Source organism: Pseudomonas juntendi (genome assembly GCF_021560075.1).
GTDB lineage: Bacteria > Pseudomonadota > Gammaproteobacteria > Pseudomonadales > Pseudomonadaceae > Aquipseudomonas > Aquipseudomonas juntendi.
Map to the genome: position 1 here is coordinate 5,455,210 of NZ_CP091088.1, position 106,095 is coordinate 5,561,304.

Genomic DNA, 106,095 nt, shown 5'->3' on the forward strand with positions numbered 1-106,095 from the left:
TACCTACACCTACCTCATGAACGGCCAGGCTCCGAACGGCAACTGGACGGGTATCTTCAAGCCCGGCGAGAAGATCCGCCTGCGCTTTATCAACGGCTCGGCCATGACCTATTTCGATGTCCGCATTCCTGGGCTCAAGATGACGGTTGTGGCTGCTGACGGCCAGTACGTCAAACCCGTATCGGTCGATGAGTTCCGGATTGCCGTTGCCGAAACCTACGATGTCATCGTCGAACCTGAAAACGAGCAGGCCTATACGATCTTCGCGCAATCCATGGACCGTACCGGGTACTCCCGAGGCACCCTGGCGGTTCGTGAAGGCTTGCAAGCGCCCGTACCGGAGGTAGATCCGCGCCCGATCATCGCCATGAGCGATATGGGCATGGACCACGGCAGCATGGGCGGAATGGATCACGGCAGCATGGCTGGCATGGACCAAGGCAACATGGCCGGCATGGACCACAGCAAGATGGCTGGGATGGACCATGGCAGCATGGCCGGCATGGACCACAGCAAGATGGCTGGAATGGACCATAGCAACATGGCCGGCATGGATCACAGCACGATGGCTGGGATGAGTCATGAGGGCATGGCCGGCATGAGCGGTGCAATGCAGAGCCATCCGGCTTCCGAGACCAACAACCCGTTGGTCGATATGCAGACCATGTCGCCGACCCCGAAACTGAACGATCCGGGAATTGGCCTGCGCAACAACGGGCGCCGAGTGCTGACCTACGCCGATTTGCGGAGCACCTTCATCGATCCCGATGGTCGAGAGCCTGGACGCACAATCGAACTGCACCTTACCGGCCACATGGAGAAGTTCGCGTGGTCGTTCGACGGTATCAAATTCTCCGACGCTGAACCGCTGCGGTTGAAATATGGCGAGCGTCTTCGCATCACCTTGGTCAACGACACCATGATGACTCACCCCATCCATCTCCACGGTATGTGGAGTGATCTGGAGGACGAGAACGGCAACTTCATGGTTCGCAAGCACACCATCGACATGCCACCTGGCTCAAAACGAAGCTATCGCGTCACCGCAGATGCCTTGGGACGTTGGGCCTATCACTGTCACCTACTGTTCCACATGGAAATGGGCATGTTCCGAGAAGTCCGTGTGGACGAATGAACTGGAGATTTGAGATGAGCAAACCAATGAAACGAAGCGCCTTTTTCCTCTCCGCTGCGGTGGTCGGCATGTTGGCTGTTTATGCCCCGTCGTCGTGGTCTAGCGACAACCATGATCAGCATTCCCAGAAATCCACCGAGGCCGGTAAAGCCAAAGGCTCGCAGGACAAGCAGGGCCAGGGGATGAACCATGAAGGCATGGACCATGGGTCCATGGAAGGTATGGACCACGACAAAATGATGGAATCGCATGGCAGCGACAAAGCTAAGGCAGGGAAAGATGGTCAATAGCCTTGGGCGGCCTTCGCTGCTGGCCCTGACTGTTTCAATCGGCATGCTGGGCGTAACGCCCAGCTTCGCCGCTGAAGAAATGGATCACTCGGGCATGGATCATTCGAAAATGGGGCACGGTTCCATGCAAATGGAAGCTGCTCCGTCCGAATCGATGCCGGCGATGGATCACAGCAAGATGGGGATGAGCAAACAGCAGAAACAGCCTGCCCCTGTTGATCACAGCCAGATGGGGCATGCTCAAAGCCAGAGCAAATCCAGCCCGGTGGACCATAGCAAGATGGACCACAGCAAAATGGGCCATGGAAACATGAAGGGCATGGATCACGGTTCAATGAAGGGCATGGACCATTCCCAGATGAATCATGGTTCAGCGACTTCTCCGACCACAACGAGCCGCACGCCGATTCCAGTGCTCACTGATGCCGACCGCGAGGCAGCCTTTCCGCCTTTGGGTGGCCACCAGGTGCACGACAGCGGAATCAACAGCTTCTTTCTGTTGGACCAGCTCGAATACCAGGACGCCGATGAGGGCAGCACCCTGGCTTGGGATGCATCTGGCTGGGTAGGTAGCGACATCAATCGACTCTGGGTTCGGTCGGAAGGCGAGCGCACCAACGGGGTAACCGAAGATGCTGAGCTGCAACTGCTATACGGGCGCTCGGTCAGTCCTTGGTGGGACGTGGTCGCCGGGGTCCGTCAGGATTTCAAACCGGAATCACCGCAGACCTGGGCAGCCTTTGGTATTCAGGGCATGGCCTTGTATGACTTCGAGGCCGAAGCTACGGCGTTCATCGGCGAAAACGGCCAGACTGCTGCGCGTCTTGAAGGCGAATACGACATCCTGCTGACCAATCGCTTGATTTTGCAGCCCACGGCTGAGGCGAACTTCTATGGCAAGAACGATCCTGAGCGCGGTGTTGGATCGGGTCTGGCCAATACCGAAGTCGGGCTGCGTCTACGGTATGAAATCGTCCGCCAGTTTGCCCCGTACATAGGCGTTACCTGGAGCCGCTCCTACGGCAACACCGCTGACTTCATCCGAGACGAGGGTGGAGATGTTGATGAGGCACGCTTCGTTGCCGGTATCAGGATGTGGTTCTGAGAATTCCAACATGAAAAGAACAATTACAACGCTGCTTGTGGCCGGTGCTGTCGGAAGTGCTGCGGTATTGGGCACCGCGTATTTCGGTTTGGTGAATGTCGGCGCCGATGATCCTCACTTCCCGGCTGTCCATTCGTTTCTCGCCATGGCTCGCGACCGGTCGATTGAGGTTCGAGCGCGAGACATTGAAGTGCCTGACCTGAAGAACGCTGCGTTGATCAAGGCAGGCGCAGGCAACTACAACGCCATGTGCATTGGGTGCCACCTCGCCCCTGGCGTTGGGAAGACAGAACTTAGCCAAGCGCTATACCCGTCGCCACCTGACCTCACCAAGGTGGGTGTCGGAGGCGATCCGGCTGCCGCATTCTGGACGATCAAGCACGGTATCAAAGCCACCGGCATGCCCGCTTGGGGCAAGAGCATGGGTGATGAGTACATCTGGGGAATCGTCGCGTTCCTGGATCAACTTCCCCAAATGAATCCCGAGCAGTACATGGCTTTGGTGGCCACGAGCGGTGGCCACCAGCACGGCGGCGGTGAAAGCGATATGCATAACCATGAGGGCCAGCACGGCGGGAGCGGTCATGCCGAGCATGGCGATCACGACGAAGCGGCAGACGACGATCATGCCCAGGCAGCTCACGACCATGGAGCTGCACCCGCAGGCGCCGCCCAAGCCGCAGATCATCACGGCGACCACAATGCGGCCGAAGCCCATTCGGACGCCCACCCGAAACCGTCGACAAAGACGCATGTTCACAAAGACGGTAAGGAGCACACTCATGCCAACTAACCGGATACTCGTTCGTCTAGCCGCTATCGCTGGGCTGCTGGTCACCTCGGCGACCTACGCTGCCGAGCCTTTGTCCATCGACGTTCACCGAGACGCGAACTGCGGTTGCTGCAAGAAATGGATCACGTACCTGGAAGCCAATGGTTTCAAAGTGACCGACCATGTTGAGACGGACATGAGGGCAGTGAAACAGAAGCTGGGCGTAGCGCCACGGTTAGCGTCCTGCCACACAGCCGTGATTGACGGAAAGTTTGTTGAAGGTCACGTGCCAGCTGAGCAGATTCGAGAACTCAAGGAGCGGAACGATCTGGAAGGGATCGCCGTGCCAGGAATGCCAGCTGGATCCCCAGGCATGGAGGTTGATGGCGTAAGCCATGCTTACCAAGTCATTGGGTTAACCAAAAGCGGCGAGGACCTAGTAGTCGCCAGCTATCCAGCCAAATAACGCACCGACCACAAGGACGGCAGTAGGCTGACTGCCGTCCCATATTTCCCCGCTCGAAAGCGTCATCAGCTCAACACGACGGCACAGAGGGCCTGCAAAGCGTACCTAATCAGATTCACGGCGCTCGCGGACTGGCTTGAGTACGATATCGCCGTTGATAAGCTCGATGGAGAGCCTGTCGCCCGTCGTGATCCCTAGCTCGCGCAGAATGTCGTCGGGTAATTCCACAATCACATCGCCGGAGCCGTCGCCGGGATCAAGGCACTTAACCGTGGTGCGCGCTGATTCAGTCATTGGTCTCTCCTGCCTGAGCTACCAATCCTCATCGTACTCCACCAGTCATGAAAGCCGGTAACCAGGCGATCGCCGGAATTGACGCTTCAACCCGGCTTTTTATCAGTGTAACTCCTGCCCGCTTGATCAGTGCTCAGTTCTGGCCCCGGCAACCGATACCAGCGGTCCGGTACTCAAGGATTTTCAGGTCTCCATTGGAATCCTCGTAGTTCATCTGTGCTGGCATCACGTCACAGCTCGCCTTGGTCGATGTCATGCTGATTACCCTCGCCACGTCGAGCCGCATCCCGTAGCGATAATGGATCACCTCCGGTGGCTTCTTATCATTGGCGGCTGCATAAGCTCGCATAGCTTGCTCATTGGCCTGAATCATCTTCCCGTATAGACGGTCGGATCCTCCTTCGGCGATCGCGGCTGAGGAGGCCACAATGGCCAGGATGGCGGTGATGTTTCTAACGACTTTCATTTCAATCACTCCAAGAGACATGATTGAAGCTTAAGACTCTGCAGCTGTCATACACGTGAGCCGTGGATTACATCTGAGTAAGCTCGAGGAGAGCGAGATGCTGCATTGCAAGATGGTTTTTCACTAGGGTTGTCCAGCCTAGACTGCGAGCCGGCGGCGACTGAAAGCAGGGGAAAGCGGTATTGTTACTTAGTTTTTTAGCAAAACGTGGACCCGAAAAAACCAGCGCCGACGCCTCTGTTACCTTGTTATTTTCGCAAATTTCCGTCGACAGATTCGTCTCAGGTCAGCAAAAGGCAGTGGGTTTTGTTACTAGCTTATTTAGGAAACAACACTTGGGCTTCCAGTCCGACGAATCGCTTGCCTCTTATGTGCAACGAGCAACGAGCTCGGAGACCATTGGGCGCCGCTGTCTGATGGGGCCGAGCTGGAGGTCAGGCCTTCATCAGTCTACCTAGAGGCACGCCGCGTGGAGAGAGCTCACTCTGCGTCAGGAAAGGTCACGCCAGATCACGGCGGTTAATCAAATTTGATTGACATGCCTGTCATCTGTCCATATATTTCCCCTCAACGCATGAGGGGCTACTCTCGTGCCTACCTTCCGAGACCCGCCTAGCGAAAGCAGCGGGTTTTCGTGTTGTGCGCCAGGCATGGCGCGTTGCGCGTAAGCGCAACCTGCTTGGCTGTGGTGGCCAAGCGGGTGACTTGGAGGTGAAAGTCCTCTACACACCCGGCAAGGGGAAGTGTTAGCCGGAGGCAAGGGTGTCGCGGGCGACTGCGAATCTGAAGGAAGCCCGAGGCAAAATGCTGGCCTGACGAACAGGAAGCGGATCAGGCGGCACAGCGGGGTTAGGCGGCAACAATCGCCAAAGCCCAATACTTGCACGGAACGCTGTGACGTAAATCCGACAGGCATAAGCAGGAAGGTCACGCGAATTACCCTGGGAGATCTGTACGTTTGCCATTGTGCTACCGCGCGTCGAAAGGCGACGGGATGAGCGTGCAGAAGTCAGCCGAAGCCGTAGTAAGTGGCGGATAACCGCGCCACCAAGGGCCGAACAGGTTATGCCGCTAGTAGGCGTCACTGTCTCGTTGGTAGCCGTAATGCAGAAATTTCCCACAGCGGAAACTGTCATCCCGAATCCCGGCCAGAAGCCGAGGGTGATGCCTGACAGTGCAAAGGTGCCGGCGGCGTCAGCGACGTGGACGAACGCGGAGCCGGACACGCTGATGGAGCGGGTGCTTGCACCGGCCAACCTCAGACGTGCGTATCAACGCGTGGTCAGCAACAAGGGAGCGCCGGGTGCCGATGGCATGACGGTCGCTGACTTGGCGGGCTACATGAAACAGTATTGGCCAACCCTCAAGGCCAGGCTACTGGCCGGTGAATACCATCCACAAGCAGTGCGAGCGGTTGAAATTCCCAAGCCGCAGGGCGGCACACGGCAACTGGGAATCCCCAGCGTCGTGGATCGCTTGATCCAGCAAGCCTTGCAGCAACAGCTCACGCTCATCTTCGACCCACTGTTCTCGGACTACAGTTATGGCTTCCGTCCGGGCAGAAGCACACATCAAGCTGTCGAGATGGCCCGTGCCCATGTGGCATCGGGACATCGGTGGTGCGTGGAAATCGATCTGGAAAAGTTCTTCGATCGAGTCAACCACGACATCCTCATGGCCTGTATCGAGTGCCGGGTCAAAGATAAGTGCGTACTTAGGCTTATCCGTCGCTACCTTGAAGCGGGAGTCATGTCAGGTGGTGTCGTTAGCCCACGGCAGGAAGGGACGCCGCAAGGCGGCCCGCTCTCGCCGCTGCTGTCGAATATCCTGCTCGATGAATTTGACCGCGAACTGGAGCGGCGGGGCCATCGCTTCGTGCGCTATGCCGATGACGCGAACATTTATGTGCGCAGTCCTCGGGCTGGCGAGCGAGTACTGGTCAGTGTCGAGCGCTTCCTGAACCAACGTTTGAAACTGACGGTGAATCAGAAGAAGAGTCGAGTCGCGAGAGCCTGGAAGTGTGACTACTTGGGCTATGGGATGAGCTGGCATCAGCAGCCAAGGCTGCGGGTGGCAACGATGAGCCTGGGTCGCCTGCGCGACCGGCTCGCAGAGCTGCTACGCGGTGCACGGGGTCGCAAGATGGCAAATACCATCGAGCGGATAAACCCTGTATTACGAGGCTGGGCGGGTTACTTCAAGCTCAGCCAGAGCAAACGGCCACTTGAGGAACTGGATGGCTGGCTCAGGCACAAACTCCGCTGTGCCATCTGGCGCCAATGGAAGCAGCCCTCTACGAGGGTGCGCAACCTGATGCGCCTGGGTCTAAGTGAAGAGCGTGCCTGCAAATCAGCCTCTAATGGTCGAGGCCCATGGTGGAACTCGGGAGCATCTCATATGAATCAGGCGCTGCCGAAGAAGCTATGGGATCGACTCGGACTGGTCTCGATACTGGATACGATCAACCGGCTTAGCCGCATAGCCTGAACCGCCGTGTACGGAACCGTACGCACGGTGGTGTGAGAGGACGGCGGGTGTGAACCCGCCTCCTACTCGATTTATATGAAATAGATGCACTTACCTTTCAAAATTGTAAGTTTCTCGTCATGCCGGTGATGCCTCTGCGTTGCTAAAGTTACGCCCGAGATGATTTGAATTTGAGAGGTTCCTATGAAAAAGCTAATTGTTGCTGCTGCACTTGTTATGTTCTCGATGGCTTCGCAGGCTTATACTTACTCTGAAAGCAAGCAGCTGCAATACATCAAGGAGCATCAGACTGCTGTAGCGAACTATGCCGAGAGAAATGGCAAACCGATGCCGGAGATCCAGGACTACAATTACGGCATGAAGATCGATGTTGCGAAATTCGTGCGTCAGTCCCAAGACCCGCGTACCTGCCAAGTTTACCCGCGATTGATGACCTTCGAGGACTCTCAGGGTACGCTTAAGACGGTTCGCTACTCCATGTACTCGCAATGCATCAACAACAAGTAGTAATTGCTGTGAGTAGAATACTTAGAGAATTCATAAATGCCAGGCAGTGCCTGGCATTTTTTATTGAGCTCGATGAACGTCATTTAGGCTAGATGCCTTAATGACTGCCCCTGGGTTAGCTGTGAAATAAATCTCAACTACACAACAGTAATGTCTTTCAACTGCATAGAGCAGTTTATAGTCTTGCCCCCCAGAAGGGACGAGTTATGAAAAGTTCGCTTGAACGCCCAGATGACCAAGCAGAGCATGAAGGGCTGAGCCATGAGCACGACGGCATCTTTGGCATGAACACCGAGCTGGTTTTCGCGCTGATCTGTGGTGCCCTGCTCGGAGCCGGAGCGCTCGCAGGAAAACTAGGGCTGATCGACTGGCTGCCGCTGGTTCTGTACCTGTCTCGGCGTTGCTCCTGTCCGGTCGGATCAATGAGGTTGGCCGAAGGATCACCAGGGCGCCGCCGCGAGCGTTGATACTGCCAATCATCGGCGTCGACATCATCTATGCCGGGGTGTTGATGCAGAGGCCTCAGAACCAGCGAGATGTCGTTCAGGCCTGGTTGAATGTGCTCAATCGGCCCCTCTGATCTACCCTGGTCGCCGCTCGAATTCCTCGGAGTTCTACAGCAGCGGGAAGTCCGAAAACATCCAGTACCCAGCAAAGTGGCCTCGTGACAGCTCATTCTACCTGTCCCGGCGCTTACTCGACAGCAATGCTGAGCTGCCTGCCAACCTGGGCTGTGTCGAGATCACCGAAGCGAACGCCAGTCAGCTGTTGCTGTGCCGTTGGAAAGACGCCAAGCAAGGTACCGAAGGTCTGGTCGGAGACAGTAATGCGGAAACGCCTCGTACAAACGAAGGTAAAATTCCAGACACAAAAAAAACCAGGTTTTACCCTGGCTTTTTTGTCGATTGCTTTCGTCATTTAAAGTCCTATTTAACCGCCGTTTAGTTATCGGCTTGTTCCTTACCATCCTTGCTTTCTTTCTTTTTCTCTTGAGCGACTTGTTGTTTGTTCTGGTCCGAAGAATCGTCGCTCCATAAGCGAGCCTGTTCATTTCGGAAGTTTTCCTGGAACTGTTTCGCTCGCTCGTAACCACCTTCAGCGTAAGCGGTACCCACGAGACCAAGCAGCAGGCTGCCAATAGCGATAGATTTGACAAATTTCATTGTGTGCCTCGGTTCTTACTAGGCCTGCCTGACTGACGGCCTTTGTTGGTTTGTAGTTTAGGAACGCGAAGCTAACGACAAGGTGAGTCAATAATTACAATTCCGTAATTTGGGCGGCTGGCGGGATGCGCCAAATCTGCAAATCTGGAAGGATCATGTCTACCTCGCTTGTGCCGAGGGTGACTTCAAACTGCTTCTTAAATTACATATTTGACATCTAACAAAATAAATCAGTGCGGCGTTACCGGCCGCCCTAGGAGATAGCCATGAATGACATAGAGTCTTGGGCTGTTGCCATCGGTGACTTCCGTCGAAGCACTGAAAAACTCACAGTTCAGCTCGATGAGCTGGCCTCCCAGACCAGGGCCTGCAACGCCGTTCTGGAAAAGTCGAACGAGCTGGTGGAGGAGGTTGACCTTGTCAGTCGGCAGATTCAGGAGGAGGTACGAAAGGCTGAGAAAGCCTGGTCCAATGCCGAAGAGGTCGCCATACGCGCTGCGGCAGAGGCATATTCCGCTGCCGCTCGTGGAGTCGAGACCGCCATCCAACCGCTGATTTCGGAGCTCACTGCCGCGACAAAATCAGCGAATGCCTCGATCCTGGAGCTAAAGCAAGCACCGGTGCTGGCCAAGCGCTATGTCATGGTGGTGGCGACAGCATTCTTTATCCTGGCACTGCTCTGTGTGTACTCGACCATGCAATTCATTGAGGCCGCCGGCAGTGTGAGCGCCCAGGAAAAAGTGAATGCCCAATACTTCTCCCACCTGTGGAGAAACGCCAACCCAGAAGAGCAAAAGATCATAAAGTCGGTAATTCTGCGGTCACCTATGGACCCTGTGGTGCTTAGGCACTGAGGCATTGCATAGACAAAAGGCCCGTCGATTGACGGGCCTTTTCAAGTGGGCGCGCTTCAAGCAGCGGTCTTTGCCGGCTGCTTTAGCTGGGCTTCGGGAAAGTGAAGGTGGAACCAGGTGAAATTTTCCTCGGTCACTTCCACGCTCGCCGAGCCTTGATGCAGGCTCATGATCGACTGCACGATGGCAAGGCCAAGACCGGTCCCCCCTTCGCTTCGTGCTCGGCTCTTATCTACGCGGTAGAACCGTTCAAACAAATGCGCATGGTGTTCCTTGGCGATCCCGCGGCCCGGGTTGCCGACGCTCAAGGTCGTGCCGCTACCACCGCGTTGCACTTTCACGTAGACCGTGCGACCGCGAGGGCAGTAGCGAATCGCATTTGACACCAGATTCGAGACGGCTCGTTGAATCATCAGGCGGTTACCGCGCACCACGTCATCACTGCCAGAGATCTGCAGCTGGATCTCGCCATCCTCTGCCGAAATGCTGAAGAGATCACACACCCGCTGAACTTCATCGACCAGGGACACAGGTTCGAACTCCACCATGGATGCTGGATGACTGACCTGAGCGAGGAACAGCATGTCGGAAACCATGCGGCTCATGCGGTCCAGCTCTTCTGTGCACGACTCCAGCACTTCCCTGTACTCGGGAAGCGATCGCTCTCTGGTCAGTGCAACTTGGGCTTTACCCATCAGGTTGGATAGCGGCGCTCGCAGTTCGTGAGCAAGATCGTCAGAAAACTGCGAGAGCTGCTGAACCCCGTCATCCAGGCGAGCCAGCATGATGTTGATACCGTCGGCGAGCTCTTTGAGTTCTGCTGGCATTCCATTAGTCGGCAGACGATGGTCGAGGCTCTCGGTGGAGATCTTCGAGGCGACTTTCAGGAACTTGGTCAGAGGCAGCAGACCTCTGCGTACGGTCCACCAGCCGATTGCGAGGATCAGCGCGATGATGAGCGGGGAAATCATCAGGGCCCAGGTGAGCAATGCATCAAGCAGCGCTTCATTGGACGACTGGTCCATAGTCATGTACACGCTGACTTCGGTTCCGTCGCCCAAATTCATGGTGCGAGAAGCTGTCAGCAAGGGGCGGTCCTGGGTGTCGCGCCACTCATGTTCCTTCGGCTGTGCGGATGGTTGAAACTTGTGCACCTCCACGTTGACCTGCTTCGAGCCTATCGAGAGCAGGGGCATCTCACTCTGCGCCGACTCAAAAATGCTGACGTACAGGTTGTTGTGGCCCATCACCAGATCCACAAGCTGATGTGCGTCAGCGTTGACTCCTGAGATGTCGGAAATCATGGACAGGTTGTGAGCCATGCCTGCCATCTTCACTTCCAGGTCACTGCGGGCATTTCGCTCCAGCGCCTGGCCCACCATCAGATACCCGAAAGTGGCGAATAGAAGCAGCAACGCTGCGCTCATCAACCCCACTTTTAATCCCAGCTTTGCAGCCAGGCTGAATGGCCTCATGCGCGTTCCTCAAAAACGTACCCTACGCCACGAAGCGTGTGAATGAGCTTGGTTTCAAACGGGTCATCGATCTTCGAGCGAAGGCGCCGGATAGCGACATCGATGACGTTGGTATCGCAGTCAAAATTCATGTCCCAGACCAACGAAATGATCTGGGAACGAGTCAACGCTTCGCCCGTCCTGCTCATAAGCAGGTGCAGGAGCGAAAATTCCTTGGTGGTAAGGTCGATGCGTGTGCCAGCGCGGAAAACCCGATGGCGCACTGAGTCGAGTTCCAAGTCGGCAATTTTCAGCGAACTCTTCTCGACTAATTCATCACCACGCCGCTGCAGCGAACGGATTCGAGCGAGCAGCTCCGGGAATTCGAAGGGTTTGACAAGGTAATCGTCGGCTCCGCCATCCAAGCCTTTGAGCTTGTCGTTGATGCGACCACGAGCGGTCAGCATGATGATGCGGACCCGGCTGGTTTTCCTGATGGTTTCCAAAAGGTCCCAACCGTCGATGCCAGGAAGGTTTACGTCCAGCAGAACCAACGAATAGACGTTAGTATTGAACAAGTGCAGGGCGTCAACACCATTGTGCACGATATCTACGACATACCCGCTTTCGGATAGGCCCTGCTGAAGATATTCGGCAGTTTTAATTTCGTCTTCCACAACTAGAACGCGCATAACTTATCTCAAGGTGTGAGGAAGGAATTGGCCTAATCCGCCAAGACTGTGGTTGCAGGCAGTTTGAAGGTTCGGCTGAGTGCATGACATCTGGTAGTCGCTACCTCTGTCCATACGCCGGGGTCACCTGAGGACGCTTGAATCTTAACGCGAAGACGCTGGCCGCGGCGAAATCCTACAAATTTGTAATGTAGCCGCAAGATTGCTGACAGTCATGACGGCTTTCCCTACTGAGCTTAGCGGATTCTGTGGCTTGCAGCGGTTATCAGTCCTCAGGACTGACAGGAGGATTCGGCCGAGAGGGGTGGCGTTTCTGCCAAGCTGCTCAGCATTTATGGCGTTCAATCCTACAAGCTCAAGCTCCGAGTGGTAGCAAGCCACCGATCGTTCGCCCCTTTGATAACGGGCTTAAACCGGCCAGCATGCATGGCTTTTCATCTTAATTGGGCAAGAATAATTACTTTACAATCTATTACATGTCCAAATTGTAATTTCACAATCATCTTGTCGTTAGCCGCTTTTGCTAGTTTAAGAACAGCACACAGGCAGCGCTGCTTTGGGCCAGTCTCATCTGAAGCAGCATGGCGGGAGTAACGATACCCTGCTCACGCCAATGCATTCACCTTGGAACCATACGCTCCTTTGGTAAGGTGAATTTTAGCGCCCCGCCATGGGCGCTTTTTTATTAATGGACTTCTCATGAAAACAACTATATCGGCTATTGCCGCGTTCATGCTTTTCTCTGCACTGTCGACAAATGCCCAAAGTAGCGTTCAGATCAACGACGGTCTTGAGCAGTCTGCCAGGAAGGCTACAGAACGCTATGCACAGAGCGTGAAGAAACCCATGCCCGAGCTTGAAGATTACGCATACGGTATGGATTTGGACGTTGGCAAGTTGGTGTACGTCTCGCCTAGCGTGCGGTACTGCGGGAATGTGAGAAGCATGATGACTTACGAGGATTCCAAGGGCGAACTGCACATGGTTCGCTACCTCGTGAAAGGTGAGTGCATCAACAGCCGGTAAGCGGTGACCGAGTGCTTTCCTCTACACCCGACTCAAAGCAACTCGATGCCCAATCGCCTTAGAAGTAGGGCAAATCCTCCGAAGCTCGCCATGGTGATGAGGATGCTGGAGATAAGTGTTGGCCAGAATCCCAACTTGGGCAGCAGTGCCGGAAACGCGATAAACATCGGCAGCGTTGGAATCACATACCAGAACGTGTACCAGGCATGATTGGAAATCTTCTCCATGCTCTGGTTCTCCAAGTAGAGCCAGATGAGCGTCAAGACGGTGACCAATGGCAGGGCGGCAACCAAGCCGCCCAGCTTGTCACTGCGCTTTGCCAGCTCAGACACGATAATCACTATCGCGGCAGTGACCAGGTACTTCGTAATGATCCAAGCCATCGCTGAACCTACTTGAGCTAGTGGAGTGGATCTCCTGGGATCATTCGCCAGGCACTCACGACGTGCTTCTGCTGTCGCCTATCCATCCTTACCTTTCCTCGACAACACCCCCCCGACGTTGGCGGCGGTGTGTTGATCAGGTGTCTACCGGCCGATCAATGCGACGGCGACGGAACGTTCTCGTGGAAAGCTGCGCGCTCGATCTGAATGGTGCAGTGATGGATTTCGAACGCGTCGCTGACTGCATCCACGACGGCCGCTAGCACAGCATCTCCATCTGCTGCGTCTCGGACGACCACGTGCGACGTCATCACGTTGCTTCCGCTGCTGACGGCCCAAACGTGCAAGTCATGGACATCCGTGACGCCGTCGACCTTGAGGATCGTGGCCTCGATTGCCGCCACGTTGAGCCCCCGGGGTACACCTTCCATAAGAATCCCCAGGCTCTCTCGAAGCAATTGCCAAGTCCGCGGCAATACCCAAAGGCCGATCGCTACGGCGACAACCGTGTCGACCCAGGTCCAGCCGGTAAAGCGGATAATGAGGGCTGCGATGATCACGCCCAACGATCCGAGCATGTCGCTCCAGACTTCGAGGTAGGCGCCTTTGACGTTGAGGCTCTCGTTGCTGGCAGATGCCAGCAGTCGCATTGAAATCAGGTTGATGATCAGGCCGACAATTGCGATCCACATCATCGCCCCGGTGGCGATCTCCGCCGGCATGAAGAAGCGCTGGTAGGCCTCGTACAAGATGTACATCGCCACCAGGAAGAGCAGCACGGCGTTGAACGTGGAGGCTAGGATCTCCAACCGCGCATAGCCAAAGGTTCTTTTCTGATCCGCCGGCCGCTTTGCGATCTGAAGCGCAATCAACGAAATTGCCAAAGCGGCGGTGTCGGTGAACATGTGAGACGCATCCGACAGCAACGCCAGGCTGCCGGTAATCCATGCGCCGATCACTTCAGCGATCATGAAGCTACCGGTCAGGACCAATGCCATGACTAGTTTCTTCTGATGCCCCTCACGAAGCGCGGCACTGCCATGATCATGATTCGATCCCACGTATTTCTCCTTGCACAGGGTAGTGGTCGCGTTGGATTTCCAGTGTGGCCATGCGCTAATGGGTGGCTTGGCCGCACTGGCTGCAGAATTTTGCTCCTGCTGTCAGGGATGAGCCGCAGGCCGTGCAACCACTCGATAGTGGTGTTCCGCAGTTTAGACAAAAGCGTGCGGACGGGGCGTTTGCGGTCCGGCAGTGCCTGCAAGTCTGCAGATCTTTGATTGGGGCTTGAGCTATTACGCGACCATCCTCAATCACCCGGTCATTACTGTCGCAGGATTGCTGCTGCTCGAAGCGACCATGCCGGTCATGTCGATCACTCCCGTGCCCACTACCGTGATGCTTGCCACCGCCGTGGTTGCCACGGCCGTGGTGGCCGCCCAATAAATTTTTGAGAAAACTCATGGTATTCGTCCCTCATCGATAGGTGACATCAGCACGAGCAAAAGGTGAAAGAAGTGTTCTGCTCGTTAGAATGACTTTTAAGTTAAAGTAAAAGTTCAAAATTAGCGTACGACAAAACGAAGCTGGTTTGTTTATGAAATTTAATTTAATTCGCCAGATGGCATTGACTACTCAAAGAGTCGGACCTGTCCGATTTTTTATCATAGCCTGAGCATTTACAATCGAAAAAGTCATTATCGCGATTCTGTCAGCATTGTAATCGCGAAGTCATCATGACGTTATCGTGTGGCGGAAATAATGCGCCTAGCGAGAGCTAATTTCTCATTTAATCCTATGCCTCACACATCCTAAGCGTCCTCAGGCTAAGGGGATCAAGGTCTCTGGCGCTCTGTACGGCCTGATTCGCTCAGTGTCTGTCGATGGCTTGCCGTTTAGCTCCCGACTATTCATAACCAGCGCCATGGATGAGCAGCTCCCTAGAGTTTGATAATGACACCTTCTAAATCCATTGTTCACATCCTGTTAAGTAAATGGATCCATGCTATTCGCAAAGTTAGACAGGAAGGCATCAGCACCAATTTACTCATCGCGCTAGTAACTTTTTGGTTGTTGTTGTTCGCGAACGCTGAGCTTTGGCGTGTGCTCTGGCGCCTGGCATTCAACACTGATGAAGTTAACTGGTTGCTCGCCGCCAGCCTGCCAGTCGTAGTGTTCGTTTGGGTGTTCACCGTACTTAGCTTGCTGTCATGGTCAAGACTCGCAAAACCTCTGCTGTGCCTGGTGCTGATCAGCGCGTCGTTCGCCAGCTACTTCATGAGTGCTTACGGCATCGTCATTGATTACACGATGTTCACCAACGTCGTGGAGACCGACGTCGGTGAGGTGTCCGAGCTACTGAACTGGAAACTTGGCCTCTGGGTGGCAATGGTAGGGGTATTGCCCGTCTACCTGATCTGTCTGGTGCCCCTGCGACGCAAGCCCTGGACCAAAGCGTTGGGTAGCAGACTCATCGTCCTGTCGCTCGCACTGGTAACCCTTGCTGGTATCGTGCTGAGCCAGTACCAGTCTTATGCCTCCCTCCTACGCAACAATCGGGAGATCCGGCTCATTCTGGTTCCCACCAATTTGTTTGCTGCCGGTCATGGTTACCTGAAACGCAAGCTGGCCACACCGAAAGCGCTGACCTCCATTGGTACCGACGCCGTGGTGACCAGGCAGGGAGCGGCTCGCAAACCCAAGCTGCTGGTACTGGCAGTGGGGGAAACCGCACGTTCCGCCAACTTCTCCCTTAATGGCTACTCCCGCGATACGAATCCAGAGCTGGAAAAGCGCAATGTCATCAGCTTCTCGAATGTGAGCTCGTGCGGCACTGCCACTGCGGTTTCCCTGCCATGCATGTTCTTGGACGTCGGGAGGGATGAGTACAAGGACGGCTTGGCCAAGAGCCGAGAAGGGCTGCTCGATGTGCTTCAGCGGGCAGGCATCAGTGTCATGTGGACTGATAACAATTCGGGCTGCAAAGGGGTCTGTGATCGGGTGCCAAACCACAAGGCTACCCAACACGCAGATGCTCAACTGTGTACCAGCGACGAGTGCAAGGACGGGGTGCTGCTTTCGGAGATGGAGGACTTCATCAAGCGTCAGGAAGGCGATGCAGTCCTGGTGCTCCACTACAAAGGTAGTCACGGCCCGGCCTACTACAAGCGCTACCCCCCGCAGTTCAAGAAATTCGGGCCGGTCTGCGAGACCAATGAGCTCGACAAATGTAAGCAGCAGGAGGTGATCAATGCCTACGACAATTCGATCCTCTACACCGACTACGTGACGGCCGGGCTGATCGACATCCTGGCTGCGAATACCAAATTCGACACTGCGCTCATGTACGTCTCAGATCACGGAGAGTCACTGGGAGAGGGTGGTCTTTACCTGCATGGGCTGCCCTATGCGATGGCCCCAGATGAGCAAACCAAGGTGCCATTGGTGCTCTGGATGTCTGATTCTCTCGCGAAAAGCGAACGCCTCAATGTGGGCTGCTTGAAAGCACAGACGAGCTCGCCACTGAGCCACGACAACCTGTTCCACACCGTACTCGGGATGATGAGCGTCCAGACATCCTCGTATAGCTCAGCTCTGGATTTTACGGCCCCTTGCAAGACTTTGACCGGAAGCACCTACTCAGGCCTCTAATACGGACTGAACGCGTGAGGTCGACAGCGCTTCCACATCGAGCTGCTTTGACAGCAGCCAGAAGCTCGACTAACTACATAGCAGTACTCAACAACCCAAGCGGAAAAGGAAATTTGCATGAGCATCAAGCCAGGCCCTAAACGCACCAACGAAGATGGCACTCCGGACAAGAGGCAGCGGGTCACGCCTGAGAAGCAGAAGGATCACCCAGACCTGAAACCCCACAAGCATAAAAAGGGGGAGTAGGGCAGAAAAGCAGCTCTTCGGAGCTGCTTTTTTATCTGCATACCGATAACCCATCCGCGTAAACGATCAACCACAATCAATCTGCTGGTCAATGTTGATGACCGCGTTCTTCAACCATAACGTTGTGAGTAACAACTAATTGGAAATGCCATGTCGGATAAGCACAGCGGCGATCTCAGCCGGGATGCCGAAGATCTCTACGAGGCACTTGCCCAGCTGGTGCGCATTTACCAATTCAGGGATCGCGACCGCATTTGCTGCTACGACGTATCGGTCACTCAGTGCCACGCGGTTGAAGCTTTGGTGAAGCTGGGACCACTGCGTCTCCAGGTCCTGGCCGAGCAGATGTTCCTGGACAAGAGCACAGCCAGTCGTGTCGTCGATACCCTGGAGCGAAAGGGGTATGTCACCCGAGTAGAGGATCCAGAAGATCGTCGGGCGGTCCAGGTGCAAGCCACCGAAGCCGGCGGCGAGCTGTACGAGCGGATTCGTGCCAGCCTGATCGCCGAAGAGAAGGCAATGATCAGCTGTCTGCCGCCAGAAGTACGTCAAGGGGCCCTGACGCTGCTACGCCAATTGACTCGTGCTGCCAAACTACGTTGTGGCTTGGCCACCGAATGCTGCCCAGCCCAGCCGCAAAAAAAGTGAAACCTCTTTAACAAAGTTGTTCCATTTCACCAAAGGAAGCCGGATGCACATTCGCCTCGCTGAAACCGGTGATGTTCAGGCCATTGCCGAGATCTACAACCAGGGGATCGAAGACCGCAGCTCTACGTTCGAGACCCAGCCGCGTACTGAAACTGATATACAGCCGTGGGTTGCCGATATGTCACGCTATCCGGTGCTGGTCGTCGAGCTCGACGGGGCGGTAGTGGCGTGGGCAAACCTGAGCAGTTACCGCGCGCGTTCCTGCTACGCCGGCATCGCCGACTTCTCAATCTATCTTCATCGTGACGTCCGCAGACGTGGTATCGGCAAGCTGCTGCTCAAGGCATTGCTCAGCGAGGCAGAGGCACGTGGTTTCTGGAAGGTCCTTTCCCGCATTTTCACCTTCAACGAGGCGAGCCTCGCGCTCTGCCAGTCCTGCGGCTTCAGGACGATTGGCGTCTATGAGAAGCACGCTTGCCTTGAAGGCCGCTGGCTGGATTGCGCGATCGTTGAACGGGTGTTTCCGTCGAACCAACCCGTTCTAGATGACGGAGCAGTTGAGGCATGAGATAGCCCGCGTCAGTCCCTACCCCCCTGAGGGTTGCCGAGGCGAAGTTCCTTTGCTTGGGCAGCCCGACGAAGTACAGGCCGGGCACCTGATCTGCCACGCCGTCTTGCTGCAGGACACGACCTTGCCGGTCGGCGACTGGAAGCTGTGCCAGAAACGCCAGGTTCGGCCGGAAACCGGTGGCGAAGATCAGCGCATCGGTCTGATGGGTGGTTCCATCCGGCCAGACGACGCCGTCAGGCACCACCTGCTGGAACATCGCTTTGCGCTGGAGCCGCCCGGTATCCAAGGCCTTCCGGTACTTGCCGGTATCCAGCACAGGCGTGCTCTGGTCACTCAACCAGCGCGTGTGCTCCAACCGGGTGAATTTCAACCAAGTGTGAAAATCGAGTCCCAGAATCCGCTGAGGGAAGAAGCGGATCTTCTCGCGGGTAGCCAGCACTACCTGTGCAACGCCTGCAAGTTCATAGGCAATCTGAACAGCGGAGTTAGCTGCCCCCACAACGACAACACGCTGGCCGTCAAAGGCCTCAGGTGTTCGATAAGCCGAGCTATGCAGACAGTATCCTGAAAAGTTCTCCAGCCCAGGAATGTCAGGCATGAAAGGACGGCTGAAGCCCCCTGATGCCACTACCACAGCACGCGCAGTTAAAGTCGCTCCGTTGGCGGTGCGAATCTCAAATGCCTTGTCCTTAAGTACGACCGCCACCACACGGGTACCGCCCTGAAAAGGCAGCTGAAACTCGGCGGCGTATTTCTCCAGGTACTGCACCACTTCGTCTCGCAGCGGGTAGCCCTTGGGATTGCCAGGAAACGCCCGCCCCGGCAGCGCGGAGTACTCCGCTGGTGAAAACAACTGCAGGCTTTCGTAGTAGTTACGCCAATTCCCGCCTGGGGATGTCTGCTCATCCAGGATGAGGTAATCCAAGCCGTGCTGCTGTAAATGCCAGCCAGTCGCCAAACCTGCTTGCCCACCACCGATGACGACCACATCCAGAACGCGATTCGAATCATTCATATGTGCGCACTCATACATATATAAGAGCAAAAAAAGCCCGTGCTACGGACAGCAGATCGAAACCAGACCTTTGGTTCGCTGGAGCAGGCCTTCCAGTCGCTCGACGATCGCCCCACCATTCACTTCATAGAACACCTGCCGACCCACCTTGGTGGCCTTCACGATCTTGGCTTCATGCAATACCTGCAGGTGCCTGGAGATCACCGAGCGCTCCTGTGGCAGCTCTTTGGCGATTTCGCCGACATCCGCCCGGCCGAGCAAAAGTACGCGCTTGAAAACCGCGACTCTGGAAGGCTCGCAAAGCGCTTTGAAGAAGGTCTCGTCTAGCGACTCGATGGCGGCTTCGATGGCTTGAGCACGGAGATTTTGGTTGGTCGTCATGCAGCCAATATATGTGCATGAACGCGCACATGTAAAGCCACCCATCATCGAGGGGTTGCGATACATTCGAAAAAGCGTATATTCGAAAAACCATATACACTCAGGGTACCAAGTGATGACTGGCAAGACCCGCGTTCTGTTTGTTTGCACCGCAAACGCCGCTCGCTCCCAGCTCGCCGAAGCTTTGCTCCGGCATACAGACCCTGTTCACTTCGAAGCTTTCAGCGCCGGGACCCAGCCTGGCGAGGTCGACCCGCGTACCTATGCCGCCCTTGAGCACCTCGCTATCGATACCAGCGCTTTGCGCAGCAAGTCCATCGACGAGTTCGCAGGGGAACGGTTCGACTACGTGATTACTCTGTGCGACAAGGCAGCCCACGAGTGCCTTACGTTGCCTGCCTTCGGCGAGGCTCTGGCGTGGAACTTCGAAGACCCTGTGACCAGTGACAAACACGATGCTTTCCGACACGCGCTTCACGAGATCCATGAACGCATCAAGATGTTCGTCCTTGTGAAAACCAAACACTGAGTAACCCCATGACTGACTCGCTGACCCCCACCAAAGTCTTCAAATGCCTCGCCGACGAAAACCGCATTCGGATGATGCTGCTGATCGCTCGCGAGGAAGAACTCTGCGTCTGTGAACTGACCTGCGCGCTGCAAGAAAGCCAGCCCAAGGTTTCCCGCCACCTGGCGCAGCTGCGTACGTGTGACCTGCTGGAAGACCGCCGTCAGGGCCAGTGGGTTTATTACCGGCTGCATCCAGAGCTGCCCGCCTGGGTACGTGAGGTCCTGGCGACGACGCTGGAGGCCAACCACGAGTGGCTGAGTACTAGCACCAAAAGACTGGACACCATGGGTGACCGCCCACAACGCGTCGCCTCCTGCTGCTGATCATTGCCGAGAAAAACCGATGAAAGTTCTGTTCCTCTGCACCGCCAATAGCTGCCGCAGCATCCTCTCCGAGGCTGTTTTCAATCATCTGGCACCGGCCGGCATGAAGGCCTACAGCGCCGGCAGCCAGCCAAAGGGCGAGGTGCATCCGCTTTCCATCACCGCGCTGCAGCGTGCCGGTATCTCCACCGAGGGCCTCAGCAGCAAGTCCAGCGACGCGCATGCCGAGCTGGCACCAGACTTTGTCATCACCGTCTGCGACAAGGCCGCTGGCGAAGCCTGCCCCGTGTTCTTCGGACCAGCTGTGAAAGCCCACTGGGGGCTTTCTGACCCTTCGGACCTGCAGGGCAACACCGCCGAATTGGACGCAGCGTTCGACGTCACGCTTGAGCAGATCAAACGACGCCTCAAGGCATTCCTCGCGCTGCCTTTCGAAAAACTGGATGCCGCCCAACTCAAGGTTGAGCTGGCCCGCATCGGAACGCTCTGACGTTTAGGGAGATCCACCATGAGCAAAAGCCGACTTTCATTCCTCGACCGCTACCTGACGGTCTGGATCTTTCTGGCCATGGGCCTGGGCATTGGTCTGGGCAGTCTGTTCCAGGGTTTTCCAGAGTGGCTGAACAGCCTGTCGGTAGGCTCGACAAACATCCCCATCGCCATTGGCCTCATCGTCATGATGTACCCACCTCTGGCGAAGGTGAAATACGAGGAGTTGCCGCAGGTCTTCAAGGACAAACGCATCCTCACGTTGTCCCTGATCCAGAACTGGGTGATCGGCCCGGTCCTGATGTTCGGGCTGGCCGTTGTCTTCCTTTCCGACAAGCCTGAGTACATGACCGGCCTGATCCTCATCGGATTGGCGCGCTGCATTGCCATGGTCCTGGTGTGGAACCAGATCGCCGGTGGCAACAACCAGTACGTGGCGGGCCTGGTCGCCTTCAACAGCATTTTCCAGATCCTGTTCTTCAGCGTGTACGCCTGGATCTTCCTGGGCTTGCTGCCGCCACTGTTTGGCCTTGAGGGTAGCGTCATCGAGACCAGCTTCCTCGAAATCGCCCAATCGGTACTGATCTATCTGGGCATCCCGTTCCTGGCCGGTTTCCTGACCCGCAAAATTCTGATCAGCAGCAAGGGCGAGACCTGGTACCAGGAGTGCTTCATCCCGAAGATCAGTCCACTGACGCTCGTGGCGTTGCTGCTGACCATCGTCGCCATGTTCAGCCTGAAAGGCGACATGGTGCTGCAACTGCCGCTGGATGTGCTGCGCATCGCTATCCCGCTGACCATCTACTTCGTGGTGATGTTTTTCATCAGCTTCTGGATGGGCAAGCTGCTGGAAGCTGACTACCCGCGCACCACTGCACTGGCATTCACCGCAGCAAGCAACAATTTCGAACTGGCCATTGCCGTGGCCATCGCCACCTTCGGTCTTGCCTCGCCGGTCGCGTTTGCCACCGTCATCGGGCCATTGGTGGAAGTGCCGGTACTGATCTCACTGGTGGGCGTGGCCTTGTGGCTCAAGCGCCGCTGGTTCGATCAGCCATCTGGCGCCTTGTCTCAGGAGTAAATCATGACCGAACACCACATCCCCAATATCAACAACGATCTGGTCGACCTGCCGACAGAAGACAAACTGGCAGTCGAGCAAAAGTCCACCCACAAGCCTCGCATTCTGCTGCTGTACGGATCGACCCGCGAACGCTCGTTCAGCCGCCTGCTGACGGAAGAAGCCGCACGGCTGCTGGAGCACTTCGGTGCCGAGACGCGGATCTTCAACCCGACCGGGCTGCCACTGGCGGATGACGTGCCCGATGACCACCCCATGGTCAAGGAGCTGCGCGATCTGGTGCTGTGGTCCGAAGGCATGGTCTGGTGCTCGCCGGAACGCCACGGTGCAATGACCGGCGTGTTCAAGTCGCAGATCGACTGGATTCCACTGAGCATGGGCGCAGTGCGCCCCACTCAAGGCAAAACCCTCGCGGTGATGCAGGTCTGCGGCGGCTCGCAGTCGTTCAACGTGGTCAACCAGCTGCGCGTCCTCGGCCGCTGGATGCGCATGTTCACTATCCCTAACCAGTCGTCCGTGCCGAAGGCCTATCTGGAATTCGACGAGGCGGGCCGCATGAAGCCCTCTTCGTACTACGACCGTGTCCTCGACGTGATGGAGGAACTGGTGAAGTTCACCCTGCTGCTTCGTGATCGTTCCGACTACCTGGTCGATCGCTACTCCGAACGTAAAGAGTCGGCTGAAGACCTATCCAAGCGTGTCAATCAACGATCCATTTGAGGCTTTGTGAGCATGCAATTGCACCCGTATTCCGTGCTGGCTAATTCTGAACTGGTCGGCCAGCTGATCTTCACTCCGTGCCCAGGTACCAAAGAGACATCGGTATCTCAGGCGTTGGAAACGCTGCGCGAAGCCGGCGCGAGCGCGCTGGTAACTCTGATGCCGAGTGAAGAACTGCTGCAGAACGAAATCGATCTGCTTCCCGTGGAGTGTCAACTGCTGGGCCTCGAATGGTTCCACCTGCCGGTCGAGGACGACGAAGCACCCGGTGAGCCGTTTGCTGCCGCCTGGGACACTCACCGGGAACGCCTGAAAGAGCTGGTGATGACCGGTAAGACGATCGCCATTCACTGCAAGGGAGGCTCTGGACGCACCGGCCTGTTTGCGGCCCGTCTGATGATCGAGTGCGGCATTCCTGTGCAAGAAGCTGTTGCCCAGGTCCAGGCCCTGCGCCCGCGTGCGATCCAGAACCCTGCGCACGTTGGATACATCAACCAGTTCAGCGACACCCTCTAACCTTTCGCTAATCGCGATTCGAGAACAAGAACATGGCTATCAAAGTAGGCATCAATGGGTTTGGCCGTATTGGTCGCTTGGCGCTTCGCGCGTCCTGGGACTGGCCGGAATTCGAGTTCCTGCAGATCAATGACCCTGCCGGCGACGCAGCGACCCACGCCCACCTGATCAACTTCGATTCGGTGCACGGGCGCTGGCATCGTGAGGCGAGTGCTGAAGGCGACTCGGTGATGATCGAGGGCAAGCGCATCAAGGTCACCGCGAACAAGACGATTGCCGACACCGACTGGTCGGGCTGCGATCTGGTTATCGAGGCCAGCGGCAAGATGAAGTCGGTGGCCGTGCTTCAGGCCTATCTGGATCAAGGCGTCAAACGCGTGGTGGTCTGCGCTCCGGTGAAGGAAAAGGGTGCACTGAACGTGGTGATGGGCGTCAACCAGCACCTGTTCGACCCGGCGCAGCACCGTATCGTGACCGCCGCCTCCTGCACCACCAACTGCCTGGCACCGGTGGTCAAGGTGATTCACGAGAACCTGGGCATTCGTCACGGTTCGATCACCACCATCCACGACCTCACCAACACCCAGAGCATCCTCGATACGCCGCACAAGGACCTGCGCCGCGCCCGTGCCTCGGGCATGAGCCTGATCCCGACCACCACGGGTTCGGCTACTGCGATCGCTGAGATCTTCCCCGAGCTACGCGGCAAGCTGAATGGTCACGCCGTGCGTGTACCGCTGGCCAACGCCTCGCTGACCGACTGTGTGTTTGAAGTCGAGCGCGAGACGACAGCTGAGGAGGTTAACGCGCTGCTGAAGGCGGCGGCCGATGGACCACTGAAAGACATCCTTGGCTACGAAGAGCGCCCCCTGGTGTCTATCGACTACCGCACTGATCCACGCTCCTCGATCATCGACGCGCTGTCGACCTTGGTGGTCAATGGTACACAGGTGAAGATATATGCCTGGTACGACAACGAGTGGGGCTATGCCAACCGTGCGGCAGAACTGGCACGACTGGTCGGCGCGGCGGAGTAAACGGCGATCATGAAGGCGTTGTCAGCCCTATCTGGGGAAGTGCGTCAGTACCTGCTGATTACCGGCAACTACTGGGCCTTCACCCTCACCGACGGTGCATTGCGCATGTTGGTGGTACTGCACTTCCATTCGTTGGGCTACACGCCGCTGCAGATCGCCGCGCTGTTCCTGTTCTACGAAGTGTTTGGCGTCATCACCAACCTAGTGGGCGGCTACCTCGGCGCCCGCCTGGGGCTCAACCGCACCATGAACATCGGCCTGGGCATGCAGGTGCTGGCCTTGCTGATGCTCACGGTTCCGGCAGCCTGGCTGACAGTGCCGTGGGTGATGGCCGCCCAGGCGCTGTCCGGCATCGCCAAGGACCTGAACAAGATGAGCGCCAAGAGCTCCATCAAGCTTCTGGTACCGGATAGCCAGCAAGGCACTCTCTACAAATGGGTGGCCATCCTCACGGGCTCGAAGAACGCGCTCAAAGGCGTGGGCTTTTTCCTCGGCGGAGCATTGCTCGCGTTGCTTGGCTTCACGCTGGCGGTGCTGGTTATGGCAGCAGTACTGGCCCTGATCTGGATCGGCAGTCTAGTGCTGCTGAACAGGGACTTGGGCAAAGCCAAGGCCAAGCCGAAGTTCCGCGACATGCTGTCCAAGAGCCGGGCCATCAACATCCTTTCGGCTGCACGACTGTTTCTCTTCGGTGCCAGGGACGTCTGGTTCGTCGTGGCGCTGCCGGTGTACTTGAGCACCGCGTTTGGCTGGGACTTTTGGCTGGTCGGTGGCTTCTTGGCCGCGTGGATCATTGGCTATGGCATCGTCCAGTCGTTTGCTCCTCACATCACCGGCAAGAAGCGCGGTCATGTACCCGACGGTCGAGCGGCCTTTATCTGGGCGATCGCCCTGGCTGGATTGCCCGCGCTCATTGGTCTGGGCCTATCGGCAGGCTGGTCGGCCCAGGTAGTGCTGCTCGGCGGGCTGATGCTGTTCGGTGTGCTGTTCGCGGTGAACTCATCGCTGCACAGCTACCTGATCGTCAGCTATGCCAAGCAAGACGGCGTTTCCCTGGACGTAGGTTTCTACTACATGTCCAACGCATTGGGCCGGCTGATCGGCACGTTGCTTTCAGGTTGGGTGTTCCAAGCCTCTGGCCTGGAGGCATGCTTGTGGATTTCCAGCACGTTCGTATTCGCTGCTGCACTCATCTCGATAGCACTGCCAAAGCAAAGCAATACGACCAGTACCTTGGCCTGAGGTCGCTCACTACAGCCAGCAGACAGGGGAGTCCTGGCCACAGCGCCGGCTTAGGCGCTGGAGCCAGGAGGTCCATCGACGATGCGATAAAGTCCAGAACTTCCCGGCACGTGCGTGGCAAGCAACCGCCAATAAACGCTCGCCACGCCAACCCCTACCTTTCCAAGCGTACCCGCAACCGTCTGGCACGCTCTTGGAAAGCGGTATCACCACCTTCCAAGATCTCACACACTGCTGTCCGGACTTCACAGTTCTCAAGGCCGCCCGAAACATACGTGATAGGCGGTAAGCCGCCTGGAGTATTGGGCCCCGAGGATGCCACGATGATCTGATCAGCATCAGTGTTGATCACTAGGTTGGCATTGTGCGTCACCATGATCACCTGACGTTTCGCTTTTGCCGCGATAAATAGGTCGACCAGCTCATCGAAGACCGATTTGGGATCGAGGTTCTCCTCCGGCTGGTCAATGATCAGGGGGCGATCATCCGCATCATCGAGCGCGAGATAGAGCAGTAGCAGTACGATCCCGCGCGTGCCAGGTGAAAGCTTTCTAATATCGATACCGTCGTACAGGATCTCGTAACTGACAGTCATGTGGTCGGTGCTATAGAGCCAGGTAGCGAACTGCTTGGACCAAGCGCGGAACTCCGCCTGCTGGGCTTGTGCAACCGGAGCATGATCAATGAAGTGCTTGCGATATTTGTCCATGAAGGCTGCCATCGCCGCTTGGATGTCCTGAGCCGAACCAGTCTCCCAAGCTGCTTTGAGATCCTTCGTAGCCGCGGTGATCAGCGACCCGCGCCCGTTGAACGGTCCTGCCTTGCGCCGATCAAGCAGCTTCTCTTCACCAATTTCACCCCAAGCGGCGACGTCGGCAGTCCGTCGAACCAAGATGCCTAGTTTTTTCAAGGTCCCTGAGGATTCGCCAAGACGAGCCATTAAAGGTGCATAGAGATCGGCCAAGGCATCTTGCTCATTGATGATCGCCTCAAACACCCGGCCGTACGTCTCACTGCGTTCAGCCTGCAGTGCTTTGCGGCGGGCTTCCGCCCCTTGAGCATCTGTGAGCTTGGTTTCGAGAGCCTTGAGCGTCGCGTTTTCCTGAGTAATACGGTCGGTCAACGCCTTGAATTGCTCTTGAATAAGCTTATCTGCGCTGAACAACGCTTCAAGGCGGGTCATTTCAGCAGCGATAGGCGCCAGAGGAAGCGTTGCAAGATCCACAGTGTCGGCAATCAACGGGACCAGAGGGTCACCGGGTACCGGTGGTACTCCACGTAGCTTGATGATCTCCTGATCAGACCACTGAATGTATCCGGCAAGACTCTTGTCGACATCCCCCTTGTAGACCAGAAGAAACTGTTCCCATTGCTCCTGTCCTAAACCACTATTGGCATGTCTGGCTTGAACCTGCCGGAGCATTTCGGGCGCTCCAGTGGCCCGCATACTCTTGACCTCGTCTTGCAGGGCCACGAAGGTCCGCCGCTGACTGCTGTAGGCCTGAATCCGACTGCGCATCTTCTCTGCGGCCGCGCTAAGCTGCGCATGCCGTGTCGCATGAGCCTCTGTGCCCTGAACGACGAGCTTTGCCAAGTCGACAGAATATCCAGCGATCTGCTGTTTTTTCTGCGCAACCTGGAAGCCTAGCGAGGCAACCGAGCTCTCTTTCTCAAACTCAGTGGCGATTCGCTCCGAGATGTCATCTATCGCGGCAGCCTCTCGATCCCTCGACTGCTGGAAACGGCTTGTCAGCTGTTCTCGCAGCTGTTCAAAGTCAATCGCCCCGTCTCGACTGTCGGGGCTATGGGAGTCAAAAATTACCCGCTGGATCTCATCAACGAGGCCGTCTGACATGCCCTTCGCGGAGCACAACTCCTCGACGAACTGCTGCGAGAGGTAACGAGCTCGCGGGAAGGCCATATGCCCGTTGGCATCTCTTCCATCTAAAGCGCGCTCAACCGACGCGCCACCTCCCCAGGTCAGGGTCGTAGAAGCGTTGCCGATCAACCTACGAGCACGGGCCAGAAATGACGCACTACTATTTTCGTCCGCGTCCCAGCTCTCTTGGGTGATCGCATCGCAGCCCGCAGCGATAATGTCCGCCAGCGCCGTTTTTCCCGAACCTCTCGCCCCAATGATGGCAACAAGGCCTGGATTGAGCGGTATATCTGGAGTCGCCGCCCAGTCCGCGCGGTTTATCCTCACGTGAGAAATGACCTGGGACGGCAGCGCCGATCGAGGCGGCAACTCGCCTACATAGGCTCGTCCCTCTGGATCGATGCATGCTTGGCGAAGAGAATCAAAATCCAGCGCACCTTTGATCCAAGAAAACCGGTTATCCACCGGCTGACCAATTGATTTCTGGTCATGTGAATCACTGCCATGAAGGCATGGCTTGCAGCCACCATAACGAAGGCGCAGGTCCTCAGCCGTCATGGCAGGTCGCTGGCCGAGCCAGAATTCACGCTGGGCCGGATGGCTGGAAAAGATGATGTGAGCAAACTTCTCGATTTCTTGCCGCAGGGTCGCATCGGCCGCCTGTCTAACCCCGGACGTACCGTCACTCGCGTTACCCGCGACAGCGACCAACGTATTTTTTTTGGCCCAGTCGCTTTCCCCAAGCACCTTTCGTAGCTGGTCAAAATTGACCTTGAACTGCGTCGCCCCATGCCGCAACGCCGCGAGCTCATCCACAATCAAGGGATCTGCACACTTACCGAGCTTGATCAGCTCTTCTCGCGTGCAATCGAAGCGGTCACCGAAGGCATGGAACTGGAGCCGCTTGAGGATGCGCTTGATCTCATCTATGTGATCGGGATCTTCAGGACTGACGAGAAGGTGAAGGTTCACATAACCCGTTTTGGCGAACACATCCAGACGAAGCTCGATGTTGGGGAAGATGAGCTGAACCCCCGGCAAACGGCCGGCTTCTTTGTGCTTGAGAATTTGCTCGTAGGTGTCCGTGACATAGTAGTCAGTCACAGCGATCGCTTCGACTGCAGGCTGTAGCCCTTCAAGGGAGCTGAGGTAGGCCTCCCACGGATCGTTTGAGCCAAACCGGTTATTAAGAACCGTACCAGGAGCGTGGATATGCGGCTCCCACCGATGCCATTCAGATCCCCTGCTAATCATCTGAAGCCCCCATTGCCGTAGTCTCCATACCTGGACCGCGAAGGTTTTATCGGAGCTTAAACGAGAGCGATGGGTGTTTCCTATGGCTATTTGATGGCGCTGCGCCATGTCCTTCCCACGTGGTGCTCGAGCTGGTCGCTTTCCAGATGAGACGGACTAGTGAGCAAATGATCGGGAGCTTATGCTTTGAACAACGGTTCGCGGAATGTGAATAGCGCCTGGCATATCAGACCCATGCGCCATGGTCCGGAGCGGCATCGACGACAAAGGAGGCGGTTTTTAGTGGCGATCTCAAGTGAGCTCACTCATGATCAACAGGCAGTAGCCCTAAAAACCGCGCTGCGGGTGCTCGAGGAGTGGAATGCCACTCATGATCAGGTGTGCAGCATCCTCCGCATCTCGCCGTCTTCGCGAAAGCGTATCGCCCACCACCCTGACGCCGTGCTGCGCCTCGACACTGACCAATTGCAGCGTGTCAGCTTGGTGCTGAACATCCACGCCGCCTTACGAAATACCTTTGACAACCAAGCGAACGTGAAGGGTTTTCCTTCCATGAAGAACGACAATGCCTTCTTCCAAGGTCGTTCCCCCTTAGAGGTGATGTCAAAAGGAAGCCTCATCACACTGTACGAAACCTACAAGCGGCTCGATCACCTCCAGTGGAGTGGCTAATACCCAGCGCACGCTTTCGCGGGTAGCAGACCGCAGATCCATCGAAGGGGATGCTGAGGTCCCATTGAGGTGATCCCAAGTCACCGCGGAAGTCACTGATGTACTATCTCCCATCTACTTTTCTCAAGAGAGTGTTGCTTGCTACCAAAAAATGCACCGGTCACAGAGCCATTCGATGAGGAATACTTTGCGTCGACCATCTTAAGAAACAATGAACTCTGCGGGATAGTCGAAAACGAGTCCCGGTATCTTGAGATCACCGAGTTCGAGTTGAATGTATTGAAGTTAGGAGACACTAGGGCATTTCGCGGAATCTTTGGCCCTGATGCCTTGAGCAGGCATACTCTCTATCCGATAGCTATATTGTTCGATAGGGTCCGATACCGATCCGCGTCTGTACTGCCCAGGGGACCATTTAGGGTATGCGCTCAATGTGTCATTGAAGATGTGCAGCGCCTAGGTACCGCCTATATACACCGCACCCATGTAACTCCAGGACCGCTGGGCGTTGAAGTATGCCATCGACACGCATCGCCCTTGCTGGAGAACTGCCCTACCTGCAAAGTAACATTGCAGCGGCACAAGATTACGAAGCTAAGTTCATGCCTAACCCATGAGCGCTATGGCAAGGCGCATGCGGTGCAAAGCTCATCCGAACATAATTATTCTAAATTCGTTTATGACGTACTGAATTTACCATCCCCCGAAGAGTTTCGAGTTTTTTCCATCCCCGCCATAAATCGTTCTCTGGAGGTTCACGGTTATGAAACTCCATCAATTAGTAGCTATTTCCAGTTTTGTATAAATGAAGACCCTACCACGGCGATTGATGAACGGATTTACTTGCAAGCTGAAGCCGCCATAAAAAGTTCGCCTCGTAGGGGAGCCCGCAGAATTCGGAAAAAATCGTACGCTAACAGTTCAAGCGTCCCGGCCACGCCTGACTGTAGCTTGTTGACTGGTCAATCTGTCTCGCGGGTAAAGCGATAGAACAAGTTCGGCTCGCTGACCACGTACAAATACCCTTCATCGTCGATGGTTACGCCTTCGGCTTGGGGTATACCTTTCAGCAAACCAGCAAACCCCCTCGCCAAGGAGCGGAAACTCACCACCTTGCCCTCGTCGGTCATTTCAATCAGCAGTTTCGACTCGTCGCTGAGCAGGATCAGATGGCCGCTCTGTTGATCGAATACAACCGAAGACAAGTCAGTGGCAAACACCTTGTCTTTTACTAGGTTGGACATGTCGCGGACGTGCAGGGAAACGCCTCCTTCCAGGCTGGCACGAAGGCCGCTCACTTCCAGTAATTGCCGGGGGTCACGCTCCTTGGTCACAAACAAACGATCACCTTTTAGGTCGTAGGCGAGCCCTTCAAGGCCTTTGTTGTCCTCCTTGCCAAGCGCCAAGGTTAGCGCTGAATACTGGTCTAGGCTCAATGGTCGATCAGGAGAAAGCTTACCGTATTCGTCGATGGGGATATCCACGATAACCAGGCTCTGCCGCCGCTCTTCGGCAATGACCAGTTGACCGTTGCCGGCATAGGACACCGCTTCCACGTCGTGGAAGCCATCCAGGCTGTAACGTCGCTCCACGTCACCGTCACGACTGAGGGCCAGCAGCTCGTTCGGGCCATTGGTAACCGCCCACAGCAGATTTAGGTCAGGATCGAAGGTCAGGCCCGAAAGGTTGTTGTCCACACCGGGAACCGCCTTAGCATCCAGCTCAACCCGATAGCCAGGCAGCCACACAGAGCGCTCCTGCCAATCGTCTGTGTGCCAGTGGGTCTTGATCCAAAAGTACAGACGATCATCAAGGTGATGAGTACGTACTTGGAATACGGTGAGCAACACAAGGCATACAAGCGCCCACATCCAAACACTTACTTTCCGTGTTCGGCCCAGCCAGTTTTTAGCCATCAAATACATTAGAAGCCTCGTTAAATCAGACTGACGCCACGAGCCGTGATGGTTTCAACCCGACTCGGCGCGGCTGGCACAGGTGATACACAACGGCGTGGCCGGATCGAACTCCAGACGGCCCGAGGCGATCAACTCGCCGCATTGGTTACACCAGCCATAGTCGCCCTCGTGCCAGCGCTTGAGGGCCAGTTGGAGACGGACACGTTCATGCCGTGCACGACTGCGGATCGCATCGTTCATCGCTTGTTGCTGGAGTGCGTCCATTCTCGATAGACGCCCCACCTTGCTTTGATCCAGCTCTACCGATTGCGAGCGAGACTCAGCGTCTCCCAGCAATCGATCCAGCTCGGCAGCCCGCTGTTCCAGTAGGGTCTTGAAATGGGCAAGATCGAGGGCGTCGTCCAGGCTCATTAGCGCAGCAGTAACAGCGGACTGGTGGTGGTACGGAGCATGCTGGTAGTGGTGCTGCCGACCAGGAACTGCCGGATACGTGAGTGTCCATAAGCCCCCATCACTAGCAGATCGATGCCATGCTCTTTCTGATAGGCGTGCAGGGTACGTTCTATTTCACCGCTCCGAGTCTCAGCGCGAACGGTAAATCCGGCGTTGATCAGCACTTTCTGCGCCCAGTCCAGCTGCGCGGACGCTTCGTCGTTCACGGGCCCAACCATGACCAGATGGATCGGCAGCCCCTTCAGCAGCGGGCTGGCTGCCAGCATCTCCACACCCTTGCGGGTTGTAGCGCCGCCATCGAATGCCAGCATCGCGCTCTTGGGCTTTTGGAAGTTGGCCGGGGTGACCAGGATTGGCCGGTGCATGATACGAATAACGCTTTCCAGCTGGCTTCCGACATGCTGACTCAGACCGCCACTAGACTCGCCCTGGCGACCGATAACCAGCAAGCGCGTTTCACTTTGCAGCTCTTGCAAGCTCTCCAGTAAATCGCCATGTCGCTGCTTGGACTCCGGTGCGCGCACACCATCATTCACGGCCCGTTCTTTCGCGGCTGCAAGCATGATTCGCCCTTGTTCAAGGGCCAACTTGCCGCGCTGTTCATCCAGGGAAGCAAGCTCATCAAGCAGGTGCTCGCGGCTGCCAAGGCCAATGTTGCCACTCAAATCTGCTGCAACCGGATACTGGCGCTGATCCAGCACATGCAGGAAGGTCAGCGGCGCTTCCAGGCTCAGACTGGCCCAGGCCGCGTAGTCGCAAACAGCTGGAGCCGAGGTGGAACCGTCGATACAGGCAATTACGTGGGTCATTGTTGTTCTCCTTCTCAGTGGCCCATGAGTTGATCAATGGCGTCAGGTTTATCGTGAACACCAAAGCGATCCACGATAGTGGCGCTGGCCTCGTTTAAGCCCAGCACTTCGACTTCAGTACCTTCACGGCGGAACTTAATGACTACCTTGTCCAGGGCTGCAACAGCGGTGATATCCCAGAAGTGTGCACGATTCAGGTCGATGGTTACCTTGTTCAGGGCTTCCTTGAAGTCGAAGGCTGCGACGAACTTGTCAGCCGAGCTGAAGAACACCTGACCGGTGACGTTATAGCTACGATGCTCGCCGGCTTCGTCCAGCGAAGAACTGATCGCCATGTAATGGCCAACCTTGTTGGCGAAGAACATCGCAGCCAGTAGCACGCCGGCTAACACGCCGAAGGCCAGGTTGTGGGTGGCCACCACGACCACCACGGTGACGACCATGACAATGTTGGTCGACAACGGATGCTTCTTCAGGTTGCGCAGCGAATCCCAACTGAAGGTGCCGATGGACACCATGATCATCACTGCCACCAGCGCAGCCATTGGGATCTGCTTCAGCCAGTCGCCGAGGAAAACCACCATCAGCAGCAGAAATACGCCTGCGGCAAGAGACGACAGGCGAGAACGACCGCCGGATTTCACGTTAATGATCGACTGACCAATCATCGCGCAGCCAGCCATACCGCCGATCAGACCCGAAGCAATGTTGGCCACGCCCTGGCCCTTGCACTCGCGGTTCTTGTCACTCGGGGTGTCGGTCAGGTCGTCGACAATGGTCGCGGTCATCATCGACTCCAACAGACCGACCACAGCCAGTGCTGCCGAATAAGGAAAGATGATGGCCAGCGTCTCGAATGTCAGCGGCACATCAGGCCAGAGGAAGATCGGTAGCGTATCCGGCAGTTCACCCATATCACCGACCGTGCGGATATCCAGACCAACCGACATGGCGACGGCGGTCAGCACGATGATGCACACCAGCGGCGATGGGATGAGCTTGCCGATCTTGGGGACATAGGGGAACAGATAGATGATGCCGAGGCCTGCGGCTGTCATGGCGTAGACGTGCCAGGTGACATTAGTCAGCTCGGGCAGCTGAGCCATGAAAATCAGGATCGCCAGTGCATTGACAAAACCGGTCACCACCGAGCGCGAGACGAAGCGCATCAGCGATCCGAGCTTCAGGAAGCCAGCAGCAATTTGTAGCACGCCACATAGCAGCGTGGCGGCCAGCAGATATTCAAGACCATGGTTCTTGACCAGAGTCACCATCAGCAGTGCCATGGCACCCGTTGCGGCCGAAATCATGCCTGGGCGGCCACCGACAAAGGCGATCACCACAGCGATACAGAAAGAGGCGTAAAGGCCGACCTTAGGGTCAACGCCAGCAATGATCGAGAAGGCGATGGCTTCAGGGATTAGGGCCAGTGCGACCACAAGACCGGCGAGGATGTCGCCACGGATGTTGGATAACCAGGTTTGTTTTAACGAGTGGAGCATCAGAATTCCCAAGGCAATGGATCGCGCAGCACAGCATGGCGCAGGCCAAGTGCAGCTGGTCGGGCTCTGTTGCAAAGATTGGCGGCAGTCAGAGGTAGGCTGTCGCTCTGCGCCGATCAGGCGGCTGCTGCGAAATGGTGGTTGAGCATGCCCATGGCCTCCGTCAGCGCCGAGGGCCCAATGCCAAAAGCTCTCTCCACAAGGCGCACCTCGCCCCTGATGCCGGGCTGCAGGCACCAGGGGCGAGCCTGTCCTTTGCGCAGGGCTCGCATGACTTCGAATCCCTTGATCGTGGCATAGGCCGTGGGGATCGATTTGAAACCGCGCACCGGCTTGATCAGTATCTTGAGCTTTCCGTGATCGGCCTCGATCACGTTATTGAGATACTTCACCTGCCGGTGGGCCGTCTCCCGGTCCAGCTTTCCTTCGCGCTTCAATTCGGTGATCGCTGCACCATAGCTCGGCGCTTTGTCGGTATTGAGCGTGGCAGGCTTTTCCCAGTGCTTCAGGCCTCGCAGGGCCTTGCCCAGGAACCGCTTCGCTGCCTTGGCGCTGCGGGTCGGCGACAGGTAGAAATCGATCGTGTCGCCCCGCTTGTCGACGGCCCGGTACAGATACGCCCAGCGGCCATTGACCTTCACGTAGGTTTCATCCATGTGCCACGGGCAAAGATCGGAAGGGTTACGCCAGTACCAGCGCAGCCGTTTTTCCATTTCAGGCGCATAACGCTGAACCCAGCGGTAAATCGTGGAGTGATCGACATTCACTCCGCGTTCAGCCAGCATCTCCTGCAGCTCACGGTAACTGATGCCGTATTTGCAGTACCAGCGTACGGCCCACAGAATGATGTCACGCTGAAAATGCCGGCCTTTGAATGGGTTCATGTGCAGCTCCATCAGCAAAAGGGGATGATAAGTTTATCACCACCGACTATTTGCAACAGTGCCGTTTACTCATATATACTTTAGATTGATTTAAAACTTCATTTTTAATTTAAAAGGATCTAGGTGAAGATCCTTTTTGATAATCTCATGACCAAAATCCCTTAACGTGAGTTTTCGTTCCACTGAGCGTCAGACCCCGAAAACGATTTAGGAGACACCGATGAACATCAACGATGCCCTCACCTCCATCCTGGCCTCAAAAAAATACCGCGCCCTTTGCCCGGATACCGTGCGGCGCATCCTGACTGAGGAATGGGGGCGGCATAAATCCCCCAAACAGACCGTAGAGGCTGCACGCACCCGGCTGCATGGAATTTGCGGGGCATATGTCACCCCGGAATCGCTCAAGGCTGCTGCCGCCGCGCTTTCTGCGGGCGATGTAAAAAAGGCATTGTCGCTGCATGCCTCCACCAAGGAGCGACTGGCCGAGCTGGATACCCTGTACGATTTTATCTTTTCAGCCGAAACTCCCCGCCGCGTGCTGGATATCGCCTGCGGTCTTAACCCCTTGGCGCTATACGAGCGCGGCATTGCATCCGTGTGGGGCTGTGATATCCACCAGGGATTGGGGGATGTCATCACCCCCTTTGCTAGGGAAAAAGATTGGGATTTTACCTTTGCCCTGCAGGATGTGCTGTGTGCGCCGCCCGCCGAAGCCGGCGACCTGGCGCTGATTTTTAAGCTTTTGCCCCTGCTGGAGCGGGAGCAGGCCGGTTCTGCCATGGCACTTTTACAATCCCTCAATACCCCGCGCATGGCTGTCAGCTTTCCCACGCGTAGTTTAGGCGGGCGTGGAAAAGGCATGGAGGCGAACTACGCCGCATGGTTCGAGGGCGGCTTGCCCGCCGAGTTTGAGATTGAGGATAAAAAGACCATCAGAACAGAACTTATATACTTGATAAAAAAGAATGGATAAGCCAATCAGAAGGCAAATCATCTAAAAAAGAGGAACGAAAAATATTTTTCGTTCCTCTTTTGTTCTATCGAACAAGCACACTACGACTGCTGTTTTTGAAGCAGCCTTTTATAGCTCAGCTCGATGCCCAACGCCCCCAGCGGCGCTGTAAGTATAATGGCAAGAACCGCCACCGCAAGTATGGTTTCCCCACTGCCAAGCCCCATCGCCAGCGGAATAGCGCCGATTGCAGCCTGCACCGTTGCCTTGGGCAGATAGGCAATCATGCAGAACAGGCGCTCCTTCCGGGATAGGTCTGTACCCAGCGTACTCATCCACACGCCCAGCATGCGAAACAGCAGCGCAGCTGTGATCAGCAGCATGCCGCTTAGCCCGGCGGAGAAAAGGTAACGGATGTTGACCGTTGCACCCACCAGCACAAACAGCCAGATTTCTGCCGCCACCCAAAGCTTTGAAAATTTGCCGGATATACGCTTTGCAACCGGGGCGTTGGTTTTTAAAAGGGTGACGCCCATCCCCATCACCGCCAGCAATCCGGAAAATAGCGCCCTTTCGCCCAGGGTTTTCTCCAACGCAACCAGCGCAAAGGATGCGCCCAGCAGCAGGAGCACCTTGATCGTATCACGCATATGTACCCGCTTAAAAAGGGCTGCCGGCCGGCAAGGTGCTGTGCACGGATCTGCCCTGGCAGGGCATCAACGAAGACCAGAACCTGGGCATCGCCATCACCCGCCGTGCGCTGGAAGCCCCGCTGCGCGCCATCGTGGCCAACGCCGGTGAAGAACCGAGCGTGATCGTGGCCAACGTCAAGGCCGGCGAAGGCAGCTACGGCTACAACGCCGCCACCGGCGAGTTCGGCGACATGATCGCCATGGGCATCCTGGACCCGACCAAGGTGACCCGCTCGGCCCTGCAGCACGCCGCTTCCGTCGCCGGCCTTGCGATCACGACCGAAGTGGTCGTGGCCGAAGTGCCGAAGAAGGAAGAGCCGGCCATGCCGGGTGCTGGCGGTATGGGCGGCATGGGCGGCATGGATTTCTGATCCGGTTGGCCCGGTCGTCAGGGAACCGGACCGCGCCAGCGCGGTCCGATCCCGGCAACGACCCGACATCAAGGCCCCAAGGACGGGGCCGGAGCCCGGCAGCGATGCCGGGCTTTTTGTTGTGCCCGCGCCGCGGCAATGTCTGACGCGAAGATCAGAACGCACCGATACGAACGTGCGAACACAGGCGCAACACTGAGCAGCCGTCCCCGCACCGGAGCGCTGCGTGCCGCGCCTCGCCACATCCCGGCGGCAAGCCGCGGGATGCGCGCCACTGCCGTCCGCCCACACCGGTTCGCGGTACGCGCGCCACGCGCCCGAGCGCACGCTGCTGTACGCGTTGGTAGAGGCGCACTACCCGGACTTCATTGCACGGATCGAAGCGGAGGGCCGCTCGCTGCCCGGGTATGTCCGCGAGGCGTTCGATGCCTACCTGCGTTGCGGCGTGCTCGAGCACGGCTTCCTGCGGGTGGTGTGCGAGCACTGCCGTGCAGAGAGGCTGGTGGCCTTCTCCTGCAAGAAGCGCGGGTTCTGCCCGAGTTGCGGCGCGCGACGCATGGCCGAGAGTGCGCGGCACCTGGTCGAGGAGGTGTTCGGCCCGCGGCCTGTGCGGCAATGGGTGCTGAGCTTTCCGTACCCCTTGCGTTTCCTGTTCGCCAGCAAGCCAGAAGCCATTGGCCCGGTGCTGGGCATCGTGCAGCGCGTGATCGCCGGCTGGTTGGCCGATCAAGCCGGCATCGACCGCGCCAGCGCCCAGTGCGGCGCGGTGACGCTGATCCAGCGTTTCGGCAGCGCGCTGAACCTGAACATCCACTTCCACATGCTGTGGCTCGACGGCGTGTACGTGGAAGCCACCGAGCTGCCGCGGCGCGAACTGCGCCTGCACCGCGCCCGTGCGCCCACCACCGCGCAGTTGACCCAGCTGGCAGCTACCATCGCGCACCGGGTGTGTCGGCACCTGACGCGCAAAGGCTGGCTCGAAGGGGAGGGCGAATCGGCCTTCCTGGCAGACAGCGCTGCAGGCGACGACAGCATGGATGGGCTGCGGATGAGTTCGATCACCTACCGCATCGCCACCGGCCGCGACGCTGGCTGCAAGGTCGTCACGCTGCAAACGCTGCCCGGTGACGCCGGTTCGCTGGAGGGCGAAGCCGGCAAGGTCGGCGGCTTCTCACTGCATGCCGGCGTGGCGGCCGAAGCACACGAAAGCCACAAGCTGGAAAAGCTGTGCCGCTACATCACGCGCCCGGCGATCAGCGAGAAGCGGCTGTCGATAGCGCTCCAGGGCAGGGTGCGTTACCAGCTCAAGACCCCGTGGCGCAATGGCACCACGCATGTGGAATGGGATCCGGTGGATTTCATCGCCAAGCTGGCGGCGCTGGTCCCGCCACCTCGCGCGCATCTCACCCGCTTCCACGGCGTATTCGCCCCGAATGCAAACCTGCGTGCGCAGCTGACGCCCTCGGGGCGCGGCAAGCGGCCTGCGGGCGATGCGGCGCCAGTGGACGTCAGCGCCCACGACGCGCCGCGCAGCCCCGAGGAGAAGCGCCGTGCGATGAGCTGGGCGCAACGGCTCAAGCGGGTCTTTTCCATCGACGTCACCGCCTGCGTCCACTGCGGTGGCACCGTGCGGATCGTCGCCAGCATCGAGGAACCCACCGCCATCCGCGCCATCCTCGCCCACTTCGAGAAGCACGGCGCGCGGGAAGAAGCGCACTACAGGCCCGCAGCGCGCGCGCCGCCAGTGCAAGCCGCGTGACGATCTGCCGGCTGCACAGCCGACGGCGAAACCGGAATCCGAGCCGATGCGGCCACGATCCGCAGGGCGGCGCTCGGCCCGCTGTCGGGAATCAGCGAAGCATGGCTGCTGACAACGCCGCTGCGTGGCCCCGCGATGCCGAAATCCCACTCACAGACGTCCGATCCGTGCCCAAAACGGGGCTTGCGCGACCGCCGCCTACCCAGCAGACTGCCCGAAAAGGGCGTTTGAACTTCCTATACGCAAGGAACGTCTCGCCTGCCAAATCGGGCCATGTGACGGCTGACCGCTTGGCGAGCGGATGCCGTTCCGGTAGCACCGCCAAGAGCGGTTCGGTCCATGTGCGACGGGAATGGCAGTCGGGTGGTTGGGGCGTGCCCGCGACGAACGCCACGTCCAACCTGCCGGCGCGAAGCTGCACCACCGCTTCACGGGCCGGGCCTTCGGCGATCTCGACTTCAACATCGGGGTAATCCTTGCGGTATTGGCCGATCAGCTTTGCGAGGAAGCTATGCGGAATCAGGGCATGGATACCGATACGAAGCCGGCCGCTTTCTCCGGCTGCCGCCATGCCGGCGGTTTTCACCGCATGGTCGAGTTGGTCAATACCTACGGCTATCCGCTCGACGAAATGGCGTCCGGCCTCGGTCAGCCGAACGCCGCGCGCATGACGCTCGAACAAGAGGATGCCGAGGTCTTCTTCCAGTGCCTTCACGCGGGCGCTGACGCTGGACTGTGCAACGCCGAGCGCGTTGGCGGCGTGACGGAAGTTGAGATATTCGGCGACAGCGAGAGTGTGAACTAAGGTCATCATTGGCACTCGCCCCGAAAGGAGATGATTGCTCAACAGATTTAATCCGTCATTTCTCCTAAGTCTACGCATGCCAAATCGCCATGACTAAATCACAATGAAGTTGCGAATGGTCTGCGTAGTATTGGCAGACATATTAAATAGAGGATCGCGCCGACAATCCAAACCCAACCGTTCCATGCCCCGGCGGTGGCAGAATAGAGTGCTGTGAAGCCAAGCGGTCCTGCGATAGAGCTTAGATTGGTGAGGCTCGTTAGCGTTCCTTGCAAAGCCCCTTGCTTGTTACTGCTGACATTGTTTGAGAGCATTGCCTGCAAGGCCGGCATGCCAACACCCCCGGCGGCAAGCAGCAACAGAATCGGGAACACCATCCATCCCTGCGTGGCAAAAGCCAGAAGAACGAAGCCAGTCGCATCCGCAGCCATGCCAAACAGCAGCGTGCGCCGCTCTCCAAGCCGGCTTGAAAGCGGGCCGGTAACAAACGCTTGGAAGATCGCATGTGTTGCCCCAAACGCCGCGAGCGACAAACCAACGGTCGCGGTGTTCCACTGAAAACGGTCCTCGCCATATATGACCCATAGGGCTGCAGGCACTTGGCCGATCAGTTGAATAATGAAGAAAACTGCGAAAAGCGCACCTAGCCCGCGCAATGCATCATCCAGCCGTAACAGAACGAATGGTTTGATGCGAACCGGCTTTCCGGTCCCGCCATGGCTGTGATGAGTCTCCTTGAGGAAAATGCAGGCAAGCAGGAACGCGAACCCGTTGAGAAGGGCGGCGGCGATAAACGGGGCATGAGCAGAGATACCACCGAGCATGCCACCAAGTGCTGGCCCGGCAATCATGCCCGCCCCATAACAGGCCCCCATGTAGCCGAACCAGCGTGCGCGAGAACCTTCCCCCGTCGAATCGGCAATGGTTGAGGCTGCTACAGCTCCGGTTGCGCCCGTGACGCCGGACACGAGTCGGCCGATATAGAGCACCCATAAGACCGGCGCTGATGCCATAATCGTGTAATCGACTGCGGCTCCTGCAAGAGAAGCCAGAAGTACCGGACGCCGACCGTAAGAATCCGAAAGCTGTCCAAGCATGGGCGCGAAGACGACCTGCATCAATGCATAGAGCGACAGCAAGGCACCATAGTGTCCAGCGACCTGCTCTGCTGGCACAAGCTCACGCAGAAGCGTCGGAAGGACGGGCATGATGAGGCCGAGACCCATGGCGTCAAGACCCACGATCAGCAGGGCAATGATGGCAGAGCTGCGCACCTGAAACTCCAGCGCCGCTCAATGGAGCGACTTTATCAACGATAAGGAGATGGACATATAACTTATCGGTGATAAATTGTCAAGCACTGGCGAAGGAACGTGAATGACCAAACTGGACAAGGGCACCGTGATCGCGGCGGCGCTAGAGCTGTTGAACGAGGTTGGCATGGACAGCCTGACGACGCGGAAGCTCGCTGAACGCCTCAAGGTTCAGCAGCCTGCGCTTTACTGGCATTTCCAGAACAAGCGAGCGCTGCTTGATGCGCTCGCCGAGGCGATGCTGGCGGAACGCCATACCCGCTCGCTACCCGAAGAGAATGAGGACTGGCGGGTGTTCCTGAAAGAGAATGCCCTGAGCTTCAGAACGGCGTTGCTCTCTTATCGGGACGGCGCGCGTATCCATGCCGGCACTCGACCGACAGAACCGAATTTTGGCACCGCCGAGACGCAAATACGCTTTCTCTGCGCGGAGGGCTTTTGTCCGAAGCGCGCCGTTTGGGCGCTCCGGGCGGTCAGTCACTATGTGGTCGGTTCCGTTCTCGAGCAGCAGGCATCTGATGCCGATGAGAGAGTTCCGGACAGGCCAGATGTGTCCGAGCAAGCACCGTCGTCCTTCCTGCACGATCTGTTTCACGAGTTGGAAACAGACGGCATGGATGCTGCGTTCAACTTCGGACTCGACAGCCTCATCGCTGGTTTCGAGCGGCTGCGTTCATCTACAACAGATTAGAGGCTTATGCCCCTTTGCCGCCCCAACTGCCACGACACCGATCCGCTTTGCACGATGCCCATGACCTCACGGCCGAGCTGGCGGTCGATGACCGGCCGCCACGGGACAAGGGAAATGAGCGGTATCTTGCCAGACAGGATACCGCCATTCACGAGGTTTCGAAGATTATTGCGCCGCATCGGAGCGGGCTTGCTTCCAGTCGTCGGCTAGACGACTGGCGACTTCTCGGTGGCAGCATCACGGGATCGAAGGAGCGCCAGCCCCAACGACACCAGCACTGCCATTGCCGTGGCGTAACAAATCACGGGCCACGCTGTATCGCCGTTTAACAGCGTCACCGCCAATGTCCCGACGATACTGACTATCAGGCTTTGGATGCAGAAGTAGAACGCAACCGCTGATCCAGCGATGTCGTCGAACTGCGCAAGTGCGCCGTTGGCGGTAACGGACACCGTGAAGACAATGCCGACCGCGACAACCCACATCGGCAGGATGAAGCTGAAAAATGACGGCGATCCGAAAAGTTGGCCGATCCCCAACAGGATCGCGCCGGAAACGAGCAACGCCATCCCGCGCGCTACGCATCCCGCGATACCCCATTTGGCAACGAAGGACTTTGCGAAGCGGGTTGTCGTGACCATGACCAGCGCGACAGTCGCGAAGGCCAAGCTAAATCCGATCTCGGAATAGCCGGCTTGGCCTATGAGAACACGGGGGGCTGTCGAGAAGAAAACGAAGAATGTGCCCATGCCGGCACTAAATCCGACCGTGTAAACCCAAAAGGCCGGACTCGCGAAGATCGGCAAAACAGATCGTTGCGTTCTGGCCTGATCCAACGGTCGGGTTTCATGCCACCTGAAACTGGCGTTTAAGAGTGCGAGCGAAGCCAGTGCAGCCAGTGTGATGAAGATCGCCTGCCATCCCCAAAACTCGCCGATCAGCGCACCGGCTATAGGGCCGAGCGCAGGCACGAACGCCAGCATCGAACTGAAAAGGCCGTAGATGACGGCACCTTCGGGACGATTGGCATATACGTCGCGCACGGTCGCGAAGGTGGCCACCAGCATGGCCGATGCTCCAACAGCCTGAACCAGACGAAACGCAACAAAGGCTAATGCAGTTGAAGAACAAGCCGCTCCCAGAGACGCAGCAACGAAAGCCGTTGCGCCTACAAGCAGGATCGGCCGTCGCCCGACGCGATCGGAGAGTGGCCCAAAGATCACTTGGCCCACACCGAGCATCACCATGTAGAGGCTCAACGTGAGTTGGATTATGGATGGAGTCGTGTTCAGGACGCCCGGCATCGCCGGAACGACTGGAAGATAAATATCCATCGCCAGCGAGGCGAGGATGTCGAAGGGAGCCATAAGCAGCAAGGCTGCCGGCAGCGTATAGGCCCACGCGGGGCGTGTGGTGGTCATGACGAATCAACCGCTCGATTAAGGATACCGGGCAGCGTCTGCTCGTCAGCAATCAGATGGGATTGGTCTTACAGAGCGCCGCAACAACAATTCTGATGTTGCGGCTTACTTGTCTGCTGACTTGGAATTTCCCATGCTGATGGCTCCACGATTACGAAATTGAATAGCAGCTCTTATCGAATTAGTTGTTGCGTTGCAATGCGGTATCGTTGGCTCCTATAGCCCCAACCCCCGCTGCCGCCCTAACTGCCACGACACCGAACCGCCCTGCATGATACCCGCGACCTCGCGGCCGAGCTGGCGGTCGATGATCGGCCGCCACGGGACAAGGGTGAACTCGTGGCTCTTTTCCACGATGGCGAACTTGCCGCTCGTTAGCTGGACAGTCCCGGTGAACTTGCCGCTGACACTCTCACCATCCTTGGCGGCGCGGAACGGCAGCGCCTTGCCCTCGGCCATCTCCGCACCGGCGCGCGCAACTTCCCGCTCGCGCAGGGTGGCGAGAAGATTGCGCCGGTAGAAGATTCGGCCGTCCCTGTTGCGCGTGGCATCGCGCTGTTCGATATGATGCTCGCGGCGCTGGTCCATGGCTTCGCGGACCTGTTGCCCGAAGCCGGTCGGCGCAAGGTCGGCCGTTTCGCCATGGACCAATCGCCGGTCCATCCCCGGATCGAGGATGAGCCGGTCGGCAGCGACCCCGCTCCGTCGCAAGGCGGAAACCCGCGCCTCGAAGAACCGCACAATCTCGTCGAGCGCGTCTTCGGGTCGAAGGTGACCGGTGCGGGTGGCGATGCCATCCCGCTGCGCTGAGTGCATAACCACCAGCCTGCAGTCCGCCTCAGCAATATCGGGATAGAGCGCAGGGTCAGGAAATCCTTGGATATCGTTCAGGTAGCCCACGCCGCGCTTGAGCGCATAGCGCTGGGTTTCCGGTTGGAAGCTGTCGATTGAAACACGGTGCATCTGATCGGACAGGGCGTCTAAGAGCGGCGCAATACGTCTGATCTCATCGGCCGGCGATACAGGCCTCGCGTCCGGATGGCTGGCGGCCGGTCCGACATCCACGACGTCTGATCCGACTCGCAGCATTTCGATCGCCGCGGTGACAGCGCCGGCGGGGTCTAGCCGCCGGCTCTCATCGAAGAAGGAGTCCTCGGTGAGATTCAGAATGCCGAACACCGTCACCATGGCGTCGGCCTCCGCAGCGACTTCCACGATGGGGATCGGGCGAGCAAAAAGGCAGCAATTATGAGCCCCATACCTACAAAGCCCCACGCATCAAGCTTTTGCCCATGAAGCAACCAGGCAATGGCTGTAATTATGACGACGCCGAGTCCCGACCAGACTGCATAAGCAACACCGACAGGGATGGATTTCAGAACCAGAGAAAGAAAATAAAATGCGATGCCATAACCGATTATGACAACGGCGGAAGGGGCAAGCTTAGTAAAGCCCTCGCTAGATTTTAATGCGGATGTTGCGATTACTTCGCCAACTATTGCGATAACAAGAAAAAGCCAGCCTTTCATGATATATCTCCCAATTTGTGTAGGGCTTATTATGCACGCTTAAAAATAATAAAAGCAGACTTGACCTGATAGTTTGGCTGTGAGCAATTATGTGCTTAGTGCATCTAACGCCGCCATAAGTTGCGGCTTTGGAGTTGATTGTTTTGTGGTAGCGTAGCGTTAAACCACAAAACAAGCGACGGAAAAGCCGTCAACTTGATGGCCTTGTTAGCCTTATCAGCGCGACTGTGATGTATAAACGTCAAAAATTGAATGACCAATTTTAACAATCGCATCATTTCGCTCTGCCATTGAAGCCTGTGTTTGAGCTAGATAGATGCTCACAATAATTGGGGCTTGATGCTCACTCCACACAACTGCTGTAATACTCCGAGCACCAAATCCGCCAGCACCTGAGCGATCCGCAATGTTCCATCCCGCCGGCAATACTGAACGTAGTAAATTACCAGTGACTTGATTGTTCACCATCCAAGACTCTAATTTTTTCTGGTTCATTTCAGATAGCGCGGAACCAAATAAAAATTTATTCAAAGTACTGGCTATTGCCTTAGGAGTTGTCGTATCCCTCAAATCACCGAGCTTACCTTCATTTAAATCAGGCTCAATACGGTCTAGACGAGTCTCTTTGTCCCCAATTTGTCTTAAAAAATCAGTAACGCCTTTGGGGCCACCTACAGCACTTAGGATGATATTTGCCGCAGTATTATCACTTGTAGTCATAGTTGCGAAGCACGCATCATCGAGTGTGATTGCCTGCCCTACTTGCTTTTCTATTACAGGGGAATAGGTCACAAGATCTGCTTTCTTAATCTCGACTGTACTATTGGGATTAACTTTTCCTTGCTCAGCATCATATAGTAATTTAGCGCAAGCTATTGTTTTAAAAGTACTTGTTAACGGGAAGCGCTGATTGCCATTGTAATCCCAATATTCTCCATTTTGAGTATCAAGAACGGAAACACCTATACGAGCAGAAAGAGAAACTTCAATTGCCTTAACGTCTTGTTCAACTTGCTGAAACTTTGAACTACTTGCAAAAACCACGGATGGTATTAAAAGCGAAAATGCCAATAAAAACTTCATGTAAGTAACCCCATAATTTTGATTGTCACACATTTTATATAAAAGCATGAGGCTCCATAATATGGCTAACGCCTGAGTTAAGCCGGAGCGCTTTGCGGCCGCGGCGTTGTGACAATTTACAGAACAACTCCGCGGCCGCGAAGCGATCTCGGCTTGAATGCTGTAATGGACTCTCCCCGCGCCACCGTTCTATACCGAGAACGGTGGTGACTGAAATTGGGAGTGTCGTGATGAAGCGCATCGCAGTTGATCTGGCCAAGTCCGTTTACCAAGTTGCCGAGAGTGTCCGCTCCGGCCAGGTGATGCAGCGCAAGCGGCTGAACCGAGAGGCGTTCCGGCGATATATACAGGAGCAGGCCGAGCCGGTCGAGTGGGTGATGGAGGCCTGTGGTACAGCGCATTACTGGGGGCGGTTGGCGCAATCGCTCGGTCATCAGGTGAAGCTGCTGCACCCGCGCTACGTGCGGCCCTATCGCCGTCGTAACAAAACCGACCGTAATGACTGCGATGCCATGCTCGAAGCGGCGCGCTGCACCGACATTCATCCCGTGCCGGTGAAGAGCCACGATCAACAACAGCTCCAGCAATTGCACGGGCTACGTGAAACCTGGAAGAAGAGCCGTACCCAGCGCATCAACCTGCTGCGCGGCATGCTGCGTGAAGCGGGTATCGAAGCCCCAACGTCGACCGCAGCCTTCATCCGAGCTGCCAGTGAACTTGTAGACCAACCTGAACTCGCTTCCTTGAGCCGCCTGCTGCATATCGTCCTGGCCGAGATCAACTTGTACGAACAGTGCATGGCTGAATGCGAACAGCAACTCAAGCGCTGGCATGCTGATGATGACATCGTGCGCAAACTGGATGAAGTCAGTGGCATTGGCCTGCTAACCGCCAGCGCCCTGACCGCCGCTGTCGGCAAGCCCGAACGCTTTGCCAGCGGTCGCCAGCTCAGCGCTTGGCTGGGCATGACGCCGCGTGAGTTCAGCAGTGGCAATAGCCGCAAGCTCGGCCATATCAGCCGGCAGGGCAATGTCTATGTGCGCACGTTACTGATCCACGGCTCACGTGCAGCCTTGCTCGCCGCACAACGCTGCCAGGCTCGAACGCCGGAAAAGCTGACGCAGTTACAGCGCTGGGCTGTGCAGACGGCGGCGCGTATCGGTCACAACAAGGCGGCGGTGGCCCTGGCCAACAAACTGGTGCGGATCTGCTGGGCGGTGTGGTGCCACGAGCGGCGTTTCAATGGCAATTGGCAGAGCGTAAAGCCCGCCTGACGGCGGGGGTAATCAGTAAAGGTGTGATGGTTTTCTTGTGGTTGTGGTGAACAGCAGCACTGTCGGAACAGGCGAGTCCTGCAGCGGAACAAGGCCGATAACAATGATGATCTGTGTGATCGATTGAACGCTTGGCCCCCGCTGCGCGAACTACAGAATGGCCAGGGCAGAAAAGCCCAAAACAGGCCGGATATACGAATGCAACCGCGCTGACGACAGGTGCAAAGGCAAAGCTTTGCTCACTACTTGTGGGGAGAGTCCATATACGAATTGTTAGACCGCGCTTAGAAGAACTCATCCAAGATCCGGTAGTACTCAATCTTAGCTATGTTCGGATTTGGCTCTCCATACTCGATGAAGAACTGGTTAGTGAGTTCTGGTCCAAATACCGCGTCAATGTTTCTCGATGCAAGCGCCAGGTCTTGATACTTATCGGCAAGCCCGACCCGACCGCAGTCTATGAAGCCGACGAAGGCATTACCTTGGAAGATGAAGTTCTCGGGACAGGCGTCGCCATGTGTGACTACCAGCTGCTCCGCTCCAGGCATTTGTATAAAAAGTTGCTCGTAAACATCCCGCGCCAGCATGCCTTGCCTTGCGTGATCAAAGTCCTCCTCATCAACTAACCCGGCTTCCAAACGGCCCGAAGCCAGCTTCAGTCGCAGGTGGAGCCTTTCGTCGAATGGGCAATCGTCAGGCGAGATCGAATGGAGGTCGCGTAACGCTCGTGCCATCTCTGCAACAACAATAACTGGATCTGCATCTGCGGCGTCAGCGGCATTGTGGCCAATCAATGCTTTTGTCAACAGGATGGTGACAGTTGAAGTCGAGACATATGAGATCACTTCCGGTACGAGAGCTCGTGTTCTGAGCCATCTAGTGCGCTGATGCTCTTGAAGAATTTCTTGAGCAGAAGATCCGGAGGCGTACTTTAGATACGCGGTATTGCGATCAGGAAATAGAACTCGAATCACTCGAGCTTCTGACTGACCATACTCAACTTCTTCAAAAGTGCATTCATCCAACAAGGGTGAAAGCAAATTCTTTAGTTCAGATACTTCGTCGAGGGCGACTGTCATAGCGGTCTAACGCCGCTAAGCAGCGGCACATTTTGCGTTTTGAGCGCAGCGAAGCAAAATGTGTCCGATGGCTTGGATGGTTAACCCCTTTGCCAGATTTGATAGCGATAATTTATATTTGAATGAAATTCCTGCTCGAACACCACATTGAACTCTTTGGGGATTTCCGGAAAGAAAACATTGCCCTCTGGCTCGGAATCTATTGTCGAGATATGTAGCGTGTCGGCATGGGCGATCAGACTCTTGTAGATCTCTCCACCACCAGAAACAACAACATGGTTCGTAAGAGTCTTTAGCTCCCTCATTGCTGCTTCTATAGATGGAAACACAACCACATCATCGTTAGTAGCTACCGATCCTGAGCGGCTGACAACTGCATACTTTCTATTTGGGAGAGCCCCCATTGCCTCAAATGTTTTACGGCCGACTAAGAGCCATTGATTGTAAGTTATTGCTTTAAAAAGCAGCTGCTCACCTTTAGCGTTCCACGGGATATCCGAGCCGCAGCCAATAACCCCATTTCTTGCTTTTGCAGCCATTAGTGATATTTTCACGATACTCCTTTGGGTTAACTTTGTTTTAGGGCGACTGCCCTGCTGCGTAACATCGTTGCTGCTCCATAACATCAAACATCGACCCACGGCGTAACGCGCTTGCTGCTTGGATGCCCGAGGCATAGACTGTACAAAAAAACAGTCATAACAAGCCATGAAAACCGCCACTGCGCCGTTACCACCGCTGCGTTCGGTCAAGGTTCTGGACCAGTTGCGTGAGCGCATACGCTACTTGCATTACAGCTTACGAACCGAACAGGCTTATGTCCACTGGGTTCGTGCCTTCATCCGTTTCCACGGTGTGCGTCACCCGGCAACCTTGGGCAGCAGCGAAGTCGAGGCATTTCTGTCCTGGCTGGCGAACGAGCGCAAGGTTTCGGTCTCCACGCATCGTCAGGCATTGGCGGCCTTGCTGTTCTTCTACGGCAAGGTGCTGTGCACGGATCTGCCCTGGCTTCAGGAGATCGGAAGACCTCGGCCGTCGCGGCGCTTGCCGGTGGTGCTGACCCCGGATGAAGTGGTTCGCATCCTCGGTTTTCTGGAAGGCGAGCATCGTTTGTTCGCCCAGCTTCTGTATGGAACGGGCATGCGGATCAGTGAGGGTTTGCAACTGCGGGTCAAGGATCTGGATTTCGATCACGGCACGATCATCGTGCGGGAGGGCAAGGGCTCCAAGGATCGGGCCTTGATGTTACCCGAGAGCTTGGCACCCAGCCTGCGCGAGCAGCTGTCGCGTGCACGGGCATGGTGGCTGAAGGACCAGGCCGAGGGCCGCAGCGGCGTTGCGCTTCCCGACGCCCTTGAGCGGAAGTATCCGCGCGCCGGGCATTCCTGGCCGTGGTTCTGGGTTTTTGCGCAGCACACGCATTCGACCGATCCACGGAGCGGTGTCGTGCGTCGCCATCACATGTATGACCAGACCTTTCAGCGCGCCTTCAAACGTGCCGTAGAACAAGCAGGCATCACGAAGCCCGCCACACCGCACACCCTCCGCCACTCGTTCGCGACGGCCTTGCTCCGCAGCGGTTACGACATTCGAACCGTGCAGGATCTGCTCGGCCATTCCGACGTCTCTACGACGATGATTTACACGCATGTGCTGAAAGTTGGCGGTGCCGGAGTGCGCTCACCGCTTGATGCGCTGCCGCCCCTCACTAGTGAGAGGTAGGGCAGCGCAAGTCAATCCTGGCGGATTCACTACCCCTGCGCGAAGGCCATCGGTGCCGCATCGAACGGCCGGTTGCGGAAAGTCCTCCCTGCGTCCGCTGATGGCCGGCAGCAGCCCGTCGTTGCCTGATGGATCCAACCCCTCCGCTGCTATAGGGGTCGTTTGCGGGAGGGGGCGAAATCCTACGCTAAGGCTTTGGCCAACGATATTCTCCGGTAAGATTGATGTGTTCCCAGGGGATAGGAGAAGTCGCTTGATATCTAGTATGACGTCTGTCGCACGTGCTTGATTGCGGCCGCGATAGCTAGATCGCGTTGCTCCTCTTCTCCATCCGCGTTCCAAGCCGCGGAAAGACACCCGTAAGCGTACGCCTGGTCGAGCAGCCGACGCGGATCGACGTCCAGCGCACGAGAGAATGCGTCCGCCATCTGTGCAATGCGTCTAGGATCGAGACAAAGGTCGTCTCTGTCAGCCGGATCGTAGAACATATTGGCGGCGCCAAAGCCCACTTCACCGACCAGACCGACTGGATCTATCACCAGCCAGCCGCGACTGGAGAACATGATATTTTCATGATGCAGATCGCCATGTAGCCCACGCAGTTCCGAGGCATTGCTCATCATTTGATCGGCTATAATCGCCGCGTGGACGTAGTCAGTTTGACGACCTGCGTTTTGATCGTCACGCGCCCGCTGAAACAAAGCTGCAAAGCGCTCCCGGATCGGGAGAAGAGCAGAAGGCAGGGGTTCCTCAGATGCGGCATACAGCTTCGCCATCAGTTCCGCTGCAATTTCGGTCGCCTGGTAGTCGCCGTGCTCGGCAACGATGTGAGAGAGCATTCGCTCCCCGGCATATTCGAGCAACATCAGATTGTTCTCACGACCGAGCAACCGGACTGCTCCCCTCCCACTGCGCCATACCAGATAGTCGGCCCCGCGCAGTTCATCAGCAATGTCTTCTATAGGTTTCAATCCTTTGACGATTGCAGGAGTCCCGTCTGGCAAAAAAACTTTCCAAACGAGGCTGGAAAAGGTGTCCGCAATGAGAACAGGTTGGGAAACGTGCCAATGAGCAGGAAAAACAGGCGGCATGAACATCAACCCCAAGTAAGAGGGTCCAATCGCAGATAGAAGGCAAGGCGTTCGCGGTCGGGGGCTTCGATCCCCAATACATTGAATAGGACAGCGAAGGCGCGCTCTGCTTCATCTGGCGCTGCCCAGTTCTCTTCGGCGTTAGCAATCATGAGTGCCAAATCGGCATAGCGATCTGCTGTTCCGAGCCGCCCAAGGTCGATCAGACCCGTACATTGAAGAGTTCTAGGGTCTACCATGAAGTTCGGCATGCAGGGATCACCATGGCAAACAACCATATCGGTGCGCTCTTGGTCGAGCCGCACCGGTAGCTCTCGTTCGACACGAGCCAAAAGATCGAGCTGCGGCGTACTCTTGTCCTCGTCAGGTAAGAAGTCGGGATTGACGGCATTGCGGGACACCACATCAACGGCGCGTCCGATCATTCGCGACAGCCTGCGCTCAAACGGACATTGATCAACCGATAGGCTGTGAACAGCCCCAAGTTGCTGCCCCATTGACGGCCACGCTTTGAGCAAATCTGCTCCAGACAGATCCGCCGCCGGTACTCCCGGAATTGCCGTTATCACTAGGCATGCGCCCTCCTGTTCCTCCTGCCAGTTGATTACCTCGGGGCAAGCCACACCTCGACCTTTGAGCCAAATGAGGCGGTCACGCTCTCCAGCGAGCTCACCGCGACGGGAAGCAGGTGCGATTTTCGCGAAGGCATGCCCGTCACCACGTCGAAAAACAAAATCACCGGATTCTCCTGTCGTTTTCAGAAGACGACCGCACCATCTGACTGGATGTAACGCCTGGTGTGCATACGGCTCCTGACAGCCCAATATCAGGAGTCGTCTGCACCAATCTCGACTATGCTCAATACTCGTGTGCACCAAAGCGAGGTTTGGGCATGACATCAGACACTCCACCGATTGCCGCGCAAGGCGTGGCCACCCTGCCCGACGAGGCATGGGCGCAAGCCCGGCACCGGACGGAAATCATCGGGCCACTGGCAGCGCTTGAGGTGGTCGGGCATGAAGCCGCCGATGAGGCAGCCCAAGCGCTGGGCCTGTCCCGGCGACAGGTATATGTCCTGATCCGTCGCGCCCGGCAGGGTACTGGCCTGGTAACAGACCTGACGCCCGGCCGATCCGGCGGCGGCAAAGGCAAGGGGCGCTTGCCGGAACCGGTCGAGCGCATCATCCGCGAGCTGCTGCAAAAGCGCTTCCTGACCAAGCAGAAACGCAGCCTGGCGGCGTTCCACCGCGAAGTCGCGCAGGCGTGCAAAACCCAGAAGCTGCCGGTGCCGGCGCGCAACACCGTGGCCCAGCGGATTGCCGGACTACACCCGGCGAAAATAGCCCGCAGCCGGGGCGGGCAGGACGCTGCCCGTCCCTTGCAAGGCGCGGGTGGCATTCCGCCCGAAGTCACCATGCCGCTGGAACAGGTGCAGATCGACCACACCGTCATCGACCTGATCGTGGTCGACGAGCGCGACCGGCAACCGATTGGCCGCCCATATTTGACCCTCGCCATCGACGTGTTCACGCGCTGCGTACTCGGCATGGTGGTCACGCTGGAAGCGCCGTCCGCCGTCTCGGTCGGCCTATGCCTCGCGCATGCCGCCTGCGACAAGCGGCCCTGGCTGGAAGGGCTGAATGTGGAAATGGACTGGCCGATGAGCGGCAAGCCCAGGCTGCTCTATCTGGACAACGCGGCCGAGTTCAAAAGCGAAGCGCTGCGCCGTGGCTGCGAACAGCATGGCATCCGGCTGGACTATCGCCCACCAGGCCAGCCGCACTACGGCGGCATCGTGGAACGGATCATCGGCACGGCGATGCAGATGATCCACGACGAATTACCGGGGACGACCTTCTCCAATCCCGGCCAGCGCGGCGAGTACGATTCCGAGAAGATGGCCACCCTGACGCTGCGCGAGCTGGAGCGCTGGCTCGCGTTGGCGGTAGGCACCTATCACGGCTCCGTGCACAACGGCCTGCTCCAGCCGCCGGCCGCGCGCTGGGCCGAGGCCGTGGAGCGCGTTGGCGTCCCGGCCGTCGTTACCCGCCCCACCGCGTTTTTGGTCGATTTCCTGCCGGTGATCCGCCGCACCCTGACCCGCACCGGCTTTGTCATCGACCACATCCACTACTACGCCGACGCCCTCAAGCCGTGGATTGCCCGGCGCGAGCGCTTGCCCGCCTTCCTGATCCGGCGCGATCCGCGCGACATCAGCCGCATCTGGGTACTGGAACCGGAAGGTCAGCACTATCTGGAGATCCACTACCGCACCTTGTCCCATCCGGCCGTCACCCTCTGGGAACAACGCCAGGCGCTGGCCAAATTGCGTCAGCTCGGGCGCGAGCAGGTGGACGAGTCGGCGCTGTTCCGCATGATCGGGCAGATGCGCGAGATCGTGACCACCGCCCAGAAGGCCACGCGCAAGGCGCGGCGCGACGCTGATCGCCGCCAGCACCTCAAGACGTCGGAGCCACCGGCCAAGCCCATACCGCCGGATGTGGACATGGCTGACCCGCAGGCAGACAACCTGCCGCCGGCCAAACCGTTCGATCAGATCGAGGAGTGGTAGCCGTGGACGAATATCCCGTCATTGACCTGTCCCACCTGCTGCCAGCGGCACAGGGTTTGGCCAGGCTGCCGGCAGACGAGCGCATCCAGCGCATTCGCGCCGACCGCTGGATCGGCTACCCGCGCGCGGTCGAGGCGCTGAACCGGCTGGAAACTCTGTATGCGTGGCCGAACAAGCAACGCATGCCAAACCTGCTGCTGGTCGGCCCCACCAACAACGGCAAGTCGATGATCGTCGAGAAATTCCGGCGGGCGCACCCGGTCGGCACCGACGCTGACCAAGAACATATCCCGGTGCTGGTCGTGCAGATGCCGTCAGAGCCATCGGTGATCCGCTTCTATGTCGCGCTGCTGGCTGCGATGGGCGCGCCGCTGCGCCCGCGCCCACGGCTGCCGGAAATGGAGCAACTGGCGCTGGCCCTGCTGCGCAAGGTCGGCGTGCGCATGCTGGTGATCGACGAACTGCACAATGTACTGGCTGGCAACAGCGTTAACCGGCGCGAGTTCCTCAACCTGCTGCGCTTCCTCGGCAACGAGCTGCGTATCCCCCTGGTCGGGGTCGGCACGCGCGAGGCGTACCTGGCCATCCGTTCGGACGATCAGTTGGAAAACCGCTTCGAGCCGATGCTGCTGCCGCCGTGGGAGGCCAATGAGGACTGCTGCTCGCTGCTGGCCAGCTTCGCGGCGTCACTCCCGCTACGGCGGCCATCCCCGATTGCCACGCTGGACATGGCCCGCTACCTGCTCACCCGGAGCGAAGGCACCATCGGCGAGCTTGCACATCTGCTGGTGGCGGCGGCCGTCGCCGCCGTGGAGAGTGGCGAGGAAGCGATCAACCACCGCACGCTCAGCATGGCCGACTACATCGGCCCCAGTGAGCGGCGGCGACAGTTCGAGCGGGAACTGATGTGAAGTCCGCGCCGCGCTGGCCGCTGCATCCGGCACCCAAGGAAGGCGAAGCCCTGTCCTCATGGCTCAACCGGGTCGCCGCCTGCTACCAGATGGACGTGCACGAGCTGCTGGCCCACGATCTTGGTCACAGCCAACTTGATGACCTGGATACCGCACCATCCTTGTCGTTGCTGACGGCGCTCTGCCAGCGCAGTGGCGTCGAGCTGGAGCGGTTGCGCAGCATGAGTCTTGCAGGCTGGGTGCCGTGGCTGCTCGACAGTCTCGACGATTCGGTACCAGCAGCCTTGGAAACCTATACATTCCAATGCGCGGTGCTCCTGCCCAAGCGCACCCGCAAGGTGCGGTCCATCACTCGCTGGCGTGCCTGGCTACCGAGCCAGACGATTCGCCGGGCGTGTCCGCAGTGTCTGAACGATCCAACGAATCAAGCTGTGCTACTCGTCTGGCAGCTCCCCTTGATGCTGAGCTGCCCGCAGCATGGCTGCTGGCTGGAGTCCTACTGGGGCATGCCCGGCCGGTATCTTCAGTGGGAAATCGCCGATGCTGCGCCGCGCCCTGCCGATGACGCAATCGCCTGCATGGACCGGCGCACCTGGCAGGCGCTGACGACGGGTTTTGTGGAGCTGCCGCGTCGGCGTGTCCACGCCGGCTTGTGGTTCCGGCTGCTGCGCACCCTGCTTGATGAGCTGAACACGCCGCTCTCGCACTGCGGCAGTTGCTCGGCGAGCATCCGCCATGTCTGGGAGCGCTGCGGCCATCCGCTGCGCGCCGGGCAGAGTCTGTGGCGTCCCTACGAGATTCTGGCCCCGGCGGTGCAGTGGCAGATGCTGGAGGCGGCGGCCACCGCCATCACGCTGATCGAGTCAAAGGCGCTGATCCCGCGCGGGGAACAGGCCGCGCTGTTTCAGACGGAGCCGCACACTGGTTTCACCAACGGCCTGCCGGCGAAGGTGCCGAAGCCGGAACCCATCAACCACTGGCAACGAGCAGCCCAGGCCATCGATGAGGCCATCATTGAAGCGCGACACAACCCGGAGACGGCCCGCTTGCTGTTCACACTGGCGTCCTACGGGCGACGCGACCCCGAATCCCTGGAACGTTTGCGCGCCACGTTCACCAAGGAGGGCATCCCGCCGGAGTTTTTGTCACATTACGAGCCTGAATGGCCGTTTGCAGGTCTTAGACTAAATGACGGGTTAAGTGACAGTTTTTGACGGCGAGAACTTTCTGGCTCACACTGTCACATAATCGAACGTTTGTGATACATGCTGATCGGATATGCCCGCGTCTCCAAAGCCGATGGCTCGCAGTCTCTCGACCTGCAGCACGACGCCTTGCGCGCCGCAGGTGTCGAACGGGACAATATCTATGATGATCTTGCTTCCGGCGGTCGTGATGATCGCCCTGGTTTGACCGCTTGCCTCAAGTCATTGCGTGACGGCGATGTGCTGGTGGTCTGGAAGCTCGATCGCCTCGGACGATCGCTTGCCCATCTGGTCAACACGGTGAAGGAGCTGTCAGACCGCAAGATCGGCCTGCGGGTTCTGACTGAAAAGGGCGCTCAGATCGACACCACGACTGCGTCCGGTCGCATGGTGTTCGGAATCTTCGCCACCTTGGCTGAGTTCGAGCGGGATCTGATCCGAGAGCGCACCATGGCGGGTCTCGCCTCCGCGAGAGCGCGCGGTCGCAAGGGCGGACGAAAATTCGCGCTCACCAAAGCTCAGGTGCGTCTCGCGCAAGCCGCCATGGCCCAGCGCGATACTTCAGTTTCCGATCTCTGCAAGGAACTTGGCATCGAGCGCGTCACTCTCTACCGGTACGTCGGCCCCAAAGGCGAGCTCAGAGACCATGGAAAGCATGTTCTTGGCCTTGCATAGCAACTCTTTTCTTTTCGCAGGTTGAGCCACCTCCGCGCCTCATCAGCAAACTGAAGGAACCTCCATTGAATCGGACTTATATTTTTTTGGGTGAATCGCATTCTGACTGGTTGCCTGTCAGAGGCGGAGATGTCGTTTTCAGAAGACGGCTGCACTGAACGTCAGAAGCCGACTGCACTATAGCAGCGGAGGGGTTGGATCCATCAGGCAACGACGGGCTGCTGCCGGCCATCAGCGGACGCAGGGAGGACTTTCCGCAACCGGCCGTTCGATGCGGCACCGATGGCCTTCGCGCAGGGGTAGTGAATCCGCCAGGATTGACTTGCGCTGCCCTACCTCTCACTAGTGAGGGGCGGCAGCGCATCAAGCGGTGAGCGCACTCCGGCACCGCCAACTTTCAGCACATGCGTGTAAATCATCGTCGTAGAGACGTCGGAATGGCCGAGCAGATCCTGCACGGTTCGAATGTCGTAACCGCTGCGGAGCAAGGCCGTCGCGAACGAGTGGCGGAGGGTGTGCGGTGTGGCGGGCTTCGTGATGCCTGCTTGTTCTACGGCACGTTTGAAGGCGCGCTGAAAGGTCTGGTCATACATGTGATGGCGACGCACGACACCGCTCCGTGGATCGGTCGAATGCGTGTGCTGCGCAAAAACCCAGAACCACGGCCAGGAATGCCCGGCGCGCGGATACTTCCGCTCAAGGGCGTCGGGAAGCGCAACGCCGCTGCGGCCCTCGGCCTGGTCCTTCAGCCACCATGCCCGTGCACGCGACAGCTGCTCGCGCAGGCTGGGTGCCAAGCTCTCGGGTAACATCAAGGCCCGATCCTTGGAGCCCTTGCCCTCCCGCACGATGATCGTGCCGTGATCGAAATCCAGATCCTTGACCCGCAGTTGCAAACCCTCACTGATCCGCATGCCCGTTCCATACAGAAGCTGGGCGAACAAACGATGCTCGCCTTCCAGAAAACCGAGGATGCGAACCACTTCATCCGGGGTCAGCACCACCGGCAAGCGCCGCGACGGCCGAGGTCTTCCGATCTCCTGAAGCCAGGGCAGATCCGTGCACAGCACCTTGCCGTAGAAGAACAGCAAGGCCGCCAATGCCTGACGATGCGTGGAGACCGAAACCTTGCGCTCGTTCGCCAGCCAGGACAGAAATGCCTCGACTTCGCTGCTGCCCAAGGTTGCCGGGTGACGCACACCGTGGAAACGGATGAAGGCACGAACCCAGTGGACATAAGCCTGTTCGGTTCGTAAGCTGTAATGCAAGTAGCGTATGCGCTCACGCAACTGGTCCAGAACCTTGACCGAACGCAGCGGTGGTAACGGCGCAGTGGCGGTTTTCATGGCTTGTTATGACTGTTTTTTTGTACAGTCTATGCCTCGGGCATCCAAGCAGCAAGCGCGTTACGCCGTGGGTCGATGTTTGATGTTATGGAGCAGCAACGATGTTACGCAGCAGGGCAGTCGCCCTAAAACAAAGTTAGAAAAGGTAAAGTATGAACAAGTTATCTGTATTCTTTATGTTTATGTTTTGTAGCATTACTGCCGCAGGAGAGTCTTTGCCAGATTTAAAAATTGAGAAGCTTGACGAAGGTGTTTATGTTCATACTTCGTTTGAAGAAGTTAACGGTTGGGGTGTTGTTCCTAAACACGGCTTGGTGGTTCTTGTAAATACTGAGGCCTATCTGATTGACACTCCATTTACGGCAAAAGATACTGAAAAGTTAGTCACTTGGTTTGTGGAGCGCGGCTATAAAATAAAAGGCAGTATTTCCTCTCATTTTCATAGCGACAGCACGGGCGGAATAGAGTGGCTTAATTCTCAATCTATCCCCACGTATGCATCTGAATTAACAAATGAACTTCTTAAAAAAGACGGTAAGGTACAAGCTAAAAATTCATTTAGCGGAGGTAGCTATTGGCTAGTTAATAATAAGATTGAAGTTTTTTATCCTGGTCCAGGGCACACTCCAGATAACGTAGTGGTTTGGCTACCTGAAAATAGAGTTTTGTTCGGTGGTTGTTTTGTTAAACCGTACGGTCTTGGTAATTTGGGTGACGCAAATTTAGAAGCTTGGCCAAAGTCCGCCAAAATATTAATGTCTAAATATGGTAAAGCAAAGTTGGTTGTTTCAAGTCATAGTGAAACTGGGAACGCATCACTCTTGAAACTTACTTGGGAGCAGGCTGTTAAAGGGCTAAAAGAAAGTAAAAAACCATCACTGCCAAGTAACTAATTTTCTAACAAGTCGTTGCAGCACCGCTCCGGCACTTCGTGCCTGCGCTGGACAGTTTTTAAGTCGCAGTTTTATGGTTTTGCTGCGCAAAAGTATTCCATAAAACCACAACTTAAAAACTGCCGCTGAACTCAGCGTTAGGCTGCCAAACCTTTTTCCAACCTTCGGAGTGAAGAATGATGAAAGATTGGGTTCCAATCACGCATGCAAATTGTAAAGATATGCAGGGACCGTTTTATCATGGTACCAAAGCTAAATTATCGGTAGGTGAACTCCTAACAACTGGGTTCAACACTCATTTTGAAGAGGGTCGCACACTCAAACACGTTTATTTTTCAGCTATGCTTGAGCCAGCAATTTGGGGCGCTGAACTTGCTGTTTCACTGTCAGGTCTAGATGGCCGGGGATACATATACTTAGTTGAACCAACTGGACCTTTTGAGGATGACCCTAATCTTACCAATAAGAAATTTCCAGGGAATCCAACAATGTCCTATCGAACTTCCGAACCCCTCCAGATTGTTGGGCTCGTTGAAGAGTGGGAGGGACACTCTGCTGAAGCCCTGAAAACGATGCTGGATTCCTTGGAGAATCTAAAGCGCAATGGTCTTCATGTCATATATGATTAAGCGGAGCCTGCCTAACAAATCGTTCCAGCAACGTGCGCTTCGCGCACTCGACAGTCTGTAAGTCGCCTTTTTGTGGTTTTGCTACGCAAAAGTATTCCACAAAAAACCAACTTACAGACTGCGGCTGAACTTAGCGTTGAACGACAGCTTTCCCAAAAGCTCTACGGCTGCTCTGGGTCGACACCGGTAATCGGATCGTTGCCGCACTGAACAGCGCCCCGTTCCAGGTCGCCTCCATTTATGCGGCTGAACCGAGGGAGAGCAGCTTTACGCCGTCTGGCCGCAGTTCGCCCTTGGGCGACACGTGCCGGTAGAGCGTCTGCCGGGTAATCCCGAGTTCTTCGCAGAGATCGCCCACCTTGGTTTCCGGTTGCCCCATGCTGGCCATCGCCAGGCGTAGCTTGGCGGCGGTCATCTTGAAGGGGCGCCCCCCTTTCCTGCCGCGAGCGCGCGCCGAGATAAGTCCAGCGACTGTTCGCTCGGAAATCAACTCACGCTCGAACTCGGCCAGCGCGGCAAAAATACCGAACACAAGCTTGCCGGCGGCAGTCGTCGTGTCGACCGCCGCACCGTGACCGGTCAGGACCTTCAGGCCCACGCTACGCGCAGTTAGGTCGTGCACGGTGTTGATCAGGTGGCGCAGATCACGGCCAAGCCGATCGAGCTTCCACACGATCAGCGTGTCCCCTTCACGAAGCGCCTTCAGGCAAGCAGCCAACCCTGGGCGATCATCGCGCCTGCCCGAGGCCAGATCCTCGTAAAGGTGCGCAAGGCTCACACCAGCGGCGATGAGCGCATCGCGTTGCAAATTGGTGGACTGGGATCCGTCCGCCTTCGATACCCGCATGTAGCCGATCAGCACCTTTTCACCCGTCACGTATACGTTGGTTTGAGGCGGCGCTTCGGCCACGATTGCATTGACCTCTGGAAATGTATCTCAACCAGCTTCATAAACAAAGCGTCTTGAACGCTATCAGATTTTGAAAAAGGAACATGTATGCCGCGTCGCGTCACTCTAACCGATCGGCAGAAAGACGCGCTGTTGCGCTTGCCGACTTCACAGACGGATTTGCTCAAGCACTATACGCTGAGTGATGAAGACCTTGGGCATATCAGGCTGCGTCGGCGCGCTCACAACAGGTTCGGCTTCGCCCTGCAATTGTGTGTCCTGCGCTATCCCGGCCGGGTGCTGGCTCCAGGCGAACTGATCCCTGCAGAGGTCATCGAATTTATCGGAGCGCAGCTTGGCCTGGGTGCCGACGATCTCGTAGACTATGCTGCCCGCGAGGAAACACGGCACGAGCATCTTGCCGAGTTACGGGGGCTCTACGGCTTCCGCACCTTCTCCGGACGTGGTGCGAGCGAGCTGAAGGAATGGTTGTTCCGAGAAGCCGAGATGGCGGTGTCGAACGAGGATATCGCCCGTCGCTTCGTAGCCGAGTGCCGACGCACCCGCACTGTCCTTCCCGCGACATCCACGATCGAGCGGCTTTGTGCCGCGGCTCTCGTCGATGCCGAGCGACGCATCGAGACGAGGATCGCCAGTCGGCTGCCTATGTCGATCCGAGAACAGTTGCTGGCATTGCTCGAGGAGACGGCTGATGATCGGGTGACCCGTTTTGTGTGGCTGCGCCAGTTCGAGCCTGGCTCGAACTCTTCGTCGGCCAACCGGCTGCTCGACCGGCTCGAATATCTGCAACGCATCGATCTCCCCGAGGATCTGCTTGCCGGCGTTCCTGCCCATCGGGTGACTCGTCTGCGCAGGCAGGGTGAACGGTATTATGCCGACGGCATGCGCGATCTCCCGGAGGACAGGCGGCTTGCGATCTTGGCTGTTTGCGTCTCGGAATGGCAGGCGATGTTGGCCGACGCAGTGGTCGAAACCCACGACCGGATCGTCGGCCGTCTCTACCGTGCTTCGGAGCGTATTTGCCATGCAAAGGTCGCAGACGAAGCGGGGGTGGTGCGTGACACCCTGAAATCCTTCGCCGAGATCGGGGGCGCCCTGGTCGATGCACAGGATGATGGCCAGCCGCTGGGCGATGTCATCGCGAGTGGGTCAGGGTGGGACGGCTTAAAAACCCTTGTTGCAATGGCAACCAGGCTGACCGCCACCATGGCCGACGATCCGCTCAATCATGTGCTCGACGGTTATCACCGCTTCCGCCGATACGCTCCACGCATGTTGCGCCTGCTCGATCTGCGAGCTGCGCCCGTTGCACTGCCGCTTCTGGAAGCGGTGACGGCCCTTCGTACCGGTTTGAACGATGCCGCGATGACCAGCTTCTTGCGGCCCAGCTCGAAATGGCATCGCCACCTTCGGGCCCAGAGGGCTGGCGACGCTCGCCTATGGGAGATCGCGGTGCTGTTCCATCTGCGCGATGCGTTCCGCTCCGGAGATGTCTGGCTTACTAGGTCCCGGCGCTATGGCGATCTGAAACACGCACTCGTTCCGGCACAATCCATCGCGGAAGGCGGTCGTCTCGCTGTGCCATTGCGGCCGGAGGAATGGCTGGCAGACCGGCAAGCTCGCCTCGACATGCGGTTGCGCGAGCTTGGCCGTGCCGCTCGCGCAGGCACGATCCCGGGCGGGTCGATTGAAAACGGCGTTCTGCATATCGAGAAACTCGAAGCCGCCGCGCCGACAGGCGCCGAAGATCTGGTGCTCGATCTCTACAAGCAGATCCCGCCCACGCGCATCACCGATCTCCTGCTGGAGGTGGATGCGGCGACCGGCTTCACCGAAGCGTTCACCCATCTGCGCACAGGAGCACCCTGCGCTGACCGGATCGGGCTAATGAACGTTATCTTGGCGGAAGGGATCAACCTCGGCTTGCGCAAAATGGCGGATGCGACAAACACCCACACCTTCTGGGAATTGATCCGCATTGGACGGTGGCATGTCGAGGGCGAAGCCTATGACCGGGCGCTGGCCATGGTGGTCGAGGCACAGGCAGCGTTACCCATGGCCCGGTTCTGGGGCATGGGCACGTCGGCTTCGAGCGACGGACAGTTCTTCGTCGCTACAGAGCAAGGTGAGGCCATGAACCTGGTCAACGCGAAATATGGCAATACCCCGGGCCTGAAAGCCTATAGCCACGTCTCCGACCAATATGCGCCGTTCGCAACCCAGGTGATTCCTGCAACGGCAAGCGAAGCGCCTTACATCCTCGATGGCCTGCTGATGAACGATGCTGGACGCCATATCCGCGAGCAGTTCACCGACACGGGCGGCTTCACCGATCACGTCTTTGCCGCATGTGCCATTCTCGGCTACCGGTTCGCTCCGCGCATCCGCGACCTGCCATCCAAACGGCTCTACGCGTTCAATCCGTCGGCCGCCCCGGCGCACCTGCGAGCGTTGATGGGGAGCCCGCAGAATTCGGAAAAAATCGTACGCTAACAGTGCAAGCGTCCCGACCACGCCCGACTGTAGCTTGTTGACCGGTTAATCTGTCTCGCGGCTAAAGCGATAGAACAGGTTCGGCTCGCTGACCACGTACAAATACCCTTCATCGTCGATGGTTACGCCTTCGGCCTGGGGTATGCCCTTCAGCAAACCAGCAAACCCTCTCGCCAGGGAGCGGAAACTCACCACTTTGCCCTCGTCGGTCATTTCAATCAGCAGTTTCGACTCGTCACTGAGCAGAATCAGATGGCCACTCTGTTGGTCGAAGACGACCGAAGATAAGTCAGTCGCAAACACCTTGTCCTTTACCAAGCTGGACAGGTCGCGGACGTGCAGGGAAAAACCTCCTGCCAGGCTGGCACGAAGGCCGCCCACTTCCAGCAATTGGCGGGGGTCACGCTCCTTGGTCACAAACAGGCGGTCGCCTTTCAGGTCGTAGGCGAGCCCTTCAAGGCCTTTGTTGTCCTCCTTGCCAAGCGCCAGGGTCAGAGCTGGATACTGGTCTCGGCTCAATGGTCGATCAGGAGAAAGTTTACCGTCTTCAGCGATGGGGACATCCACGACAACCAGGCTCTGCCGGCGCTCTTCGGCGATTACCAGCTGGCCGTTGCCGGCATAGGACACCGCCTCCACATCGTGGAAGCCATCCAGGCTGTAACGTCTTTCCACATCACCGTCACGACTGAGGGCCAATAGTTCGTTTGGGCCGTTGGTGACCGCCCACAGCAGGTTTAGGTCAGGGTCGAAGGTCAGGCCCGAAAGATTGTTGTCCACACCTGGAACCGGCTTAGCATCCAGCTCAACCCGATAGTCAGGCAGCCACACAGAGCGCTCCTGCCAATCATCGGTGTGCCAGTGGGTCTTGATCCAGAAGTACAAACGATCATCAAGGTGATGGGTGCGGACTTGGAATACGGCGAGCAGGGCAAGGCACAACAGCACCCACATCCAAGCACTTGCTTTCCGTGTTCGGCCCAGCCAGTGTTTAGCCATCGAATACATCAGAGACCTCGTTAATTGGGAGATGCAGCGCGCCGCGCGGTGGTTTCAACCCGACTCGACGCGGCTGGCACAGGTGATGCACAGTGGCGTGGCCGGATCGAATTCCAAGCGGCCTGAGGCGATCAACTCGCCGCATTGGTTACACCAGCCATACTCACCCTCGTGCCAACGCTTGAGGGCCAGCTGGAGGCGGACGCGTTCATGCTGCGCCCGACTGCGGATGGCATCGTTCATTGCTTGCTGCTGGAGTGCATCCATCCTCGACAAACGCCCTACCTTGCCTTGATCCAGCTCTACCGATTGCGAGCGAGACTCAGCGTCTTCCAGCAATCGATCCAGCTCGGCAGCCCGCTGTTCCAGCAGGGTCTTGAAATGGGCAAGATCGAGGGCGTCGTCCATGGCCATTAGCGCAGCAGTAACAGCGGACTGGTGGTGGTGCGGAGCATGCTGGTCGTGGTGCTTCCGACCAGGAACTGCCGGATACGGGAATGGCCATAGGCCCCCATCACCAGCAGATCAATGCCATGCTCTTTCTGATAGGCGTGCAGGGTAGGCTCTATCTCACCGCTCAGGGTCTCGGCACGAACAGTGAACCCGGCGTTGAGCAGCACTTTTTGCGCCCAGTCCAGCTGCGCCGACGACTCGTCGTTCACGGGCCCGACCATGACCAGGTGGATCGGTAGTCCCTTCAGCAGGGGGCTGGCTGCCAGCATCTCCACACCCTTGCGGGTAGTAGCACTGCCATCGAAGGCCAGCATTGCGCTCTGGGGCTTCTGAAAGCTGGTCGGGGTGACCAGGATCGGCCGGTGCATGACACGAATCACGCTTTCCAGCTGGCTTCCGACATGCTGACTCAGGCCTCCACTAGACTCGCCCTGGCGACCGATGACCAGTAGGCGCGTTTCGCTTTCCAGCTCTTGCAGGCTCTCCAGCAGATCGCCATGACGTTGCTTGGACTCCGGTGCGGCCACACCATCCTTCATGGCCCGCTCTTTCGCGGCCGCTAACATGATCCGCCCCTGCTCCAGGGCCAACTTGCCGCGCTGTTCATCCAGGGAAGCAAGCTCATCGAGTAGGTGCTCGCGGCTGCCAAGGCCGATATTGCCACTCAGATCCGGTGCAACCGGGTACTGGCGCTGATCCAGCACATGCAGGAAGGTCAACGGGGCTTCCAGGCTCAGACTGGCCCAGGCCGCATAGTCGCACACGGCTGGGGCCGAGGCGGAACCGTCGATACAGGCGATTATGTGGTTCATTGTTGTTCTCCTTCTCAGTGGCCCATGAGTTGATCAATGGCGTCGGGTTTATCGTGAACGCCGAAGCGATCCACGATAGTGGCGCTTGCTTCGTTGAGGCCCAGCACTTCGACTTCGGTGCCTTCGCGGCGGAACTTGATGACCACTTTGTCCAAAGCGGCAACGGCGGTGATATCCCAGAAGTGGGCGCGATTCAGGTCGATGGTTACCTTGTTCAGGGCTTCTTTGAAGTCGAAGGCCGCGACGAACTTGTCTGCTGAGCTGAAGAACACCTGGCCGGTGACGTTATAGCTACGATGCTCGCCGGCTTCGTCCAGCGAAGAGCTGATCGCCATGTAATGGCCAACCTTGTTGGCGAAGAACATCGCGGCCAGCAGCACGCCGGCCAGCACGCCGAAGGCCAGGTTATGGGTGGCGACCACGACCACCACGGTGACGACCATGACAATGTTGGTCGACAGCGGATGCTTCTTCAGGTTGCGCAGCGAATCCCAACTGAAGGTGCCGATGGACACCATGATCATCACTGCCACCAGCGCCGCCATCGGGATCTGCTTCAACCAGTCGCCGAGGAACACCACCATCAGCAGCAGGAATACGCCTGCGGCAAGGGACGACAGGCGCGAACGACCACCGGATTTCACGTTGATGATCGACTGACCAATCATCGCGCAGCCGGCCATACCGCCGAGCAGACCCGAAGCAATGTTGGCCACGCCCTGGCCCTTGCACTCGCGGTTCTTGTCGCTGGGGGTGTCGGTCAGGTCGTCAACAATGGTCGCGGTCATCATCGACTCCAGCAGACCGACCACGGCCAGTGCTGCCGAGTAAGGGAAGATGATGGCCAACGTCTCGAACGTCAGCGGCACGTCAGGCCAGAGGAAGATTGGCAGCGTATCGGGCAGTTGGCCCATATCGCCGACCGTGCGGATATCTAGCCCAACCGACATGGCGACGGCGGTCAGCACGATGATGCACACCAGCGGCGATGGGATGAGCTTGCCGATCTTGGGGACGTAGGGGAACAGATAGATGATGCCGAGGCCTGCGGCTGTCATGGCGTAGACGTGCCAGGTGACGTTGGTTAACTCGGGTAGCTGAGCCATGAAGATCAGGATCGCCAGGGCATTGACGAAGCCGGTCACCACCGAGCGCGAGACGAAGCGCATCAGTGAGCCGAGCTTCAGGTACCCAGCAGCGATCTGTAAAACACCACATAGCAGCGTGGCGGCCAGCAGGTATTCGAGACCATGATTCTTGACCAGGGTCACCATCAGCAGTGCCATGGCCCCGGTTGCGGCCGAGATCATTCCGGGTCGGCCACCGACAAAGGCGATCACCACGGCGATACAGAAAGAGGCGTACAGGCCGACCTTGGGGTCAACCCCGGCAATGATCGAGAAAGCGATGGCTTCAGGGATGAGGGCCAGTGCGACCACAATACCGGCGAGGATGTCGCCACGGATGTTGGATAACCAGGTTTGTTTTAACGAGTGGAGCATCAGAATTCCCAAGGCAATGGATCACGCAGCGCAGCATGGCGCAGGCCATGTGCAACTGGTCGATATGAGGTCAAATTGTCGGATGTAGGGGGGCTGTGGCGGGTGTTGAAACCGAAAGCACAGCAGAGCGCGACCGCTGGCAGAGCAAGCAGTCACAGATGATGCGGGGGGCGAAGCGCTATGGCGGCGTAGGCAGCCAGATCATGTTTTGCAGGGTAAGCATGAGGTCTTATCGAGTGTCTTTGGTAACTCAATGGCCGCGACAGTCTACAGGAAGAGGGTAATTACTGCGAGTCAACCCTGAGTAGGGCGTCCTGCTTGGATGTCAGCCTGAGCTATACCCTAACTGGATGTCATTTTCAGAAGACGACTGCACCAGTTGATTGGGCGTAATGGCTGTTGTGCAGCCAGCTCCTGACAGTTCAATATCAGAAGTGATCTGCACCAATCTCGACTATGCTCAATACTCGTGTGCACCAAAGCGAGGTGAGCATGGCGACGGAGGCTCTGTTGCAAAGATTGGCGGCAGTCAGAGGTAGGCTGTCGCTCTGCGCCGATCAGGCGGCTGCTGCGAAATGGTGGTTGAGCATGCCCATGGCCTCCGTCAGCGCCGAGGGCCCAATGCCAAAAGCTCTCTCCACAAGGCGCACCTCGCCCCTGATGCCGGGCTGCAGGCACCAGGGGCGAGCCTGTCCTTTGCGCAGGGCTCGCATGACTTCGAATCCCTTGATCGTGGCATAGGCCGTGGGGATCGATTTGAAACCGCGCACCGGCTTGATCAGTATCTTGAGCTTTCCGTGATCGGCCTCGATCACGTTATTGAGATACTTCACCTGCCGGTGGGCCGTCTCCCGGTCCAGCTTTCCTTCGCGCTTCAATTCGGTGATCGCTGCACCATAGCTCGGCGCTTTGTCGGTATTGAGCGTGGCAGGCTTTTCCCAGTGCTTCAGGCCTCGCAGGGCCTTGCCCAGGAACCGCTTCGCTGCCTTGGCGCTGCGGGTCGGCGACAGGTAGAAATCGATCGTGTCGCCCCGCTTGTCGACTGCCCGGTACAGGTAGGTCCACTTGCCCCGCACCTTGACGTAGGTTTCATCCAGGCGCCAGCTCGGATCAAAGCCACGCCGCCAGAACCAGCGCAGCCGCTTCTCCATCTCCGGGGCGTAGCACTGGACCCAGCGATAGATCGTCGTATGGTCGACCGAAATGCCGCGTTCCGCCAGCATTTCCTCAAGGTCGCGATAGCTGATCGGATAGCGACAATACCAGCGCACCGCCCACAGGATCACATCACCCTGGAAATGGCGCCACTTGAAATCCGTCATCGTTCCGTCCGTCCAATCTCCGCCAAGCATGCTCAAGCTTCACGATTTTTGCAACAGAGCCCACACGAGTATTGAGCATAGTCGAGATTGGTGCAGATCACTTCTGATATTGAACTGTCAGGAGCTGGCTGCACAACAGCCATTACGCCCAATCAACTGGTGCAGTCGTCTTCTGAAAATGACATTTGGTATCTCTCATAAACGGATGTTTTTGAGAGAACTATCTTCGGCCTTCACACGCACGAAAGGCGGCGAAGCTCCGCCGTTAATCCGTCCGCCGGAGATCTCGCCCAGGCAGGCTGAAGGCCGAGCAAGCCTGACAGGCCCGAAAAGCCCGGCACGGGCGTCGGCGGCGATGACGGCGGCGGCATTATCCAGGGTTGATGATGGAAGTGGAGGATATCGACAACCTCTCGCGCAACCAAGACATCGCGGTCGGACTGCAAGTGATCTTGAAGCCACGGGCCCGTCCCACCCCGACATGGACCTCGATGCCCGAACGGACGTTAGATTTCGAGTTCTAGGCGTTCTGCGATGAAGGTTGGATCCCAGCCGGGATTGAAAGTGTCGACGTGGGTGAATCCGAGCCGCTCGTATAGGCCACGCAGGTTCGGGTGGCAGTCGAGCCGCAGCTTGGCGCACCCCTGCGTTCGCGCGGCATGGCGGCAAGCCTCGATCAGCGCGGAGCTGACACCCCGGCCCGCATGTGTCCGTCGCACCGCGAGCTTGTGCAGATATGCGGCCTCCCCCTTGAGGGCGTCGGGCCAGAACTCGGGATCCTCGGCCGACAAGGTGCAACAGCCGACGATGCCGTCGCTGCAACTCGCGACTAGGAGCTCGGATCTCAGGACGAAGGTCTCCGCGAATGTCCGGTCGATCCGCGCGACGTCCCAGGCGGGCGTTCCCTTGGCGGACATCCACGCCGCAGCGTCGTGCATCAGCCGCACAACCTCGTCGATATCACCCGAGCAGGCGACCCGAACGTTCGGAGGCTCCTCGCTGTCCATTCGCTCCCCTGGCGCGGTATGAACCGCCGCCTCATAGTGCAGTTTGATCCTGACGAGCCCAGCATGTCTGCGCCCACCTTCGCGGAACCTGACCAGGGTCCGCTAGCGGGCGGCCGGAAGGTGAATGCTAGGCATGATCTAACCCTCGGTCTCTGGCGTCGCGACTGCGAAATTTCGCGAGGGTTTCCGAGAAGGTGATTGCGCTTCGCAGATCTCCAGGCGCGTGGGTGCGGACGTAGTCAGCGCCATTGCCGATCGCGTGAAGTTCCGCCGCAAGGCTCGCTGGACCCAGATCCTTTACAGGAAGGCCAACGGTGGCGCCCAAGAAGGATTTCCGCGACACCGAGACCAATAGCGGAAGCCCCAACGCCGACTTCAGCTTTTGAAGGTTCGACAGCACGTGCAGCGATGTTTCCGGTGCGGGGCTCAAGAAAAATCCCATCCCCGGATCGAGGATGAGCCGGTCGGCAGCGACCCCGCTCCGTCGCAAGGCGGAAACCCGCGCCTCGAAGAACCGCACAATCTCGTCGAGCGCGTCTTCGGGTCGAAGGTGACCGGTGCGGGTGGCGATGCCATCCCGCTGCGCTGAGTGCATAACCACCAGCCTGCAGTCCGCCTCAGCAATATCGGGATAGAGCGCAGGGTCAGGAAATCCTTGGATATCGTTCAGGTAGCCCACGCCGCGCTTGAGCGCATAGCGCTGGGTTTCCGGTTGGAAGCTGTCGATTGAAACACGGTGCATCTGATCGGACAGGGCGTCTAAGAGCGGCGCAATACGTCTGATCTCATCGGCCGGCGATACAGGCCTCGCGTCCGGATGGCTGGCGGCCGGTCCGACATCCACGACGTCTGATCCGACTCGCAGCATTTCGATCGCCGCGGTGACAGCGCCGGCGGGGTCTAGCCGCCGGCTCTCATCGAAGAAGGAGTCCTCGGTGAGATTCAGAATGCCGAACACCGTCACCATGGCGTCGGCCTCCGCAGCGACTTCCACGATGGGGATCGGGCGAGCAAAAAGGCAGCAATTATGAGCCCCATACCTACAAAGCCCCACGCATCAAGCTTTTGCCCATGAAGCAACCAGGCAATGGCTGTAATTATGACGACGCCGAGTCCCGACCAGACTGCATAAGCAACACCGACAGGGATGGATTTCAGAACCAGAGAAAGAAAATAAAATGCGATGCCATAACCGATTATGACAACGGCGGAAGGGGCAAGCTTAGTAAAGCCCTCGCTAGATTTTAATGCGGATGTTGCGATTACTTCGCCAACTATTGCGATAACAAGAAAAAGCCAGCCTTTCATGATATATCTCCCAATTTGTGTAGGGCTTATTATGCACGCTTAAAAATAATAAAAGCAGACTTGACCTGATAGTTTGGCTGTGAGCAATTATGTGCTTAGTGCATCTAACACCTGAATTAAGCCGACCCGCGAAGCGGGTTCGGCTTGAATGCTGTAATGGACTCCCCCCGCACCACCCTTCTATACCAAGCATCGTGGTGGCTGAAATTGGGAGAGTCGGTATGAAACGCATTGCAGTTGATCTGGCCAAATCCGTTTACCAAGTTGCCGAGAGTGTCCGTTCCGGCCAGGTGGTGCAGCGCAAGCGGCTGAACCGAGAGGCGTTCCGGCGATATATACAGGAGCAGGCCGAACCGGTCGAGTGGGTGATGGAGGCCTGTGGCACGGCCCACTACTGGGGACGTGTAGCGCAAGCCCTGGGGCATCAGGTGAGGCTACTGCATCCGCGCTACGTGCGGCCCTATCGCCGCCGCAACAAGACCGACCGCAATGACTGCGACGCCATGCTCGAAGCGGCACGCTGCACCGATATTCATCCCGTGCCGGTGAAAAGCCACAGCCAGCAACAGCTGCAACAGTTGCACGGGCTGCGGGAAACCTGGAAGAAAAGCCGCACCCAGCGGATCAACCTGCTGCGCGGTCTATTGCGTGAAGCCGGTATCGAGGCCCCCGCCTCGACCGCCGCCTTCATCCGCGCCGCCAGCGAGCGGGTTGACCAGCCCGAGCTCGCGCCCCTGAGCCGTCTGCTGCATATCGTCCTGGCCGAAATCAACCTGTATGAGCAGTGCATGGCCGAGTGCGAGCAGCAGCTCAAACGCTGGCATGCCGACGATGACATCGTACGCAAGCTGGATGAGGTCAGCGGCATTGGGCTGCTGACCGCCAGCGCCCTGACAGCCGCCGTTGGCAGGCCCGAGCGCTTTGCCAGTGGTCGCCAGCTCAGTGCCTGGCTGGGCATGACCCCGCGCGAGTTCAGCAGTGGCGAGCGCCGCAAGCTCGGCCACATCAGCCGACAGGGCAACGTCTATGTGCGTACCCTGCTAATCCATGGCTCACGGGCAGCCTTGCTGGCTGCACAACGCTGTCAGGCACGTACCCCGGAAAAGCTGACGCAGCTGCAACGCTGGGCCGTGGCAACGGCGGCGCGCATCGGCCACAACAAGGCTGCGGTAGCCCTGGCCAACAAACTGGTGCGGATCTGCTGGGCCGTGTGGTGCCATGAGCGGCGCTTCAATGGCAATTGGCAAAGCACAAAGCCCGCCTGACGGCGGGGGGTAATCAGAACGGCAAGATGGTTTTCTGGTGGTTGTGGTGAACAGCAGCACTGTCGGAACAGGCGAGTCCTGCAGCGGAATAAGGCCGATAACAATCATGATCCGCGTGATCGATTGAACGCTTGGCCCCCGCTGCGCGAACTACAGATTGGCCAGGGCAAGAAAGCCCACAACAGGCCGGATATACGAATGCAACCGCGCTGACGACAGGTGCAAAAGCAATGCTTTGCTCACCACTTGTGGGGAGAGTCCATATATGAATTGTTAGACATCACTGGCATGGCACCAAGCAATTTAGTGGCTTCATGTTTCACGAAGTGAACGAACGCCGCCAACTGATCCGCGCGTGAGGCCAAGCAATCTTCTCCTTGTCCAAGATAAGCCTGCCGGGCTTCAAGCAGTACGGGCTTATGTTGATCTGGCAGACGCTCAATTGCCCAGTTGGCAACGATATCCTTCGGTGCGATCTTGCCGGTTGCTGCGCTGTACCAAATGCGAGACAAGGTAAGCACTACATTCCGCTCATCGCCTTCCCAATCCGGCTGCGAATTCCATAGTTTCAGAGTGTCGCTCAATGCCTTGAATAGATCGCCTTCCGGAACTGGGTTAAAGAAATCCTCTGCGGCCGAACCTGCCAATGCAAGGCTATGCTGCCTTACTTTAGTTAGCAGAATAGCCAGATCAACATCGGTTGTGGCGGGCTCGAAGATGCCCGCAAGAATGTCCTTACGCTGCCACTCCCCGAATTGCAGTTCCCGTCTGGCCGGATAACGCCAAGGGACAACATCACCATGCACGACGATGGTAACTTCCAAGGCGCGGAGAGCCTCACTTTGGCCAGGGGAGGCAGAAATTTCCAAGAGATCTACGACCAGGGCTTGTCGGACAGTCTCATCGAGCTGTGCAGCCACAGTAACCAGCAAATCAATATCACTGTATGGCTTCAGGCCACCGTCCAGTGCAGAGCCGTACAAATGCACGGCCAGCAACGTTGATTCCAGATGACGCTCGATGGCGTTGAGAGCCAGTGATAGCTGTACCGAAATCTCGGCGGGTACTGCGTTACTCATGATGTCTAACGCCCGGCTCACGCGCCGGTTTGTAGCTGCGAAGCAGCGGAAAACCGGTCGCCGTGCAGCCGATTGTTAGAACGTAGTAACTTGGCACTCATATGTGGCTGTTTATTTTTCAGCCAACGCAAAACCGGCATTGGCCGGCGCAACCACTGAGACAAATATAAAAGGTTCTGGGCCAGAGTTCATTGCACCATGTACTTGCCCAGGTTTTGCGATGGCAATATCTCCAGCTTTAATATGAGTGGCTACGCCGTCACCTTGATAGTACTCGGCTTCTCCTGAGATAACCGTCCAAGTATCTTGGCCGTGAGGATGGACATGGGCAGCTATTTCCTGCCCAGGGTGGGCGTGCCAAACAACAATGACGGAGTCGTTGGTTTCCAGAACAACCGAACGAATCGGTTCGCCGTTAGACGGACGGACATATTCATCCACCGAAAAAATCCGCGATTCCGTTTCTGCTTTCATGTTCACACCTCATTTAAAACTGATTGGACACGTACTAAAAACGCAACTGCGCCTGGACGTTCTAACGCCCGCTTAAGTGGTGAGCAACGCTACCACAACACTCAATTATTACACCGTAAATACAAAAGCCAATTCAAACTAAAACCGCCAAACGTTGCGAATCCGTCTTAAAGCGTTTGTTATGTGCGTAGCCGAATCTTGCGCTTAGTCAGGAACAATGATTACCCCTAATTGCTCCAGTAACTGTTCCTGTTGCCACGAGCATATTTTTACACCCGTAAGATCAATCTTTCGAGGATCTAAACCATAAAGCTCTGAATGGCTTAAATCACAGCCTTGTACTCTAAACTGTTCCCAGCAGTCTTCCGAAAAAACACCACGGCTTAAATCTGATTCTTTAAATGAAGCGCCTCGAAGATTTGCACCAATCCATCTATTTTCGAACAGGTCACATTTTTCAATAAGCTGCTGCTCAAAATTGGCATAGGATAAGTTACAACCTGTTATGTATGCAGAACAAAAGTACATTTTATTCGAAACCTGATTTACAAAACTAACTTGACTAAAATTTGCTCCTTTAAGATCACAATCTCTCAGTTCAATACCAAAGCAATTTGCCCCCTTAAAATGGGACATTGAAAGCTGACAGTTTTTAAATGAAGCATCTCGAAGATCAGCATAAGAAAAATCGCACCCTTCCAATGCCCCCTGCTCTATGAAAGTACAGTTAATGAACTGTGTATCTCGGAGGTTTGAGCGCTTAAAATTACAATGTATAAAAGTACAATTGCTAAAGATATGTTCTTGCAAGTCCTGATGTGAGAAGTTCACTTGATTATATAATTGCTTTGATTTTTCCATGCTGTGGCTCCAAAAAACATTTGATTTGAAGACTATCATTTACCTGAAAGTTCTCAACAAAAACAAAACCAATAAAAACAGAAACTTAAAACACCCCGTTTTAGCCAAAATAAGGCATCAAAACGGCATTTTAAAGGTGGCTAATTCGAAACGACCGATGCGGCCAGCCAGAAGAAAGTTTCAGTGAATCTGGCTTGTTTTAGAGAAAGCACATAACTTTGTTTTAGGGCGACTGCCCTGCTGCGTAACATCGTTGCTGCTCCATAACATCAAACATCGACCCACGGCGTAACGCGCTTGCTGCTTGGATGCCCGAGGCATAGACTGTACAAAAAAACAGTCATAACAAGCCATGAAAACCGCCACTGCGCCGTTACCACCGCTGCGTTCGGTCAAGGTTCTGGACCAGTTGCGTGAGCGCATACGCTACTTGCATTACAGCTTACGAACCGAACAGGCTTATGTCCACTGGGTTCGTGCCTTCATCCGTTTCCACGGTGTGCGTCACCCGGCAACCTTGGGCAGCAGCGAAGTCGAGGCATTTCTGTCCTGGCTGGCGAACGAGCGCAAGGTTTCGGTCTCCACGCATCGTCAGGCATTGGCGGCCTTGCTGTTCTTCTACGGCAAGGTGCTGTGCACGGATCTGCCCTGGCTTCAGGAGATCGGAAGACCTCGGCCGTCGCGGCGCTTGCCGGTGGTGCTGACCCCGGATGAAGTGGTTCGCATCCTCGGTTTTCTGGAAGGCGAGCATCGTTTGTTCGCCCAGCTTCTGTATGGAACGGGCATGCGGATCAGTGAGGGTTTGCAACTGCGGGTCAAGGATCTGGATTTCGATCACGGCACGATCATCGTGCGGGAGGGCAAGGGCTCCAAGGATCGGGCCTTGATGTTACCCGAGAGCTTGGCACCCAGCCTGCGCGAGCAGCTGTCGCGTGCACGGGCATGGTGGCTGAAGGACCAGGCCGAGGGCCGCAGCGGCGTTGCGCTTCCCGACGCCCTTGAGCGGAAGTATCCGCGCGCCGGGCATTCCTGGCCGTGGTTCTGGGTTTTTGCGCAGCACACGCATTCGACCGATCCACGGAGCGGTGTCGTGCGTCGCCATCACATGTATGACCAGACCTTTCAGCGCGCCTTCAAACGTGCCGTAGAACAAGCAGGCATCACGAAGCCCGCCACACCGCACACCCTCCGCCACTCGTTCGCGACGGCCTTGCTCCGCAGCGGTTACGACATTCGAACCGTGCAGGATCTGCTCGGCCATTCCGACGTCTCTACGACGATGATTTACACGCATGTGCTGAAAGTTGGCGGTGCCGGAGTGCGCTCACCGCTTGATGCGCTGCCGCCCCTCACTAGTGAGAGGTAGGGCAGCGCAAGTCAATCCTGGCGGATTCACTACCCCTGCGCGAAGGCCATCGGTGCCGCATCGAACGGCCGGTTGCGGAAAGTCCTCCCTGCGTCCGCTGATGGCCGGCAGCAGCCCGTCGTTGCCTGATGGATCCAACCCCTCCGCTGCTATAGTGCAGTCGGCTTCTGACGTTCAGTGCAGCCGTCTTCTGAAAACGACAAACTGGATGTCAGGCAAGGCGCATCACGCCGTCAGAATAGAGTCCGCTTTCACATTCTTTGACACATGCTTGCCAAGGTCATAGATTTCAGCCTGACAAATTCAAGGCTTCGGGCGCAATGGAACCAAAAACCAACGCAAGCCCTGCCGCCCATCCAGCCCATGGAGGCATCTTGCAGGGACAACGCATCGGTTACGTCCGGGTCAGCAGCTTCGACCAGAACCCGGAACGCCAACTTGAACAGGTCGAGGTCGGCAAGCTGTTCACCGACAAAGCCTCGGGCAAGGACACCCAGCGTCCCCAGCTGGAGGCCATGCTCGGTTTCGTTCGCGAAGGCGACACCGTGGTGGTGCACAGCATGGATCGCCTGGCACGAAACCTCGATGATTTGCGCCGCCTGGTGCAGAAGCTGACCCAGCGCGGTGTGCGCATCGAGTTCTTGAAGGAAGGCCTGGTGTTCACCGGCGAGGACTCGCCGATGGCCAACCTGATGCTGTCGGTCATGGGGGCCTTTGCCGAGTTTGAGCGCGCCCTGATTCGCGAGCGGCAGCGCGAGGGCATCGCCCTGGCCAAGCAGCGCGGTGCCTACCGGGGCCGCAAGAAAGCCCTCTCCGACGAGCAAGCCATCACGCTGCGGCAGCGGGCCGCTGCGGGCGAGCCGAAGGCGCAGCTCGCCCGCGAGTTCGGCATCAGCCGAGAAACCCTCTATCAGTACCTTCGCAAGGACGACTGAACCATGCCGCGTCGCTCGATTCTCTCGGCTACGGAGCGCGACACCTTGCTTGCGTTGCCGGAAAGCCAGGATGACCTGATCCGCTACTACACCTTCAACGACTCCGACCTGTCGCTGATCCGCCAGCGGCGCGGCGACGCCAACCGCCTGGGCTTCGCGGTGCAGCTCAGCCTGCTGCGCTACCCCGGCTATGCGTTGGGCACCGACAGCGAGCCGCCCGAGCCGGTCATCCAGTGGGTGGCCAAGCAAGTTCAGGCCGACCCGGCGAGTTGGTTGAAGTACGGCGAACGCGACGTGACTCGCCGCGAGCACGCCCAGGAACTGCGCACCTACCTACAACTGGCCCCGTTCGGCCTGTCCGACTTCCGCGCCCTGGTGCGCGAGCTGACCGAGTTGGCCCAGCAGACCGACAAGGGCTTACTGCTGGCCGGTCAGGCCCTGGAGAGCCTGCGACAGAAGCGGCGCATTCTGCCGGCGTTGAGCGTAATTGATCGAGCTTGTTCGGAGGCCATTGCGCGGGCCAATCGCCGAGTCTACCGCGCCCTGGTCGAACCACTCACGGACTCGCATCGGGCCAAGCTGGACGAGCTGTTGAAGCTCAAGGCCGGCAGCAGCATCACCTGGTTGACCTGGCTGCGACAGGCACCGCTGAAACCGAACTCCCGCCACATGCTCGAACACATCGAGCGGCTGAAGACATTTCAGCTGGTGGACTTGCCCGAAGGCCTGGGCCGACACATCCACCAGAACCGCCTGCTCAAGCTGGCCCGCGAGGGTGGGCAGATGACGCCCAAAGACCTCGGCAAGTTCGAGCCGCAGCGACGCTACGCGACCCTGGCCGCCGTGGTGCTGGAGAGCACCGCGACGGTGATTGATGAGTTGGTCGATCTGCACGACCGTATCCTGGTCAAGCTGTTCAGCAGCGCGAAGCACAAGCATCAGCAGCAGTTCCAGAAGCAGGGCAAGGCGATCAACGACAAGGTGCGCCTGTACTCGAAGATCGGCCAGGCTCTGCTGGAAGCCAAGGAAAGCGGTAGCGATCCCTATGCCGCCATTGAGGCGGTGATTCCCTGGGACGAGTTCACCGAGAGCGTCAGCGAGGCCGAGCTGCTGGCCCGGCCGGAAGGCTTCGACCATCTGCACCTGGTCGGCGAGAACTTCGCCACTCTGCGCCGTTACACGCCGGCCTTGCTGGAGGTGCTGGAACTGCGCGCTGCCCCGGCTGCGCAAGGCGTGCTGGCAGCCGTGCAGACCCTGAGCGAGATGAACGCCTACAACCTGCGCAAGGTGCCGGCCGATGCGCCCACCGCCTTCATCAAGCCGCGCTGGAAGCCGCTAGTGATAACCCCGGAAGGCCTCGACCGGCGCTTCTACGAAATCTGCGCCCTGTCCGAGCTGAAGAACGCGCTGCGCTCCGGTGACATCTGGGTCAAGGGCTCGCGGCAGTTCCGCGACTTCGACGACTACCTGCTGCCGGCAGAGAGGTTCGCCGCGCTCAAGCATGCGCAGGCTCTGCCCCTGGCGATCAACCCGAACAGCAACCAGTACCTGGAAGAGCGCTTGCAGCTGCTGGACGAGCAGCTGGCCACCGTCACCCGCCTGGCCAAGGACAACGAGCTGCCCGATGCCATCCTCACCGAGTCCGGGCTGAAGATCACCCCGCTGGATTCCGCGGTGCCCAATACCGCGCAGGCGCTGATCGACCAGACCAGCCATTTGCTGCCGCGCATCAAGATCACCGAACTGCTGATGGACGTGGACGACTGGACGGGCTTCAGCCGCCACTTCACACACCTGAAGGACGGTGCCGAGGCCAAAGACCGGACATTGCTGCTGTCAGCGATCCTGGGCGATGCAATCAACCTCGGGCTGACCAAGATGGCCGAGTCGAGCCCCGGCCTGACCTACGCCAAGCTGTCCTGGCTGCAAGCCTGGCACATCCGAGACGAAACCTACTCGGCGGCCCTGGCCGAGCTGGTCAACCACCAGTACCGTCATACCTTCGCCGCTCACTGGGGCGACGGCACGACCTCTTCTTCCGATGGCCAGCGCTTCCGGGCGGGTGGTCGAGGCGAAAGCACCGGCCACGTCAACCCGAAGTACGGCAGCGAGCCGGGGCGGCTGTTCTACACCCACATCTCCGACCAGTACGCACCGTTCAGCACCCGCGTGGTGAATGTCGGCGTGCGCGACTCTACCTATGTGCTCGACGGTCTGCTGTACCACGAGTCCGACTTGCGGATCGAGGAGCACTACACTGACACGGCTGGCTTCACCGATCATGTCTTCGCCCTGATGCACCTGCTGGGCTTCCGCTTCGCACCGCGCATCCGCGACCTCGGAGAAACCAAGCTGTATGTTCCGAATAGCGTCCAGGACTACCCGACATTGCGCCCAATGGTTGGCGGCACCCTGAACATCAAGCACGTCCGCGCCCATTGGGACGACATCCTGCGCCTGGCCAGCTCGATCAAGCAGGGCACGGTCACCGCCTCGCTGATGCTGCGCAAGCTCGGCAGCTATCCGCGCCAGAACGGCCTGGCCGTGGCCCTGCGCGAGCTGGGCCGGATCGAGCGCACGCTTTTCATCCTCGATTGGTTGCAAAGCGTCGAGCTGCGCCGGCGCGTGCATGCTGGACTGAACAAGGGCGAAGCCCGCAACTCCCTGGCCAGGGCGGTGTTCTTCAACCGCCTCGGCGAGATCAGGGATCGGAGCTTCGAGCAGCAGCGCTACCGGGCCAGTGGCCTCAACCTGGTGACGGCCGCCATCGTGTTGTGGAACACGGTGTACTTGGAGCGCGCCACCCAGGCGATGGGCGATGCGGGGAAGTCGGTGGATGGTGAGCTGCTGCAATACCTGTCGCCGCTGGGGTGGGAGCACATCAATCTGACCGGCGATTATGTCTGGCGGCAGAGCCGCAGGCTGGAGGACGGGAAGTTTCGGCCGCTAAGGCTGCCCGGAAAACCTTAGCGTACGATTTTTTCCGTTTTCTCTATTCGCCCCTCGTACACCTATGCAGTTATTCACTCGGGTCGCATATCTCCTGTACGGCAACCTAGACAATTTCATGACCGCTATGAATGCCTGTCGCGCCGACAATGATTGACGCAACTTCACTCTCCGCCAGATGCAATACTCTTATGTTAGCCTGCCTGAATAGGCTGGACCGAGTAATATTCACATTTTTCATAGCTAGGAAACGAGCGGCCCAGTGTAGCTTTCTGAGCTGATGATCATGCCGGCTTTCCAAACACGCCTTGATGAACGCCGTAGACCTGGGCAGCTTCCGCTGCTGTCGAAACGCATCAGGAGGTACAGATAAGACGCGACACAGAGCCGCTAGTGAAATAAGAACTGGCCTACCTGGCAACGCGTATAAGTCATCCAAAGCGCGTGACAACCTTGCGACTAGCTCACGGTCTCTCCCGTCCCAGTCAATGTTATCGTTAACTGCCAAACGCTTCGCATGACAAGAAATATAGTTTCGGAGCCATGCCCGGTCGTGACGATATAGCCAAGTATAATTTTGCGCCTTCTTAGCTGGACCTATAGCGTAGCTTGTAGTAAAGGATTGTCGTCTAGCGACCAGCTCAAAATGGGGCGCAGGCGACGCTTGAGACACGGCTTTGAGTAACGGAGCAGGGCAAAATTTCACACTTTCAGCATCGTCTTGGATTAGGCATTGAAGGTCTACACCAAATGAATTGAGGAAAACATAGAAAAAAATGGGGTGATGGCTTGAGGCGCGTGCCCGTAGCAAATTGAATGGCCAAACTACTTTTTCACCGTGGAGCTCGAACAACCTGCAAAATTCGTCTCGTGGCGGATATAGCTCAGTAGCTTCTAGAAAATGCTCTGCAAGCATGCCAGCACGCACCCTCCCACGCGAAATATACCCAGCTCTGTCTAAGACGAATAAAAGATAGCGGGCCTGAAGCAGGCTGGAGATCGCTCGAGGGTGGGACCTCCCCCAATCCACGATGTCTGCAAGCTTCGCAAGCCGGCAGAAATACGCAGTAGGCGCAGACTCGATCTCCTCACGTCCCCGAAGCCGAATCACATCTGAGGGAAGAAAAAACTGGTTGAAATAGCCGAACCGTGGGTCGGATAGAACGCGCTGCAGGGAGCAATGATGGACCGGGCAGACATGTACGCCAGTGGCTTGGTGACCGACATGCCAGTAAGACACCCCATGTACCGAAACGTCCACGGCGACACATCGGGGGCAGTATTGCCGGACGCGGAACCGCTCAAATCCAGCTGCTGTGATACCCAACGTCATCTTGAGCCCATCAGACTGGGCCGACTGCATCAGCTGCCTGGCCCGCCTGGCTATCCCAGGGGAAAGAAAAGGCTCGAAGTATGGAAGTAGCGTATGGCTGTCCGCCAGGCCGCCAAAGCCTGACGAAGCTTCAAGGCGGCTCAGATAACACGGCAGGTCAGATGCGTAGCTGCGAGTGACGCTCCCAAACAGATCAGTCAGCGTCCGCCGGACCCCGACACCTCCAGAGATCTGATGGTAACGGGTTACCAGGCTGGTGATAGTTTCATCTGGAAGGGGCGTAGGGAAGTTCAGCACAGAAGCCATATCATCCCGCTCCCTACCATCACCAAAGATCTATTTTGCCGTCCAATGTAGTAAAGCCCTTCTCGGCAGCAGTGGCTTCCCAGTCATCGGATTCCGCGATCTGCTGCGCGTCGCTAACTACCGAAGGATCAGCCACTGCAGCCAAATGGCCGCGCCTGCGACCAGCAGATTTCTCGGCTGTGTCAATCGACAGAGGGTCGGCCAGAGGGGTACGGTGAATAAGCGATCCAGCTCGCCGTGCCTGGCGCAGATGAGCCGCAGCGAGCATCTGCGCCACTTGTTCACGGGCCGGCATCATGTCTTCGAAATCGCCGATTTGTAGTGGATCACGGCTGCGTAGAGCCTCTATGGGCTTATGCAGAATGATCATCTGCCGTTCATAGACTTTTCGGTAAAGGGCGGGGGTAATTTTCTCGTCGTTCGATAGTGCGTACCACTGGGTTAGCATCATCAATTTCGCTAGGAAATCAGTATTCCCCTGGCTCAGGTCGTACAATGTTTCGTTAAGCTCGGGCGTGAATTGGACCAGCTCCCTTGTCCAATTGTAGGCAAGGAAGGTTTGTACCAAGGCACTCCATTCGTCGTCGTCGATCCGAAACCGATCAAAGTAATAATCGCTCATGCCAAGGGCACGCCTTGCGTTTCGAACAACCTTGGAGAAAAGTTTGAAGGTGGAGTTCGTGCCGGAATAAACTAGCGGTATGCCCGAATCATTAGATAGGGTCAGGAAAAAATTGAGAATGCGCTGCTTTGCTTCAGTATCAGCTAACAAATTTAGATTCTGTAACTCGTCAATAATTAAAACGCCCACATTGAAACTGCGGCTGAGCTGACTGACGTGCTGAAGCAGCATACTGACACTCGCTCTTGGCTTCATGTACCTATCAGTATAATCACTGCCGATTGCTGCATCGAGCGCAGCGAAAAAAGCAGCACACAGACCGCGCGGGGAGCCATCGTGAGGACAATCAATTTTTAGCCAGACAACCTGCGTCCTATTCAAGGCCTTACCGGCATATCGCTTGTGGACAATCACTTGAGGATAGGTCTTGACCACGCTGTTTAGCATTGTGGTTTTCCCCATGCCACTCAACCCAAAAATTGCGAGCGAGGATGCAGAGGATTTGAAGCCGCAATGCCGTAGTTGAGAATCGTCAGCTGCATGAAGCATGGCCACAGCGTTCCGATCAAAGGGGTTTCGAGCAGTGTAGCCTGCCCTAATCAGTTGGCTTAGGGACGCTTCGAACTGAAGATGCAGTTCCATAGGTACAACAATGTCGCTAATACGGCTAACGCAGTGCGCTCTGAGCTTTGCACTCAATGTCATCTCTGCCGCGCTGGGAAATTCGGGAAAATTGCAGAGCAGTTCGCCTATAGCCTCATCTTCATGGATGGCGGGAAGCGCCTCTATCAGAGGGTTGCCGTCATAATGAGCGAGCCCGGTCGGAGTGTAGATCGCAGCAGATGAGCGAAGCATTATTCAGGCCTTTTGAGCTTGGAGGAGATCAAACTCAAAACGACCTTCTTGCGCGCTGTGGGCTCGCGCGTCGAGACGTCTTGATCCGATTGCTCAGCGGAAGGTGGCGATGAGAGCGCCAAATCGTCGGTCTTCAATCGCGATAGATCAGCACTGTCTGCTGCCCGAAGCACCACTACCTCTGAACGGCGATTAACTAACTTATTGGCCTTTGCCGCAGCTTTGGATGGCGGAGCGGGCGAGGCCTGTTTCATTTTTTTCGCTTGCTGGGATATTTCATCGTTGGCATCTCTTGTCCGAGCTGCTTTGTTGAGCCGGTCGTACTCTTTGTCAGGTGATACTTGCTTCAAGATCGCAATCCGGTCTTCAACCTCCTCTAGCCGAAAACCGCTATATTTTTCCTTCAGGTACTCAACTACTTCCAAGCGAACGAAGCCCGCCCCATCACGGATCCAAACATTATCAACGCTATTTGGGTCATACCAAACCTTCAGCCGCTGGACGCCGAAGTTATGAGCTTTGGCAAACCATTCCTCGCGCTGAGCCAGGGCGCAGGTGTAGTACACCCCTTTGAAGTAAATACCCGCTCGGCGTACGGTTGCTAGCGCGGAGGGTAATAGACCAATCTTGATCTCCGTATCCGTGCGAGTCTTTAGCCTCAGGAGATTATTCTCCATTCCCCACTTCCAAATATCGATCGGATAGAGATCTATCTCATCCCGGACCATATCGTTAGTGGCGAGATGTGGTAAATGTAGGGTGGAGTTGTGGTAGAGGATTTCATTAATAATGATTGACGTGAACTGATCTAAATCGTACTGAGCATCCAGCTGATAATCGCGATCCCCACGCTCGTTTCTTCGAGCGTCGACGCCACCCGGCATGAACTTAAGGCTAAGCCCTTGATTAATGAGCTTGAAACGACTCTCTACGATGGACTTCCAATCAGGCCTGTAAGGGGGCGCAATTTTCAAAATCACATCAAGGGTGTTGGAAAACTCCTCGCCTGCATGACTAAGCAGCTCCGCCCGGTCTGCTGAAACCTCAGCCGGGATGTGATGGCACGGCCACTCATCTTCATCGATTGTTATGCCATAGCGCTTGCAATAATCCACTTTGCTTGTAAATGCGTTGTATAACGCATGGCGAGCACCCTCCCAGCTTGGACCTTCGAGTCCGACGTGTACTCCCACAATCATGCGCGAATAGGCATCCACTACAATATAAAGTACAGGCCTTCCTATGATCCAATTTCTATTCACACGGTGGACGAGATAAATATCTGCAATAGTGGCGTCTATCTCGTATCGATGAGCCGGGCCGGATACACCATCAACAGCACTACCTTTAATAGCGCGATGGTCTTTAAGCCAACGAATCTCACCGGCGTGGGACTTCAGTATAGACAGACGATCGAAGTATTGACCCGAGTATCGTCTGAACTGGGTTATGGTCGGATGTTTACCGCGTTTGACATCTCCGACAGTCCCATCTGAATGTATCTCTCGATAATAGTTTTGGATCATCCAGTCGAAAGATTTCTTAACTGAAGACTCCTGTTTGTTGACATACCTTAGAAAGGACGTCTCAATGCAGATCAGGTCAAAGTCATTGATTCGTATCGCTCGATCCTTCTTGACGATTCCACGGTAGAGCGGCGGCCTCCCTGGTTGAGCGCCCTCCTTGTAGACCTTCCGTTTTCCTGGGGCGCCCCACTTGGTCGATTGCCAAAGGAATACGTTTTTGGACTGACCATGCGCCCAATATCTATAGAGTAGCCTATAGATCATCACTCGCGAAACGTTCAGCCTAGCCGCATGGTCAGCTACGAGCTTACCGAAGCCACCATCCACAAACATATCGCCGGCGGTTTTATCTACGACGATGTCTTTAATAAGCTTCCATGCTTTTTCGCGTGACAATTTTTCTTTATCACTGAGCTCGTCCTCATCCTTAAGCATGTATGCCGCAGGGAGGTCCTGCTCAACTCGGAGGATTCCCTGCTCCAGCTCGTAGGAAATCTCCTCAATGCCGATCACGCCTGGCTTCTTCAAGGGGTACTCAAGCCCAATGATCAGCGCCTGCCCGGTACTATGGTTAATATCTATAATCCTTGAGACCGACTTTATTAAGGCGGATTCGAGTACCGGGACTAAGACATAATTAATGGGCAATTTCACAACGTGACCTCACCGAAATATACCGCTGTGGAGGGCACTGTTAGCCCCATCAGAGGCTTAGATATTCCAAGTTCGAACTCATCTAAATTAACTATGATTCGCTTATGCCAAATAAGATAAAAAACTAGCTCTTTTACAACCGAGTATTCTATATATACGTTCTGACTGATAAGCCTCAACAATCGCCTCAGTGAAATACGCTCTACTTCGACTGGGTCGGCAGCACTCAGGAACTGCAGAATCTTCTTGACGTTGTTGTCAGATGCAATAGACAAAGGCAAATTGGCATAGCTTCGAATGATGATGAGATTCTTGATCTTCATGTGTGGAAGATCTTCGAAGAAGCATAGCTTCGATTCGACTCCACGCCGCGCCCAATACTCTTTCTCGATTTCTTGCTTTTCGAAGATGCGCTTTCGCTTTTCGACAGAAGCGTTAGCTATTTCACTTCGATATTTAAGTGAAATTGCGACAAGCGTCGTCGCATCAGCTCCAGCGCGGGTGTAGCTAAGCATGAAGTCTGCGGTGTGAACGAACGGCACATCCGTACCGATATAACGGGCGGGCTTGATATTTTTTTGCAACGCGATGGAGTGGGTCTCATCGTAATCAAGCAGCGGGAACTGCTCACGGATGTCCGTGATGTCTTGATTGAACTCCATCAGGACGAAGAAACTGAATTCGCCATTGGACAAGCAGTGATGCCCGCGAGCGACCCGGACTCCAGGCACGACTCTGGACGTGCCCCTGGAAGGAACCGACCGGATTTTGAGCCAGGGCCGGTAGGACTCACGTTCACCGCTGCCGACGCCTTTTTTGATCAGCTTCTCGAGGTAATCCCTGCTAACAAGCTTTCCCCGACGCGGATTGAAGGCCGCGGGAGGTGTCGGATTGGGCTGGGAGGGATTCATAGCGGCGCCAGCCTCGGAGTGCAAATCGCTTCAAATCGACGATGCGGCCGCTATACAGCCGCTTGAACCCCGATTTTACGCCTCCGAGGGGCTTGTTACCTACTTAATTTCGCTTGTTACCTACTTAATTTTTTTTGTTACTCCCTTTTTTAGGAAGCAACACCAAGCTCCCGCGCCCATCCGTTACTCAACCGTAACCGACTTGGCCAAGTTACGCGGCTGGTCCACATCGGTGCCTTTCAGCACAGCCACGTAGTAAGACAGCAACTGCAGCGGAATGGTGTACAGGATCGGCGCCAGGGCATCGGCGATGTGCGGCACCTGGATCACGTGTGTGCCCTCGCCATTGGTCATGCCCGCATGTTCGTCCGCGAACACCACCAATTCACCACCACGGGCCCGTACTTCCTGCAGGTTGGACTTCAGTTTCTCCAGCAGTTCGTTGTTCGGCGCAACGGTCACCACCGGCATATCGTTGTCCACCAGTGCCAATGGGCCATGCTTCAGTTCGCCAGCTGGGTAGGCTTCTGCGTGAATGTAGGAGATTTCCTTGAGTTTGAGTGCGCCCTCCATCGCCACCGGGTACTGGGCGCCACGGCCGAGGAACAGGGTGTGGTGCTTGTCGGCGAACAGCTCGGCGATTTTCTCGACGGTGGCGTCCATGGCCAAGGCCTCGCCAAGGCGCGTGGGCAGGCGGCGCAGCTCTTCGACCAGATCGGCCTCGACACCGGCCGGCAAGGTGCCGCGGACTTGGCCGAGCGCCAGCGTCAGCAGCATCAGCGACACCAGCTGGGTGGTGAAAGCCTTGGTCGAGGCCACACCGATTTCCGGGCCAGCGAGGGTCAGCAGGGTCAGGTCCGACTCACGGACCAGCGAGCTGATACCCACGTTGCAGATTGCCAGGCTGCCGAGGAAGCCCAGCTCCTTGGCGTTGCGCAGAGCAGCGAGGGTGTCAGCGGTTTCACCAGATTGCGAAATGGACACAAAGAGGGTGTCTGGCTGCACCACCACCTTGCGGTAGCGGAATTCACTGGCCACTTCCACCTGGCAAGGGATGCCGGCCAGGCCTTCGAGCCAGTAACGGGCGACCATGCCTGCGTGGTAGCTGGTACCGCAGGCAACGATCTGCACATTGCGCACTTTGGCAAACAACTCTGCAGCCTGAGGGCCGAAGGCCTGGACCAGAACGTGATCTTTACCCAAGCGCCCTTCCAGCGTGCGCTGAACCACGGTTGGCTGCTCGTGGATTTCCTTGAGCATGAAGTGGCGGTAGTTACCCTTGTCGGCGGCCTCGGCGCCTTCATGGTACTGCACGGTTTCGCGCTGGACTTCATGCCCGGCCTGGTCCCAGATGGTGACCTGATCGCGACGGATCTCGGCGATATCGCCTTCTTCCAGGTACATGAAGCGGTCGGTCACCTGGCGCAGGGCCAGTTGGTCGGATGCCAGGAAGTTCTCGCCCAGGCCCAGGCCGATGACCAGCGGGCTGCCGCTGCGTGCGGCGAGCAGGCGATCAGGCTGGTGGATGCTGACCAGCGCCAGGCCGTAGGCACCGTGCAGGCGTTTCACGGCCGCCTTCAGCGCATCTGCCAGGTTCGGCACGCTTTTCAGGGTATGGTGAATCAGGTGCACGATGACTTCGGTATCGGTCTGCGAGGCGAAGACATAGCCCAGGCCCTTCAGTTCTTCGCGCAGCTCCTCGTGGTTCTCGATGATGCCGTTGTGCACTACCGCTACTTCATTAGCAGAGAAGTGCGGGTGGGCATTGCCTTCGGTGGGTGCACCATGCGTCGCCCAGCGGGTGTGGGCGATACCCAGCCGACCACTCAGCGGCTGGGCAGCAACGGCCGCTTCCAGCTCGCTGACCTTGCCGATACGGCGGCGACGCTGCAGCTGGCCTTCCTGGGTGAGCACGGCCAGGCCGGCGCTGTCGTAGCCACGGTACTCAAGCCGCTTGAGGCCTTCGATCAGGATGGCGGTGATATTACGTTCGGCGACGGCACCAACGATTCCACACATGAATTATTGCTCCTGGCTGATCGCGGCACAGATCAAGTTGATGCCGCGGGCTTGAATGTGTTCGCGTGCCGCTGCGGGCAGGCGTTCATCTGTAATAAGGGTATGCACGCTGCCCCAGGGCAGCTCGAGGTTGGGGATCTTGCGCCCCACCTTGTCCGACTCGACCATCACGATCACTTCGCGGGCGACCTCAGCCATTACCCGGCTCAGGCCAAGCAACTCGTTGAAGGTGGTGGTGCCCCGCGCGAGGTCGATGCCATCGGCACCGATGAACAACTGGTCGAAATCGTAAGACCGCAGGACCTGCTCGGCGACCTGCCCTTGGAACGATTCGGAGTGCGGGTCCCAGGTTCCGCCGGTCATAAGCAGTACCGGTTCGTGCTCGACCTCGCTGATGGCGCGAGCCACATTCAACGAATTGGTCATCACCACCAGGCCGGGCTGGCGGCCCAGTTCCGGAATCATAGCGGCGGTCGTGCTACCGCTATCGATGATGATCCGAGCATGCTCGCGTATACGACCCACCGCTGCACGGGCGATAGCTTTTTTGTAGGCAGAGACCGGGTGCGCGGGTTCGCTGAGCATTTCCTGCGGTACCGGTACTGCACCGCCGTAACGGCGCAGCAGCAGGCCGTTCGCCTCCAGCGCGGCAAGGTCCTTACGAATGGTCACTTCCGAGGTTTCGAAACGCTTGGCCAAGGCATCCACACTCACTTCGCCCAGCTCGCTGAGCAGGGCCAGGATGTTGTGGCGGCGTTGAGGGGTGTTTCGTTTCGACATGATCGGTTAAATTTCGTTTCGAAAGATAATGATTGCAATCAAAACCTAAGATGAGCGATTCGTCAAGCTGTGCATAACTTTACTGGCGGCAATTTTTCTTTGGCTTGTCCGCAACGCCGGCACCGCGATGTATAGCACCGGCTTTGCCGGTGTTCGCGGGCTTGCCCGCTCCCACACTGGCCGCGCCCACACATCGGGTTGCATAGCGCACAAAAAAGCCGACTTACTCACATAGGTCGGCTTCGAGGAAAGCAGCTGTGGATAAATCAGCTCTTCTTGATCTTCTCCGGCCGCTTCCAACCTGGGATGTTGCGCTGGCGTGCCCGGGCCACTGCCAGATCACCTGCTTCAACAGCCTGCGTAATGGTAGAACCAGCGGCGGTAGTGGCGCCGGCCTGGATTTCCACAGGCGCTACCAGCGAGTTGTTCGAACCGATGAATACATCCTCACCCATCACTGTCTTGAACTTGTTGGCACCGTCGTAGTTGCAGGTGATGGTACCTGCGCCAATGTTGGTACGTGCGCCGATTTCGGCATCCCCCAGGTAAGTCAGGTGGCCAGCCTTGGCACCCTCTCCAAGGTGAGCGTTTTTCAGTTCTACAAAGTTACCCACATGGGCTTTGGCATCCAGTACGCTGCCAGGGCGCAGCCGAGCAAACGGGCCGGCATCGCTGCCCTCGCCCATCACCGCACCGTCCAGGTGACTGTTGGCCTTGACCACAGCCCCTTTGCGCAGGGTCGTGTTCTTGATTACACAGTTGGGACCGATCTGCACATCGTCCTCGATGACCACTTTGCCCTCGAGTACAACGTTGATGTCGATCAGCACGTCACGACCGACGGTAACGTCACCGCGCACATCAAAGCGCGACGGGTCACGCAGGGTTACACCCTGGGCCATCAGGCGACGCCCTTCACGCAACTGGTAGTGGCGCTCCAGCTCGGAAAGCTGGCGACGGTCGTTGGCCCCCTGCACTTCCATTGGATCGTGGGGCTGCTCGGTAGCCACCACCAAACCATCGGCCACCGCCATGGCGATGACGTCGGTCAGGTAATACTCACCCTGGGCGTTGTTGTTCGACAGACGACCCATCCAGCCAGCCAGGCGCGCCGCTGGCAGCGCCAGAATGCCCGTGTTGCCTTCGTTGATCGCTTTCTGCGCTTCGCTGGCATCCTTGTGCTCAACGATGGCGGTGACATTGCCTTGCTGATCGCGAACGATGCGACCATAGCCGGTCGGGTCGTCGAGGGTGACCGTGAGCAGGCCCAGTTGCTGGTCATTGGCCTTGGCCAGCAGCCGCTGCAGGGTCTCCACTTCGATCAGCGGCACGTCGCCGTACAGTACCAGCACAGTGTCGGCAGTCAGCGCTGGCAGTGCCTGTGCAACGGCGTGGCCGGTACCCAGCTGTTTATCCTGCATGACGAAATTCAGGTCATCGGCGGCCAGGCGCTCGCGGACCAGTTCGGCACCATGGCCAATGACCACATGAATACCTTGCGGCTGCAGCTGGCGCGCGCTGTGGATAACATGGCCGAGCATGGAGTTGCCGGCGACCGGATGCAGCACTTTGGGGAGCGCCGAACGCATGCGCGTACCTTGGCCTGCGGCGAGAATAACGATATCGAGGGACATTACTGGCTACCAATCCTGGGCGGTCAGCTGCGTGACCAGAATAGAAATTCGGAAAAAGAAAAAGGGTAGCCGAGGCTACCCTTTAACTCAATCGCACTGGCAGTAAGCGGCCTGGGCCGGATTACTTGCCTCTGCGCATTTGCTGGACAGTACGCAGCTGAGCAGCCGCCTCGGCCAGACGTGCGGCTGCAGCGCCGTAGTCGAAGTCCGAGCCTTTAGTGTTCAGCGCGTTCTCGGCAGCCTTGAGGGCTTCCTGAGCCTGAGCTTCGTCCAGGTCGGCAGCACGTTGCACGGTGTCGGCAAGAACCTTCACCATGTTCGGCTGCACTTCGAGGAAGCCACCGGAGATGTAGAACACCTCTTGAGTGCCACCCTGCTTGGTCAGCGTGATCGGACCTGGCTTGAGATTGGTGATCAGCGGCGCGTGGCCTGGAGCGATACCCAGATCGCCCAGGTTGCCGTGCGCTACTACCATCTCGACCAGGCCGGAGAAGATTTCTCCTTCCGCGCTGACGATGTCGCAATGGACTGTCATAGCCATCTGCTTGCCTCAACCTGATTAGCGCCCCTTGCGGGGCGCCGGGATTACAGTTTCTTGGCTTTCTCGATCGCTTCGTCGATGCTGCCGACCATGTAGAACGCTTGTTCTGGCAGGTGGTCGTAGTCACCTTTGAGGATGCCGCTGAAGCCAGCGATGGTGTCTTTCAGGGAAACGTACTTGCCTGGCGAACCGGTGAAGACTTCGGCCACGAAGAACGGCTGCGACAGGAAGCGCTGGATCTTACGAGCGCGGGCTACCAGTTGCTTGTCGCTTTCGGACAGTTCGTCCATACCCAGGATCGCGATGATGTCCTTCAGCTCTTTGTAGCGCTGCAGAACATACTGAACGCCACGAGCGGTCTCGTAGTGCTCGTTGCCGATCACGTTCGGGTCCAGCTGACGCGAAGTCGAGTCCAGTGGGTCGACCGCTGGGTAGATACCCAGGGAGGCGATGTCACGGGACAGAACGACGGTGGCGTCCAAGTGGGCGAAGGTGGTCGCTGGCGACGGGTCGGTCAAGTCGTCCGCAGGTACGTATACGGCCTGAACGGAGGTGATCGAACCTTCCTTGGTGGAGGTGATGCGCTCTTGCAGAACGCCCATCTCTTCAGCCAGGGTCGGCTGGTAACCTACTGCAGAAGGCATACGGCCCAGCAGTGCGGATACTTCGGTACCGGCCAGGGTGTAACGATAGATGTTGTCGACGAACAGCAGAACGTCGTTACCTTCGTCACGGAACTTCTCAGCCATGGTCAGGCCGGTCAGCGCTACGCGCAGACGGTTTCCTGGTGGCTCGTTCATCTGACCGTAGACCAGCGCTACCTTGTCAAGAACGTTGGAGTCCTTCATCTCGTGGTAGAAGTCGTTACCCTCACGAGTACGCTCACCCACACCAGCGAACACGGAGTAACCGCTGTGTTCCATGGCGATGTTACGGATCAGTTCCATCATGTTAACGGTCTTGCCGACGCCGGCACCACCGAACAGACCAACCTTACCACCCTTGGCAAACGGGCAAACCAGGTCGATAACCTTGATGCCGGTTTCCAGCAGGTCGTTGCCGCCTGCCTGGTCAGCGAACGAAGGCGCTGGCTGGTGGATACCGCGACGCTCTTCTTCGCCGATCGGACCGGCTTCGTCGATCGGGTTGCCCAGTACGTCCATGATGCGGCCCAGGGTGGCCTTACCAACAGGAACGGAGATGGCAGCGCCGGTGTCGACGACATCCAGACCGCGCTTCAGGCCTTCGGTCGAGCCCATCGCAATGGTACGAACCACGCCGTCGCCCAGCTGCTGCTGAACTTCCAGGGTGGTTTCCGCGCCTTGTACTTTCAGCGCGTTGTAAACACTCGGCACGACGTCACGTGGGAATTCCACGTCGATGACGGCGCCGATGATTTGAACGATACGTCCGCTACTCATAGCTGGATCCTCTGATTTTTTGAACCGTTAAACCGCGGCAGCGCCGCCGACGATTTCCGAGATCTCCTGGGTGATCGCAGCCTGACGCGCCTTGTTGTAGATCAATTGCAGCTCTTTGATCAAATCACCGGCGTTGTCTGTGGCGTTTTTCATGGCGATCATCCGGGCTGCTTGTTCAGCAGCGTTGTTCTCGACCACCGCCTGGTAGACCTGCGACTCCACGTAACGCACCATCAAGCCGTCCAGCAGCTCTTTTGCGTCGGGTTCGTACAGGTAGTCCCAGTGGTGCTTGAGTTCCTGATCCGGGGTTGCCACCAACGGTACCAATTGCTCGACCGTCGGTTTTTGGGTCATGGTGTTGATGAACTTGTTCGAAACCACCGAGAGGCGATCGATACGGCCGTCCATGTAGGCGTCCAGCATCACTTTGACGGAGCCGATCAGATCATTGATCGACGGCTCTTCGCCCAGGTGGCTGATCGCGGCTACAACGTTGCCGCCAAAGATGCGGAAGAAAGTCGCACCCTTGCTGCCGATCACGCACAGGTCGATTTCCACGCCCTGTTCGCGGTTTTCGCTCATGTCCTTGACCAGGGCCTTGAACAGGTTGGTGTTCAAGCCACCGCACAAGCCACGGTCACTGCTCACCACGATATAACCGGCGCGCTTTACAGGGCGCTCGATCATGAACGGGTGGCGGTATTCCGGGTTGGCGTTGGCCAGATGACCGATCACCTGGCGGATACGCTCCGCGTAAGGACGGCTAGCAGCCATGCGCATTTGTGCCTTGCGCATCTTGCTGACCGCCACTTTCTCCATGGCGCTGGTAATTTTTTGCGTGCTTTTGATGCTCGCAATCTTACTGCGAATCTCTTTTGCGCCTGCCATGTATCACCTATCAGGTTAGCAAGCGGGGGCCGGAGCCCCCGCTGCGGCTTACCAGGTCTGGGTGGCCTTGAACTTCTCGATACCGGCTTTCAGGCCTGCGTCGATTTCGTCGTTGAAGTCACCCTTCACGTTGATCTTCGCCATCAGTTCGGCGTGATCACGGTTGAAGAAGGCGATCAGTGCTTGCTCGAAGCTACCGACCTTGGAGACTTCCACGTCAGTCAGGAAACCACGCTCAGCGGCGTACAGCGACAGAGCCATGTCCGCGATGGACATCGGCGCGTACTGCTTCTGCTTCATCAGCTCGGTTACGCGCTGACCATGCTCCAGCTGCTTGCGGGTCGCTTCGTCCAGATCGGAAGCGAACTGGGCGAATGCAGCCAGTTCACGGTACTGAGCCAGAGCGGTACGAATACCACCGGACAGCTTCTTGATGATCTTGGTCTGAGCGGCACCACCTACGCGGGATACCGAAACACCGGCGTTCACTGCAGGGCGGATGCCCGAGTTGAACATGGCCGATTCCAGGAAGATCTGACCGTCGGTGATGGAAATCACGTTGGTCGGAACGAACGCGGAAACGTCGCCAGCCTGGGTTTCGATGATCGGCAGGGCGGTCAGGGAACCGGTCTTGCCAGTGACTGCACCGTTGGTGAACTTCTCGACGTATTCTTCCGAAACGCGCGATGCACGCTCCAGCAGACGGGAGTGGAGATAGAACACGTCGCCTGGGTACGCTTCACGTCCTGGTGGACGGCGCAGCAGCAGGGAGATCTGACGGTAGGCAACGGCCTGCTTGGACAGGTCATCGTAAACGATCAGTGCGTCTTCACCGCGGTCACGGAAGAACTCGCCCATGGTGCAGCCGGCGTATGGCGCCAGGAACTGCAGTGCGGCGGATTCCGAAGCACTGGCAACAACCACGATGGTGTTGGCCAGGGCGCCGGTTTCTTCCAGCTTGCGAACGATGTTGGCAACGGTGGAGCGCTTCTGGCCGACAGCAACATAAACACAGAAAATACCGGAGTCTTTCTGGTTGATGATGGCGTCGATGGCCATGGCGGTCTTACCGATCTGACGGTCGCCAATGATCAGCTCGCGCTGGCCACGGCCGACAGGGATCATGGCGTCGACGGACTTGTAGCCAGTCTGTACAGGCTGGTCTACCGACTTACGCCAGATCACGCCTGGAGCCACTTTCTCGACCGCGTCGGTCTGGGTGTTGCCCAGCGGACCTTTGCCATCGATCGGGTTGCCCAGTGCGTCAACGACGCGACCCAGCAGTTCCTTACCAACAGGAACCTCCAGGATGCGGCCGGTGCACTTGGCGCTCATGCCTTCGGCGAGGGTGTCATAGGCACCCAGGATCACTGCACCTACGGAGTCTTGCTCCAGGTTCAGGGCCATACCATAGACGCTGCCAGGGAACTCGATCATTTCGCCGTACATGACGTCGGCCAGACCGTGGATCCGCACGATACCGTCGGATACCGAAACAACGGTACCTTCGTTACGGGCTTGGGAGCTCACATCGAGGTTGTCGATGCGGCCCTTGATGATTTCACTAATTTCGGAAGGATTGAGTTGCTGCATTGCTCTGCTGCCCCTTCAAACTCAAGATTTCAATGCTTCGGCCAGTTTCGCGATTTTGCCGCGAACAGAGCCATCGATTACCAGGTCACCTGCGCGGATGACGACGCCGCCAATCAGGCTGGCATCCTCCGACGCGTGCAGGCGCACTTCCTGGCCTAACCGTGCACTGAGAACCTTGGCGAGTTTGTCTTGCTGTTCTTGGTTCAACGCGAAGGCACTGGTGACTTCCACGTCCACGGATTTCTCTTGCTCGGCCTTGTACAGGTCGAACAGGGCGGCAATCTCCGGCAGAAGCAGGAGACGGTCGTTTTCCGCGGCAACATGAATGAAATTCTGTGCCTGTGCATTGAACTTGTCACCGCACACGTCAATGAACGTGGCGGCCTTTTCTGCGCTCGTCAGTCGCGGGGCCTTGAGCAGGCGCTGCATGGTGTCGTCTTGCGACACCGCAGCAGCCAGGCCGAGCATGGCTGACCAATTGGCCAGTTGCTGATGGGCCTGGGCGTGCTCAAAGGCAGCCTTAGCGTAAGGTCGGGCCAACGTGGTCAGTTCTGCCATGATCGCCCTCGCTTAAATTTCAGCGGCCAGTTTGTTAACCAGCTCCGCATGCGCGTTTTGATCGATTGTGGCGCCAAGGATCTTTTCAGCACCGCCAACGGCCAGGGCACCCACTTGGGCACGCAGGGCGTCTTTAGCACTGTTCAGTTCCTGTTCGATCTCGGCCAGAGCCTGAGCCTTCACACGGTCAGCTTCGACGCGGGCCTGTTCACGGGCTTCCTCGACAAGCTGAGCAGCGCGTTTCTTGCTTTGCTCAATGATTTCGGCTGCCTGTGCCTTAGCTTCACGCAGTTGCTGACCCGCTTTTTCTTGGGCCAGCTCCAGGTCGCGAGCTGCGCGGTTGGCAGCGTCCAAGCCGTCAGCAATCTTCTTTTGGCGCTCTTGCAGAGCAGTGATGACCGGAGGCCATACGTACTTCATGCAGAAGAGTACAAAAATCAAGAAGGCAACGGATTGGCCAATCAGGGTTGCATTAATATTCACGCCAACACCTCGCTCGGTCTTTGGTTCATCACAGCTATCAACTCGTGGTTACGAGTGATTAGCCGGCGATTTGACCAACGAACGGATTCGCGAAGGTGAAGAACAGAGCGATACCAACACCGATCATGGTTACGGCGTCGAGCAGACCGGCAACGATGAACATTTTAACCTGCAGCATTGGAACCATTTCTGGCTGGCGAGCAGCGCCTTCCAGGAATTTGCCGCCCAGCAGGCCGAAACCAATGGCGGTACCCAGAGCACCCAGGCCGATCAGCAGAGCAACAGCGATAGCGGTCAGACCAACTACAGTTTCCATCTTTCCTCCCGACTTTTACGTCGTATTGGTTAGGTTTTTAAGTTGAAGCGGTAAAACAAATCGTTTGGTACAGCATGCCCTTGCGGACTTTTTAAGCCCTCCCCCAAACGAGCGGGGAAGGCTATCAGACACGCCAGGCGGTCTTAATGGTTATCTTCGTGCGCCATCGACAGGTAGACGATGGTGAGCATCATGAAGATGAAAGCTTGCAGGGTGATGATCAGGATGTGGAACACCGCCCACGCCCATTGCAGCACGACACCCAGGCCGCTCAGCCACAGCAGGCCGGAACCGAACATGACCGCGATCAGGATGAACACCAGTTCGCCGGCATACATGTTGCCGAACAGACGCAGTGCCAGCGAGATCGGCTTGGCGATCAGGGTGACGAATTCGAGCAGGAAGTTGACCGGAATCAGCAGGATCTGCACGAAGATGTTCTTGCTGCCGAACGGGTGCAGGGTCAGCTCACCGATGAAGCCGCCCAGGCCCTTGACCTTGATGCTGTAGAAGATGATCAGCGCGAATACGCAGAACGCCATGGCCAGGGTCGCGTTCGGGTCGGTGGTCGACACGGCGCGGAACGGAATGTGCGGATCACCGGAGATCAGGATGGCCAGCTGAGGAATCCAGTCGACCGGTACCAGGTCGACGGCGTTCATCAGGAATACCCAGACGAAGATGGTCAGCGCCAGCGGTGCGATGACCGGGCTACGGCCGTGGAAGGAGTCCTTCACGCTGCCGTTGACGAAGTCGACCATCACTTCCACGAAGTTCTGCAGGCCGCCAGGCTGGCCGGAGGTGGCCTTCTTGGCCGCCATGCGGAAGATGAACAGGAAGATCAGACCCAGCGCGACGGACCAACCCAGGGTGTCCAGGTGGAACGCCCAGAAGCCCATTGCCTTGGCTTCTGCAGCCGAATGGGCAAAGCCCCAGCTGCCGTCTGGTAGTTGACCGTAGGTCAGGTTCTGCAAGTGGTGCTGGATATAGCCCGAAGCGGTTTCTGCTGCCATGGTTGCCTCAAACGCCCTAAGGTCTCGAAAGTCTTTTATTCATCAGCAGGGGCGCGAACCAGCTGACCAAAAGGGTCAACACGAAGACGCCGAATACTGCTAGCGGCGCCAGTGGCTTCACTCCTGCGAAGGTCAGTGCAAAAAGCACTGCCGTCAAAATCATCTTGCCTGCCTCGCCAGCGTAGAACGACTTGACGATGGCTTGTGCCGCCCGAGCTCCGCTAAAGCGAAAAGCCTTCCAGGCGAAATACACGTTGGGCAGCCAGGCAATCAAACCTCCGCAAAGGCCTGAATATCCACTGACCGCCCCTTTCCACTGCCACAACACCAGGGTCGCCAGCAGGAATACGACAAATTGAGCCAGCAGTACCGGAAAAACCGCCCAGCGATGGAAAGGCAGGCGGTTTGGCGTGCGGATTTCCATCACAACTGCTCCTCGGAAGTCGACCAACAAGTCAGTGATGACTTGGCATAATTTGTGCCGACAAAATGCGCGCAGAGTATAGGGGTGGTTTAACCCCTATTCAACTCTTCGGTAGTGATTTCCGACTGCCCGCTACAACAGCAATTGTTTCAGCGGATGTGTGCAAGCACACCTTGCAACTCGTCAAGCGAGTTGTAGCGAATAACCAATTGGCCTTTGCCCTTGTTGCCGTGGCGAATCTGCACAGCCGAGCCCAGGCGCTCTGCGAGCCGCTGTTCAAGGCGCGTGATATCCGGATCAGGTTTGCCCGTTTCGACCGGTTCAGGTTTGTCGCTGAGCCACTGGCGAACCAGTGCTTCAGTTTGGCGCACGGTGAGACCACGTGCGACAACATGACGCGCCCCCTCTTCCTGGCGATTCTCATCCAACCCGAGCAATGCGCGGGCATGACCCATTTCCAGGTCGCCGTGGGCGAGCATGGTCTTGATCGCCTCTGGCAAGGTAATCAGGCGCAGCAGGTTGGCCACGGTGACCCGCGACTTGCCGACCGCATCGGCCACCTGTTGCTGAGTCAGTTCGAACTCCTGCTGCAGCCGCTGCAGGGCCAGCGCCTCTTCCAGCGGGTTGAGGTCTTCACGCTGGATGTTCTCGATCAGTGCCATGGCGATGGCGGCCTCGTCGGCCACTTCGCGGACCATGGCCGGGATGGTGTCCAGGCCGGCCTGCTGGGTGGCACGCCAACGGCGCTCACCGGCAATGATCTCGTAACGGTTATCGCCGATCGGGCGCACCACGATCGGTTGCATCACCCCATGGTTGAGAATCGAGTGGGCAAGTTCTTCCAGCGCCTGTGGGTCCATGTCCCGGCGTGGCTGATATTTGCCACGCTGGATCAGTTCGACCGGCAGGTGCTGAAGCTCCTTCTGGTCGATCTTCACAGCCTGCTCTTCGAGCGCGCTCACGGTAGGACCACTGAGCAGTGCATCCAACCCACGTCCGAGACCCCGTTTCTTGACGGCCATACGGATTCCTTAAGTTGTCTGTGCAGTGCGCGACTGACGGCGTTGCCGGCGAACCAGTTCCCCAGCCAGCGCCAGATAAGCCAGGGCGCCACGCGATTGCTTGTCGTAGGCCAGGGCCGGCATGCCGAAGCTGGGGGCCTCGGCCAGGCGAATGTTGCGCGGAATGACCGTGTCGTAAAGCTGGGGCCCGAAGTGCTCCTTGAGCTGGGCCGACACATCGTTGTTCAGGCTCAGGCGGGGATCGTACATGGTCCGCAGCAAGCCCTCGATCTTCAGCTCCGGGTTCAGCCTGGCAGCGATGCGCTTGATGTTATCCACAAGGTCACTGAGACCCTCCAGTGCGTAGTACTCGCACTGCATGGGGATGATCACGCCATCGGCTGCGACCAGGGCGTTGAGCGTCAGCATCGACAGCGACGGCGGGCAATCGATCAGGATGTAGTCGTAGTTGTCACGGATGGGCGCCAGCGCGTTGCGCAGGCGGCTTTCCTTGACCTGCATTTCCAGCAGCACCACTTCGGCGGCGGTCAGGTCGCGGTTGGCCGGCAGCAATTGAAAACCACCGTGCTCGGAGTAATGCATGGCCTGGGCCAGGTCGCACTCCCCGATCAGCAGGTCGTAGACCGAGTGCTCGAGTTCGTGTTTGTCCACACCGCTGCCCATGGTTGCGTTGCCCTGCGGATCGAGGTCGATCAGCAGCACACGACGCTTGGTTGCGGCCAGCGAGGCGGCGAGATTGATACAGGTGGTGGTCTTGCCTACACCACCTTTCTGGTTCGCGATTGCGAATACCTTAGCCATTGATGCGCGTGTTCCCAGTCATGCCTTGCGGCGCAGTATCAGCAGATGGCGCTGGCCCTGGCAACCTGGAACGGTCAGGGCCTGTTCGCTTTCCACTGTGAAGTCTGCGGGCAATGCTACCAGTTCATCGGCAGGATGCAGCCCCTTCATTGCAAGCCATTGCGTCCCGGTGTCGCCCAGGTGGCGGGTCCAGTTGGTGAAGTTCTCCATGCTGCTGAAGGCACGGGAGATGATCCCATCGAACGGTTGTGCAGGTTGGAACGCCTCGACCCGGCTGTGGATAACCGTGAGGTTGTCCAGCTTGAGTTCCATTTTCACCTGGGTCAGGAAGCGGGTTTTCTTGCCATTGGCATCGAGCACGGTCACCCGCTTGTGCGGATGCAGGATAGCCAAAGGAATACCAGGCATGCCACCACCACTGCCGACATCCAGCCAGTTGTCCCGCGCGCTGTGGATAAACGCCATGACGCTCAGACTGTCGAGCAGATGCCGCGAAACCATCTCGTCCGGGTCGCGCACGGCGGTCAGGTTGTAGGCTTTGTTCCATTTGATCAACAAGGCCAGGTAGCCGAGCAGTTTTTCATGCTGCTCGGCACTCAGTTCTACACCAAGCTGCCGCGCACCTGTGGACAACTCTTCAGCATGTTGCGGGGTAACCAGGGCACTCAAGCGCTTTGCTCCAATTCGCGGCCAGCGCCGCGTTTTTTCAAGTGAATCAGCAACAGGGAAATCGCCGCCGGGGTCACGCCTGGAATGCGCGATGCCTGGCCCAGGGTTTCCGGGCGGGTCTGGCCCAGCTTGCCCTGGATCTCCTTCGACAGGCCGGAAATGGTCGTGTAATCGATATCCACAGGCAACCGGGTGTCCTCGCTGGCACGCAGGCGAGCGATCTCATCCTGCTGGCGGTCGATGTAACCGGCGTACTTGGTGCGAATCTCGACCTGTTCGGCGACCTGTGGATCGATTGCCTCACCGCCGGTGGCCTCGATCAGGCCGGCGTAGTCGATTTCCGGGCGGGCCAGAAGGTTGAGCAAGCTGTACTCGTGGCTGAGCGGCGTGCCGAACTTATCCACAATGGCTTGGCCTTGTTCGGTATTGGGTCGTACCCAAGTCGACTTCAGGCGCTGCTCCTCGCGTTCGATACCGTCGCGCTTGGCGCAGAAGGCCGCCCAGCGCTGGTCATCGATCAGGCCCAGTTCACGGCCCTTTTCAGTCAGACGCAGGTCGGCGTTGTCTTCGCGCAGAATCAGCCGGTACTCGGCACGCGACGTAAACATACGGTACGGCTCCTGGGTGCCCAAGGTAATCAGGTCGTCGACCAGTACGCCGATGTAGGCCTCGTCACGGCGAGGGCACCAGCTGTCACGGCCTTGTGCCCGCAACGCGGCGTTGGTCCCGGCCAGCAGGCCCTGGGCGCCGGCTTCTTCGTAACCGGTGGTGCCATTGATCTGGCCGGCGAAGAACAAGCCGCCGATGACTTTGGTCTCGAGGCTGTACTTGAGGTCACGCGGGTCGAAGTAGTCGTACTCGATGGCATAGCCAGGGCGCACGATGTGGGCGTTTTCCATGCCACGGATCGAACGGACCAGTTCCAGCTGCACGTCGAACGGCAGCGACGTGGAAATACCGTTCGGGTACAGCTCATGGGTGGTCAAGCCCTCGGGCTCGATGAACACCTGGTGGCTTTCCTTGTCGGCGAACCGGTGGATCTTGTCTTCGATCGATGGGCAGTAGCGCGGGCCCACACCTTCGATCACGCCCGAATACATCGGCGAGCGGTCGAGGTTCGAGGCAATGATCTCGTGGGTACGCGCGTTGGTATGGGTAATCCAGCAACTGACCTGGCGCGGGTGCATTTCGGCACTGCCCATGAACGACATCACCGGTATGGGCGTATCGCCTGGTTGCTCGGTCATGACCGAAAAATCCACCGAACGACCGTCGATACGTGGTGGCGTACCCGTTTTCAATCGGCCCACGCGCAGTGGTAGCTCGCGCATACGGTGTGCCAGCGCGATCGAAGGCGGATCACCGGCACGACCACCTGAATGGTTTTGCAAGCCGATGTGGATCAGGCCGCCAAGGAAGGTACCGGTGGTCAGTACCACCGATTCGGCAAAGAAACGCAGACCCATCTGGGTCACCACGCCTTTGACCTGATCCTGCTCGACGATCAGGTCATCGCAGGACTGCTGGAATATCCACAGGTTTGGCTGGTTCTCCAGGATTTCACGAACCACCGCCTTGTAGATGGCGCGGTCGGCCTGGGCACGGGTTGCCCGTACAGCTGGACCTTTGCGGTTGTTCAGAACGCGGAACTGGATGCCGCTCTTGTCGGTAGCCAATGCCATGGCGCCGCCAAGGGCATCGATCTCTTTGACCAGATGGCTTTTGCCGATACCGCCGATAGCGGGGTTGCAGCTCATGTGACCGAGGGTTTCCACGTTATGGGTCAACAGCAGGGTTTTCACACCCATGCGTGCTGACGCAAGCGCAGCCTCGGTACCGGCATGGCCGCCGCCGATGACGATCACTTCAAAACGGGAAGGGAAATCCACCACGCACCTCGTGCCTGTTTTTGCGAATAGAGAAGGTAAGCCGACAAGTATAGGGACTTACCCCCCCTTAAAGAAACCGTCTGAGCAAATTTTGACCAGTCTGTGGATGAGTGGCACACAACAGAAATCAAAGAAGAGAAATTTATAAAAGCTTTGTTTTTATGTTTATTCTTATGCACAGCCCTATCTGTGGATAAACCTTTGTAGGCGTTGAATTACGTCATGTACAGAGAAATTAAAGCCTGTGGTTGGAGTGGCCTGAGGGGTATGGATAACGTAATTTAGCCTGTGGATTAAATGCCTGTTTACCCACAGGGGGTTTTGTCCTCAGAAAAAAAGCATGCTTATCAACGGAGCTGAAGGCGGGTTTTCCACAGGGCTCCTGAGCGCATTTCCAAGCTTGTGTATGAAAAATTGTGAGCCTGTACTGGCCTTCTCGCAGGTAAACCCGTTCCCACAGGAGGGCGGAACAAGCATGGCAAGCAGGAAGCTTGTGGGTGCTGGCAGGCCGGCGATGGCGCCCGCACGGCAGATGCGTGAATTCCAGGCAAAAAAAAGCCGCTCCCGAAGAAGCGGCCCTTGGCAGTGCCCGGCTGTGGATTATTTGCCGATACAGAAGCTGGAGAAGATCCGCCCCAGCAAATCATCCGAACTGAATGCCCCGGTGATCTCGCCCAACGCATGCTGGGCCTGACGCAGGTCTTCCGCCAACAGCTCTCCCGCGCCCGCCAGGGTCAGTTGTGCGCGGCCATGCTCCAAGTGCTCACTGGCCTGGCGCAACGCATCCAGGTGGCGCCTGCGGGCGCTGAAACCGCTCTCGGCAGTCTGTTCATAACCCATGCAGGCCTTCAGGTGGTCGCGTAGCAGCTGCAGGCCTGCGTCATTGCCCTTGGCGCTGAGGGTGATCGTGACGTGGCCATCATCACATTGTTCCAGCCCTACCCGCTCGCCACTCAGGTCTGCCTTGTTACGGATCAGCGTAACCTTCGCCGGGTTTGGCCGCTGGTCGAGAAACTCTGGCCACAGGGCAAACGGGTCGCTGGCTTCCGGCGCTGTGGAGTCGACCACCAGCAATACCCGGTCAGCCTCGCCAATGGCCTTCAGCGCCCGTTCCACACCAATCTTTTCCACATGGTCATCGGTGGCCCGCAACCCGGCGGTGTCCACCACATGCAGCGGCATGCCATCAATGTGGATATGTTCGCGCAAAATATCCCGTGTGGTGCCGGCAATGTCGGTGACGATCGCCGCTTCGCGCCCGGCCAGCTGGTTCAGCAGGCTGGATTTACCGGCATTGGGCCTGCCGGCGATAACCACCGTCATGCCGTCGCGCAGCAATGCACCCTGCCCGGCCTCGCGCTGCACGGTGGATAACTCTCGGCGTACGGTATCGAGCATCGACAGCACGTGCCCGTCGGCGAGGAAGTCGATCTCTTCTTCAGGGAAGTCGATCGCTGCCTCGACGTAGATGCGCAATGCGATCAACGCCTCGGTCAAACCATGCACACGCTTGGAGAACTCGCCCTGCAGCGAGCGCAGGGCGTTGCGGGCCGCCTGGCTGGAGCTGGCCTCGATCAGGTCGGCAATAGCTTCGGCCTGCGCCAGGTCGAGCTTGTCGTTGAGGAATGCGCGCTCGCTGAACTCACCTGGGCGGGCCAGCCGACAGCCAACTTGTACACAGCGCTGCAGCAGCATATCCAGCACCACCGGGCCACCGTGGCCCTGCAGCTCAAGCACGTCCTCGCCGGTGAACGAATTGGGCCCGGGGAAGAACAACGCGATCCCTTCGTCCAGGACCAGCCCTTCCTCATCGCGGAAGGGGCCGTAATGGGCGTGGCGCGGGGTAAGCGTACGGCCGGTGATCAATTGCCCAGCCTTGGCGGCCAGGGGCCCGGACAACCTGACAATCCCCACCCCGCCGCGGCCCTGGGCGGTGGCGATGGCTGCGATGGTTTCACGCACAATGTTCATGCTCGAAAGCCTCTACGACAACAACGACAGATAGCAAAAACGCCCCACTAGGGGGCGTTTTTATTCACAGGCTAGCGTAGCAGCCCGTCAGGCAGCAGCTTTTTTCGTGGCTGCTTCGATGCGACGTGTGATGTACCACTGCTGCGAGATCGACAAGCAGTTGTTCACAACCCAGTACAGCACCAGACCCGCTGGGAACCACAGGAAGAAGAAGGTGAAGATGATCGGCATCATTTTCATCACCTTGGCCTGCATCGGATCCGGCGGCGTTGGGTTAAGGCGTTGCTGGATGAACATGGTGGCGCCCATGATGATCGGCAGGATGAAGAACGGATCCTTGATCGACAGGTCGGTAATCCACAGCATCCATGGCGCCTGGCGCATTTCAACGCTTTCCAGCAGCACCCAGTACAGGGCCAGGAACACCGGCATCTGCACCAGGATCGGCAGGCAGCCGCCCAACGGGTTGATCTTCTCTTTCTTGTACAGCTCCATCATCGCCTGGGACATCTTCTGGCGATCATCACCGAAGCGCTCTTTCAACGCGGCGAGTTTCGGTGCAACGGCACGCATGCGCGCCATGGAACGGTAGCTGGCAGCCGACAACGGGAAGAACAGGCCTTTGATCAGCATGGTCAGCACGATGATCGACCAGCCCCAGTTGCCCAGCAGGCTGTGGATATGTTGCAGCAGCCAGAAGATCGGCTGGGCGATGAACCACAGGAAGCCGTAGTCGACGGTCAGTTCCAGGCCTGGGGACAATTCCTTGAGCTTGGACTGGATCTTCGGACCGGCATACAGCATGGCGCTGGTTTCAACCTTGCCACCGGCAGGTACGTTCAGTGCCGGGCCGGTGTAGCCGATGATGTAGTTGCCTTGGCTGTCCTTGCGCGTCTGAACAACGTTGTTGTCCGACTTGGCCGGGATCCACGCGGTCACGAAGTAGTGCTGCAGCCAGGCTACCCAGCCACCAGACACATTTTCTTTCAAATTGCCCTTGTCCATGTCCTTCATCGAGACCTTTTTGTAAGGCTCGGAAGCTGTCCACAGGGCTGCACCCAGGTAGGTGGCGGTGCCGGTCGCAGTGCTCGAAGACGGATCGCCGCTGGCGTCACGCTTGAGCTGGGCAAACATGTTGCCGCTCCACGGCTGGCTGCTCTGGTTGTCGATCAGGTAGCTGACATTCAGGTCGTACTCACCGCGCTTGAAGCTGAAGCGCTTGATGTAGTTGACGCCGTTGTCGCTGAACTTGAGGTCGACCACCAGTTGCTGCTGGCCGTCAGCCAGTTGGTAGCTTTTCTGCTCGGCGGCATACAGTGGGCGGCCGCTGGCGCGGGCATCCGGGCCGTTGGCGCCGGTCAGGCCACTTTGTGCCAGGTAGACACGCTCACCACCATTGTCGAACAACTGGAACGGGATGTCCGGGTGGTCCTGGCGGCGGGGGTATTTCGGCAGGTTCAGCTGGACGATGTCACCACCAACCGGGTCGATAGCCAGCTCAAGGACGTCGGTCTTGACGCGGATCAGGTCCTTGCTGAGTGCGACCGGTGCCAGTTCGGCAGGGCTGGAGTCGGCGTTGGCGCTCGGTACATCGGCGCTGGCACCGTTGTTACCGGCCGGCACGCCATCGGGCAAGCCCGGCGCAACAGTGCTGGCAGCAGTATTCTGAGTCGGCAAGGCAGCTTGGCCGTAGTCATCGTTCCACTTCAGGACCATGACGTAGGACACGACTGCCAGCGCGGCGATCAGGATCGTGCGTTTAATATCCATGATTACTCGGCTATCGAAGAAGTTCGGGAGGAAGGAGCGGGTGGAACGGGGTCGAAACCGCCTGCATTCCACGGATGACAACGCCCCAGGCGACGAACAGCCAGCCACCCACCACGCCACAAGCCATGATTTTCGATGGCTTCGTAGGCGTAACAGGAGCAGCTGGGGAAGAAACGACAGTGGCTGGCCATCAGAGGACTAATGGCGTAACGGTAAAACTGGATCGGAACGAGCGCCAGTTTACGCATCTTGGCTGTCTACCCCTGCGCAATTGGCGGTGACTACTGGTGCTGGGCGGGAGCGCGCCAGGCGTTTCCAGAGTTTGCCAAAGTGTTGGTGCAATTCCGGGTTTTCTACTTCACCCAATCCCTTGCGCGCGACGATCACGATGTCCAGGCCGGCGAGTAACTGCTGGTTCAGACGAAAGGAATCGCGCATCAAGCGCTTGAGGCGATTGCGTTGAACGGCGAGTTTGACGCTTTTCTTGCCGATCACCAGGCCCAGCCGTGGGTGATCGAGGCCGTTCTCGCGAGCAAGGATAAGCAGGTTTTTCCCTGGAACCTTGCCGGTTGGGGAGTCGAAGACCGCTTTGAAATGCCGGGGTGTAAGCAGTCGCTTTTCCCGACTGAAGTCCTGACTCACCACCTGTGCCGAAAAATCAAATGGCCAGACGCTTACGGCCTTTGGCACGACGACGCGACAGAACAGCGCGGCCGTTCTTGGTAGCCATACGGGCACGGAAACCGTGAGTGCGCGCGCGCTTGATGGTGCTTGGTTGGAAAGTACGTTTCATGGCGTGTTACCTGGTTTGTCGACGACGGGCCGGGATGGCCCCCTTTTTACGAGACCGGCGATTCTAGAGAAAGCAAGCCCGTAGGTCAATTTCCAACCAGTCTTTCCCTATAGAGCATGTGATGGACGGCAACTGCTCGGCCATGACCCCCAGGGTGCTTGATCGAAGGTACGCCTTGGGGACAACATGAAAAAAAGAAGAGAGATATAAAAAGCTTTTCTGATAAACCTATAAAGCTTAGGTGGATAACTTTCTGTGGATAACCTACTCAAGGCCACGGTTAATGGGATGTACAGCGTTTCATAAGTATGTTGTGAAGCCGTGCTGCACTTGTTTCGTAGGTGGTCGCAACCTGTGGATTAAATAGCCTGTTATGCACATGCGAATTATCCACAGGCTACAACTCAGGGTTGTGCATGGCCCTCATGGCGGGTTATCCACAGAGCTTATCAACACCGCCTTCATGCCAATCTGGTCGATAAATGGCTGATTTGTCATGGTTACTCATGTGTCCACATGTGGATAACTGGACGCTCGACCGGTACAATGGCGGTTTGTTTTTGCCTCATCCGGCTTTCAAACTCAGGGGATATCC

The 106,095-nt window shown here is 57.4% G+C and carries 103 protein-coding genes and 5 pseudogenes (1 of these 108 only partly in view); 41 read left to right on the forward strand and 67 right to left on the reverse strand.

Annotated features, from left to right (window positions below):
* The 5 genes in view from L1P09_RS25180 to L1P09_RS25200 are tightly spaced (at most 14 nt apart) and all read left to right on the forward strand, a layout consistent with a single transcriptional unit that may run on beyond the window.
* Positions 1–1,135, forward strand: the 3' portion of a protein-coding gene (locus tag L1P09_RS25180) for a copper resistance system multicopper oxidase (protein ID WP_100852532.1). It extends 731 nt beyond the left edge of the window; 1,135 of the gene's 1,866 nt are visible here — the last part of the coding sequence; its start codon lies off the left edge, out of view; the stop codon is at positions 1,133–1,135.
* Positions 1,136–1,149: 14 nt separating this feature from the next.
* Entirely contained in the window at positions 1,150–1,425 is a 276-nt protein-coding gene (locus L1P09_RS25185) for a hypothetical protein (protein ID WP_100852698.1), read from the forward strand.
* Positions 1,415–2,530: a copper resistance protein B gene (locus L1P09_RS25190; RefSeq protein ID WP_100852531.1), complete on the forward strand. Its 1,116-nt coding sequence runs from the start codon at positions 1,415–1,417 to the stop codon at positions 2,528–2,530. The genes L1P09_RS25185 and L1P09_RS25190 overlap by 11 nt, the downstream gene beginning before the upstream one ends.
* 10 nt (positions 2,531–2,540) lie before the next feature.
* Positions 2,541–3,323 carry a c-type cytochrome gene (locus L1P09_RS25195; RefSeq protein ID WP_100852530.1) on the forward strand — a complete coding sequence of 261 codons (783 nt, stop codon included), beginning with the start codon at positions 2,541–2,543 and terminating at the stop codon, positions 3,321–3,323.
* On the forward strand, positions 3,313–3,768 hold the full coding sequence (locus L1P09_RS25200; RefSeq protein WP_100852529.1) for a DUF411 domain-containing protein: 456 nt from the start codon (positions 3,313–3,315) through the stop codon (positions 3,766–3,768). Before L1P09_RS25195 ends, L1P09_RS25200 begins: the two co-directional genes overlap by 11 nt.
* A 105-nt stretch (positions 3,769–3,873) precedes the next feature.
* Here the strand turns inward: L1P09_RS25200 and L1P09_RS25205 are convergent, their stop codons facing one another.
* Positions 3,874–4,062, reverse strand: a complete 189-nt coding sequence (locus L1P09_RS25205) for an AbrB/MazE/SpoVT family DNA-binding domain-containing protein (RefSeq protein ID WP_100852528.1) — start codon at positions 4,060–4,062, stop codon at positions 3,874–3,876.
* A gap of 133 nt (positions 4,063–4,195) precedes the next feature.
* Positions 4,196–4,528, reverse strand: coding sequence for a DUF2790 domain-containing protein (locus L1P09_RS25210; protein WP_100852527.1), 333 nt, complete (start codon positions 4,526–4,528; stop codon positions 4,196–4,198).
* A 1,065-nt stretch (positions 4,529–5,593) separates the two neighbouring features.
* Between L1P09_RS25210 and ltrA the strand changes: the two genes are divergently transcribed.
* From ltrA to L1P09_RS25225, 3 genes and pseudogenes are all read left to right on the forward strand, one after another.
* Positions 5,594–7,015: a group II intron reverse transcriptase/maturase gene (gene ltrA / locus L1P09_RS25215; RefSeq protein ID WP_222186725.1), complete on the forward strand. Its 1,422-nt coding sequence runs from the start codon at positions 5,594–5,596 to the stop codon at positions 7,013–7,015.
* Between the two features lie 183 nt (positions 7,016–7,198).
* On the forward strand, positions 7,199–7,522 hold the full coding sequence (locus L1P09_RS25220; protein WP_013974877.1) for a DUF2790 domain-containing protein: 324 nt from the start codon (positions 7,199–7,201) through the stop codon (positions 7,520–7,522).
* 206 nt (positions 7,523–7,728) lie between these two features.
* Positions 7,729–7,917, forward strand: a pseudogene (locus L1P09_RS25225) (hypothetical protein); the annotation flags it as partial.
* Positions 7,918–8,215: 298 nt separating this feature from the next.
* On the opposite strand, the gene L1P09_RS26510 reads toward L1P09_RS25225, so the two are convergent.
* Positions 8,216–8,440 (reverse strand): hypothetical protein, encoded by a 225-nt coding sequence (locus L1P09_RS26510; RefSeq protein WP_044047187.1) that lies wholly within the window; start codon positions 8,438–8,440, stop codon positions 8,216–8,218.
* A 23-nt stretch (positions 8,441–8,463) separates the two neighbouring features.
* Positions 8,464–8,685, reverse strand: a complete 222-nt coding sequence (locus tag L1P09_RS25235) for a hypothetical protein (protein WP_100852541.1) — start codon at positions 8,683–8,685, stop codon at positions 8,464–8,466.
* Between the two features lie 266 nt (positions 8,686–8,951).
* Here L1P09_RS25235 and L1P09_RS25240 point away from each other — a divergent pair, with 266 nt between their 5' ends.
* Positions 8,952–9,539, forward strand: a complete 588-nt coding sequence (locus tag L1P09_RS25240) for a hypothetical protein (protein WP_094010857.1) — start codon at positions 8,952–8,954, stop codon at positions 9,537–9,539.
* Positions 9,540–9,595: 56 nt separating this feature from the next.
* Here L1P09_RS25240 and L1P09_RS25245 read toward each other — a convergent pair whose 3' ends face one another.
* Both L1P09_RS25245 and L1P09_RS25250 read right to left on the reverse strand, forming a co-directional pair.
* Positions 9,596–11,014: a heavy metal sensor histidine kinase gene (locus tag L1P09_RS25245; protein ID WP_104963041.1), complete on the reverse strand. Its 1,419-nt coding sequence runs from the start codon at positions 11,012–11,014 to the stop codon at positions 9,596–9,598.
* On the reverse strand, positions 11,011–11,685 hold the full coding sequence (locus L1P09_RS25250; protein ID WP_094010859.1) for a heavy metal response regulator transcription factor: 675 nt from the start codon (positions 11,683–11,685) through the stop codon (positions 11,011–11,013). The genes L1P09_RS25245 and L1P09_RS25250 overlap by 4 nt, the downstream gene beginning before the upstream one ends.
* Before the next feature lie 699 nt (positions 11,686–12,384).
* Between L1P09_RS25250 and L1P09_RS25255 the strand changes: the two genes are divergently transcribed.
* On the forward strand, positions 12,385–12,711 hold the full coding sequence (locus L1P09_RS25255; protein WP_100852543.1) for a DUF2790 domain-containing protein: 327 nt from the start codon (positions 12,385–12,387) through the stop codon (positions 12,709–12,711).
* Positions 12,712–12,743: 32 nt separating this feature from the next.
* Here L1P09_RS25255 and L1P09_RS25260 read toward each other — a convergent pair whose 3' ends face one another.
* The 3 genes from L1P09_RS25260 to L1P09_RS25270 form a co-directional block, all read right to left on the reverse strand.
* Positions 12,744–13,094, reverse strand: a complete 351-nt coding sequence (locus L1P09_RS25260; RefSeq protein WP_044047185.1) for a DUF3147 family protein — start codon at positions 13,092–13,094, stop codon at positions 12,744–12,746.
* Between the two features lie 155 nt (positions 13,095–13,249).
* Positions 13,250–14,155 (reverse strand): cation diffusion facilitator family transporter, encoded by a 906-nt coding sequence (locus L1P09_RS25265; RefSeq protein ID WP_047595902.1) that lies wholly within the window; start codon positions 14,153–14,155, stop codon positions 13,250–13,252.
* A gap of 55 nt (positions 14,156–14,210) precedes the next feature.
* Positions 14,211–14,411, reverse strand: a complete 201-nt coding sequence (locus tag L1P09_RS25270) for a zinc ribbon domain-containing protein (protein ID WP_224459391.1) — start codon at positions 14,409–14,411, stop codon at positions 14,211–14,213.
* On the opposite strand from L1P09_RS25270, the gene L1P09_RS25275 reads away from it, so the two are divergent.
* The 5 genes from L1P09_RS25275 to L1P09_RS25290 all read left to right on the forward strand — a co-directional run bounded on the left by L1P09_RS25275 (position 14,382) and on the right by L1P09_RS25290 (position 18,207).
* Positions 14,382–14,540, forward strand: coding sequence for a hypothetical protein (locus L1P09_RS25275; protein ID WP_224459398.1), 159 nt, complete (start codon positions 14,382–14,384; stop codon positions 14,538–14,540). The two genes, L1P09_RS25270 and L1P09_RS25275, sit on opposite strands and share 30 nt — an antisense overlap.
* A gap of 507 nt (positions 14,541–15,047) precedes the next feature.
* On the forward strand, positions 15,048–16,745 hold the full coding sequence (locus L1P09_RS25280) for a phosphoethanolamine transferase (protein WP_100852544.1): 1,698 nt from the start codon (positions 15,048–15,050) through the stop codon (positions 16,743–16,745).
* Between the two features lie 117 nt (positions 16,746–16,862).
* Positions 16,863–16,991: a hypothetical protein gene (locus L1P09_RS26195; RefSeq protein WP_003253468.1), complete on the forward strand. Its 129-nt coding sequence runs from the start codon at positions 16,863–16,865 to the stop codon at positions 16,989–16,991.
* A 150-nt stretch (positions 16,992–17,141) separates the two neighbouring features.
* Positions 17,142–17,639 carry a MarR family winged helix-turn-helix transcriptional regulator gene (locus L1P09_RS25285; RefSeq protein WP_100852545.1) on the forward strand — a complete coding sequence of 166 codons (498 nt, stop codon included), beginning with the start codon at positions 17,142–17,144 and terminating at the stop codon, positions 17,637–17,639.
* Between the two features lie 43 nt (positions 17,640–17,682).
* The gene (locus tag L1P09_RS25290; RefSeq protein ID WP_125921898.1) at positions 17,683–18,207 is read left to right on the forward strand and encodes an arsinothricin resistance N-acetyltransferase ArsN1 family A; all 525 of its coding nucleotides are present in this window, start codon (positions 17,683–17,685) and stop codon (positions 18,205–18,207) included.
* Here the strand turns inward: L1P09_RS25290 and L1P09_RS25295 are convergent.
* Together L1P09_RS25295 and L1P09_RS25300 are read right to left on the reverse strand one after the other, a co-directional pair.
* A pseudogene (locus L1P09_RS25295) lies at positions 18,182–19,225 on the reverse strand (FAD-dependent oxidoreductase); the annotation flags it as partial. The gene L1P09_RS25290 and the pseudogene L1P09_RS25295 overlap by 26 nt on opposite strands.
* A 42-nt stretch (positions 19,226–19,267) precedes the next feature.
* Complete coding sequence (locus L1P09_RS25300; protein ID WP_100852547.1) at positions 19,268–19,606, reverse strand: ArsR/SmtB family transcription factor; 339 nt, start codon at positions 19,604–19,606, stop codon at positions 19,268–19,270.
* A 115-nt stretch (positions 19,607–19,721) separates the two neighbouring features.
* Here L1P09_RS25300 and L1P09_RS25305 point away from each other — a divergent pair, with 115 nt between their 5' ends.
* Genes L1P09_RS25305 through arsJ form a run of 8 tightly spaced genes read left to right on the forward strand, consistent with a single transcriptional unit; the run spans position 19,722 to position 25,585 of the window.
* Positions 19,722–20,135 (forward strand): arsenate reductase ArsC, encoded by a 414-nt coding sequence (locus L1P09_RS25305; RefSeq protein ID WP_100852548.1) that lies wholly within the window; start codon positions 19,722–19,724, stop codon positions 20,133–20,135.
* Between the two features lie 8 nt (positions 20,136–20,143).
* On the forward strand, positions 20,144–20,500 hold the full coding sequence (locus tag L1P09_RS25310) for a metalloregulator ArsR/SmtB family transcription factor (RefSeq protein WP_100852549.1): 357 nt from the start codon (positions 20,144–20,146) through the stop codon (positions 20,498–20,500).
* A 19-nt stretch (positions 20,501–20,519) separates the two neighbouring features.
* Complete coding sequence (locus tag L1P09_RS25315) at positions 20,520–20,990, forward strand: arsenate reductase ArsC (RefSeq protein ID WP_100852550.1); 471 nt, start codon at positions 20,520–20,522, stop codon at positions 20,988–20,990.
* Positions 20,991–21,008: 18 nt separating this feature from the next.
* Entirely contained in the window at positions 21,009–22,070 is a 1,062-nt protein-coding gene (arsB, locus tag L1P09_RS25320; protein ID WP_100852551.1) for an ACR3 family arsenite efflux transporter, read from the forward strand.
* Positions 22,071–22,073: 3 nt separating this feature from the next.
* Positions 22,074–22,790 carry an arsenical resistance protein ArsH gene (arsH, locus tag L1P09_RS25325; protein ID WP_235768283.1) on the forward strand — a complete coding sequence of 239 codons (717 nt, stop codon included), beginning with the start codon at positions 22,074–22,076 and terminating at the stop codon, positions 22,788–22,790.
* A gap of 12 nt (positions 22,791–22,802) precedes the next feature.
* Positions 22,803–23,306, forward strand: a complete 504-nt coding sequence (locus L1P09_RS25330) for a phosphatase domain-containing putative toxin (protein WP_104963044.1) — start codon at positions 22,803–22,805, stop codon at positions 23,304–23,306.
* Between the two features lie 32 nt (positions 23,307–23,338).
* A complete protein-coding gene (locus L1P09_RS25335) occupies positions 23,339–24,343 on the forward strand; it encodes an ArsJ-associated glyceraldehyde-3-phosphate dehydrogenase (protein ID WP_100852554.1) in 1,005 nt (334 codons plus the stop codon).
* Positions 24,344–24,352: 9 nt separating this feature from the next.
* Entirely contained in the window at positions 24,353–25,585 is a 1,233-nt protein-coding gene (gene arsJ / locus L1P09_RS25340; protein ID WP_100852555.1) for an organoarsenical effux MFS transporter ArsJ, read from the forward strand.
* Positions 25,586–25,739: 154 nt separating this feature from the next.
* Here the strand turns inward: arsJ and L1P09_RS25345 are convergent, their stop codons facing one another.
* On the reverse strand, positions 25,740–28,718 hold the full coding sequence (locus L1P09_RS25345; protein WP_100852556.1) for a TrlF family AAA-like ATPase: 2,979 nt from the start codon (positions 28,716–28,718) through the stop codon (positions 25,740–25,742).
* Between the two features lie 282 nt (positions 28,719–29,000).
* On the opposite strand from L1P09_RS25345, the gene L1P09_RS25350 reads away from it, so the two are divergent.
* On the forward strand, positions 29,001–29,390 hold the full coding sequence (locus tag L1P09_RS25350; protein ID WP_100852557.1) for an antitoxin Xre-like helix-turn-helix domain-containing protein: 390 nt from the start codon (positions 29,001–29,003) through the stop codon (positions 29,388–29,390).
* 962 nt (positions 29,391–30,352) lie between these two features.
* On the opposite strand, the gene L1P09_RS25355 is transcribed toward L1P09_RS25350, so the two are convergent.
* The 5 genes from L1P09_RS25355 to L1P09_RS25375 all read right to left on the reverse strand — a co-directional run bounded on the left by L1P09_RS25355 (position 30,353) and on the right by L1P09_RS25375 (position 34,957).
* Positions 30,353–31,315 (reverse strand): SdiA-regulated domain-containing protein, encoded by a 963-nt coding sequence (locus tag L1P09_RS25355; RefSeq protein ID WP_010794530.1) that lies wholly within the window; start codon positions 31,313–31,315, stop codon positions 30,353–30,355.
* Between the two features lie 45 nt (positions 31,316–31,360).
* Positions 31,361–31,720, reverse strand: coding sequence for a TraR/DksA family transcriptional regulator (locus tag L1P09_RS25360; protein ID WP_003090764.1), 360 nt, complete (start codon positions 31,718–31,720; stop codon positions 31,361–31,363).
* Positions 31,720–32,571, reverse strand: coding sequence for a universal stress protein (locus tag L1P09_RS25365; RefSeq protein ID WP_003090760.1), 852 nt, complete (start codon positions 32,569–32,571; stop codon positions 31,720–31,722). The genes L1P09_RS25360 and L1P09_RS25365 overlap by 1 nt, the downstream gene beginning before the upstream one ends.
* Before the next feature lie 14 nt (positions 32,572–32,585).
* A complete protein-coding gene (locus tag L1P09_RS25370; RefSeq protein ID WP_235768285.1) occupies positions 32,586–34,073 on the reverse strand; it encodes a SulP family inorganic anion transporter in 1,488 nt (495 codons plus the stop codon).
* 116 nt (positions 34,074–34,189) lie between these two features.
* Complete coding sequence (locus L1P09_RS25375; protein WP_211567658.1) at positions 34,190–34,957, reverse strand: IS6 family transposase; 768 nt, start codon at positions 34,955–34,957, stop codon at positions 34,190–34,192.
* 220 nt (positions 34,958–35,177) lie between these two features.
* On the opposite strand from L1P09_RS25375, the gene L1P09_RS25380 reads away from it, so the two are divergent.
* Positions 35,178–35,933, forward strand: a complete 756-nt coding sequence (locus tag L1P09_RS25380; RefSeq protein WP_235768287.1) for an RmtB family 16S rRNA (guanine(1405)-N(7))-methyltransferase — start codon at positions 35,178–35,180, stop codon at positions 35,931–35,933.
* An 80-nt stretch (positions 35,934–36,013) separates the two neighbouring features.
* Here the strand turns inward: L1P09_RS25380 and L1P09_RS25385 are convergent, their stop codons facing one another.
* The gene (locus L1P09_RS25385; protein ID WP_014342204.1) at positions 36,014–36,562 is read right to left on the reverse strand and encodes a cation:proton antiporter domain-containing protein; all 549 of its coding nucleotides are present in this window, start codon (positions 36,560–36,562) and stop codon (positions 36,014–36,016) included.
* Positions 36,563–36,621: 59 nt separating this feature from the next.
* Here L1P09_RS25385 and L1P09_RS25390 point away from each other — a divergent pair.
* Both L1P09_RS25390 and L1P09_RS25395 read left to right on the forward strand, forming a co-directional pair.
* Positions 36,622–36,975, forward strand: a pseudogene (locus L1P09_RS25390) (TCP-1/cpn60 chaperonin family protein); the annotation flags it as partial.
* Between the two features lie 226 nt (positions 36,976–37,201).
* Complete coding sequence (locus L1P09_RS25395) at positions 37,202–38,734, forward strand: IS91-like element ISCR3 family transposase (protein ID WP_001747814.1); 1,533 nt, start codon at positions 37,202–37,204, stop codon at positions 38,732–38,734.
* A 91-nt stretch (positions 38,735–38,825) separates the two neighbouring features.
* Here L1P09_RS25395 and L1P09_RS25400 read toward each other — a convergent pair whose 3' ends face one another.
* Together L1P09_RS25400 and tet(G) are read right to left on the reverse strand one after the other, a co-directional pair.
* Entirely contained in the window at positions 38,826–39,548 is a 723-nt protein-coding gene (locus L1P09_RS25400; protein WP_223151157.1) for a LysR family transcriptional regulator, read from the reverse strand.
* Positions 39,549–39,637: 89 nt separating this feature from the next.
* The gene (tet(G), locus tag L1P09_RS25405) at positions 39,638–40,813 is read right to left on the reverse strand and encodes a tetracycline efflux MFS transporter Tet(G) (protein WP_001257840.1); all 1,176 of its coding nucleotides are present in this window, start codon (positions 40,811–40,813) and stop codon (positions 39,638–39,640) included.
* A 103-nt stretch (positions 40,814–40,916) separates the two neighbouring features.
* On the opposite strand from tet(G), the gene tetR(G) reads away from it, so the two are divergent.
* Positions 40,917–41,543 carry a tetracycline resistance transcriptional repressor TetR(G) gene (tetR(G), locus tag L1P09_RS25410; RefSeq protein WP_000163574.1) on the forward strand — a complete coding sequence of 209 codons (627 nt, stop codon included), beginning with the start codon at positions 40,917–40,919 and terminating at the stop codon, positions 41,541–41,543.
* Here the strand turns inward: tetR(G) and L1P09_RS25415 are convergent.
* The 5 genes and pseudogenes from L1P09_RS25415 to L1P09_RS25435 form a co-directional block, all read right to left on the reverse strand.
* A pseudogene (locus tag L1P09_RS25415) lies at positions 41,540–41,656 on the reverse strand (DUF3363 domain-containing protein); the annotation flags it as partial. The gene tetR(G) and the pseudogene L1P09_RS25415 overlap by 4 nt on opposite strands.
* A gap of 93 nt (positions 41,657–41,749) precedes the next feature.
* Complete coding sequence (locus L1P09_RS25420; protein WP_000214125.1) at positions 41,750–42,964, reverse strand: chloramphenicol/florfenicol efflux MFS transporter FloR2; 1,215 nt, start codon at positions 42,962–42,964, stop codon at positions 41,750–41,752.
* A 216-nt stretch (positions 42,965–43,180) separates the two neighbouring features.
* Positions 43,181–44,152: a dihydropteroate synthase gene (gene folP / locus L1P09_RS25425; RefSeq protein ID WP_000259026.1), complete on the reverse strand. Its 972-nt coding sequence runs from the start codon at positions 44,150–44,152 to the stop codon at positions 43,181–43,183.
* Positions 44,146–44,493 carry a quaternary ammonium compound efflux SMR transporter QacE delta 1 gene (locus L1P09_RS25430; RefSeq protein WP_000679427.1) on the reverse strand — a complete coding sequence of 116 codons (348 nt, stop codon included), beginning with the start codon at positions 44,491–44,493 and terminating at the stop codon, positions 44,146–44,148. The genes folP and L1P09_RS25430 overlap by 7 nt, the downstream gene beginning before the upstream one ends.
* Positions 44,494–44,709: 216 nt before the next feature.
* Positions 44,710–45,576, reverse strand: coding sequence for a PSE family carbenicillin-hydrolyzing class A beta-lactamase CARB-2 (locus tag L1P09_RS25435; protein ID WP_001931474.1), 867 nt, complete (start codon positions 45,574–45,576; stop codon positions 44,710–44,712).
* 230 nt (positions 45,577–45,806) lie between these two features.
* Between L1P09_RS25435 and L1P09_RS25440 the strand changes: the two genes are divergently transcribed.
* Positions 45,807–46,850 (forward strand): IS110-like element ISPa62 family transposase, encoded by a 1,044-nt coding sequence (locus tag L1P09_RS25440; RefSeq protein WP_235768289.1) that lies wholly within the window; start codon positions 45,807–45,809, stop codon positions 46,848–46,850.
* Positions 46,851–47,134: 284 nt separating this feature from the next.
* Here the strand turns inward: L1P09_RS25440 and aph(3')-XV are convergent, their stop codons facing one another.
* Positions 47,135–47,929, reverse strand: a complete 795-nt coding sequence (gene aph(3')-XV / locus L1P09_RS25445; protein ID WP_235768291.1) for an aminoglycoside O-phosphotransferase APH(3')-XV — start codon at positions 47,927–47,929, stop codon at positions 47,135–47,137.
* Positions 47,930–48,009: 80 nt separating this feature from the next.
* A complete protein-coding gene (dfrA27, locus tag L1P09_RS25450) occupies positions 48,010–48,483 on the reverse strand; it encodes a trimethoprim-resistant dihydrofolate reductase DfrA27 (RefSeq protein ID WP_001749985.1) in 474 nt (157 codons plus the stop codon).
* A 154-nt stretch (positions 48,484–48,637) separates the two neighbouring features.
* Between dfrA27 and intI1 (L1P09_RS25455) the strand changes: the two genes are divergently transcribed.
* A complete protein-coding gene (gene intI1, locus L1P09_RS25455; RefSeq protein ID WP_000845048.1) occupies positions 48,638–49,651 on the forward strand; it encodes a class 1 integron integrase IntI1 in 1,014 nt (337 codons plus the stop codon).
* Positions 49,652–49,911: 260 nt separating this feature from the next.
* On the opposite strand, the gene L1P09_RS25460 is transcribed toward intI1 (L1P09_RS25455), so the two are convergent.
* Both L1P09_RS25460 and L1P09_RS25465 read right to left on the reverse strand, forming a co-directional pair.
* The gene (locus L1P09_RS25460) at positions 49,912–50,748 is read right to left on the reverse strand and encodes an APH(6)-I family aminoglycoside O-phosphotransferase (RefSeq protein WP_000480959.1); all 837 of its coding nucleotides are present in this window, start codon (positions 50,746–50,748) and stop codon (positions 49,912–49,914) included.
* Positions 50,748–51,503: an APH(3'') family aminoglycoside O-phosphotransferase gene (locus L1P09_RS25465; RefSeq protein ID WP_235768981.1), complete on the reverse strand. Its 756-nt coding sequence runs from the start codon at positions 51,501–51,503 to the stop codon at positions 50,748–50,750. Before L1P09_RS25465 ends, L1P09_RS25460 begins: the two co-directional genes overlap by 1 nt.
* Before the next feature lie 131 nt (positions 51,504–51,634).
* Between L1P09_RS25465 and L1P09_RS25470 the strand changes: the two genes are divergently transcribed.
* The 4 genes from L1P09_RS25470 to L1P09_RS25485 are packed head-to-tail and all read left to right on the forward strand — an operon-like array spanning position 51,635 to position 56,105.
* Positions 51,635–53,314 (forward strand): Mu transposase C-terminal domain-containing protein, encoded by a 1,680-nt coding sequence (locus tag L1P09_RS25470; protein ID WP_003465068.1) that lies wholly within the window; start codon positions 51,635–51,637, stop codon positions 53,312–53,314.
* A 2-nt stretch (positions 53,315–53,316) separates the two neighbouring features.
* A complete protein-coding gene (locus L1P09_RS25475; protein ID WP_003465065.1) occupies positions 53,317–54,225 on the forward strand; it encodes a TniB family NTP-binding protein in 909 nt (302 codons plus the stop codon).
* On the forward strand, positions 54,222–55,439 hold the full coding sequence (locus L1P09_RS25480; protein ID WP_003465063.1) for a TniQ family protein: 1,218 nt from the start codon (positions 54,222–54,224) through the stop codon (positions 55,437–55,439). Before L1P09_RS25475 ends, L1P09_RS25480 begins: the two co-directional genes overlap by 4 nt.
* A 51-nt stretch (positions 55,440–55,490) precedes the next feature.
* Complete coding sequence (locus tag L1P09_RS25485) at positions 55,491–56,105, forward strand: recombinase family protein (RefSeq protein WP_099593669.1); 615 nt, start codon at positions 55,491–55,493, stop codon at positions 56,103–56,105.
* Between the two features lie 332 nt (positions 56,106–56,437).
* On the opposite strand, the gene intI1 (L1P09_RS25495) is transcribed toward L1P09_RS25485, so the two are convergent.
* The gene (gene intI1, locus L1P09_RS25495) at positions 56,438–57,451 is read right to left on the reverse strand and encodes a class 1 integron integrase IntI1 (protein ID WP_000845048.1); all 1,014 of its coding nucleotides are present in this window, start codon (positions 57,449–57,451) and stop codon (positions 56,438–56,440) included.
* 152 nt (positions 57,452–57,603) lie between these two features.
* On the opposite strand from intI1 (L1P09_RS25495), the gene L1P09_RS25500 reads away from it, so the two are divergent.
* Together L1P09_RS25500 and arr are read left to right on the forward strand one after the other, a co-directional pair.
* Positions 57,604–58,344, forward strand: a complete 741-nt coding sequence (locus L1P09_RS25500; RefSeq protein ID WP_063860575.1) for a subclass B1 metallo-beta-lactamase IMP-15 — start codon at positions 57,604–57,606, stop codon at positions 58,342–58,344.
* A gap of 176 nt (positions 58,345–58,520) precedes the next feature.
* A complete protein-coding gene (gene arr / locus L1P09_RS25505; RefSeq protein ID WP_235768292.1) occupies positions 58,521–58,973 on the forward strand; it encodes an NAD(+)--rifampin ADP-ribosyltransferase in 453 nt (150 codons plus the stop codon).
* A 238-nt stretch (positions 58,974–59,211) separates the two neighbouring features.
* On the opposite strand, the gene L1P09_RS25510 is transcribed toward arr, so the two are convergent.
* Positions 59,212–59,835: a recombinase family protein gene (locus L1P09_RS25510; RefSeq protein WP_003155741.1), complete on the reverse strand. Its 624-nt coding sequence runs from the start codon at positions 59,833–59,835 to the stop codon at positions 59,212–59,214.
* Positions 59,836–59,970: 135 nt separating this feature from the next.
* Between L1P09_RS25510 and L1P09_RS25515 the strand changes: the two are divergent.
* Positions 59,971–62,370: pseudogene (locus L1P09_RS25515) on the forward strand (Tn3 family transposase); the annotation flags it as partial.
* Positions 62,371–62,421: 51 nt separating this feature from the next.
* Here L1P09_RS25515 and L1P09_RS25520 read toward each other — a convergent pair.
* From L1P09_RS25520 to L1P09_RS25565, 8 genes are all read right to left on the reverse strand, one after another.
* Positions 62,422–63,384 (reverse strand): SdiA-regulated domain-containing protein, encoded by a 963-nt coding sequence (locus tag L1P09_RS25520; RefSeq protein WP_119673425.1) that lies wholly within the window; start codon positions 63,382–63,384, stop codon positions 62,422–62,424.
* A 45-nt stretch (positions 63,385–63,429) separates the two neighbouring features.
* Entirely contained in the window at positions 63,430–63,789 is a 360-nt protein-coding gene (locus tag L1P09_RS25525) for a TraR/DksA family transcriptional regulator (protein ID WP_119673426.1), read from the reverse strand.
* Positions 63,789–64,640: a universal stress protein gene (locus tag L1P09_RS25530; protein ID WP_119673427.1), complete on the reverse strand. Its 852-nt coding sequence runs from the start codon at positions 64,638–64,640 to the stop codon at positions 63,789–63,791. Before L1P09_RS25530 ends, L1P09_RS25525 begins: the two co-directional genes overlap by 1 nt.
* Before the next feature lie 14 nt (positions 64,641–64,654).
* The gene (locus L1P09_RS25535) at positions 64,655–66,142 is read right to left on the reverse strand and encodes a SulP family inorganic anion transporter (RefSeq protein WP_119673428.1); all 1,488 of its coding nucleotides are present in this window, start codon (positions 66,140–66,142) and stop codon (positions 64,655–64,657) included.
* Positions 66,143–66,699: 557 nt separating this feature from the next.
* Positions 66,700–67,464 carry an IS6-like element IS6100 family transposase gene (locus tag L1P09_RS25545; protein WP_001389365.1) on the reverse strand — a complete coding sequence of 255 codons (765 nt, stop codon included), beginning with the start codon at positions 67,462–67,464 and terminating at the stop codon, positions 66,700–66,702.
* A gap of 506 nt (positions 67,465–67,970) precedes the next feature.
* Positions 67,971–68,471, reverse strand: coding sequence for a GNAT family N-acetyltransferase (locus tag L1P09_RS25555; protein ID WP_000376623.1), 501 nt, complete (start codon positions 68,469–68,471; stop codon positions 67,971–67,973).
* A gap of 127 nt (positions 68,472–68,598) precedes the next feature.
* A complete protein-coding gene (gene sul1 / locus L1P09_RS25560) occupies positions 68,599–69,438 on the reverse strand; it encodes a sulfonamide-resistant dihydropteroate synthase Sul1 (protein WP_000259031.1) in 840 nt (279 codons plus the stop codon).
* A complete protein-coding gene (locus L1P09_RS25565; protein WP_000679427.1) occupies positions 69,432–69,779 on the reverse strand; it encodes a quaternary ammonium compound efflux SMR transporter QacE delta 1 in 348 nt (115 codons plus the stop codon). Before L1P09_RS25565 ends, sul1 begins: the two co-directional genes overlap by 7 nt.
* Before the next feature lie 221 nt (positions 69,780–70,000).
* Here L1P09_RS25565 and L1P09_RS25570 point away from each other — a divergent pair, with 221 nt between their 5' ends.
* Positions 70,001–71,044 carry an IS110 family RNA-guided transposase gene (locus tag L1P09_RS25570; protein WP_096862040.1) on the forward strand — a complete coding sequence of 348 codons (1,044 nt, stop codon included), beginning with the start codon at positions 70,001–70,003 and terminating at the stop codon, positions 71,042–71,044.
* 239 nt (positions 71,045–71,283) lie between these two features.
* Here L1P09_RS25570 and L1P09_RS25575 read toward each other — a convergent pair whose 3' ends face one another.
* The 3 genes from L1P09_RS25575 to L1P09_RS25585 form a co-directional block, all read right to left on the reverse strand.
* Entirely contained in the window at positions 71,284–72,123 is an 840-nt protein-coding gene (locus tag L1P09_RS25575) for an AadA family aminoglycoside 3''-O-nucleotidyltransferase (protein WP_096862041.1), read from the reverse strand.
* A gap of 111 nt (positions 72,124–72,234) precedes the next feature.
* A complete protein-coding gene (locus L1P09_RS25580; RefSeq protein WP_065761995.1) occupies positions 72,235–72,597 on the reverse strand; it encodes a cupin domain-containing protein in 363 nt (120 codons plus the stop codon).
* A gap of 204 nt (positions 72,598–72,801) precedes the next feature.
* A complete protein-coding gene (locus L1P09_RS25585) occupies positions 72,802–73,458 on the reverse strand; it encodes a quinolone resistance pentapeptide repeat protein QnrVC1 (protein ID WP_000415714.1) in 657 nt (218 codons plus the stop codon).
* 352 nt (positions 73,459–73,810) lie between these two features.
* On the opposite strand from L1P09_RS25585, the gene intI1 (L1P09_RS25590) reads away from it, so the two are divergent.
* The 3 genes from intI1 (L1P09_RS25590) (at position 73,811) to L1P09_RS25600 (ending at position 78,729) form a co-directional block, all read left to right on the forward strand.
* Positions 73,811–74,824, forward strand: coding sequence for a class 1 integron integrase IntI1 (gene intI1 / locus L1P09_RS25590; protein ID WP_000845048.1), 1,014 nt, complete (start codon positions 73,811–73,813; stop codon positions 74,822–74,824).
* Between the two features lie 374 nt (positions 74,825–75,198).
* On the forward strand, positions 75,199–75,759 hold the full coding sequence (locus L1P09_RS25595) for a recombinase family protein (protein WP_003090771.1): 561 nt from the start codon (positions 75,199–75,201) through the stop codon (positions 75,757–75,759).
* Positions 75,760–75,762: 3 nt separating this feature from the next.
* On the forward strand, positions 75,763–78,729 hold the full coding sequence (locus tag L1P09_RS25600; RefSeq protein WP_003090772.1) for a Tn3 family transposase: 2,967 nt from the start codon (positions 75,763–75,765) through the stop codon (positions 78,727–78,729).
* Positions 78,730–78,814: 85 nt separating this feature from the next.
* On the opposite strand, the gene L1P09_RS26485 is transcribed toward L1P09_RS25600, so the two are convergent.
* The 25 genes from L1P09_RS26485 to rpmH form a co-directional block, all read right to left on the reverse strand.
* Complete coding sequence (locus L1P09_RS26485; protein WP_100852558.1) at positions 78,815–80,347, reverse strand: TnsD family Tn7-like transposition protein; 1,533 nt, start codon at positions 80,345–80,347, stop codon at positions 78,815–78,817.
* 19 nt (positions 80,348–80,366) lie between these two features.
* Complete coding sequence (locus L1P09_RS25605; protein ID WP_100852559.1) at positions 80,367–81,824, reverse strand: ATP-binding protein; 1,458 nt, start codon at positions 81,822–81,824, stop codon at positions 80,367–80,369.
* Positions 81,824–84,004, reverse strand: a complete 2,181-nt coding sequence (locus tag L1P09_RS25610) for a Mu transposase C-terminal domain-containing protein (protein WP_100852560.1) — start codon at positions 84,002–84,004, stop codon at positions 81,824–81,826. Before L1P09_RS25610 ends, L1P09_RS25605 begins: the two co-directional genes overlap by 1 nt.
* A complete protein-coding gene (locus L1P09_RS25615; protein WP_100852561.1) occupies positions 84,001–84,915 on the reverse strand; it encodes a TnsA endonuclease N-terminal domain-containing protein in 915 nt (304 codons plus the stop codon). The genes L1P09_RS25610 and L1P09_RS25615 overlap by 4 nt, the downstream gene beginning before the upstream one ends.
* A 183-nt stretch (positions 84,916–85,098) precedes the next feature.
* Entirely contained in the window at positions 85,099–86,934 is a 1,836-nt protein-coding gene (gene glmS, locus L1P09_RS25620) for a glutamine--fructose-6-phosphate transaminase (isomerizing) (protein ID WP_235768293.1), read from the reverse strand.
* A gap of 3 nt (positions 86,935–86,937) precedes the next feature.
* Positions 86,938–87,717 (reverse strand): DeoR/GlpR family DNA-binding transcription regulator, encoded by a 780-nt coding sequence (locus L1P09_RS25625; RefSeq protein WP_177331325.1) that lies wholly within the window; start codon positions 87,715–87,717, stop codon positions 86,938–86,940.
* Positions 87,718–87,980: 263 nt separating this feature from the next.
* Positions 87,981–89,348 carry a bifunctional UDP-N-acetylglucosamine diphosphorylase/glucosamine-1-phosphate N-acetyltransferase GlmU gene (gene glmU, locus L1P09_RS25630; protein WP_235768294.1) on the reverse strand — a complete coding sequence of 456 codons (1,368 nt, stop codon included), beginning with the start codon at positions 89,346–89,348 and terminating at the stop codon, positions 87,981–87,983.
* A 121-nt stretch (positions 89,349–89,469) separates the two neighbouring features.
* Entirely contained in the window at positions 89,470–89,889 is a 420-nt protein-coding gene (locus tag L1P09_RS25635) for a F0F1 ATP synthase subunit epsilon (protein ID WP_029886844.1), read from the reverse strand.
* A 44-nt stretch (positions 89,890–89,933) separates the two neighbouring features.
* Positions 89,934–91,310, reverse strand: coding sequence for a F0F1 ATP synthase subunit beta (gene atpD, locus L1P09_RS25640; RefSeq protein WP_009684662.1), 1,377 nt, complete (start codon positions 91,308–91,310; stop codon positions 89,934–89,936).
* Between the two features lie 27 nt (positions 91,311–91,337).
* Positions 91,338–92,198 carry a F0F1 ATP synthase subunit gamma gene (gene atpG / locus L1P09_RS25645; protein ID WP_009684663.1) on the reverse strand — a complete coding sequence of 287 codons (861 nt, stop codon included), beginning with the start codon at positions 92,196–92,198 and terminating at the stop codon, positions 91,338–91,340.
* A gap of 48 nt (positions 92,199–92,246) precedes the next feature.
* Positions 92,247–93,791, reverse strand: a complete 1,545-nt coding sequence (gene atpA / locus L1P09_RS25650; RefSeq protein WP_009684664.1) for a F0F1 ATP synthase subunit alpha — start codon at positions 93,789–93,791, stop codon at positions 92,247–92,249.
* Between the two features lie 21 nt (positions 93,792–93,812).
* The gene (locus L1P09_RS25655; protein WP_003253191.1) at positions 93,813–94,349 is read right to left on the reverse strand and encodes a F0F1 ATP synthase subunit delta; all 537 of its coding nucleotides are present in this window, start codon (positions 94,347–94,349) and stop codon (positions 93,813–93,815) included.
* A 12-nt stretch (positions 94,350–94,361) separates the two neighbouring features.
* Positions 94,362–94,832 (reverse strand): F0F1 ATP synthase subunit B, encoded by a 471-nt coding sequence (locus L1P09_RS25660; RefSeq protein WP_003253189.1) that lies wholly within the window; start codon positions 94,830–94,832, stop codon positions 94,362–94,364.
* Positions 94,833–94,890: 58 nt separating this feature from the next.
* Positions 94,891–95,148: a F0F1 ATP synthase subunit C gene (atpE, locus tag L1P09_RS25665; RefSeq protein WP_003097235.1), complete on the reverse strand. Its 258-nt coding sequence runs from the start codon at positions 95,146–95,148 to the stop codon at positions 94,891–94,893.
* Between the two features lie 143 nt (positions 95,149–95,291).
* Complete coding sequence (gene atpB / locus L1P09_RS25670; RefSeq protein WP_003260030.1) at positions 95,292–96,161, reverse strand: F0F1 ATP synthase subunit A; 870 nt, start codon at positions 96,159–96,161, stop codon at positions 95,292–95,294.
* A gap of 16 nt (positions 96,162–96,177) precedes the next feature.
* Positions 96,178–96,585 (reverse strand): F0F1 ATP synthase subunit I, encoded by a 408-nt coding sequence (locus L1P09_RS25675; protein ID WP_009684665.1) that lies wholly within the window; start codon positions 96,583–96,585, stop codon positions 96,178–96,180.
* Between the two features lie 149 nt (positions 96,586–96,734).
* A complete protein-coding gene (locus tag L1P09_RS25680) occupies positions 96,735–97,607 on the reverse strand; it encodes a ParB/RepB/Spo0J family partition protein (protein ID WP_235768295.1) in 873 nt (290 codons plus the stop codon).
* A 9-nt stretch (positions 97,608–97,616) separates the two neighbouring features.
* On the reverse strand, positions 97,617–98,408 hold the full coding sequence (locus L1P09_RS25685; RefSeq protein ID WP_009684667.1) for a ParA family protein: 792 nt from the start codon (positions 98,406–98,408) through the stop codon (positions 97,617–97,619).
* Between the two features lie 18 nt (positions 98,409–98,426).
* The gene (rsmG, locus tag L1P09_RS25690) at positions 98,427–99,077 is read right to left on the reverse strand and encodes a 16S rRNA (guanine(527)-N(7))-methyltransferase RsmG (RefSeq protein ID WP_009684668.1); all 651 of its coding nucleotides are present in this window, start codon (positions 99,075–99,077) and stop codon (positions 98,427–98,429) included.
* Entirely contained in the window at positions 99,074–100,966 is a 1,893-nt protein-coding gene (mnmG, locus tag L1P09_RS25695; RefSeq protein WP_232892549.1) for a tRNA uridine-5-carboxymethylaminomethyl(34) synthesis enzyme MnmG, read from the reverse strand. Before mnmG ends, rsmG begins: the two co-directional genes overlap by 4 nt.
* Before the next feature lie 600 nt (positions 100,967–101,566).
* Positions 101,567–102,937, reverse strand: a complete 1,371-nt coding sequence (mnmE, locus tag L1P09_RS25700) for a tRNA uridine-5-carboxymethylaminomethyl(34) synthesis GTPase MnmE (RefSeq protein WP_154211357.1) — start codon at positions 102,935–102,937, stop codon at positions 101,567–101,569.
* 87 nt (positions 102,938–103,024) lie between these two features.
* Entirely contained in the window at positions 103,025–104,707 is a 1,683-nt protein-coding gene (gene yidC, locus L1P09_RS25705; RefSeq protein WP_009684671.1) for a membrane protein insertase YidC, read from the reverse strand.
* A gap of 2 nt (positions 104,708–104,709) precedes the next feature.
* On the reverse strand, positions 104,710–104,955 hold the full coding sequence (yidD, locus tag L1P09_RS25710) for a membrane protein insertion efficiency factor YidD (RefSeq protein WP_009684672.1): 246 nt from the start codon (positions 104,953–104,955) through the stop codon (positions 104,710–104,712).
* Positions 104,948–105,352, reverse strand: coding sequence for a ribonuclease P protein component (gene rnpA, locus L1P09_RS25715; RefSeq protein WP_029886846.1), 405 nt, complete (start codon positions 105,350–105,352; stop codon positions 104,948–104,950). The genes yidD and rnpA overlap by 8 nt, the downstream gene beginning before the upstream one ends.
* A gap of 13 nt (positions 105,353–105,365) precedes the next feature.
* Positions 105,366–105,500 (reverse strand): 50S ribosomal protein L34, encoded by a 135-nt coding sequence (gene rpmH / locus L1P09_RS25720; protein WP_003253163.1) that lies wholly within the window; start codon positions 105,498–105,500, stop codon positions 105,366–105,368.
* Positions 105,501–106,095: the final 595 nt, after the last annotated feature.

What these genes read in the sequence shown, in the direction of transcription:
- L1P09_RS25285 (WP_100852545.1), top strand. Translation starts at nt 17,142, where the DNA reads ATGTCGGATAAGCACAGCGGCGATCTCAGCCGGGATGCCGAAGATCTC.
- L1P09_RS25585 (WP_000415714.1), bottom strand. Translation starts at nt 73,458, where the DNA reads ATGGAAAAATCAAAGCAATTATATAATCAAGTGAACTTCTCACATCAG.
- L1P09_RS25545 (WP_001389365.1), bottom strand. Translation starts at nt 67,464, where the DNA reads ATGACGGATTTCAAGTGGCGCCATTTCCAGGGTGATGTGATCCTGTGG.
- arsJ (WP_100852555.1), top strand. Translation starts at nt 24,353, where the DNA reads ATGAAGGCGTTGTCAGCCCTATCTGGGGAAGTGCGTCAGTACCTGCTG.
- L1P09_RS25345 (WP_100852556.1), bottom strand. Translation starts at nt 28,718, where the DNA reads ATGATTAGCAGGGGATCTGAATGGCATCGGTGGGAGCCGCATATCCAC.
- L1P09_RS25435 (WP_001931474.1), bottom strand. Translation starts at nt 45,576, where the DNA reads ATGAAGTTTTTATTGGCATTTTCGCTTTTAATACCATCCGTGGTTTTT.
- L1P09_RS25525 (WP_119673426.1), bottom strand. Translation starts at nt 63,789, where the DNA reads ATGGCCATGGACGACGCCCTCGATCTTGCCCATTTCAAGACCCTGCTG.
- L1P09_RS25470 (WP_003465068.1), top strand. Translation starts at nt 51,635, where the DNA reads ATGACATCAGACACTCCACCGATTGCCGCGCAAGGCGTGGCCACCCTG.
- L1P09_RS25315 (WP_100852550.1), top strand. Translation starts at nt 20,520, where the DNA reads ATGAAAGTTCTGTTCCTCTGCACCGCCAATAGCTGCCGCAGCATCCTC.
- L1P09_RS25685 (WP_009684667.1), bottom strand. Translation starts at nt 98,408, where the DNA reads ATGGCTAAGGTATTCGCAATCGCGAACCAGAAAGGTGGTGTAGGCAAG.
- L1P09_RS26195 (WP_003253468.1), top strand. Translation starts at nt 16,863, where the DNA reads ATGAGCATCAAGCCAGGCCCTAAACGCACCAACGAAGATGGCACTCCG.
- L1P09_RS25520 (WP_119673425.1), bottom strand. Translation starts at nt 63,384, where the DNA reads ATGTATTCGATGGCTAAACACTGGCTGGGCCGAACACGGAAAGCAAGT.
- L1P09_RS25600 (WP_003090772.1), top strand. Translation starts at nt 75,763, where the DNA reads ATGCCGCGTCGCTCGATTCTCTCGGCTACGGAGCGCGACACCTTGCTT.
- L1P09_RS25580 (WP_065761995.1), bottom strand. Translation starts at nt 72,597, where the DNA reads ATGAAAGCAGAAACGGAATCGCGGATTTTTTCGGTGGATGAATATGTC.
- ltrA (WP_222186725.1), top strand. Translation starts at nt 5,594, where the DNA reads ATGCCGCTAGTAGGCGTCACTGTCTCGTTGGTAGCCGTAATGCAGAAA.
- yidC (WP_009684671.1), bottom strand. Translation starts at nt 104,707, where the DNA reads ATGGATATTAAACGCACGATCCTGATCGCCGCGCTGGCAGTCGTGTCC.
- L1P09_RS25680 (WP_235768295.1), bottom strand. Translation starts at nt 97,607, where the DNA reads ATGGCCGTCAAGAAACGGGGTCTCGGACGTGGGTTGGATGCACTGCTC.
- L1P09_RS25420 (WP_000214125.1), bottom strand. Translation starts at nt 42,964, where the DNA reads ATGACCACCACACGCCCCGCGTGGGCCTATACGCTGCCGGCAGCCTTG.
- L1P09_RS25380 (WP_235768287.1), top strand. Translation starts at nt 35,178, where the DNA reads ATGAACATCAACGATGCCCTCACCTCCATCCTGGCCTCAAAAAAATAC.
- glmS (WP_235768293.1), bottom strand. Translation starts at nt 86,934, where the DNA reads ATGTGTGGAATCGTTGGTGCCGTCGCCGAACGTAATATCACCGCCATC.
- L1P09_RS25535 (WP_119673428.1), bottom strand. Translation starts at nt 66,142, where the DNA reads ATGCTCCACTCGTTAAAACAAACCTGGTTATCCAACATCCGTGGCGAC.
- L1P09_RS25200 (WP_100852529.1), top strand. Translation starts at nt 3,313, where the DNA reads ATGCCAACTAACCGGATACTCGTTCGTCTAGCCGCTATCGCTGGGCTG.
- L1P09_RS25195 (WP_100852530.1), top strand. Translation starts at nt 2,541, where the DNA reads ATGAAAAGAACAATTACAACGCTGCTTGTGGCCGGTGCTGTCGGAAGT.
- atpG (WP_009684663.1), bottom strand. Translation starts at nt 92,198, where the DNA reads ATGGCAGGCGCAAAAGAGATTCGCAGTAAGATTGCGAGCATCAAAAGC.
- L1P09_RS25210 (WP_100852527.1), bottom strand. Translation starts at nt 4,528, where the DNA reads ATGAAAGTCGTTAGAAACATCACCGCCATCCTGGCCATTGTGGCCTCC.
- mnmE (WP_154211357.1), bottom strand. Translation starts at nt 102,937, where the DNA reads ATGAACATTGTGCGTGAAACCATCGCAGCCATCGCCACCGCCCAGGGC.
- L1P09_RS25460 (WP_000480959.1), bottom strand. Translation starts at nt 50,748, where the DNA reads ATGTTCATGCCGCCTGTTTTTCCTGCTCATTGGCACGTTTCCCAACCT.
- L1P09_RS25615 (WP_100852561.1), bottom strand. Translation starts at nt 84,915, where the DNA reads ATGAATCCCTCCCAGCCCAATCCGACACCTCCCGCGGCCTTCAATCCG.
- L1P09_RS26485 (WP_100852558.1), bottom strand. Translation starts at nt 80,347, where the DNA reads ATGGCTTCTGTGCTGAACTTCCCTACGCCCCTTCCAGATGAAACTATC.
- atpE (WP_003097235.1), bottom strand. Translation starts at nt 95,148, where the DNA reads ATGGAAACTGTAGTTGGTCTGACCGCTATCGCTGTTGCTCTGCTGATC.
- L1P09_RS25290 (WP_125921898.1), top strand. Translation starts at nt 17,683, where the DNA reads ATGCACATTCGCCTCGCTGAAACCGGTGATGTTCAGGCCATTGCCGAG.
- L1P09_RS25330 (WP_104963044.1), top strand. Translation starts at nt 22,803, where the DNA reads ATGCAATTGCACCCGTATTCCGTGCTGGCTAATTCTGAACTGGTCGGC.
- L1P09_RS25260 (WP_044047185.1), bottom strand. Translation starts at nt 13,094, where the DNA reads ATGGCTTGGATCATTACGAAGTACCTGGTCACTGCCGCGATAGTGATT.
- yidD (WP_009684672.1), bottom strand. Translation starts at nt 104,955, where the DNA reads ATGCGTAAACTGGCGCTCGTTCCGATCCAGTTTTACCGTTACGCCATT.
- L1P09_RS25300 (WP_100852547.1), bottom strand. Translation starts at nt 19,606, where the DNA reads ATGACGACCAACCAAAATCTCCGTGCTCAAGCCATCGAAGCCGCCATC.
- glmU (WP_235768294.1), bottom strand. Translation starts at nt 89,348, where the DNA reads ATGTCCCTCGATATCGTTATTCTCGCCGCAGGCCAAGGTACGCGCATG.
- L1P09_RS25555 (WP_000376623.1), bottom strand. Translation starts at nt 68,471, where the DNA reads ATGGACAGCGAGGAGCCTCCGAACGTTCGGGTCGCCTGCTCGGGTGAT.
- L1P09_RS25635 (WP_029886844.1), bottom strand. Translation starts at nt 89,889, where the DNA reads ATGGCTATGACAGTCCATTGCGACATCGTCAGCGCGGAAGGAGAAATC.
- L1P09_RS25440 (WP_235768289.1), top strand. Translation starts at nt 45,807, where the DNA reads ATGAAGCGCATCGCAGTTGATCTGGCCAAGTCCGTTTACCAAGTTGCC.
- L1P09_RS25575 (WP_096862041.1), bottom strand. Translation starts at nt 72,123, where the DNA reads ATGAGTAACGCAGTACCCGCCGAGATTTCGGTACAGCTATCACTGGCT.
- intI1 (WP_000845048.1), bottom strand. Translation starts at nt 57,451, where the DNA reads ATGAAAACCGCCACTGCGCCGTTACCACCGCTGCGTTCGGTCAAGGTT.
- L1P09_RS25335 (WP_100852554.1), top strand. Translation starts at nt 23,339, where the DNA reads ATGGCTATCAAAGTAGGCATCAATGGGTTTGGCCGTATTGGTCGCTTG.
- arsB (WP_100852551.1), top strand. Translation starts at nt 21,009, where the DNA reads ATGAGCAAAAGCCGACTTTCATTCCTCGACCGCTACCTGACGGTCTGG.
- L1P09_RS25430 (WP_000679427.1), bottom strand. Translation starts at nt 44,493, where the DNA reads ATGAAAGGCTGGCTTTTTCTTGTTATCGCAATAGTTGGCGAAGTAATC.
- L1P09_RS25365 (WP_003090760.1), bottom strand. Translation starts at nt 32,571, where the DNA reads ATGACCCACGTAATTGCCTGTATCGACGGTTCCACCTCGGCTCCAGCT.
- L1P09_RS25385 (WP_014342204.1), bottom strand. Translation starts at nt 36,562, where the DNA reads ATGCGTGATACGATCAAGGTGCTCCTGCTGCTGGGCGCATCCTTTGCG.
- L1P09_RS25605 (WP_100852559.1), bottom strand. Translation starts at nt 81,824, where the DNA reads ATGCTTCGCTCATCTGCTGCGATCTACACTCCGACCGGGCTCGCTCAT.
- intI1 (WP_000845048.1), top strand. Translation starts at nt 73,811, where the DNA reads ATGAAAACCGCCACTGCGCCGTTACCACCGCTGCGTTCGGTCAAGGTT.
- arsH (WP_235768283.1), top strand. Translation starts at nt 22,074, where the DNA reads ATGACCGAACACCACATCCCCAATATCAACAACGATCTGGTCGACCTG.
- L1P09_RS25305 (WP_100852548.1), top strand. Translation starts at nt 19,722, where the DNA reads ATGACTGGCAAGACCCGCGTTCTGTTTGTTTGCACCGCAAACGCCGCT.
- L1P09_RS25250 (WP_094010859.1), bottom strand. Translation starts at nt 11,685, where the DNA reads ATGCGCGTTCTAGTTGTGGAAGACGAAATTAAAACTGCCGAATATCTT.
- L1P09_RS25500 (WP_063860575.1), top strand. Translation starts at nt 57,604, where the DNA reads ATGAACAAGTTATCTGTATTCTTTATGTTTATGTTTTGTAGCATTACT.
- L1P09_RS25245 (WP_104963041.1), bottom strand. Translation starts at nt 11,014, where the DNA reads ATGAGGCCATTCAGCCTGGCTGCAAAGCTGGGATTAAAAGTGGGGTTG.
- intI1 (WP_000845048.1), top strand. Translation starts at nt 48,638, where the DNA reads ATGAAAACCGCCACTGCGCCGTTACCACCGCTGCGTTCGGTCAAGGTT.
- arr (WP_235768292.1), top strand. Translation starts at nt 58,521, where the DNA reads ATGATGAAAGATTGGGTTCCAATCACGCATGCAAATTGTAAAGATATG.
- rpmH (WP_003253163.1), bottom strand. Translation starts at nt 105,500, where the DNA reads ATGAAACGTACTTTCCAACCAAGCACCATCAAGCGCGCGCGCACTCAC.
- L1P09_RS25360 (WP_003090764.1), bottom strand. Translation starts at nt 31,720, where the DNA reads ATGAGCCTGGACGACGCCCTCGATCTTGCCCATTTCAAGACCCTACTG.
- L1P09_RS25485 (WP_099593669.1), top strand. Translation starts at nt 55,491, where the DNA reads ATGCTGATCGGATATGCCCGCGTCTCCAAAGCCGATGGCTCGCAGTCT.
- L1P09_RS25655 (WP_003253191.1), bottom strand. Translation starts at nt 94,349, where the DNA reads ATGGCAGAACTGACCACGTTGGCCCGACCTTACGCTAAGGCTGCCTTT.
- L1P09_RS26510 (WP_044047187.1), bottom strand. Translation starts at nt 8,440, where the DNA reads ATGACGAAAGCAATCGACAAAAAAGCCAGGGTAAAACCTGGTTTTTTT.
- folP (WP_000259026.1), bottom strand. Translation starts at nt 44,152, where the DNA reads ATGGTGACGGTGTTCGGCATTCTGAATCTCACCGAGGACTCCTTCTTC.
- atpD (WP_009684662.1), bottom strand. Translation starts at nt 91,310, where the DNA reads ATGAGTAGCGGACGTATCGTTCAAATCATCGGCGCCGTCATCGACGTG.
- atpA (WP_009684664.1), bottom strand. Translation starts at nt 93,791, where the DNA reads ATGCAGCAACTCAATCCTTCCGAAATTAGTGAAATCATCAAGGGCCGC.
- L1P09_RS25255 (WP_100852543.1), top strand. Translation starts at nt 12,385, where the DNA reads ATGAAAACAACTATATCGGCTATTGCCGCGTTCATGCTTTTCTCTGCA.
- L1P09_RS25565 (WP_000679427.1), bottom strand. Translation starts at nt 69,779, where the DNA reads ATGAAAGGCTGGCTTTTTCTTGTTATCGCAATAGTTGGCGAAGTAATC.
- L1P09_RS25530 (WP_119673427.1), bottom strand. Translation starts at nt 64,640, where the DNA reads ATGAACCACATAATCGCCTGTATCGACGGTTCCGCCTCGGCCCCAGCC.
- L1P09_RS25235 (WP_100852541.1), bottom strand. Translation starts at nt 8,685, where the DNA reads ATGAAATTTGTCAAATCTATCGCTATTGGCAGCCTGCTGCTTGGTCTC.
- L1P09_RS25190 (WP_100852531.1), top strand. Translation starts at nt 1,415, where the DNA reads ATGGTCAATAGCCTTGGGCGGCCTTCGCTGCTGGCCCTGACTGTTTCA.
- L1P09_RS25570 (WP_096862040.1), top strand. Translation starts at nt 70,001, where the DNA reads ATGAAACGCATTGCAGTTGATCTGGCCAAATCCGTTTACCAAGTTGCC.
- L1P09_RS25370 (WP_235768285.1), bottom strand. Translation starts at nt 34,073, where the DNA reads ATGCTCCACTCGTTAAAACAAACCTGGTTATCCAACATCCGTGGCGAC.
- L1P09_RS25240 (WP_094010857.1), top strand. Translation starts at nt 8,952, where the DNA reads ATGAATGACATAGAGTCTTGGGCTGTTGCCATCGGTGACTTCCGTCGA.
- L1P09_RS25400 (WP_223151157.1), bottom strand. Translation starts at nt 39,548, where the DNA reads ATGATGACCTTAGTTCACACTCTCGCTGTCGCCGAATATCTCAACTTC.
- L1P09_RS25205 (WP_100852528.1), bottom strand. Translation starts at nt 4,062, where the DNA reads ATGACTGAATCAGCGCGCACCACGGTTAAGTGCCTTGATCCCGGCGAC.
- L1P09_RS25675 (WP_009684665.1), bottom strand. Translation starts at nt 96,585, where the DNA reads ATGGAAATCCGCACGCCAAACCGCCTGCCTTTCCATCGCTGGGCGGTT.
- sul1 (WP_000259031.1), bottom strand. Translation starts at nt 69,438, where the DNA reads ATGGTGACGGTGTTCGGCATTCTGAATCTCACCGAGGACTCCTTCTTC.
- L1P09_RS25310 (WP_100852549.1), top strand. Translation starts at nt 20,144, where the DNA reads ATGACTGACTCGCTGACCCCCACCAAAGTCTTCAAATGCCTCGCCGAC.
- atpB (WP_003260030.1), bottom strand. Translation starts at nt 96,161, where the DNA reads ATGGCAGCAGAAACCGCTTCGGGCTATATCCAGCACCACTTGCAGAAC.
- L1P09_RS25220 (WP_013974877.1), top strand. Translation starts at nt 7,199, where the DNA reads ATGAAAAAGCTAATTGTTGCTGCTGCACTTGTTATGTTCTCGATGGCT.
- L1P09_RS25280 (WP_100852544.1), top strand. Translation starts at nt 15,048, where the DNA reads ATGACACCTTCTAAATCCATTGTTCACATCCTGTTAAGTAAATGGATC.
- L1P09_RS25375 (WP_211567658.1), bottom strand. Translation starts at nt 34,957, where the DNA reads ATGAACCCATTCAAAGGCCGGCATTTTCAGCGTGACATCATTCTGTGG.
- L1P09_RS25185 (WP_100852698.1), top strand. Translation starts at nt 1,150, where the DNA reads ATGAGCAAACCAATGAAACGAAGCGCCTTTTTCCTCTCCGCTGCGGTG.
- L1P09_RS25355 (WP_010794530.1), bottom strand. Translation starts at nt 31,315, where the DNA reads ATGTATTTGATGGCTAAAAACTGGCTGGGCCGAACACGGAAAGTAAGT.